At 70.0% G+C, this 110,847-nt stretch carries 113 protein-coding genes and 2 pseudogenes (2 of these 115 running past the window's edge); 47 read left to right on the forward strand and 68 right to left on the reverse strand.

Features of this window, described 5'->3' with window-relative positions; all coding sequences use genetic code 11:
• The 4 genes from EHF32_RS13465 to EHF32_RS13480 form a co-directional block, all read right to left on the reverse strand.
• A protein-coding gene (locus tag EHF32_RS13465) for an ABC transporter ATP-binding protein (protein WP_137418658.1) crosses the window boundary here: on the reverse strand, nt 1–333 show its start. The gene continues 549 nt to the left of window position 1, outside the view; 333 of the gene's 882 nt are visible here — the first part of the coding sequence; its start codon is at nt 331–333; its stop codon lies off the left edge, out of view.
• 273 nt (nt 334–606) lie between these two features.
• Nucleotides 607–1,269 (reverse strand): response regulator, encoded by a 663-nt coding sequence (locus tag EHF32_RS13470; RefSeq protein WP_137418659.1) that lies wholly within the window; start codon nt 1,267–1,269, stop codon nt 607–609.
• Nucleotides 1,266–2,507 carry a sensor histidine kinase gene (locus EHF32_RS13475; protein WP_137418660.1) on the reverse strand — a complete coding sequence of 414 codons (1,242 nt, stop codon included), beginning with the start codon at nt 2,505–2,507 and terminating at the stop codon, nt 1,266–1,268. Before EHF32_RS13475 ends, EHF32_RS13470 begins: the two co-directional genes overlap by 4 nt.
• 143 nt (nt 2,508–2,650) lie before the next feature.
• A complete protein-coding gene (locus EHF32_RS13480; RefSeq protein WP_137418661.1) occupies nt 2,651–3,496 on the reverse strand; it encodes an exodeoxyribonuclease III in 846 nt (281 codons plus the stop codon).
• A gap of 119 nt (nt 3,497–3,615) precedes the next feature.
• Here EHF32_RS13480 and EHF32_RS13485 point away from each other — a divergent pair, with 119 nt between their 5' ends.
• Both EHF32_RS13485 and EHF32_RS13490 read left to right on the forward strand, forming a co-directional pair.
• Nucleotides 3,616–4,098 (forward strand): hypothetical protein, encoded by a 483-nt coding sequence (locus tag EHF32_RS13485; RefSeq protein ID WP_137418662.1) that lies wholly within the window; start codon nt 3,616–3,618, stop codon nt 4,096–4,098.
• A 45-nt stretch (nt 4,099–4,143) separates the two neighbouring features.
• Nucleotides 4,144–4,488, forward strand: a complete 345-nt coding sequence (locus EHF32_RS13490) for a DUF4190 domain-containing protein (RefSeq protein WP_137418663.1) — start codon at nt 4,144–4,146, stop codon at nt 4,486–4,488.
• Between the two features lie 32 nt (nt 4,489–4,520).
• Here EHF32_RS13490 and EHF32_RS13495 read toward each other — a convergent pair whose 3' ends face one another.
• Nucleotides 4,521–4,916 (reverse strand): GNAT family N-acetyltransferase, encoded by a 396-nt coding sequence (locus EHF32_RS13495; protein WP_137418664.1) that lies wholly within the window; start codon nt 4,914–4,916, stop codon nt 4,521–4,523.
• A 75-nt stretch (nt 4,917–4,991) separates the two neighbouring features.
• Here EHF32_RS13495 and EHF32_RS13500 point away from each other — a divergent pair, with 75 nt between their 5' ends.
• From EHF32_RS13500 to EHF32_RS13515, 5 genes are all read left to right on the forward strand, one after another.
• The gene (locus EHF32_RS13500; protein WP_202876820.1) at nt 4,992–5,432 is read left to right on the forward strand and encodes a hypothetical protein; all 441 of its coding nucleotides are present in this window, start codon (nt 4,992–4,994) and stop codon (nt 5,430–5,432) included.
• Between the two features lie 10 nt (nt 5,433–5,442).
• Complete coding sequence (gene pyrE / locus EHF32_RS13505) at nt 5,443–6,021, forward strand: orotate phosphoribosyltransferase (RefSeq protein WP_137418665.1); 579 nt, start codon at nt 5,443–5,445, stop codon at nt 6,019–6,021.
• 103 nt (nt 6,022–6,124) lie between these two features.
• Nucleotides 6,125–6,268, forward strand: a complete 144-nt coding sequence (locus EHF32_RS15815) for a hypothetical protein (RefSeq protein WP_161594119.1) — start codon at nt 6,125–6,127, stop codon at nt 6,266–6,268.
• Between the two features lie 85 nt (nt 6,269–6,353).
• Entirely contained in the window at nt 6,354–6,611 is a 258-nt protein-coding gene (locus EHF32_RS13510) for a hypothetical protein (protein WP_137418666.1), read from the forward strand.
• Nucleotides 6,612–6,663: 52 nt separating this feature from the next.
• On the forward strand, nt 6,664–7,107 hold the full coding sequence (locus EHF32_RS13515; protein WP_137418667.1) for an HTH domain-containing protein: 444 nt from the start codon (nt 6,664–6,666) through the stop codon (nt 7,105–7,107).
• Nucleotides 7,108–7,128: 21 nt separating this feature from the next.
• On the opposite strand, the gene EHF32_RS13520 is transcribed toward EHF32_RS13515, so the two are convergent.
• On the reverse strand, nt 7,129–7,938 hold the full coding sequence (locus EHF32_RS13520; protein ID WP_137418668.1) for an HAD-IIA family hydrolase: 810 nt from the start codon (nt 7,936–7,938) through the stop codon (nt 7,129–7,131).
• Nucleotides 7,939–8,084: 146 nt separating this feature from the next.
• On the opposite strand from EHF32_RS13520, the gene EHF32_RS13525 reads away from it, so the two are divergent.
• Entirely contained in the window at nt 8,085–9,038 is a 954-nt protein-coding gene (locus tag EHF32_RS13525) for an SDR family NAD(P)-dependent oxidoreductase (protein WP_137418669.1), read from the forward strand.
• Between the two features lie 27 nt (nt 9,039–9,065).
• Here EHF32_RS13525 and EHF32_RS13530 read toward each other — a convergent pair whose 3' ends face one another.
• Together EHF32_RS13530 and EHF32_RS13535 are read right to left on the reverse strand one after the other, a co-directional pair.
• Nucleotides 9,066–9,713, reverse strand: a complete 648-nt coding sequence (locus EHF32_RS13530) for a metal-dependent transcriptional regulator (RefSeq protein ID WP_137418670.1) — start codon at nt 9,711–9,713, stop codon at nt 9,066–9,068.
• A gap of 9 nt (nt 9,714–9,722) precedes the next feature.
• Complete coding sequence (locus tag EHF32_RS13535; RefSeq protein ID WP_137418671.1) at nt 9,723–10,976, reverse strand: Nramp family divalent metal transporter; 1,254 nt, start codon at nt 10,974–10,976, stop codon at nt 9,723–9,725.
• An 87-nt stretch (nt 10,977–11,063) separates the two neighbouring features.
• Here EHF32_RS13535 and EHF32_RS13540 point away from each other — a divergent pair, with 87 nt between their 5' ends.
• A complete protein-coding gene (locus tag EHF32_RS13540; protein WP_137418672.1) occupies nt 11,064–11,705 on the forward strand; it encodes a TrmH family RNA methyltransferase in 642 nt (213 codons plus the stop codon).
• A 62-nt stretch (nt 11,706–11,767) separates the two neighbouring features.
• Nucleotides 11,768–12,193: a VanZ family protein gene (locus EHF32_RS13545; RefSeq protein WP_137418673.1), complete on the forward strand. Its 426-nt coding sequence runs from the start codon at nt 11,768–11,770 to the stop codon at nt 12,191–12,193.
• Here EHF32_RS13545 and EHF32_RS13550 read toward each other — a convergent pair.
• Complete coding sequence (locus tag EHF32_RS13550; protein ID WP_238343716.1) at nt 12,178–13,251, reverse strand: sensor histidine kinase; 1,074 nt, start codon at nt 13,249–13,251, stop codon at nt 12,178–12,180. The genes EHF32_RS13545 and EHF32_RS13550 overlap by 16 nt on opposite strands.
• Nucleotides 13,248–13,907, reverse strand: a complete 660-nt coding sequence (locus tag EHF32_RS13555; RefSeq protein ID WP_137418674.1) for a response regulator transcription factor — start codon at nt 13,905–13,907, stop codon at nt 13,248–13,250. Before EHF32_RS13555 ends, EHF32_RS13550 begins: the two co-directional genes overlap by 4 nt.
• Nucleotides 13,908–13,993: 86 nt before the next feature.
• Here EHF32_RS13555 and EHF32_RS13560 point away from each other — a divergent pair, with 86 nt between their 5' ends.
• Nucleotides 13,994–14,587, forward strand: coding sequence for a M15 family metallopeptidase (locus tag EHF32_RS13560; protein WP_137418675.1), 594 nt, complete (start codon nt 13,994–13,996; stop codon nt 14,585–14,587).
• 262 nt (nt 14,588–14,849) lie between these two features.
• The gene (locus tag EHF32_RS13565; protein WP_137418676.1) at nt 14,850–15,779 is read left to right on the forward strand and encodes a G5 domain-containing protein; all 930 of its coding nucleotides are present in this window, start codon (nt 14,850–14,852) and stop codon (nt 15,777–15,779) included.
• A gap of 298 nt (nt 15,780–16,077) precedes the next feature.
• Here the strand turns inward: EHF32_RS13565 and EHF32_RS13570 are convergent, their stop codons facing one another.
• Nucleotides 16,078–17,394, reverse strand: coding sequence for an MATE family efflux transporter (locus EHF32_RS13570; protein ID WP_137418677.1), 1,317 nt, complete (start codon nt 17,392–17,394; stop codon nt 16,078–16,080).
• A gap of 201 nt (nt 17,395–17,595) precedes the next feature.
• Here EHF32_RS13570 and EHF32_RS13575 point away from each other — a divergent pair, with 201 nt between their 5' ends.
• Together EHF32_RS13575 and EHF32_RS13580 are read left to right on the forward strand one after the other, a co-directional pair.
• Complete coding sequence (locus EHF32_RS13575) at nt 17,596–19,560, forward strand: M13 family metallopeptidase (protein WP_137418678.1); 1,965 nt, start codon at nt 17,596–17,598, stop codon at nt 19,558–19,560.
• Nucleotides 19,561–19,632: 72 nt separating this feature from the next.
• A complete protein-coding gene (locus tag EHF32_RS13580; protein ID WP_234073930.1) occupies nt 19,633–20,553 on the forward strand; it encodes a serine hydrolase in 921 nt (306 codons plus the stop codon).
• A gap of 3 nt (nt 20,554–20,556) precedes the next feature.
• On the opposite strand, the gene EHF32_RS13585 is transcribed toward EHF32_RS13580, so the two are convergent.
• A complete protein-coding gene (locus tag EHF32_RS13585) occupies nt 20,557–21,639 on the reverse strand; it encodes a leucine-rich repeat protein (protein ID WP_137418680.1) in 1,083 nt (360 codons plus the stop codon).
• A gap of 130 nt (nt 21,640–21,769) precedes the next feature.
• Here EHF32_RS13585 and EHF32_RS13590 point away from each other — a divergent pair, with 130 nt between their 5' ends.
• The 3 genes from EHF32_RS13590 to EHF32_RS13600 all read left to right on the forward strand — a co-directional run bounded on the left by EHF32_RS13590 (nt 21,770) and on the right by EHF32_RS13600 (nt 26,786).
• Nucleotides 21,770–22,642: a PaaX family transcriptional regulator gene (locus tag EHF32_RS13590; RefSeq protein ID WP_137418681.1), complete on the forward strand. Its 873-nt coding sequence runs from the start codon at nt 21,770–21,772 to the stop codon at nt 22,640–22,642.
• Between the two features lie 113 nt (nt 22,643–22,755).
• Entirely contained in the window at nt 22,756–25,554 is a 2,799-nt protein-coding gene (locus tag EHF32_RS15820; protein WP_161594120.1) for a DUF6351 family protein, read from the forward strand.
• 119 nt (nt 25,555–25,673) lie between these two features.
• Nucleotides 25,674–26,786, forward strand: a complete 1,113-nt coding sequence (locus EHF32_RS13600; RefSeq protein ID WP_137418682.1) for a 5-methyltetrahydropteroyltriglutamate--homocysteine S-methyltransferase — start codon at nt 25,674–25,676, stop codon at nt 26,784–26,786.
• Nucleotides 26,787–26,792: 6 nt separating this feature from the next.
• Here the strand turns inward: EHF32_RS13600 and EHF32_RS13605 are convergent, their stop codons facing one another.
• The 4 genes from EHF32_RS13605 to EHF32_RS13620 are packed head-to-tail and all read right to left on the reverse strand — an operon-like array spanning nt 26,793 to nt 30,348.
• Nucleotides 26,793–27,809 carry a VOC family protein gene (locus EHF32_RS13605; RefSeq protein ID WP_137418683.1) on the reverse strand — a complete coding sequence of 339 codons (1,017 nt, stop codon included), beginning with the start codon at nt 27,807–27,809 and terminating at the stop codon, nt 26,793–26,795.
• A gap of 19 nt (nt 27,810–27,828) precedes the next feature.
• Nucleotides 27,829–28,902, reverse strand: a complete 1,074-nt coding sequence (locus tag EHF32_RS13610; protein ID WP_137418684.1) for a PrpF domain-containing protein — start codon at nt 28,900–28,902, stop codon at nt 27,829–27,831.
• Nucleotides 28,889–29,596: a 4-carboxy-4-hydroxy-2-oxoadipate aldolase/oxaloacetate decarboxylase gene (locus tag EHF32_RS13615; RefSeq protein WP_137418685.1), complete on the reverse strand. Its 708-nt coding sequence runs from the start codon at nt 29,594–29,596 to the stop codon at nt 28,889–28,891. Before EHF32_RS13615 ends, EHF32_RS13610 begins: the two co-directional genes overlap by 14 nt.
• A complete protein-coding gene (locus EHF32_RS13620; protein WP_137418686.1) occupies nt 29,593–30,348 on the reverse strand; it encodes a PIG-L deacetylase family protein in 756 nt (251 codons plus the stop codon). Before EHF32_RS13620 ends, EHF32_RS13615 begins: the two co-directional genes overlap by 4 nt.
• Nucleotides 30,349–30,558: 210 nt before the next feature.
• Here EHF32_RS13620 and ligM (EHF32_RS13625) point away from each other — a divergent pair, with 210 nt between their 5' ends.
• The 3 genes from ligM (EHF32_RS13625) (at nt 30,559) to EHF32_RS13635 (ending at nt 33,142) form a co-directional block, all read left to right on the forward strand.
• Complete coding sequence (gene ligM / locus EHF32_RS13625; protein ID WP_202876821.1) at nt 30,559–31,962, forward strand: vanillate/3-O-methylgallate O-demethylase; 1,404 nt, start codon at nt 30,559–30,561, stop codon at nt 31,960–31,962.
• Between the two features lie 152 nt (nt 31,963–32,114).
• Nucleotides 32,115–32,597 carry a hypothetical protein gene (locus EHF32_RS13630; RefSeq protein ID WP_137418688.1) on the forward strand — a complete coding sequence of 161 codons (483 nt, stop codon included), beginning with the start codon at nt 32,115–32,117 and terminating at the stop codon, nt 32,595–32,597.
• A complete protein-coding gene (locus EHF32_RS13635; RefSeq protein WP_137418689.1) occupies nt 32,594–33,142 on the forward strand; it encodes a hypothetical protein in 549 nt (182 codons plus the stop codon). The genes EHF32_RS13630 and EHF32_RS13635 overlap by 4 nt, the downstream gene beginning before the upstream one ends.
• Here EHF32_RS13635 and EHF32_RS13640 read toward each other — a convergent pair.
• On the reverse strand, nt 33,133–34,068 hold the full coding sequence (locus EHF32_RS13640) for a LysR family transcriptional regulator (protein WP_161594121.1): 936 nt from the start codon (nt 34,066–34,068) through the stop codon (nt 33,133–33,135). The genes EHF32_RS13635 and EHF32_RS13640 overlap by 10 nt on opposite strands.
• Before the next feature lie 130 nt (nt 34,069–34,198).
• Here EHF32_RS13640 and EHF32_RS13645 point away from each other — a divergent pair, with 130 nt between their 5' ends.
• The gene (locus EHF32_RS13645) at nt 34,199–35,557 is read left to right on the forward strand and encodes an aminomethyl transferase family protein (protein WP_137418691.1); all 1,359 of its coding nucleotides are present in this window, start codon (nt 34,199–34,201) and stop codon (nt 35,555–35,557) included.
• Nucleotides 35,558–35,831: 274 nt separating this feature from the next.
• On the opposite strand, the gene EHF32_RS13650 is transcribed toward EHF32_RS13645, so the two are convergent.
• The 3 genes from EHF32_RS13650 to EHF32_RS13660 form a co-directional block, all read right to left on the reverse strand.
• A complete protein-coding gene (locus tag EHF32_RS13650) occupies nt 35,832–36,413 on the reverse strand; it encodes a hypothetical protein (protein ID WP_137418692.1) in 582 nt (193 codons plus the stop codon).
• 214 nt (nt 36,414–36,627) lie between these two features.
• The gene (locus tag EHF32_RS13655) at nt 36,628–36,939 is read right to left on the reverse strand and encodes a metal-sensitive transcriptional regulator (protein ID WP_137418693.1); all 312 of its coding nucleotides are present in this window, start codon (nt 36,937–36,939) and stop codon (nt 36,628–36,630) included.
• 27 nt (nt 36,940–36,966) lie between these two features.
• Nucleotides 36,967–38,598 carry an FAD-dependent oxidoreductase gene (locus tag EHF32_RS13660; RefSeq protein ID WP_137418694.1) on the reverse strand — a complete coding sequence of 544 codons (1,632 nt, stop codon included), beginning with the start codon at nt 38,596–38,598 and terminating at the stop codon, nt 36,967–36,969.
• 83 nt (nt 38,599–38,681) lie between these two features.
• Here EHF32_RS13660 and EHF32_RS15940 point away from each other — a divergent pair, with 83 nt between their 5' ends.
• Complete coding sequence (locus EHF32_RS15940) at nt 38,682–38,846, forward strand: hypothetical protein (RefSeq protein WP_192900650.1); 165 nt, start codon at nt 38,682–38,684, stop codon at nt 38,844–38,846.
• 11 nt (nt 38,847–38,857) lie between these two features.
• Here EHF32_RS15940 and EHF32_RS13665 read toward each other — a convergent pair whose 3' ends face one another.
• Entirely contained in the window at nt 38,858–39,301 is a 444-nt protein-coding gene (locus EHF32_RS13665) for a MarR family winged helix-turn-helix transcriptional regulator (protein WP_137418695.1), read from the reverse strand.
• 66 nt (nt 39,302–39,367) lie between these two features.
• The gene (locus tag EHF32_RS13670) at nt 39,368–40,000 is read right to left on the reverse strand and encodes a Type 1 glutamine amidotransferase-like domain-containing protein (RefSeq protein WP_137418696.1); all 633 of its coding nucleotides are present in this window, start codon (nt 39,998–40,000) and stop codon (nt 39,368–39,370) included.
• A gap of 119 nt (nt 40,001–40,119) precedes the next feature.
• Between EHF32_RS13670 and EHF32_RS13675 the strand changes: the two genes are divergently transcribed.
• The 5 genes from EHF32_RS13675 to EHF32_RS13695 all read left to right on the forward strand — a co-directional run bounded on the left by EHF32_RS13675 (nt 40,120) and on the right by EHF32_RS13695 (nt 44,991).
• Nucleotides 40,120–40,584, forward strand: a complete 465-nt coding sequence (locus tag EHF32_RS13675; protein ID WP_238343717.1) for a MaoC family dehydratase — start codon at nt 40,120–40,122, stop codon at nt 40,582–40,584.
• 74 nt (nt 40,585–40,658) lie between these two features.
• Nucleotides 40,659–42,290, forward strand: a complete 1,632-nt coding sequence (locus EHF32_RS13680) for an AMP-binding protein (RefSeq protein ID WP_161594122.1) — start codon at nt 40,659–40,661, stop codon at nt 42,288–42,290.
• Between the two features lie 39 nt (nt 42,291–42,329).
• Nucleotides 42,330–43,643 carry an MFS transporter gene (locus tag EHF32_RS13685; protein ID WP_202876822.1) on the forward strand — a complete coding sequence of 438 codons (1,314 nt, stop codon included), beginning with the start codon at nt 42,330–42,332 and terminating at the stop codon, nt 43,641–43,643.
• 33 nt (nt 43,644–43,676) lie between these two features.
• A complete protein-coding gene (locus EHF32_RS13690) occupies nt 43,677–44,204 on the forward strand; it encodes a VOC family protein (protein ID WP_137418699.1) in 528 nt (175 codons plus the stop codon).
• Nucleotides 44,197–44,991 (forward strand): MerR family transcriptional regulator, encoded by a 795-nt coding sequence (locus tag EHF32_RS13695; RefSeq protein WP_202876823.1) that lies wholly within the window; start codon nt 44,197–44,199, stop codon nt 44,989–44,991. The genes EHF32_RS13690 and EHF32_RS13695 overlap by 8 nt, the downstream gene beginning before the upstream one ends.
• A gap of 140 nt (nt 44,992–45,131) precedes the next feature.
• On the opposite strand, the gene EHF32_RS13700 is transcribed toward EHF32_RS13695, so the two are convergent.
• From EHF32_RS13700 to EHF32_RS13725, 6 genes are all read right to left on the reverse strand, one after another.
• The gene (locus EHF32_RS13700; RefSeq protein ID WP_192900651.1) at nt 45,132–45,728 is read right to left on the reverse strand and encodes a YdcF family protein; all 597 of its coding nucleotides are present in this window, start codon (nt 45,726–45,728) and stop codon (nt 45,132–45,134) included.
• Nucleotides 45,729–45,749: 21 nt separating this feature from the next.
• Nucleotides 45,750–46,994 (reverse strand): MFS transporter, encoded by a 1,245-nt coding sequence (locus EHF32_RS13705; protein ID WP_137418701.1) that lies wholly within the window; start codon nt 46,992–46,994, stop codon nt 45,750–45,752.
• On the reverse strand, nt 46,991–47,512 hold the full coding sequence (locus EHF32_RS13710; RefSeq protein WP_137418702.1) for a winged helix-turn-helix domain-containing protein: 522 nt from the start codon (nt 47,510–47,512) through the stop codon (nt 46,991–46,993). The genes EHF32_RS13705 and EHF32_RS13710 overlap by 4 nt, the downstream gene beginning before the upstream one ends.
• A gap of 59 nt (nt 47,513–47,571) precedes the next feature.
• On the reverse strand, nt 47,572–48,342 hold the full coding sequence (locus tag EHF32_RS13715) for an NAD(P)-dependent oxidoreductase (protein ID WP_137418703.1): 771 nt from the start codon (nt 48,340–48,342) through the stop codon (nt 47,572–47,574).
• Nucleotides 48,339–49,220 carry an IclR family transcriptional regulator gene (locus EHF32_RS13720; protein ID WP_137418704.1) on the reverse strand — a complete coding sequence of 294 codons (882 nt, stop codon included), beginning with the start codon at nt 49,218–49,220 and terminating at the stop codon, nt 48,339–48,341. Before EHF32_RS13720 ends, EHF32_RS13715 begins: the two co-directional genes overlap by 4 nt.
• 128 nt (nt 49,221–49,348) lie before the next feature.
• A complete protein-coding gene (locus tag EHF32_RS13725) occupies nt 49,349–50,713 on the reverse strand; it encodes an aminomethyltransferase family protein (RefSeq protein ID WP_137418705.1) in 1,365 nt (454 codons plus the stop codon).
• Nucleotides 50,714–50,947: 234 nt separating this feature from the next.
• On the opposite strand from EHF32_RS13725, the gene EHF32_RS13730 reads away from it, so the two are divergent.
• Genes EHF32_RS13730 through EHF32_RS13750 form a run of 5 tightly spaced genes read left to right on the forward strand, consistent with a single transcriptional unit; the run spans nt 50,948 to nt 55,616 of the window.
• Nucleotides 50,948–51,730 (forward strand): ABC transporter ATP-binding protein, encoded by a 783-nt coding sequence (locus tag EHF32_RS13730; RefSeq protein ID WP_137418706.1) that lies wholly within the window; start codon nt 50,948–50,950, stop codon nt 51,728–51,730.
• Nucleotides 51,717–52,427 carry an ABC transporter ATP-binding protein gene (locus tag EHF32_RS13735; protein ID WP_137418707.1) on the forward strand — a complete coding sequence of 237 codons (711 nt, stop codon included), beginning with the start codon at nt 51,717–51,719 and terminating at the stop codon, nt 52,425–52,427. The genes EHF32_RS13730 and EHF32_RS13735 overlap by 14 nt, the downstream gene beginning before the upstream one ends.
• Before the next feature lie 2 nt (nt 52,428–52,429).
• On the forward strand, nt 52,430–53,311 hold the full coding sequence (locus EHF32_RS13740) for a branched-chain amino acid ABC transporter permease (protein WP_137418708.1): 882 nt from the start codon (nt 52,430–52,432) through the stop codon (nt 53,309–53,311).
• Nucleotides 53,311–54,363: a branched-chain amino acid ABC transporter permease gene (locus EHF32_RS13745; RefSeq protein WP_137418709.1), complete on the forward strand. Its 1,053-nt coding sequence runs from the start codon at nt 53,311–53,313 to the stop codon at nt 54,361–54,363. The genes EHF32_RS13740 and EHF32_RS13745 overlap by 1 nt, the downstream gene beginning before the upstream one ends.
• Nucleotides 54,360–55,616 (forward strand): ABC transporter substrate-binding protein, encoded by a 1,257-nt coding sequence (locus EHF32_RS13750; protein ID WP_137418710.1) that lies wholly within the window; start codon nt 54,360–54,362, stop codon nt 55,614–55,616. Before EHF32_RS13745 ends, EHF32_RS13750 begins: the two co-directional genes overlap by 4 nt.
• Before the next feature lie 122 nt (nt 55,617–55,738).
• On the opposite strand, the gene EHF32_RS13755 is transcribed toward EHF32_RS13750, so the two are convergent.
• The 9 genes from EHF32_RS13755 to EHF32_RS13795 all read right to left on the reverse strand — a co-directional run bounded on the left by EHF32_RS13755 (nt 55,739) and on the right by EHF32_RS13795 (nt 63,765).
• Nucleotides 55,739–56,398 carry a GntR family transcriptional regulator gene (locus EHF32_RS13755; RefSeq protein WP_137418711.1) on the reverse strand — a complete coding sequence of 220 codons (660 nt, stop codon included), beginning with the start codon at nt 56,396–56,398 and terminating at the stop codon, nt 55,739–55,741.
• Between the two features lie 68 nt (nt 56,399–56,466).
• The gene (folE, locus tag EHF32_RS13760) at nt 56,467–57,048 is read right to left on the reverse strand and encodes a GTP cyclohydrolase I (protein ID WP_137418712.1); all 582 of its coding nucleotides are present in this window, start codon (nt 57,046–57,048) and stop codon (nt 56,467–56,469) included.
• On the reverse strand, nt 57,045–57,641 hold the full coding sequence (locus tag EHF32_RS13765) for a PadR family transcriptional regulator (RefSeq protein ID WP_137418713.1): 597 nt from the start codon (nt 57,639–57,641) through the stop codon (nt 57,045–57,047). The genes folE and EHF32_RS13765 overlap by 4 nt, the downstream gene beginning before the upstream one ends.
• A gap of 92 nt (nt 57,642–57,733) precedes the next feature.
• The gene (gene ligM, locus EHF32_RS13770; RefSeq protein WP_137418714.1) at nt 57,734–59,137 is read right to left on the reverse strand and encodes a vanillate/3-O-methylgallate O-demethylase; all 1,404 of its coding nucleotides are present in this window, start codon (nt 59,135–59,137) and stop codon (nt 57,734–57,736) included.
• Between the two features lie 48 nt (nt 59,138–59,185).
• Nucleotides 59,186–60,061, reverse strand: coding sequence for a formyltetrahydrofolate deformylase (gene purU, locus EHF32_RS13775; protein ID WP_137418715.1), 876 nt, complete (start codon nt 60,059–60,061; stop codon nt 59,186–59,188).
• Between the two features lie 12 nt (nt 60,062–60,073).
• A complete protein-coding gene (locus EHF32_RS13780; RefSeq protein WP_443189850.1) occupies nt 60,074–60,949 on the reverse strand; it encodes a methylenetetrahydrofolate reductase in 876 nt (291 codons plus the stop codon).
• Between the two features lie 120 nt (nt 60,950–61,069).
• Nucleotides 61,070–61,588: an RES family NAD+ phosphorylase gene (locus EHF32_RS13785; RefSeq protein WP_137418716.1), complete on the reverse strand. Its 519-nt coding sequence runs from the start codon at nt 61,586–61,588 to the stop codon at nt 61,070–61,072.
• Between the two features lie 30 nt (nt 61,589–61,618).
• A complete protein-coding gene (locus EHF32_RS13790; protein ID WP_137418717.1) occupies nt 61,619–62,173 on the reverse strand; it encodes a MarR family winged helix-turn-helix transcriptional regulator in 555 nt (184 codons plus the stop codon).
• 89 nt (nt 62,174–62,262) lie between these two features.
• Complete coding sequence (locus EHF32_RS13795; RefSeq protein ID WP_137418718.1) at nt 62,263–63,765, reverse strand: aldehyde dehydrogenase family protein; 1,503 nt, start codon at nt 63,763–63,765, stop codon at nt 62,263–62,265.
• Between the two features lie 215 nt (nt 63,766–63,980).
• Between EHF32_RS13795 and EHF32_RS16230 the strand changes: the two are divergent.
• From EHF32_RS16230 to EHF32_RS13810, 3 genes and pseudogenes are all read left to right on the forward strand, one after another.
• A pseudogene (locus EHF32_RS16230) lies at nt 63,981–64,322 on the forward strand (transketolase); the annotation flags it as partial.
• Between the two features lie 22 nt (nt 64,323–64,344).
• On the forward strand, nt 64,345–65,196 hold the full coding sequence (locus EHF32_RS13805) for a sugar phosphate isomerase/epimerase family protein (RefSeq protein WP_137418719.1): 852 nt from the start codon (nt 64,345–64,347) through the stop codon (nt 65,194–65,196).
• Between the two features lie 92 nt (nt 65,197–65,288).
• Nucleotides 65,289–66,776 (forward strand): benzaldehyde dehydrogenase, encoded by a 1,488-nt coding sequence (locus tag EHF32_RS13810; protein WP_137419259.1) that lies wholly within the window; start codon nt 65,289–65,291, stop codon nt 66,774–66,776.
• Between the two features lie 47 nt (nt 66,777–66,823).
• Here EHF32_RS13810 and EHF32_RS13815 read toward each other — a convergent pair whose 3' ends face one another.
• From EHF32_RS13815 to EHF32_RS13900, 18 genes are all read right to left on the reverse strand, one after another.
• The gene (locus tag EHF32_RS13815) at nt 66,824–67,876 is read right to left on the reverse strand and encodes an amidohydrolase family protein (protein WP_137418720.1); all 1,053 of its coding nucleotides are present in this window, start codon (nt 67,874–67,876) and stop codon (nt 66,824–66,826) included.
• The gene (locus EHF32_RS13820) at nt 67,873–69,627 is read right to left on the reverse strand and encodes a thiamine pyrophosphate-requiring protein (RefSeq protein ID WP_137418721.1); all 1,755 of its coding nucleotides are present in this window, start codon (nt 69,625–69,627) and stop codon (nt 67,873–67,875) included. The genes EHF32_RS13815 and EHF32_RS13820 overlap by 4 nt, the downstream gene beginning before the upstream one ends.
• A complete protein-coding gene (locus EHF32_RS13825; RefSeq protein WP_161594123.1) occupies nt 69,624–71,135 on the reverse strand; it encodes an aldehyde dehydrogenase family protein in 1,512 nt (503 codons plus the stop codon). The genes EHF32_RS13820 and EHF32_RS13825 overlap by 4 nt, the downstream gene beginning before the upstream one ends.
• Nucleotides 71,132–71,938 carry an ABC transporter ATP-binding protein gene (locus tag EHF32_RS13830; protein ID WP_137418723.1) on the reverse strand — a complete coding sequence of 269 codons (807 nt, stop codon included), beginning with the start codon at nt 71,936–71,938 and terminating at the stop codon, nt 71,132–71,134. The genes EHF32_RS13825 and EHF32_RS13830 overlap by 4 nt, the downstream gene beginning before the upstream one ends.
• A 9-nt stretch (nt 71,939–71,947) precedes the next feature.
• Entirely contained in the window at nt 71,948–72,775 is an 828-nt protein-coding gene (locus tag EHF32_RS13835) for an ABC transporter permease (protein ID WP_137418724.1), read from the reverse strand.
• On the reverse strand, nt 72,772–73,578 hold the full coding sequence (locus EHF32_RS13840; protein ID WP_161594124.1) for an ABC transporter permease: 807 nt from the start codon (nt 73,576–73,578) through the stop codon (nt 72,772–72,774). The genes EHF32_RS13835 and EHF32_RS13840 overlap by 4 nt, the downstream gene beginning before the upstream one ends.
• A 51-nt stretch (nt 73,579–73,629) precedes the next feature.
• A complete protein-coding gene (locus EHF32_RS13845; protein ID WP_137418726.1) occupies nt 73,630–74,649 on the reverse strand; it encodes an ABC transporter substrate-binding protein in 1,020 nt (339 codons plus the stop codon).
• A 49-nt stretch (nt 74,650–74,698) separates the two neighbouring features.
• The gene (locus EHF32_RS13850; RefSeq protein WP_137418727.1) at nt 74,699–75,721 is read right to left on the reverse strand and encodes an amidohydrolase family protein; all 1,023 of its coding nucleotides are present in this window, start codon (nt 75,719–75,721) and stop codon (nt 74,699–74,701) included.
• 133 nt (nt 75,722–75,854) lie between these two features.
• Nucleotides 75,855–76,628 (reverse strand): IclR family transcriptional regulator, encoded by a 774-nt coding sequence (locus tag EHF32_RS13855; protein WP_137418728.1) that lies wholly within the window; start codon nt 76,626–76,628, stop codon nt 75,855–75,857.
• Nucleotides 76,629–76,704: 76 nt separating this feature from the next.
• Nucleotides 76,705–77,802 carry an NAD(P)-dependent alcohol dehydrogenase gene (locus tag EHF32_RS13860; protein WP_137418729.1) on the reverse strand — a complete coding sequence of 366 codons (1,098 nt, stop codon included), beginning with the start codon at nt 77,800–77,802 and terminating at the stop codon, nt 76,705–76,707.
• On the reverse strand, nt 77,799–79,298 hold the full coding sequence (locus EHF32_RS13865) for an aldehyde dehydrogenase family protein (protein ID WP_137418730.1): 1,500 nt from the start codon (nt 79,296–79,298) through the stop codon (nt 77,799–77,801). The genes EHF32_RS13860 and EHF32_RS13865 overlap by 4 nt, the downstream gene beginning before the upstream one ends.
• Before the next feature lie 337 nt (nt 79,299–79,635).
• Nucleotides 79,636–81,882 carry an ATP-binding protein gene (locus EHF32_RS13870; protein WP_137418731.1) on the reverse strand — a complete coding sequence of 749 codons (2,247 nt, stop codon included), beginning with the start codon at nt 81,880–81,882 and terminating at the stop codon, nt 79,636–79,638.
• A 161-nt stretch (nt 81,883–82,043) separates the two neighbouring features.
• A complete protein-coding gene (locus EHF32_RS13875) occupies nt 82,044–83,078 on the reverse strand; it encodes a branched-chain amino acid ABC transporter permease (protein ID WP_161594125.1) in 1,035 nt (344 codons plus the stop codon).
• Nucleotides 83,078–83,932, reverse strand: a complete 855-nt coding sequence (locus tag EHF32_RS13880) for a branched-chain amino acid ABC transporter permease (protein WP_137418733.1) — start codon at nt 83,930–83,932, stop codon at nt 83,078–83,080. Before EHF32_RS13880 ends, EHF32_RS13875 begins: the two co-directional genes overlap by 1 nt.
• Nucleotides 83,932–84,606 (reverse strand): ABC transporter ATP-binding protein, encoded by a 675-nt coding sequence (locus tag EHF32_RS13885; RefSeq protein ID WP_137418734.1) that lies wholly within the window; start codon nt 84,604–84,606, stop codon nt 83,932–83,934. Before EHF32_RS13885 ends, EHF32_RS13880 begins: the two co-directional genes overlap by 1 nt.
• A complete protein-coding gene (locus tag EHF32_RS13890; protein WP_137418735.1) occupies nt 84,603–85,361 on the reverse strand; it encodes an ABC transporter ATP-binding protein in 759 nt (252 codons plus the stop codon). Before EHF32_RS13890 ends, EHF32_RS13885 begins: the two co-directional genes overlap by 4 nt.
• Nucleotides 85,362–85,389: 28 nt before the next feature.
• Entirely contained in the window at nt 85,390–86,595 is a 1,206-nt protein-coding gene (locus EHF32_RS13895) for an ABC transporter substrate-binding protein (RefSeq protein ID WP_137418736.1), read from the reverse strand.
• A gap of 74 nt (nt 86,596–86,669) precedes the next feature.
• Nucleotides 86,670–87,743: a zinc-binding dehydrogenase gene (locus EHF32_RS13900; protein ID WP_137418737.1), complete on the reverse strand. Its 1,074-nt coding sequence runs from the start codon at nt 87,741–87,743 to the stop codon at nt 86,670–86,672.
• A 101-nt stretch (nt 87,744–87,844) separates the two neighbouring features.
• On the opposite strand from EHF32_RS13900, the gene EHF32_RS13905 reads away from it, so the two are divergent.
• Nucleotides 87,845–88,774 (forward strand): helix-turn-helix domain-containing protein, encoded by a 930-nt coding sequence (locus tag EHF32_RS13905; RefSeq protein ID WP_161594126.1) that lies wholly within the window; start codon nt 87,845–87,847, stop codon nt 88,772–88,774.
• Between the two features lie 47 nt (nt 88,775–88,821).
• Here the strand turns inward: EHF32_RS13905 and EHF32_RS13910 are convergent, their stop codons facing one another.
• Together EHF32_RS13910 and EHF32_RS13915 are read right to left on the reverse strand one after the other, a co-directional pair.
• Nucleotides 88,822–89,706, reverse strand: a complete 885-nt coding sequence (locus tag EHF32_RS13910; RefSeq protein WP_137418739.1) for an alpha/beta hydrolase — start codon at nt 89,704–89,706, stop codon at nt 88,822–88,824.
• 39 nt (nt 89,707–89,745) lie between these two features.
• Nucleotides 89,746–90,546, reverse strand: a complete 801-nt coding sequence (locus EHF32_RS13915) for an SDR family NAD(P)-dependent oxidoreductase (protein WP_137418740.1) — start codon at nt 90,544–90,546, stop codon at nt 89,746–89,748.
• Nucleotides 90,547–90,965: 419 nt separating this feature from the next.
• Between EHF32_RS13915 and EHF32_RS13920 the strand changes: the two genes are divergently transcribed.
• The 9 genes from EHF32_RS13920 (at nt 90,966) to EHF32_RS13960 (ending at nt 98,331) form a co-directional block, all read left to right on the forward strand.
• Entirely contained in the window at nt 90,966–91,952 is a 987-nt protein-coding gene (locus EHF32_RS13920; RefSeq protein ID WP_137418741.1) for an ABC transporter substrate-binding protein, read from the forward strand.
• Between the two features lie 59 nt (nt 91,953–92,011).
• Nucleotides 92,012–92,851: an ABC transporter permease gene (locus tag EHF32_RS13925; protein ID WP_137418742.1), complete on the forward strand. Its 840-nt coding sequence runs from the start codon at nt 92,012–92,014 to the stop codon at nt 92,849–92,851.
• Nucleotides 92,848–93,672: an ABC transporter permease gene (locus tag EHF32_RS13930; protein ID WP_137418743.1), complete on the forward strand. Its 825-nt coding sequence runs from the start codon at nt 92,848–92,850 to the stop codon at nt 93,670–93,672. Before EHF32_RS13925 ends, EHF32_RS13930 begins: the two co-directional genes overlap by 4 nt.
• Entirely contained in the window at nt 93,665–94,465 is an 801-nt protein-coding gene (locus EHF32_RS13935) for an ABC transporter ATP-binding protein (RefSeq protein WP_137418744.1), read from the forward strand. Before EHF32_RS13930 ends, EHF32_RS13935 begins: the two co-directional genes overlap by 8 nt.
• 7 nt (nt 94,466–94,472) lie before the next feature.
• Nucleotides 94,473–95,309: a PaaX family transcriptional regulator gene (locus tag EHF32_RS13940; protein ID WP_161594127.1), complete on the forward strand. Its 837-nt coding sequence runs from the start codon at nt 94,473–94,475 to the stop codon at nt 95,307–95,309.
• 436 nt (nt 95,310–95,745) lie between these two features.
• Nucleotides 95,746–96,998 (forward strand): IS3 family transposase gene (locus EHF32_RS13945; RefSeq protein WP_137416810.1). Its coding sequence is split into 2 segments (ribosomal slippage): nt 95,746–96,028 and nt 96,028–96,998, totalling 1,254 coding nucleotides; the frame shifts between segments, so codons are not numbered across the junction.
• Nucleotides 96,999–97,021: 23 nt separating this feature from the next.
• A complete protein-coding gene (locus tag EHF32_RS13950; RefSeq protein ID WP_137418746.1) occupies nt 97,022–97,327 on the forward strand; it encodes a hypothetical protein in 306 nt (101 codons plus the stop codon).
• Between the two features lie 221 nt (nt 97,328–97,548).
• Nucleotides 97,549–97,932 carry a hypothetical protein gene (locus tag EHF32_RS13955; protein WP_137418747.1) on the forward strand — a complete coding sequence of 128 codons (384 nt, stop codon included), beginning with the start codon at nt 97,549–97,551 and terminating at the stop codon, nt 97,930–97,932.
• Between the two features lie 45 nt (nt 97,933–97,977).
• Nucleotides 97,978–98,331 carry a hypothetical protein gene (locus EHF32_RS13960; protein WP_137418748.1) on the forward strand — a complete coding sequence of 118 codons (354 nt, stop codon included), beginning with the start codon at nt 97,978–97,980 and terminating at the stop codon, nt 98,329–98,331.
• Nucleotides 98,332–98,341: 10 nt separating this feature from the next.
• Here EHF32_RS13960 and EHF32_RS13965 read toward each other — a convergent pair whose 3' ends face one another.
• The 7 genes and pseudogenes from EHF32_RS13965 to EHF32_RS13995 all read right to left on the reverse strand — a co-directional run bounded on the left by EHF32_RS13965 (nt 98,342) and on the right by EHF32_RS13995 (nt 105,596).
• Nucleotides 98,342–99,463, reverse strand: a complete 1,122-nt coding sequence (locus tag EHF32_RS13965) for a DUF4232 domain-containing protein (protein ID WP_137418749.1) — start codon at nt 99,461–99,463, stop codon at nt 98,342–98,344.
• Between the two features lie 79 nt (nt 99,464–99,542).
• Nucleotides 99,543–100,460 carry an alpha/beta hydrolase fold domain-containing protein gene (locus EHF32_RS13970; protein WP_192900652.1) on the reverse strand — a complete coding sequence of 306 codons (918 nt, stop codon included), beginning with the start codon at nt 100,458–100,460 and terminating at the stop codon, nt 99,543–99,545.
• 2 nt (nt 100,461–100,462) lie between these two features.
• A complete protein-coding gene (menE, locus tag EHF32_RS13975; protein ID WP_137418750.1) occupies nt 100,463–101,995 on the reverse strand; it encodes an o-succinylbenzoate--CoA ligase in 1,533 nt (510 codons plus the stop codon).
• Nucleotides 101,996–102,045: 50 nt separating this feature from the next.
• The gene (locus EHF32_RS13980; protein ID WP_137418751.1) at nt 102,046–102,498 is read right to left on the reverse strand and encodes a MaoC family dehydratase; all 453 of its coding nucleotides are present in this window, start codon (nt 102,496–102,498) and stop codon (nt 102,046–102,048) included.
• Between the two features lie 23 nt (nt 102,499–102,521).
• Nucleotides 102,522–103,715: an acyl-CoA dehydrogenase family protein gene (locus EHF32_RS13985; RefSeq protein ID WP_137418752.1), complete on the reverse strand. Its 1,194-nt coding sequence runs from the start codon at nt 103,713–103,715 to the stop codon at nt 102,522–102,524.
• A 3-nt stretch (nt 103,716–103,718) separates the two neighbouring features.
• Complete coding sequence (locus tag EHF32_RS13990) at nt 103,719–104,606, reverse strand: amidohydrolase family protein (protein ID WP_137418753.1); 888 nt, start codon at nt 104,604–104,606, stop codon at nt 103,719–103,721.
• Between the two features lie 64 nt (nt 104,607–104,670).
• Nucleotides 104,671–105,596, reverse strand: a pseudogene (locus EHF32_RS13995) (SDR family oxidoreductase).
• Nucleotides 105,597–105,685: 89 nt separating this feature from the next.
• On the opposite strand from EHF32_RS13995, the gene EHF32_RS14000 reads away from it, so the two are divergent.
• Nucleotides 105,686–106,144, forward strand: coding sequence for a MarR family winged helix-turn-helix transcriptional regulator (locus EHF32_RS14000; protein WP_137418754.1), 459 nt, complete (start codon nt 105,686–105,688; stop codon nt 106,142–106,144).
• Between the two features lie 140 nt (nt 106,145–106,284).
• Here the strand turns inward: EHF32_RS14000 and EHF32_RS14005 are convergent, their stop codons facing one another.
• The 4 genes from EHF32_RS14005 to EHF32_RS14020 all read right to left on the reverse strand — a co-directional run bounded on the left by EHF32_RS14005 (nt 106,285) and on the right by EHF32_RS14020 (nt 110,331).
• Nucleotides 106,285–106,623, reverse strand: a complete 339-nt coding sequence (locus tag EHF32_RS14005) for an SH3 domain-containing protein (protein ID WP_137418755.1) — start codon at nt 106,621–106,623, stop codon at nt 106,285–106,287.
• A 33-nt stretch (nt 106,624–106,656) separates the two neighbouring features.
• On the reverse strand, nt 106,657–107,880 hold the full coding sequence (locus tag EHF32_RS14010; RefSeq protein WP_238343718.1) for an MFS transporter: 1,224 nt from the start codon (nt 107,878–107,880) through the stop codon (nt 106,657–106,659).
• A 226-nt stretch (nt 107,881–108,106) separates the two neighbouring features.
• Nucleotides 108,107–109,291, reverse strand: a complete 1,185-nt coding sequence (locus EHF32_RS14015) for a 4-hydroxybenzoate 3-monooxygenase (protein WP_137418756.1) — start codon at nt 109,289–109,291, stop codon at nt 108,107–108,109.
• A gap of 287 nt (nt 109,292–109,578) precedes the next feature.
• Nucleotides 109,579–110,331 (reverse strand): IclR family transcriptional regulator, encoded by a 753-nt coding sequence (locus tag EHF32_RS14020; protein WP_137418757.1) that lies wholly within the window; start codon nt 110,329–110,331, stop codon nt 109,579–109,581.
• A gap of 86 nt (nt 110,332–110,417) precedes the next feature.
• Here EHF32_RS14020 and EHF32_RS14025 point away from each other — a divergent pair, with 86 nt between their 5' ends.
• Nucleotides 110,418–110,847, forward strand: the 5' portion of a protein-coding gene (locus EHF32_RS14025) for an IclR family transcriptional regulator (protein ID WP_137418758.1). It continues 332 nt past the right edge of the window; only the first 430 of its 762 coding nucleotides appear in the window; it begins with the start codon at nt 110,418–110,420; the stop codon falls past the right edge of the window.

The raw sequence follows: 110,847 nt of genomic DNA on the forward strand, positions 1-110,847 counted from the left end.
CTCCGCGTTCGCGGTCGCGGCGGCCTTGCTGTAGCCGTGGAGGCGGGCGAGGTAGGCGATGTGCTCGCCGACCTTCATCTTGGGGTACAGGCCGCGCTCCTCCGGCATGTAGCCGAAGCGGCGGCGGTCCTCGCTCGTGATGGGCGTGCCGTCGATCTCGACCGTGCCCGCATCCGCCGCGAGCACGCCCAACGCGATGCGCATCGTGGTGGTCTTGCCGGCGCCGTTGCCGCCGACGAAGCCGGTGAGTCGGCCGCTCTCGACGGTGAACCCGACATCGTCGAGCACCCGGCGTGTGCCGTAGTTCTTTGTCACTCCTGACAGGCGCAGCATGCGTCCTCCTTGGTCCGTGCTCCGACGTTACGTCCGCCGCATCCCCGCGCACCTCCCTCCCCGGACGGGTTCGTGACCTCCCCCTTCCGGTGGAGCGGCCTTCCCCGGTGGATGCGGCCGGGGCGGTGCCGTATCCGGGGGCCTCCGCGGGGCCGCCGCAGATGCGCCAGAAATGCGCACCCGCGACAGAGATCAACAGGCGCATGTGCGCAGAAGTGGTGCATCTGTGCAGATGCGACGCAACTCGGGCAGAGGGATGTGGGCAGAAGCGGGTCAGGCCAGGCCGTGGCGATGGGCGAGGACGACGGCCTGAACCCGGTCGCGGGCGCCGAGCTTGGCCAGCACGTTGGACACGTGGGTCTTCACCGTCGCCTCGCCGATGTACAGCCGCTCGGCGATCTCACCGTTGGACAGTGCATCCGCCATGAGACGGAGCACCTCCTCCTCGCGCTCGGTCAGCGGACTCGAGACCGGCAGCGGTTCGGGAGCGGATGCGGAGATCGCGGGGTTCGCGAACCGGGCGATGACGCGCCGGGTGACCTCCGGGGCGAGCAGAGCGTCGCCGGCGGCGACGACCCGCACCGCGGCCGTGAGCTCCTCCGGGCCGGCGTTCTTCAGGAGGAACCCGCTGGCGCCGGCGTCGAGCGCGGCGAACAGGTAGTCGTCGCGGTCGAAGGTCGTCACCACCAGCACCGCCGAAGGGATGTCGGGGTCGGCGATGATCCGCCGGGTCGCCTCCAGCCCGTCGAGGTCGGGCATCTGCACGTCCATGCAGACGACGTCGGGACGCAGGGCGCGGGCCTGCGCGATCGCCTCGGCGCCCGTACCCGCCTCGCCGACGACCTCGATGCGATCGTCGAGGGTCAGGATGGTGCGAAAGCCCGCCCGCATCATGGCGTGGTCATCGGCGAGGACGACCCGGATGCGGCCGCTCACCGGGCGTCCGCCGTGACGAGCGGGCTGAGGGGAACGCGCACGCGCACGACGAATCCGCCACTGGATCGGGGCGCCGCCTCGATCGTTCCTCCGGATGCGGCGGCGCGCTCCCGCATCCCTATCAGGCCCATTCCCGGGGTGATCTCGGCCACCGGCCGTCCGGTGTTGGCGACCTCCAGCTCCACCCCTTCGGGGGCGTAGCGCAGGCGCACGTCGGCGCGTGCGCCGGGGCCGGCGTGACGACGGGCGTTGGTGAGCGCCTCCTGCGCGATCCGGTACAGGTTGACCTGGACCGTATCGGGCACGTCGCGCTCCTCGCCGATGATGCGCAGCTGCGAGGCGACCCCCGCCGCGCTCGCCTCGGCGACCAGCTTCTCGAGCCCTTCCAGGCCGACGGATGTCTCCTCGTTGGTGTCGCCAGGGGTTCGAAGCGTCTCGAGCAGATGCCGCAACTCGCTCAGCGCTGAGCGCGCCGACTCCTCCACGCGCGCCAGCGTCTCGCCCGACGCCTGCGGATCCTTGTTCATCATCATGCGTGCCGCGCCCGCCTGCACACCCATGAGGGAGACGTGGTGGGCGACGACGTCGTGAAGCTCGCGGGCGAGCCGCACCCGCTCCAGCGCCACCGCCTGCTCGGCGCTGAGTTCGCGTTCGCGTTCGAGCTCCGCCGTGCGCTCCTCGAGCAGCGCGCGCTGTTGCCTGCTCGCCCAGGTGCGCTCGCCGAAGAAGTACGCGCCGCCGAAGTAGAGGGCGTTGATCAGGAGCGTCAGAAGCATCGAGGCGACATAGGGCGAAAAGGCGCCCGCGCGCGAGACGCCCTCGATCTCGAGGTCACTCGTCGCATCGACGAACATCGTCACCGTCAGCCACACCGCCATCCCGGCGATGATGCCGATGCGCGTCCACATCGCCCGGCGTCGGTTCGGCGACCAGGCGCCGACCGTGTAGATGGCGATGAACATGGCGATGTTGCCCGCGTAGATCTCCGGGACGCGGAGGGTCACGGCGGCGAAGTACGCGGCACAGACGACGACGGCGACCGTGGCCGGCCAGCGTCGGCGGACCGCGAGCGGGACGGCGAGCACGAACGCGTAGACGACGGCGGCGGCCATCGAGCCCTGGTGCTCGCCGTAGATGCCGGCGACGGAGGAGAGCGCAGCGCTGATCAGCGCGCCGATGCACATGGCGGCGGCCAGCAGGAGATCACCGCGCTGTTGCGCGGGCGTGAGCGGCAGCATCCTCCCAACCTAGAGCGGGCCATCGGATGCGGCATCCCCCGTCAGACGGAGAGCATTGACGCTCCGGAGTGCCTCTCCCACCGGTGTTCCCCTGTCACAGATCGACGCCGCGGCGTCGATCTGTGACAGGGGAATGGAGGCGGTCAGCCGAAGATCATGGGCCGGTCGTCGTCGTCCTCGTCGCCCGCGAAGTCAAGGTCGACGACGACGGGAACGTGGTCGCTGGGGATCTCGCCCTTGCGTTCGTCGCGGTGGATGGCCGCTCCCGCGACGGCATCCGCGAAGGCGTGCGAGCCGAGGATGAAGTCGATGCGCAGGCCCTCGTTGCGGGGGAAGCGCAGCTGCTTGTAGTCCCAGTACGTGTAGCCGGTGGGCACGAGCGGTCGCACGGTGTCGCTGAGCCCCGCATCCAGCAGGGCGCGGAACGCCTCGCGCTCGGGAGGCGAGACGTGTGTTGTGACGCCCTCGACGACGGTCGGGTCGCCGTTGTCGGCATCGGTCGGGGCGATGTTGAAGTCGCCGACGAGGGCGAGCGGCAGGTCGGGGTTCGCCGCGAGGGTCTCGCGGGTGTAGCCCGTCAGGGCAGCCAGCCAGTCGAGCTTGTAGAGGTAGTGCGGGTCGTCGAGTCCGCGACCGTTCGGGACGTACAGGCTCCAGACCCGCACGCCGTCGATGGTCGCGCCGATGGCGCGGGCCTCCTGCGGGAGGTCGGGGCCCTCGTGACCCTTGAGGAACCCTGGCATGCCGGGAAAGGCCGTCTCGACCTCGGTGATCGGCTCACGGCTGGCGATCGCCACGCCGTTCCACTGGTTCAGGCCGTGGGCGACGACGTGGTAGCCGGCCTCTTCGAAGGCCGCGTAGGGGAACTGTTCCGGCTTGCATTTGATCTCCTGCATGGCCAGCACGTCGATGTTCTCGCGGACACAGAACTCCACGGTGCGTACGACGCGTGCGCGGATCGAGTTGACGTTCCAGGTGGCCAGGCGCATGCCTTCAGCCTAGAACCCGGGCCCGACGCCGCACGCCGGCGACCGAGGAACTGTACACCTTTGGACTGGTTGTCCACAGTGGCGATTCGCGCCTGCTGACGGCGGGGTATCTTCCTGGCATGCGCACGCCACTTGCCGAGCTGCTCACTCGCGTCGACGAGCTGAACGCTCCGGATTCGCCGTTCGTCTTCCGCGCGGTCGGCGATCGCATCCAGGGCACCTGGGACATCGCCCACGTGCAGTACGTCGCCCTGCTGGGTGCCGGACAGATCGACGACGCCTACTCCATCGAGGTCACGTTCGACGAGGACGAGGGCACGTTCGACACCGACGAGACGCAGACCACGTCGAAGATGTCCGGAGGATTCTCGACCGACGGGTCCTTCCACTTCGGTGGGAGCACCTCCACTTTCAAAGGCAAGCAGTCGCGGATGAGTCGTAGCTTCGTCGCCGGCACCCGCGTCACGACACCGGAAGGCGAAGGCGCCTCCGCCAGCTGGTCCTTCGACACGGACCGCATCAAGCAGCCCTTGTTCGACTTCCTCGCCGCGAACGGCTGGGAGAAGAAGAAGGGGTTCTTCGGCCGTCTCTTCGGCGGCTGATCCCACGCGTCCCCTCACCCCGCCGAACCACCGAGAAGGAGCATCATGACCCAGCCCATGCCCCCCATGTCCCAGCCGCCGCAGCAGCCCGTGGCTGCTCCCAACGGCTCCTACCCCGGCAAGACCCTCGGAATCGTGGGCCTGATCGTCTCGTTCTTCGCGAGCCTGATCGGCCTGATCCTCTCGATCGTCGCCTACTCGCAGTCGAAGAAGGCCGGCTACAAGAACACCCCGGCGCTGATCGGCATCATCCTCGGCGCCGTTCTCCTGGTGATCGGCATCATCGTGGCGATCATCCTCGGCACCGTCTTCGCGGGCCTGATCGCGCAGTGCGCCGACCTCGGGCCGGGAACGCACTACGTCGACGGCGTCACCTACACCTGCTCCTGAGCGGTGCGACCTCGCCTGAGCACAACGGTGCCTCAGGCGAGGTCCATCCCCGGTGCGTCAGCGGGTCGCGGCGTGAAGCCGTTGCGCTCGTAGAAGGCCGTGCGGCCGCGTGCCGCGAAAAGTTGCACATCCGCGACGCCGCGTCGCCGTGACTCCTCGACGAGAGCGGCGAGGATGAGCGCCCCCGCGCCGCCTCCTCGCGCCTCGGTCGCCACGATGAGCTCGGTGACGAAGGCGTGCAGCACGCCGTCGCTGATCAGGCGCCCCATACCGACGAGCGCGCCCGCGTCGTCGCGCGCGCAGCACACGACCCAGCTGCCGGCCAGAGCGGGGGCCAGTTCCTGGGCCGTGCGCTCGCCCCATCCGGTGCTCGCGTAGAGCGCCGCGAACTCGTCGGCCGTAGGCGGTGTCATGGTGAGCTGCACCATCGGACGCTATCGCGCCCGTGTTAGTCCCGGCGCGCACCGTGTCGGATGCGGTGGGCCGCGGCGTAGCCTGCGCCCATGACGGTGCCCAGAGCGCTTCGCGTCACCCTGCTCGTCGTGGCGTGGTTCAACCTCGCCTCGGCGGTGGCGGGGATGATCGGGCTGACCGTGGGCGGCGGGATGGGGTTGCCCGTCGAGTGGCTCGACGGCACCCCGTTCGCCACGTACTTCTGGCCCGGCGTCATCCTCGGTGTCGTGGTCGGTGGGATGCAGGCGCTCGCCGTCATCGCGCAGTACCGCCGGTACGCGCTGGCCTGGGGCCTGCAGGCGGCTGCCGGTCTCGTCATGATGATCTGGATCTTCGTCGAACTGGCGATGCTGCTGGTCTGGTCGCCGCTGCACGGTATCTACTTCGCCACCGGACTTCTGCAGACCGTGCTCGCGGTGCTCGCCCTCGGTGCGTGGCCGCGCCCGTTCCTCTCGCGCACGCCCGCGGTGCGGATCGGCCGGCGCCCCTAGACTCGACGGTGTGACCGCCGCATCCACTCCCGAGCTCGAATCCGACCGCCAGGCGCTCATCGCGCTGATCGGCGCCGAGGCCGTCTTCCACGGCGACTTCACCCTCTCCAGCGGCAAGAAGGCGTCGTACTACGTCGACATGCGCAAGCTGACGCTCGACCACCGGGCGGCTCCCGCGATCGGGCGCATCATCCTCGATCTGATCCGCGACGTGGACGGCGTCGTCGCCGTCGGGGGCCTCACCCTCGGGGCCGACCCGATCGCCAACGCGGTCATGCACGAGTCGGTGCACGCGGGCACGCCCCTCGACGCGTTCGTCGTGCGCAAGGAGCCCAAGGACCACGGCCGCGGTCGCCAGATCGAGGGCGCGGATGTGGCGGGCAAGCGCGTCGTCGTCGTCGAAGACACCTCCACGACCGGCCAGTCCGCCCTGAAGGCCGTCGAGGCGCTGCGCCGCGAGGGTGCCGAGCCCGTCGCCGTCGCCGTCATCGTCGACCGCAAGACCGGCGCCCAGGCCGCCGTCGAGGCCGAGGGGCTGCAGTGGCTGGCCGCCATCGACCTCGACGATCTGGGTCTTCCCGCTCAGTGATGGCTGCCGCCCGCATCCGCAATTCAGGAGATCTGCGTTCTGCAGGACGGATGCGGCGCGATCGTCCTGTTCACGGGATTTCTCCTGCAGGGCGGTGCTGACGGTGGACGATCGCACCCTCATGCTGCTGGTCGCGCTCGTCATCACGGCGGGCGCGCTGGTGACGTTCGTCCTGCAGCTCATCCGGTTCCTGCGCCGCGAGCGTGACGATCGAGAGCGCGACGACAGGGAGCCGCGAGACGACTGACGCGTGGCTCAGCTGTGGATAATCTCTGCGCGGCCCGAGCGCCGCGTGGCACCCTTCCGGGACACCCCTCGGAAAGGACACGCACATGAAGAAGCGCACCCGCCTGGCCGCCGGTCTCCTCGCTGCCGCGACTCTGACCGGAGCCGGTGCCGCAGCGGCCGCGCCGGCGTTCGCCGATGAGACCGTCGTGCTGCACGGCTTCCCCACGAAGGGCATCTGCCAGATCGCCGAGCAGGTCACCGGTTGGGCGATCAACGCGACCGGTGGCGAGATCTTCGCCGGCGATGCCTGCGGCTATTGGGGCCCCGACAAGCTCTACGGTTTCAGCATCACCTACCGCTGAGTCGGCATACGATGGCCCCGGCGCCCGCGCGCGCCGGGGCCATCATGGTTGGATGACGGTTCATGGGCAGGACGTCGCGGCGGACGCCAGGCGGCTCATCGCAGAGGGTCACATCTCGGAGCACGCTCTGCAGACAGTGACGCGGATCGCGCCGGAGAGAATCACGGCCTTCCTCACGAGCAGTACAGCGGCAGGGCTCTCCTCGGACGAGCCCTCGCTCTCACCCGAGGAGAGCGCCCGCGTCTCGACCCTGGTCGCGCATCTGGCGTACGGCTTCGACATCGACGACGACGAGCGTCTCCGAGCGATGCTGGAGGCTCTGACGGGTGAGTGCGGCTTCACGCTGCAGAACATCAGCCGATTGACACAAGTGCCGGTGGACGAGGTGACGACGGCTCTTCACGATTCCAGAACGCTTCCGACCGAAACCAGGTACACGCTCGCGCTGAGAGTGTCATACCTGATCAATGCCGCCAACCAGGCCCGAGCACGTTAGCGGACCTGCCGCATCGTTCGTTCAGATGCCCTCGGGCATCTCCGACTCGACGGGCTCGGGGGCGATGAGCTCGGCGACGGAGGTCAGTACCTCGTCGGGGCGGAAGGGGTAGCGCTCGATCTCGGCCGGGTCGCTGATGCCGGTCATGACCAGCACGGTGTGCAGACCCGCCTCGATGCCCGCGACGACGTCGGTGTCCATGCGGTCGCCGATCATGCCGGTGTTCTCGGAGTGCGCGCCGATGCGGTTGAGCGCCGAGCGGAACATCATCGGGTTCGGCTTGCCGACGACGTACGGCTCCTTGCCCGTGGCCTTCGTGATCATCGCTGCGAACGAACCCGTCGCCGGGACGATGCCGTTCGGAGTGGGGCCCGTCGCATCCGGATTGGTCACGATGAACCGCGCACCCGCGTTGATGAAGCGGATGGCCTGCGTGATCGCCTCGAACGAGTACTGACGCGTCTCGCCGACGACCACGTAGTCGGGCTGCGTCTCGGTCATGACGACGCCCGCCTCGTGCAGCGCGGTCGTGAGCCCCGCCTCGCCGATGACGAAGGCCGAGCTGCCGGGCATCTGCGACTTCAGGAACTCCGCTGTCGCAAGCGCCGAGGTCCAGATGCGCTCCTCGGGCACGTCGAGCCCGGAACGCTTCAGGCGCGCACTCAGATCGCGAGGGGTGAAGATCGGGTTGTTCGTGAGCACCAGGAAGGGCGTGCCGGTGTCGCGCCACTGCGCGAGCAGCTCCGCCGCCCCCGGGATCGCCTGGTTGTCGTGCACCAGCACGCCGTCCATGTCGGTCAGCCAGCATTCGATGTCATCGCGCGTGCGCATGGCCTCAGCCTAGGGCTCCCGCGGGCGGTATCCGAGCCTGCGGGGGCAGGTCATAGCGGCGTCTGAGGGGCGGCCAGGCTACCCGGGCGCGAAGGAGTGCTCAAGAGTGGAGGGGGCACCTCACGCAGCGCACTAGGGTCGTACGCGTGAGCGCTCGCGAGGCGGATTGGAATCCGCACCGGCTGCCGGACCTGACGGGCCGGACCTACCTGGTGACGGGCTCCAACGCGGGTCTCGGCTACTTCGCCAGCGAGCAGCTCGTGAACGCCGGAGCGCGCGTGATCATGACCGGGCGCAACCCCAACCGGCTCGCCGCTGCCCGCGCCGCGGTGTCGGCACGCCTGCCGCACGCGACCGGAACCGCCGAGACGCTCCTGCTGGACACGAGCAACCTCGGCTCGGTGCGCGCGGCGGCCGCCACCGTCCGTCAGCGCGGACGCCTCGACGGCCTGCTGCTGAACGCGGGGATCGTGCATCCGCCCGCTCAGCGCGAGACCACGCGAGACGGCAACGAGCTCGTGCTCGCCACGAATGCGCTCGGCCACTTCGCCCTGGCAGGCGCGCTGCTGACGACGCTCGCCGCACGTCGCGGCCGGATGGTGTGGCTCGGCAGCATGTCGACCTCGATCTCGAAGTACGACCCCACCGATCCGCAGCTCGTCGAGCGCTACTCGCCGTGGCGCGCATACGTGCAGTCCAAGGCCGTCACCACGGTCGTCGGCCTCGAGGCGGACCGGCGCCTGCGCGATGCCCGCGTTCCCGTGACGAGCGTGATCGCCCACCCCGGCTACTCCACGAGTGGTCGCACCGTCGGCATCCGCGGGGTCAACGAGCCCTCGCGCTGGGGTCGGTTCCTCGACAACCTGCAGGCCCCCATCACACAGTCCAAAGAGCACGGCGCGTGGCCGCTGGTTCGCGCCCTCGTCGACCCCGACGTGGAGGGCGGGCAGATGTGGGGCCCCGGCCGCGTCGTCGCCGGCCCGCCCCGAGCCGCGCAGCCGACGGCGTTCCTGCGGGAGCCGGCGATCGGTGAGCGGCTGTGGCTCATGTGCGAGGCGGCCACGCGGATGCGGTGGCCCTTCGAGGCAGCCCGGCGCTGAGCGCGGCGGGCGCCGCATCCGATCGCGTCAGGCGGAGAGCCAGATCGCGTCGTGCGCCGCGGCAGGGATGCTGATCTCTGCGCCGTCCACGCGGACGCGGAGTTCTGGAGCGGGCTCGAGCACCTCCACGCGGTGGTCGACGTCCAGGCCGCGGCGTTCGAGCTCGCGCAGCAGGTCGGGGTCGCGGTCGCTGACCCGCAGGACGCGGCCCACGTGCCCCGCCTGCGCGTCGGCGAGCAGCACGAACGGCACGCGCTCGACCTGGCCCAGCGCGTCGGGGATGGCGTCGCCGTGGGGATCGAAGCGCGGCCGTCCGAGACGTTCGTCGATCCGATCGAGCAGTCGGTCGCTGAGCGCGTGCTCGAGGATCTCGGCCTCGTCGTGCACCTCGTCCCAGGTGTAGCCGTACTCGCGCACGAGCCACGTCTCGACGAGGCGGTGGCGACGGACGATCGCCGCCGCGCGCGCGAGGCCCTTCTCGGTCAGCGTGATCGGGCCGTACCGGCGGTGGCTCACGAGCCCCGCCGCGGCGAGCTTCTGCACCATCTCGGTGACGCTCGACGGCGCGAGCCCCAGCTGCTGCGCGAGCTGCGACGGCGTGATCCGCTCGTCCTGCCATTCCGTGTGCTGGTACACGACCTTCAGGTAGTCGTCGACGGCTGCGGATGTGGGCACCCCGTCAGGCTACCCGCCCGTGATCACGAGCCAGATGAGCAGCGCGTTGAGAGCGACGAGGAACACGGATGCGGCCGCTCCGGCGATGGTCGTCGCGATCCGGTTGCGGTACCGGCCGAGCAGACCGCGCTGCGCCGTCAGCCAGACGAGGGGGATGAGGGCGAACGGGATGCCGAAGGAGAGGACGACCTGGCTGAGCACGAGGGCGAGCGTCGGGTCGAGGCCGAGTCCCAGGATCACCAGGGCCGGGATGATGGTGACGAGCCGCCGAGCCAGCAGCGGCACGCGCACGTGCAGCAGCCCCTTCATGATCTCGGAGCCGGCGTAGGCGCCGACCGAGCTGGAGGCCAGTCCGCTGGCGAGCAGGCCGACGGCGAAGAGGGTGGCGATGACGGGTCCGAGTCCCGCCGACAGGGCCGCGTACGCGCCCTCGAGAGAGTCGGTGCCGGGAACCCCGGCGAGGCTGGATGCGGCGAGCAGCAGCATGACGAGGTTCGTCGTGCCGGCGACGGCCATGGCGATCGTGACGTCCCACCGCGTGGCGCGCAGGAGGCGACGCTCGCGATCGGCGGGTGCGGCGTCCGTCAGCGGGAAGCGGTCGCGCGCCAGCGAGGAGTGCGCGTAGATCGCGTGCGGCATGACGGTCGCGCCCAGGATGGATGCGGCGAGCAGCACCGAGTCGGTGCCCTCGAAGCGCGGCACCAGGCCCTGCACCAGGCCGCCCGCATCCGGCGGCGAGAAGATGATCCCGGTGCAGAAGCCGATCACGATGACGATGAGCATCGTGATGACGACGGTCTCGAACGCGCGGGCGCCGCGCCGCGACTGCACCGTCAGCACGGCCATCGACACGACGCCGGTGATGACGCCGCCCCACAGGAGGGGAATGCCGAAGAGGAGGTTGAGCGCGACCGCGCCGCCGATCACCTCCGCCACATCCGTCGCCATCGCCACGAGCTCGGCCTGCAGCCAGTACAGCCGCCGGGCCCACGGGCGGCGGATGCGGTGGCCGAGGAGGTCGGGCAGGCTCTGGCCGGTGACGATCCCGAGCTTCGCGGACAGGTACTGGATCAGCCACGCCATGAGGTTGCCGAGCACGACGACCCACACGAGCAGGTAGCCGAACGTCGCGCCGGCGGTCATGTTCGCGGCGACGTTCCCCGGGTCGAGGTAGGCCACCCCGGCGACGAGCGCCGGCCCCAGCATCCACGCCATCCGACGCGCAGGCGCCTGGACGGGCGCGAGGGTCAGTGTTTTCGGCATGCCGAAACCGTATCTCATTTTTCGGGCTGCCGAAAAGGGCTGTTCCGCGGGGTGAGAAGCGAGCGCGGGCGCGGCTAGCCTGGGTGGATGACGGATGCGGGCGAGCCGGAGGACACCACCGCGGACACCGCTCCCGAGCACGGCGTCGGGCCCTGGGAGGGCCCGTGGCCCGACGAGGCGCACCTCGATCCCCACCTGCTCGCCACGGGGGATCGCCGCAACGTGATCGATCGCTACCGCTACTGGCGGATGGAGGCCATCGTCGCCGATCTCGACGCGCATCGGCACGGCTTCCACGTGGCGATCGAGAACTGGCAGCACGACATGAACATCGGCTCGATCGTCCGCAGCGCCAACGCCTTCGCCGCCGCGGAAGTGCACATCATCGGTCGCCGCCGCTGGAACAAGCGCGGCGCCATGGTCACCGATCGCTATCAGCACGTGCGCCATCACGACGACGTCGCAGCGTTCGCGGAATGGGCGGCGGCCGAGCATCTCCCCGTCATCGCCGTCGACAACGTGCCCGGCTCCGTCCCCGTGCAGGATGCGGAGCTCCCCGAGCGCTGCGTGCTCGTGTTCGGTCAGGAGGGGCCGGGGCTCTCGCCGGAGGCGGTGGCGGCCGCATCCGGGGTCGTCGAGATCTCGCAGTACGGGTCGACGCGCTCGATCAACGCCGCAGCTGCCGCCGCTGTCGTGATGTACGAGTGGTGTCGTCGCTGGGCGCGCTGAGGCGCATACGCTCCCGCAACATCGTGTGACGTGGACTGTTCCTCCCGAACCCCGGAGGACACATGCCGCACACGCGCATCTCACCGGCCCGCCTCGCCGCCGCCGTCGCGGCCGTCGCGGGCGTGGCACTGCTGACCCTCGCTCCCTGGGCCATCGTCCATCCGCTGCGGGGACGCGTCGTCTGGCTGCTGCAGGATCTCGCCGAGCCCGTCCTGATGTGGCTTCCGGGCGGGCCGGATCAGGTGCTCAACACCCTGTTGTTCATCCCCGTGGGCGCGACCCTCGCGCTGCTGCTGCCCCGCCGGGCGTGGCCCGTCGGGATCATCGCCGGATTCGCGCTGTCGGCGCTCGTGGAGATCGCGCAGGAGGCGATCCCCGGCCGTGTGCCGGATCCCGGCGACGTGCTGTGGAACACCTGCGGGGGCGCGATCGGTGTGATCGTGGTGACGCTCGTCCGCGCGGCCGGAGCGGCTCAGCGCGGCAGGTGAACCGTGATCTGCAGCCCGCCGGTGGGTCGCGCCGCCACGGCCAGCGTCGCCCCGTGCGCGCGCACGATCGAGGCGACGATCGCGAGTCCCAGACCCGCCCCGGAACGGCCGTGTGCCCCGCGGGTGCGGCCGGCGCCGCGTACGAAGGGCTCGGTGAGGGTCGCGGCGACCTCGGGGGTCAGCTGCTCGCCGCCGTTCTCGACGATCAGCGTGCCCTCGCGCACGCGCACCAGCATCCATCCGTCGTCGACGTTGTGCACGACGGCGTTGCGCAGGAGGTTGGCGGCGAGTCTCAGCAGGAGTGCCTCATCGGCGGTGACGACGGACGCCCGAAGGTCGGTGTCGACGCGGATGCGGGCGGCGTCCGCATCCGGGCGGACATCCGCGAGCGCCGTCTCGACGACCGCCGCCAGGTCCACCCGCTGCAGGGCGAGGGGCGTGCCGCGGCCCACCCGCGCGAGCGCGAGCAGCGCCTCCGTCGCCTCGATCGCACGGTCGTTCGTCGCGCCGATGCGGGCGAGAGTCGTGTCGATGTCGCGTCCGGCGGGATCCGCCTGCGCCACCTCGACGAGCGTGCGGATGACGGCGTGCGGGGTGCGCAGTTCGTGTGACGCGTTCGCGGCGAACCGGCGCTCCTCGTCGAGGGTGCGCTCGATACGGTCGAGCATCGCGTCAAGGGTGTCGGCGAGCTCGGTCAGCTCGTCGCGGCGTCCGGGCAGCGCGACTCGGTGGTCGAGGCGGCCGTCGCGCACGAGAGCGACCGCATCCGTCATGCGCTTGAGCGGACGCAGCACGATCCCGGCGAGGATCCAGCCGCCGACGAGGCCGAACAGCACGAGCGCGATGATCGCCCAGACGGCGTACCGCGTGAAGACCTCGAGCAGGTCGGCGCGGTTCGGCGCCCAGTCACCGTCCATGCCGAACAGGGCGCCCTGGGGCACGAAGCGCAGCACGAGAAGCCCGACGGCCACCAATGCGCCGCCGGCGACGATGAGGAAGCCCGCGTAGCTGAGCGCGAGCTTCAGGCGCATCGAGACCCCGACGCCGCGGGGCGTCACGGCAGCATCCGGTAACCGACGCCGGGCACCGTCTCGATGACCCACGGTTCGCCCAGACGCTTGCGCAGCGTGGAGATCGTGATCCGCACGGCGTTCGTGAACGGGTCCGCGTTCTCGTCCCACGCCCGCTCCAGCAGGTCCTCCGCGCTGACGACACCGCCCTCGGCGCTCATCAGCACGTCGAGCACCGCGAACTGCTTGCGGGTGAGGGCGACGTAGCGTCCGTCGCGGAACACCTCGCGCCGGAACCGATCCAACGTCACGCCCGCGCGCTCGGCCGTGGGAGGCGCTCCCGCGGCCGGACGGCGCCCCAGCGCACGCAACCGCAGCACAAGCTCGCGCAGGGCGAACGGTTTGGTGAGGTAATCGTCCGCGCCGCTCGCGAAGCCCGTCTCCTTGTCGTCGAGTCGGTCGGCGGCGGTGAGCATGAGGATGCGCGGAGCCGCGGCTTCGGCCGTGAGACGACGGGCGATCTCGTCGCCGTTGGGTCCGGGGATGTCACGGTCGAGCACGACGACGTCGTAGGCGTTGACCGCGAGCTGCTCGAGCGCCGTGTCGCCGTCGCCGGCGACATCCGCGGCGATCGCCTCGAGACGCAGCCCGTCGCGGATCGCTTCGGCGAGGAACAATTCGTCCTCGACGATCAGCACGCGCATGCGGCGAGTCTAGGTGGGAGCACATATCGCGGACATATCCGATTGTGCTGACGCTGTGATAACACGACGACCCGTGGGATGTGGGCATGCACAGTTCCGTCGCACCCGCATCCGTCATCGCTCCGGCGCGGTCCCACCGGCTCGTGTTCGCCGTCCTCGCTCTGGTGGCCGCGATCCTGCTCGCCGCGCTCGCCGGCGTGTGGTTGCGTGCCGTGCTCACCACGGACGGGTCGTTTGCGCCCGACGAGGCGAGCGGCCTCATCCGGGGCGACCAGACCGTCACCGTCGCCGACGACCACCTGCCCGCCATCGCCGGGCTCGACGCGGGGCTGCGCGATGCGATGCGCGCCGCGACGGCCGACGCGGCGGGTGACGGAGTGGCGCTGCTGATCTCCAGCGGATGGCGCAGTGAGGCCTACCAGCGGTGGCTGCTGGGCGATGCCATCCGTTATTACGGCGACGAGGCGACCGCGCGTCGGTTCGTGGCGACCCCGGAGGCCTCGCAACATGTGACGGGTGACGCCGTCGACATCGGGCCCCTCGAGGCGCAGCTCTGGCTCGGGGAGCACGGCGCCGCGTACGGCCTGTGCCAGACCTACGCCAACGAACGCTGGCACTTCGAGTTGGCGACCACTCCCGGCGGCACCTGCCCCGACATGCGCGCGGATGCCACATCCTGACGTGGGGGGCATGACGGTGCAGGTGCCGCCCGGGTTCGACGCGCCCGCCTGGTGCGCGGGCGCGCTGGCTCCGTTGGGGCGGGATGCCTCGCCGCCGAGCGAGCATCCGATCGCCGAACGAGCACCCGATCCGATGCTCGCTCGATGATCGGATGCTCATTCGGTGAGAATCGCCCGTTGCGAGAGAGGTGTGCATCTGCTCCAGTGAGCCTGGATCTCGCTGACTGGGGGTGAGGTCGGTTCTCACTTCTGGGGGAGTGCGATGGCGAACGAAGCAGGATGGTTTCCCGACCCGACGAACGGGAATCAGTGGCGCTGGTGGGACGGCCGGCAGTGGACGGACCATGTGGCGCCCGCGGCGAGGCCGGCAGCACCGAAGCAGGATGCCGGCAGGTCCTGGCTCGGGGTGCCGGTGTGGGGCTGGGTGCTCATCGCCGCCGCCGTCGTGACGCTGACGGTCTTCGTGCCGTGGCTGGTCGCGCTGGGTGCGCTGAGCATCCTCGTGACCGGGATCGTCGCCGTCTCAGCCGGGACGCCCACGTGGTTGCGGCTGCGCACACGCAGCATGGCCGTCGCTGTGACAGGCGGCGCAGCCGTGCTCGTTCTCGTGACGGGGACGGTGGCGGCGGCCACCGGCGCGGGTCGTTCCGTCGAGGTCAGCACGGTCGGAGCCGCCTCGTCGGCCAGTCCGACGCCCGGGCACACGACGACCCGTGTACCGAGCCCGACTCCCACCCCGGTCACGACGACGCGCGAGGAGACCGTGACGGAGGCCATCCCCTTCGAGCGGACGACGGCGGAGGACCCATCGCTGACCCGTGGCGAGACGAGGGTGTCGGTGGCAGGAGCCGCTGGCGAACTCACCCGCACGTTCCGCGTGACCCTCGTCGACGGTGTCGAAGTGAAGCGCGAGCAGATCGCAGAGACGGTGACGCGCGCCCCGGTCACCGAGGTGACGGTGGTCGGCACGTACGATCCGCCGGCTGCAGCGCCGGCCCCGGCGGCCCCTGCCCCCGCGCAGGGCGACTGCGACCCGAACTACGCGGACGGATGCGTCCCGATCGCCTCCGACGTGGACTGTGCGGGCGGCAGCGGCAACGGGCCCGCATACTTCTCCGGAACGGCGCGGGTCGTCGGATCGGACATCTACGACCTCGACCGTGACGGCGACGGGATCGCCTGCGACTCCTGAGCCCGCATCCCGAGTCCTCGGACGGGCCGGGTGCCCGCATCCGGTCTCGTCGTCTGCGTGTCTCAGTTGTGCAGGCATGCCGCTCTCTTCGCGTGCATGTGTGAGACACGCAGTGGTGGGTCGGACGTGCGTGTCTCACTTGTGCACGGATAGGCCCGCGCGAGGGTGGACGTCTGAGACACGCAGGGCACCGGAGCCCGGGCGACGCAGGGCACCGAAGCCCGGGCGAGGTAGGGCTCCGGTGCCCGGGCGACGCACGGCGCCGCTGCGGGGATGCCGGAACACCCGCAGCGCGGGCTCAGGCGGGGATGCGCATCCAGGCGCCGGTGCGCACGCGCCAGCCGAGGGTGAACGCGCGCGCCAGCATGTAGACCCCGAAGAACGCGACGGCGAGCCAGGCCAGGCCCGCAGCTCCCGCCGCGCCGACCCACAGCACCACGAGCAGCGCGGGCACGAACGGCACCAGGTTGGCGAGTCCCGCGAGGGCGAGGTACTTGCCGTCACCGGCGCCGATGAGCACGCCGTCGAGCACGAACACGACGCCGCAGAGCGGCTGCGCGATGGCGAGCACGATCAGCGCGGGCTGCACGAGCGCGGCGATGGCCGCATCCGAGGTGAAGACGAGACCGATCACGCCCGAGAAGCCGCCGATCAGCGCCCCGACGATCACGCCGAACCACACGCCCCAGGCGACCGTGCGGCCGAGTACGCGGCGTACGAAGGCGGGGTCGTCCTCGCCGAGCCCGCGGCCCACGAGGGCCTGCGCCGCGATCGCGAGTGCGTCCAGGGCGAATGCTGCGGTTGAGAAGATCGTGAACGCCACCTGCCAGCCGGCGAGCTCGGGGGTGCCGAGCGCCGTCGCCACGGCGACCGTCGCCAGGAGGGCTGCGCGCAACGAGACGGTGCGCACGAACATCCAGCCGCCGCTGCGCGCGGCGCCCGACACGCTGTCGCGCCGCGGACGGATGGATGCGTCGTGCCGCCGCGCCAGGCGTCCCACCACCAGCGCGTACACGGCCACCATGCCCCACTGCGCCACGACCGTTCCGACCGCGGAGCCGGCGATGCCCCACCCGAACCCGTAGATGAACAGCCAGTTCAGCCCCGCGTTCGCCGTGAAGCCGGCGCCCGCGATCCAGAGCGGTGTCACGGTGTCCTGCATCCCCCGCAGCAGACCCGTCGCCGCGAACACGATCAGCATCGCCGGCAGACCCCACATCGAGATGCCCAGGTAGGCCTCCGCCTCCGCCGCGACGTCGGCGGCGGGCGCGAACAGACCCACCAGCGTGGGGGTCGTGAGGTATCCGGCCACGGCGAGGATGAAGCCGAGGCCCAGGGCCAGCCACATCCCGTCGATTCCCGCCGTCACCGCCGAGCCGTGCTGCCCCGCACCGAAGCGCCGCGCCACCGCGGGGGTCGTCGAATAGGCGAGGAACACCATGAGCCCGACGATCGTCTGCAGCACGGCCGATGCGATGCCGAGGCCTGCGAGCGGCACGACGCCGAGGTGACCGATCATCGCGGCGTCGATGATGAGGAACAGCGGCTCCGCGATGAGCGCACCGAGCGCCGGCACCGCGAGGTTCAGGATCTGTCGATTGAGTGTCGCCGCCACCCCTCGACCCTATTGACCCGCACCGACGCGCCGCATCCGCTCTCCTCTTCCTCCCGCGAGACTGCATCCTCCGCACGAGATCACTGTCATCACCCGTGATCTCGTGCTCGAAATGCCGTCTCGCGGGGTCTACGGGAGGGATGCGGCGGCACGTCGCGGCGGCTGGAGCCGTCACTCAGCGGCGCGGCATATCCTGTGCGCATGACCGACTCCCCCCGTTCCGGTCTCGCGCTCGACGAGCTGAGCAACGAGATCCGCCCGCAGGACGACCTGTTCCGCTACGTCAACGGCGAATGGATCGCCCGGACCGAGATCCCCGAGGACAAGGCGCGCTGGGGCTCGTTCCACCTTCTCGCCGAGCAGGCGGAGAAGGACGTCCGTGCCATCATCCTCGAGTCGCAGGATGCGGAGCCGGGAACCGAGGCGCGCAAGATCGGCGACCTGTACACGAGCTTCATGGACACCGAGCGCATCGCCGAGCGCGGCACCGAGCCGCTCGCCGATCAGCTGGCGCGTGTGGATGCGGTCGGCGATGTCGCCTCGCTCCTCCGGCTCGTGGGGGAGCTGGAGCGCGACGGCGTCGGCGGCATCGTCGAGCTGTACGTCGAGCCCGATCCCGGCAACCCGCAGCGCTACCTGCCCTTCTTCATCCAGGGCGGTCTGTCGATGCCGGACGAGAGCTACTACCGCCTCGACTCCTTCGAGGAGACCCGTCAGGCCCTGCGCCAGCACATCGAGCGCATCCTGACGCTCGCCGACGTCGCGGATGCGGCGGACGCCGCGGAACGCGTGGTGGCGCTGGAGACCGAGCTGGCGTCGCACCACTGGGACAACGTCCGCAGCCGCGACGCCGTGGCGACCTACAACCTCAAGACGTGGGACGAGGTCGTCGCGCTGGCCGGCGTGGACCTCGCGCCTTGGCTCGAGGGCGTCGCCCCGCACCATCCGGATGCGTTCGCCGAGATCGTCGTCTCGCAGCCGAGCTTCATCGAGGCGCTCGGGACGGTGCTCACCGAGCAGCGCCTCGACGACTGGAAGGCGTGGCTGCGCTTCAAGATCGTGCACGCCGCCGCCGCGTTCCTGCCCGAGTCCTTCGTCGACGAGAACTTCTCGTTCTACGGCACCCAGCTCACCGGCGTCCCGGTCAACCGCGAGCGCTGGAAGCGCGCCGTCGGCCTGGTCGAGGCGGCGCTGGGCGAGGTCGTCGGCAAGGTCTACGTCGAGCGGCACTTCCCCCCGGCGGCCAAGACCGCGATGGACGAGCTGGTCGCCAACCTCATCGAGGCGTACCGACGGTCGATCTCACAGCTGGAGTGGATGAGCCCCGAGACCCGCGAGCGGGCGCTCGCCAAACTCGACGCCTTCACGCCGAAGATCGGCTACCCGGTGAAGTGGAAGGACTACTCGGGTCTCGAGCTCGACCCCGCCGACCTCGTCGGCAACGTCCGCCGGGCGCACGTGCACGAGCACGATCGCCAGCTGGGCAAGGTCGGTCAGCCGATCGACCGCGACGAGTGGTACATGACGCCGCAGACGGTCAACGCCTACTACAACCCGCTCATGAACGAGATCGTGTTCCCTGCTGCGATCCTGCAGTATCCGTTCTTCGACGAGACCCGGGATGCGGCCGCGAACTACGGCGGCATCGGCGCGGTCATCGGTCACGAGATCGGGCACGGGTTCGACGACCAGGGAAGCCGCTTCGACGGCGACGGGTCGCTGCGCGACTGGTGGACGGATGCGGACCGCGAGGCCTTCGAGCAGCGCACGAAGAACCTCATCGCCCAGTACGACGCTCTCGTTCCGCAGGGGCTGCCGGAGGAGAACCACGTCAACGGAGCGCTCACGATCGGTGAGAACATCGGCGATCTCGGCGGTCTCGGCATCGCGATCCGTGCGTACCGGCTGTCGCTGGGGGACGCGGAGGATCCGGTCATCGACGGGATGACCGGCATCCAGCGACTCCTGCTCAGCTGGGCGCAGATCTGGCAGCAGAAGAGCCGTGACGCGGAGGCGGTCCGTCTGCTGACGATCGATCCGCATTCGCCGAACGAGTTCCGCTGCAACCAGATCGTGCGCAACATCGATGCGTTCTACGAGGCGTTCGATGTCACCGAGGGCGACGCGCTGTGGCTCGACGCCGACCAGCGCGTCACCATCTGGTAACTGAGCCGTGACCCGCCGGGCGTAGTCTCGCCCGCATCCCCGATGCCCGAACCGGTAGGAAGGACCTGCGCCGTGCCCAGCTCCCCCGAGGCCTCTCGCGGAACGGAATCGGCGCCGCCCTCGCGGCGGGGAGCGAAGCGCCTTCCGCGTCGCGCCGCCGCGGGACGGCGTTCGTTCACCTCGACCCTGAAGGCTCTGGACGCGCTCGCCGCATCGGGGGCGCAGGTCTCGGTGCGCATCGACGACCTCGACCTCGGTTCGGCGGTGCTCGCCGGCGACGACTTCCGCAGCCTTCCGATCGCGGGGCTCGGGGTGGTGCCCCTCCTCGTGGAGACCGCCGCGCAGTTCGAGGCGGGCACGCTGAACCCGCTGGAGATCATCGACCGGGCGGGCATCGAACCCGTTGCCGTATCGGGTGTCTGGCAGCACCTGAAGGCGCCCGCGCTGCCGCTCATCGATGTGGCGCTGCTCGCGGCGTCGTCGGGCGATGCCCTCGCCGCGAACGCGCTGATGTCGCGGGTGGGGCTTCCCGCGGTGCGCGCTCGCGTCGAGCAGCTCGGGCTCACCCGATCCGCGCTCATGGACAGCTTCCGCGATACGCGCGGCCCCGACGATGCGCCGCACGTGGCGCTGGGTGCGGCCCGCGAGTACGCCCACCTCTTCGCCGAGCTCGTGAACAGCACGGCGGTCAGCGCCGGGGTCAGCGCGCAGGTCGCCGAGTGGCTGAGCCACGGCCATGACCTTTCGCTCGTGGCCGCCGCCACCGGGCTCGATCCGTTCGCGCACGACAACGACGAGCACGGACTGCTGTTCGTCAACAAGACCGGGCGGGCATCCGGCATCCGCACCGAGGCGGGTGTGCTCGCCGGACCCCGTGCCGGCGTGGCCTACGCGCTGTTCGTGTGCTTCGACGACCTCTCCATCGCGCACCGGCTGCGGGTGCACGACGCCTTCCGTGTGCTCGGCGTGGAGCTCATGGAGTACGTGTACTGACCCTCACGCGCGCAGGCGTGCCCGACGTGCGACGAAGGTCGCGAGGATTCCCACGCCCAGCAACCCGAGGCCTCCGAACGCGAAGGGAAGCGGGTCGACGCCGCTGTGGGCGAGTTCGGTGACCCCCGGCGTGGACACGGGCGTCGGCGTGGGGCTGCCCGGCAGCGGAGCGAGGGTCCACTCTGCGGTGAGGGTCAGATCACCCGTGAGAGGCGTCGCGAAGTCGTACGCGGCGCCCGCGGCGCGCCATCCGCTGAAGGTGAAGCCGTCGCGGACGGGATCGGCGGGACGCGTCACGGTGGCTCCCGCATCCAGCACGACCGATTGGGCGCCGATGGCGTCACCGCCGGCGGTGTCGAAGTCGACGGTGGCCACCGCGGTGGTGGGCAGGTCGTTCCACGTCGGCTCGGTGTAGCCCCCCGTGAAGCGGGCCTCGCCGAATCGCCACGGGTACAGGGCAGTGGCCGGCGGCGTGACCGCGATCGTGCCGAAGGTGGTGGGCGGCGGACCGAGCAGCTCGAGGACCGCGAGCGGATTGTCGCCGAAGGGTGCGAAGCCCAGGCTCGTGACGGTGGAGGGCAGCGTCACCCGCTCGAGCTGGTTCTGCGAGAACGCGAAGCTGCCGATGCTGGTGAGTCCCTCGTTGAGCGTGACGCTGCCGATCGGGTTGAGCGCGAACGCCTGATCGCCGACGGTGCGCACGGAGGCGGGGAGCGTCAGCGAGGTGAGGGCGTTGCTCTGGAAGGCCGCGAACCCGATGTCCGTGAGGGAATCGGGCAGGCTCAGCGAGGTCAGTGCCGTACCGCCGGTGCGGTCGAACGCGCTGTCCCCCACGGCGGTGACCGTGTAGGTGACGGCGTCGACCGTGATCTGCCGCGGGATGACGACGGCGGAGGTGGGGCTCGGCTGCCCGGTGACCGTGGCGGTGTCGGCTCCCAGCGCATAGGTCAAGCCGTCGACCTCGGTGTCGGCGGCGGATGCGGAGGGCGCCGCGGAGAGCAGCAGTGCGGCGGCGAGGGCGCCGGCACCCACTCCCTGGAGTGCGCGCTGGAGGCGCCGGGAAGCGGGGCGTCGTGTGTCGGGCATGGCCGGACGCTATCGGCGCGGAGGCCTGAGGACGACGATCGCTGACTCGCCCTCACTTCCGGCGGCCTCGACGGCGACCGCCGCCTCGTGACCACGCGAATCGCGGGATGCGCGCTGCGAGAATGGGGCGGTGAGCGACACCCGACAGGCGCCGACCGTGAGCATCGGACGCAAGCGGTCGCCGGCGCATCAGATCCTCACCCTCTTCGGGGACTACTGGTGGGGGGTGGACGCGCCGATGCCGACCGGTGCGTTGCTGGCCGCGATGGCGGATCTCGGAGTGAAGGCGCCCGCGACGCGGGCGAGCTTGACGCGGCTGACCGACCGTGACCTTCTCATCCTGAGCAAGTCGGGGAGGCGCACGAGTCACGCCCTCACCGATCGCGGCGCGTCGGTGCTGGCCGACGAAGCTCAGTGGCTCCAGCGTTTCGGCCGGGAGGATCCGGCGTGGGACGGTCTGTGGAGCGCCGTGCTCTTCTCGATCCCCGAGAAGGAGCGCCCTCTGCGTCATGCCGCCCGCACCCGGCTGCGCTGGCTGGGGTACGCCCCCCTTTACGACGGCGTGTGGATCTCGCCCTTCGATTCCGTCGACGCTGCGGTGGACGCCCTGGGCCGGCTCGGGGTCGGGCAGGTCTCCACCTTCCGGGGCGTGCTGGCCACAGCGCCGGGCGACAGTCCGACGCGCGCGTGGGACCTGTCCGAGGTGGAGGGGGACTACGCCGAGTTCCTCACGCGGGTCGGCGACGGCGGGCGGGAGCTCGCGCCCGCGGCGGCACTCGAGCGGCGTACCTCGCTCATGCTGGCCTGGCAATCGTTCCGTCATGCGGAACCCGGTCATCCGATGCGCCTCATGCCCGCGGCGTGGCCGCGCGAACGCGCACGCGAGGCCTTCGTCGCCGTGTACGACGCGCTCGGACCTGCGGCGGAGGAACGGATGCGGGAACACGTCGCGGCCATCGAGCCGGCGCTGGCTCGTATGGTCCGCCCGCAGCGGCTTTCCTGAGTGCGCCTTATGTAAAGATTCATTGACGCTCGTAACAATTACTTCTACTCTCATCCCCGAGGGGGCGCAACGAGGCATCCCCATGACGATGACGTCACATCGGAGGATCTTGCATGCTCAGACATCGACGACCTCGCGCGAGGATGCTCGCGTCCGCCGCTGCCGCGATCGGAGTGGTGGCGGCGCTCGCCGTTCCGCTCGGATCGGCCGCCGCCGCGGACGACCTCTCGCTCACCGTGCTCTCCGGTCGCGCGGACACCGTGACAGGAGGCGACGCGCTCATCGCGGTGGACGGCGCGGACGAGGCCACGGTCGTGACCGCGGACGGGCGTGACGTCACCGCCTCCTTCACCGCCGTGAACGGACGTCTCATCGGACTCGTCGAGGATCTGCCCCTGGGGACGAGCGAGGTGACGGCGCGATCGGCCTCGAACTCCGAGACTCTCGAGATCCAGAACCATCCCGCCTACGGCCCGGTCTTCTCCGGTCCCCAGCATCCGATGTACTGCACCGCAGCCGGGGCGCCGTGGAACCTCGGGCCCACGGACGAGAACTGTCACGTCGCAGAGGCGCGCGTCAGCTTCCGTTACCGCACCACGGGCGGAGCCTGGGCCGACTATCCCACCGACGGTTCCACGCCCGGCGACGTCGCCACCGCGACCGTCGAGGGTCGCACCGTCCCCTATGTCGTTCGGCTCGAGCGCGGCACCATCAACCGTGCGGTCTACGAGACGGCGATGCTCGCCGGGCCCGCCGACCCCACGCCCACGTATGCCGCGCGTGCGGCCGGCTGGAACGGAAAGCTCGCCTACACCTTCGGCGGCGCCTGCGGCGTGGGCTATTGGCAGGGCTCGAGCACGGGCGGCGTCGAAAACGACATGCTGCTCTCGCGCGGCTACATCGTCGCCTCGGCGACCTTCAACGTGTTCGCGCAGAACTGCAACGACGTCACGAGCGCGGAGACCGCGATGATGGTCAAGGAACACGTGATCGAGCAGGTGGGGCCCGTCACCTACACGATCGGTTCGGGCGGTTCGGCCGGCACCATGCAGCAACTCCTGCTGGCCAACAACTACCCCGGCATCATCGACGGCGTCATGGGAGACATCGGTTACCCGGACGAGCGCACGACGACCGTCGCCGGACACGACTGCACCAATCTGCTCGGATTCTGGAGCTCGCCGGCCGGGGCCGGATGGACCGACGCGCAGAAGCTCGCCGTCACAGGTCACGCGCAGCTGTTCACCTGCACCGGCTTCACCTGGTTCACCGGTGTCGACAACCCGCGCGCCGGCTGCAACGCCGCCGTTCCGGTCGGCGACCGCTGGTCGGAGGCCAACCCCGACGGACTGCGGTGCACGATCGCCGACATGGTGCAGAACGTCTACGGCGTCGACGACCAGGGTCGCGGGCTGCGCGTCCTCCCGGACAACGTGGGGGTGCAGTACGGTCTGGCCGCTCTCCAGTCGGGCGCGATCTCGCCCGAGCAGTTCGTCACCCTCAACGAGAACGCCGGCGGGATGGATGTGGATGGCACGCGCACCGCGGCGCGGTCCGAGGCGAGCGTCGAGGCCATCGAGCAGGCATACCGCACGGGCCGCATCAACCTCATGACCGGCGGGCTCGCCTACACGCCGGTGATCGAGATGCGTCGCTACACCGATCCGACGGGCGACTTCCACGAGCGGTACCGCTCCGCGATCATCCGTGAGCGGATGCTCGACGCCTACGGCAACGCGGACACCCACGTCAGCTGGACGAGCAAGGACGCGGGGTATGCGAGCGCGATGTACACCGCGGGTCTCGACAAGCTGGAGGAGTGGCTGGACAACATCGTCGCGATGGGCGGCTTCGGCGACCGGGCGCGGACGGTCGCCGCGCGTCCGGCCGGTCTCGGGGACGGGTGCTACACCGATGACGGATTCGTCTCGGAGCAGCTCGACTACGAGAACACGCAGAGCACCTGCAACCAGTTGTTCCCCTACCACTCGGAGCCTCGCTACGTCGCGGGGGAATCCCTCTCCCGCGACGTCCTGAAGTGCCAGCTGGCGGAGCCGGTGCGCGCGGACTATCCCGTCATGTCCGACGGGCAGTGGGAGCGGCTGACCGCCGCCTTCCCCACGGGTGTCTGCGACTGGTCGAAGCCCAGCCAGGGCCGGGTGGACTACGCCGGCGTCTGGCAGAGTTTCGACACGCAGCCGGATGCGGCCCTCGAGCCGCCCGTGATCGCGGGAGAGGCCCGCGTGGGCGCCGAGCTCTCGGTGTCGGCGGAGACCTCGACGCCGGGCGCGACGCTCGACTACCAGTGGTTCGCCGACGGCGTCGCGATCGAGGGCGCCGTGTCGGCCTCGTTCACGCCCGAGGCGGAGCTCGAGGGCGCGGCGCTCACGGTGCGTGTGTCGGTGGTCGCCGAGGGCTACCAGCCTGCATCCCGTGTCTCCGCCGCGACCGCCCCGGTGGCCGCGGCGCCGTCTCCCTCGACCCCGCCGTCGCCGTCGCCGTCGCCGAGCGCGTCGGTGTGGGCGACGGTCGACGTGGGTGATGGTCGATTCGAGCAGGGCGGCACCCTCGTCGCGCGGGTCGCGGGGCTCACGCCGGGTCAGCGCATCGCCGCCGAGATCCGCAGCGAGCCGTATGTGCTGGCGGGGATTCCCGCCGCGGATGCGGAGGGTCGCATCACGATCCGTGCGACGATCCCGGCGAGCATCCCCGCGGGTGCGCACACGCTCGTGATCGCCTCGGGCGATCTCGAACCGCTGCGCGTGCCCATCACGATCGTTCCCGCGGGCGCCTTGGCCGCCACCGGCGGGACGGTTCCGTGGGAGCTTCTCGCTCTGGGCGCGGGGGTCCTGGTGCTCGGCGCCGGCGCCGTCGTGGTCGCGCGACGTCGCGGCGGCCAGACGCGCTCCTGATCGGATGCGGGGAGGTGCTCGACACCTCCCCGCATCCGCTGCGCCGCGATCGACGTCACCGGGGTTAACTCAGGCCGGTCCTCCGCCCGCACGCATGGCCGGGTCGGTAGCATCGCGACGTGAGCACTTCAGCGCCGTTCCGTGCCGACATCGTCGGAAGCTTCCTCCGCCCGCCGGGCCTCGCCGCCGCCCGTCGACGTCACGCGTCGGGCGAGTTGACGGATGCCGAGCTGAGCGCCGTCGAGGACGCGGAGATCGTCGACCTCGTCGACCGTCAGCGCGCCGCGGGCCTGAAGGTCGCCAGCGACGGCGAGTTCCGTCGCTCGTGGTGGCACTTCGACTTCTTCGGGATGCTCGGCGGTGTCGACATCGTGGAGCTCGATCACGGCATCCAGTTCCAGGGCGTGCAGACCAAGCCGCGAGGCATCGAGATCACGGGACCCATCAGGTTCGACGAGTCGCACCCTTTCCTCGCTCATTACCGCTCGCTGGCTGCGATCGCCGAGGGCACCGGTCTGCTGCCGAAGTTCACGATTCCCGCGCCGACCGTGCTCGACTTCCGGCTCGAGCCGGGCCACATCGATGGCGCCGTCTACGACGGACGCGAGGCGATCGTCGACGATCTCGTCGCCGCCTATCGCGACGCGCTGGACGCGTTCTATGCGGCGGGCGCGCGGTACCTGCAGTTCGACGACACCGCGTGGGCCTACCTGTGCTCGGAGGCGGAGCTCGAGAAGGCCCGCGCGCGCGGGATCGACACCGACGGCATCGCCGAGCGCTACGCCGACCTGCTCAACCGCATCCTGGACGACAAGCCCGCCGACCTCACCGTCACCACCCACGTCTGTCGCGGCAACTTCCGCTCCACCTGGATCTCGTCCGGCGGGTACGAGCCGGTCGCCGAGCAGCTGCTCGGCAACACCGCGTACGACGGGTACTTCCTCGAGTACGACTCGGAGCGCGCGGGCGGGTTCGAGCCGCTGCGGTTCCTGCCCGAGGGTGACAAGCGCGTCGTGCTGGGCCTGGTGACCACCAAGACCGGAGAGCTCGAGAGTGCCGACGGCATCCGTCGCCGCATCGACGAGGCCGCAGCCTTCGCCCCGCTCGATCAGCTCGCTCTGAGCCCGCAGTGCGGGTTCGCCTCCACGGAGGAGGGCAACGAGCTCACCGAGGATCAGCAGTGGGCGAAGGTGCGTGCCGTCGTCGACATCGCCGCATCCGTCTGGGGCTGAGCCCGCTCAGCGCTTCTGCGGCGCGGGGATCGGTTCGCCCTTCATCGCCGCCTCGTCGATCTCGGCCTGGTTCGCCAGGAACGGCGTGCCGTGCGTGTGGAAGGTCGGCACCGTCTTCGCCCCCCAGGCCTGGCCCTTGGCCCGCTCGGCCTGCGACCACTCCACGACCGGCCAGTCCGGATCGAGGATGAGGCGCGCGCCGGCGTTGGCGAGCTCGATGCGGTTTCCGCCCGGCTCCCAGACGTAGATGAAGAATGTCTGGTTGATGGCGTGCTTGTACGGCCCGAACTCGATGTGCACGCCGTTCTCGAGGAAGATGTCGGCGGCCTTGAGGATGTCCTCGCGGGTGTCGGGGGCGAGCGCGAAATGGTGGAACCGACCGTGCTCGCCGGTCCAGTCCTCGCTGTAGACCACGTCGTACGACTTCTGCTGGAACCGGAACCACCAGGCCGCGTACCCGCCGCCGTCCAACCGCACCCGCTCGGACTCGCGGGCGCCCATGACGTCGCGCCAGAACTCGCCCGCCTTCGTCACGTCGCTGGCCAAGTAGTTGATGTGGTCCATGCGGCGGGCGTTCACGCCGCGTCCGGGGAACGCGGACGCCTGGTTCTTCAGCGCCGGGCGATCCTCGTCGTCGGGCACGTAGTGCTCGGTCTCGTAGTAGATGCCCATGAGGTGGCCGTCCGGATCCTCGAACTCGTACGAGCGGCCGACGCCGACCTCGGGCTCGCGCCAGCCGTGGCCGAGACCGGCCGCTTCGATGGCCGCGACGCGACGCTCCAGGGCCTCGGGACTCGTGACGCGGAAGAGGGTTCGACCCACCCCGTTCGTGTCGGAAGCGGTGAGCTTGAGCGTGTACAGCTGGTACTCGTCCCAGCAGCGCAGGTAAGCGGAGTCGCCGATGCGGGCGACCTCCCGCATCGCGAGCAGGTCGCGGAAGAAGTGCAGGCTCTCCTCGAAGACCGGGGTGAACAGCTCGACGCCGCCCAGGTGTGCGAGGTCGAAGTTGTCGCGCGTTGCCATGGTGTGTCCTCTCTGACGGTCAGCGGCGGGGTCTCGGGAAGACGAGCCCGTCGAAGATCTTTCGTGCGGTGCGGACCGACGACGAACTCGCGCGCCAGCCGGAAGCGGCGTCGCCGGTGACGGCGACGGTGGCGGCGAAGGTGCCGCCGGGGTGTTCGAGCAGCGTCTGCTCGCCGTCGCCGAGCACGGCGAAGGCGGAGCCGACGGCGCCGGGGATGCGGATGCCGGCGGCGACGGATGCGGCCATCAGCACCCCGATCGTGGGATGCACGCGCGCGGGGATGAAGGCCCGAGTGCCCACCGCTCCGCCGTGGCGCGGGGGCGACAGCAGGAACATCTTGGGCACGGTCTGCGCCGAGACGTCGCCCAGTCCGAAGAGCGGGCCTGCGGCCCGGCGGATCGTCTCGATCCGCTCGCGGAGCTCGGTGCGGGACTCCAGCTCTTCCGGGCTCTCGTCTCCGGCGACGTCGAACTCGGCGGCATCCATGAGCACGACCGGCATCCCGTTGTCGACCAGGGTGATGCGGTGGCCCACGATCTCGTCGGTCACCGATCCGGTGGGAAGCAGCGGCTTCTGTCCGCGGGTGGTCAGCGCGATCCGGGCGGCCGTACCGGGCACGCCCGCGATCGCCTCGTCGCCGTCGTACTCGACCCGCCCGTCAGGGGTCGAGAATCGGGCTTCGGCGATATCGCCCGTGTTGAGCAGGCGGATGCGAAGGACGCTCTCGCCCGCATCCGCCGCGACGAGCCCGCGCTCGATCGCGAACGGGCCGACCGCAGCCAGCAGGTTGCCGCACGTCTGCGCATCGGCGACGACAGGCTCGTCCACGCCCACCTGGAGGAAGAGGTAGTCGATGTCGCATCCGGGAGCGCTCGAGCGCTCCACGACGGCCACCTTGGAGGTCAGGGGGTGCGCACCGCCCAGTCCGTCGATCTGTGCCGGATCGGGGCTGCCCATGATCCGCAGCAGCAGGTCATCGCGCTCGGACGGATCGGCGGGGAGGTCCGTCGAGAGGAAGAAGGCGCCCTTGGAGGTGCCGCCGCGCATGAGCAGGCAGCGGATGCCGTCGCGTACCGGATCAGGAGTCGGCATCGCGGCGCTCCGCCTGAGGCATGTAGGCGATGCCGAGCTCGGCGATGACCGGTCGCAGGCCGTTGATGTCCATGGAGCTGGCCCCGGCCTCGTACTTCGCGCGGTTGGTCGCCTCGCGCGCCGCGCGCGAGCGCGCCGCATCGAGAACGGCGGCCGCCCGCATGCGCGGAACGACGGTCACGCCGTCGTCGTCGGCGACCACGATGTCGCCGGGCTCGACCACGACGCCGTCCAGGACGACCGGGACGTTGACCGAGCCCGGGCTGTCACGCAGGCATCCCTGCGCCGAGATGAACCGGCTCCAGGCGGGGAACCCCATCGCGCGCAGTTCGGCGGTGTCGCGCACCCCGGCGGAGGTGACGTACCCGCGTACGCCCTTGACCTGCATCTGCGTGGCCATGAGCTCGCCGATGTGCCCGAACGGGGACGGTCCGGTGGCGACCACGACGATCACGTCGCCGGCGCGAGCCTGCTCGATGGCGACATGCACCATGAGGTTGTCGCCGGGGGCGGTGAGCACCGTGACGGCGCTGCCGGCGATCGCCGATCCCTGCTGGATGGGGCGGATCGCGCTTCCGGCGTACCCGGTGCGGCCGAGCGCTTCGTGGACGGTGGCCGAGCCCAGCGCGGCGAACGCATCGACGAGGTCGGCCTCTTCGCGCGCGATGTCGGTGACGACGACATGCGGGCTCACTCGAGAACTCCCGTGACCTGCGGGAAGTAGCGCATGTACGCCTCACCCATCGTGTCGTGGGCGAGACCCAGGTTCGGGCCCGCGTTGCGCTTGACCTGCACACCGCGGCGCACGGCCAGATCGCTGTAGTAGGACCACATGTGCTTCTGCGCGGGAAGGCACTCCATCGCGGCGCGCTTCTTGTCGAACGCCGCGGTGATGTCGAGCAGCACGTCCGGGACGAAGCCGCACTGCTCGGGCTGGTGGGGCTCGAAGAAGAACACCGGCGGGGCGCCGATGATGGTCTCCTTCGTCGGGAACGAGCCGTCCGAGTTCGCGACACCGATCGCCTGGGCCAGCACCCGCGCCTCGAGGGCCATGTGCGCGGCGGCGGGGTGGTCGCCGTTGTAGGGGTCGTGCAGCGGATGCGTCAGCACGACGGTCGGCTGCACCCGGCGGTAGACATCGACCAGCCGCGCGACGGCCTCGGGGGATTCGCGCAGCGGATAGTCGCCCAGATCGAGGAACTCGATGTCGGCACCGAGCGCGGATGCAGCCGCCTCCGCCTCTGACCGGCGGATCTCCTTGATCTCCGCCAGCGACTTCCCCGCCAGCCATTGACTCGCGGACTCGCCGCGCTCGCCGTAGCTCAGGCAGACGACCGTGGCGCGCTCGCCGCGCATGGTGGCGGCGGCGATCGCGCCTCCGGCCCGCCAGACGAAGTCGCCCGCGTGGGCGCTGACCACGAGTAGCGCCGGGGTGACTGCAGGCATATCCGCTCCTTGGTTCGGCGGCATCGAGCCGACGCGTGGCGGCAGGCGTCCGGAGTCGACGCCGGTGCCGATTCGTGGGCTCAGCGAATCACACGGGCTGCGAAATGGTCAAGATTTTGTTGACAATCTGGGACAGCGAAACCACTATGGGCAGAGGTAAAAGCCGCCTATCATCGCGGCAGGCCCACAGACGAGGAAGTCGAGGCAATCATGGCGCGGACGCTGCAGGAACTGCTGGACGAGCGAGGGAACACCGTCGAGATGCTGCGCGATTCGCAGCTCGGCACCTATATCTATCCGGTCGTGCCGGCCGAGTTCTCCAATTGGCGCCGGGAGCAGAAGGCCTGGCGCGAGACGGCCGTGCTGTACGACCAGACGCACCACATGGTCAACTTCTTCGTCTCGGGGCCGGATGCGCTCAAGCTGCTGAGCGACACCGGTATCAACTCGTTCGCGAACTTCCCGCTGAACACCGCGAAGCAGTTCGTGCCGACCGCATCCAATGGCGGCGTCATCGGCGACGGCATCCTCTTCCACGAGGCCGAGAACGAATACGTCTACGTGGGCCGCGCGCCGGGCGCCAACTGGCTGCAGTTCCACGCAGAGACCGGCGGATACGATGTCGAGTTCCGCTACGACGACCGTTCGCCCTCGCGCCCTTATGGCGCCGCGGTCCACCGCGACTACTACCGCTTCCAGATCCAGGGCCCGAACGCCTGGAGCATCATTGAGAAGCTCAACGGCGGACCGCTCGAGAAGGTGCGCTTCTTCCACATGGGAGAGATGACGATCGCCGGTGAGAAGGTGCGCACCCTCCGTCACGGGATGGCGGGCGCCCCCGGCCTCGAGATCTGGGGCCCGTACGCGCAGCACCAGAAGATCCGCGACGCGGTGCTCGAGGCGGGCCGCGAGTTCGGCATCGAGCCCTGCGGCTCCCGGGCCTACTCCTCGAACACGCTCGAGTCAGGATGGATCCCGTCGCCGCTGCCGGCGATCTACACGGGTGAGGCCGAGCGCGCGTACCGCGAGTGGCTCCCCGCCAACAGCTACGAGGCGATCAACGCGCTCGCCGGGTCGTTCGTCTCGGAGAACATCGAGGACTACTACCTGAACCCGTGGGAGCTGGGGTACGGCTCGTTCGTGAAGTTCGACCACGACTTCATCGGTCGCGATGCGCTCGAGAAGATCGACCCGGAGACCCAGCGCAAGAAGGTCACGCTCGCCTGGAACGACGAGGACCTGGCCAAGATCCTCACGAGCGTCATCGATCGCGAGGGCGTCGGCTACCAGTTCTTCGACCTCCCGAACGCCAACTACGGCTCGTCGAACTATGACGCGGTGATCGACGCCGACGGCAACAACGTCGGGCTCTCGCTGTTCACCGGCGTCACGGCGAACGAGAAGCGCGGACTCTCGCTCGCGACCGTCGATCGCGACGTGCCCGTCGGTGCCGAGGTGCGCGTCGTCTGGGGCGAGCCCGACGGCGGGTCGAAGAAGACCACGGTCGAGCCGCACGACCAGATCGCGGTTCGCGCCGTCGTCAGCCCCGTGCCCTACGCGGTCACCGCGCGCGCCGAGTACCAGGGCGGGTGGCGCACCACCGGAAGCCTCTGAGCGAGCGCCCCGCGCGACGAAGGGGTCGCGCGGGTCGCTCCGTGAGTCGGCCTCTACCGTGAGGGGGCTGCTCGCGGCAACCTCCGGACGGATCCTGATGGATGCGTGACGTCCCGCCTAGGGTGGGGGCGTCACGCATCCGAGGGGGAATCATGACGGATCAGCCCGTGCCGCATCCGCCGGCGCCCACGTCAGGATCGGCCGCTCCGCGACCCGAGTCCGGGCCATCGAGAGCCCTGCTCTGGACCGTGGTGGGGATCATCGTCGCCGTCGTGGCGGTCGTAGCAGCCGTGTCGGCGATCCTGTTCACGGTCGGCCAAGGCCCGTCGGCGCGGGAGACCGCCGAGCGGTACCTCGCCCACATCGCCGCGGGGGAGGCGTCGGCGGCGATGGCGATGGAGGCGCCTCAGCCGGAAGAAGTCGCGAACCTCGCAGACCCGCTGCTGCTGACCGACGAGGTGCTCGGTGCCGCCGTCGAGCGCATCACTGACATCGAGATCGTCGAGACGGGGGGCCGGGCGGCTCCTACGCCGCCTTCGACGTCAGCTACATGTTGGACGGCGAGAGGTACGGCACCACCCTCACGCTCGACCACGAGGACGGCGCGTGGCCGGGTCCTGGGCGGTGGCTGGTGACCGCCCCGGTCACCGACGTGCTTCCCCTCACCGCCTGGGCTCCCCGATATCGGGTGAGCGGGGTGGAACTTCCGACGGTGACAGGCGAGAACATCCTCGGGCTTGCGCTCTATCCGGCCGTCTACCCGATCGAGGCCGTGGAGTCGACGTTCTACAAGACCGATCGGGACACCCTGGTGGCGTCCACGAGGATCGGCGGTGACGATCCGGTGGAGCTGGAGCCGAACGAGCACCTGCAGCAAGAGGTCGGCAGGCAGATCGAGGCACTCCTGGACACGTGTGCGACGCAGACCAGCTGGCGTCCGGAGGGGTGCCCGTTGTCGGCCGGTAGCGCCGCGCGCAACGTGCCGGTCGCGTGGTCGATCGAGAAGTACCCCGACGCGCAGATCGAGTTCGATATCGACTACGTCGTCGCCGAGGGCGGTGAGGCGACGGCCAGCTACACGCCGGAGGGTTCCTCCGAGCCCGTCGTCGAGCGGGTGGCCTTCGATGTCAGAGCCCCGTACACGATCGACGGGGATGCGCTGAGCATCCGCTATCCGTGAGCTTCTGCCGCCTCGCCGTGGATGGCCTCGAACCGACCGGAGGAGCCGCGGATCGCGCGGGCGACGGTCTCGAAGAGCCAGTCCAGCGCGGCAGGATGCTGGGAGCTCGACCGTCGGTAGAGCGCGATCTCCACGGGCGGCATCTCGAACGGCAGCGACCGCACCACGAGAGGCCACGTCTGCGTCCACCCGAGCGCGATCGTGTCCGGCAGCGTCGCGATGAGATCGCCGCTGCGCGCGAGAAGCGGCGGAAGTGACGCCAGGTGGTTCACGGCGATGCGGGCGTCGGTCTCGATCCCGTGCGCGCGGCGTGCGCGCTCGAGGGCGGGTGCCCCGGAGTCGCTGGCGACTGCGACGTGCGAGGCCGCGGCATACGCATCGAGCGTCAACGGCTCATCGGCGAGCGGATGCGCGGCCGACATCGCGACGCCGTAGCCCTGCGACTTCAGCACCGTCCGCCCGAAGGGGCCCGGCACGTGCGAGGGCGTGACCGCGAGATCGACGACGCCGCGGCCCAGCCAGTCGGGGAGGGTGGACACATCCATCGGCACGACCTCGATCCGCATCCGGGGCGCCTCAGCGCGCACCGCGCGGACGATCGCGGGGAGCCACCCGATCTCGCCGAGCTCGGACAGTGCGATGCGGAAGGTGCGCTCGGAGTCGGCGGGCGCGAACCGGTGCACGCCGTCGAGCGTACGGTCCACGGCGGCGAGGGCATCGCGGAACCCCGGGTAGACGCTGTCGGCCAGCGGAGTGGGCTCCATCACGCGGCCGACCCGTCGGAACAGCGGGTCGTCCAGCTCGCGTCGCAGGCGCCCGAGGGCCTGGCTCACCGCCGGCTGGGTGACGTAGAGGCGACGCGCGGCGCTCGTGAGACTCCGTGTCTCGGCGATCGCCACGAACACGCGGATGAGGTTGAGATCCACCGACTGCTCCCGACTGAGGCATCGTTGCCTTCGCATAAGTATCGGTAATCGGGATACACCCTGTCGATGCCGTCGGGTTTCTTAACCTGTGGATGCGGGCACGGTCGCCCGTCCGAACGAGGGAGTTCACGTGTCCGCATCCGCTTTCGACGCCATCGCCCACGTGGGGAACCCGGTCGGCCTGCTGCGCAACGCGCAGAGCAAGCCGACGATCTTCCCGGTCACGCCGGAGTTCAGCAACTGGCGCAGCGAGCAGCGGTCGTGGCGTGAGAGCGTGGCGCTGCTGGATCAGTCGCACCACATGACCGACCTGTTCATCTCCGGTCCCGATGCGCTGCGGCTGCTGAGCGACACCGGCGTGAACTCGTTCGCCCGGTTCCCGGTGGATGCGGCGAAGCAGTTCATCGCGGTCAACCACGAGGGATATCTCATCGGCGACGCGATCCTGTTCCACCTCGAGGAGCAGGTGTTCGATCTCGTGGGCTGGTACATGGTGCTGGACTGGGTGCAGTTCATCGGCGAGACCGGCGACTACGACGTCACCTTCGAGCGCGACGCCAACACGCTGATGCGCGAGCCCGGTGTCGACCCCGTGCTCTACCGCTACGAGCTGCAGGGCCCGCATGCGCTCGCCCTCATGGAGAAGCTGACCGGAGCTCCCGTGCCGCCCACGAAGTTCTTCGGCATGGCCACGTTCGAGATCGCCGGTGTCACGGTGCGCTCGCTGCGGCACGGGATGGCGGGTCAGCCCGGCTTCGAGCTGTTCGGGCCGTGGGCGGAGGGCGCCCGCATCCGCGAGGCGATCATCGCGGCGGGGGAGGAGTTCGACCTGGTGCTCGTGGGGGCGAAGGCGTACTCGTCCGCGAACCTTGAGTCGGCATGGGTGCCCTCGCCGCTGCCCGCGATCTTCTCGGGCGAGCAGATGGAGGACTACCTCGCGTGGCTGCCCGCCGCACGCCTCGGCTCTCTCGCCGGGAGCTTCGTGTCCGACCGCATCGAGGACTATTACCTGACGCCGTACGACCTCGGCTACGGCCGCAGCGTCGCGTTCGATCACGACTTCATCGGTCGTGCGGCGCTCGAAGCGCACGCCGCGGCCGAGCAGCGAGTGAAGGTGACGCTCGTGTGGAACCCGGACGACCTCGCCGCCGCGCAGCGCTCCCTCGTCGAGGACGGACTGCCGGCCAAGTACATCGACTTCCCGAAGGCGCGGTACGGCCTGTATCAAGTCGATCGCGTGCGCGCCGACGGTGTGGAGGTGGGCATCTCCCACGACTGCGGGTACATCACGAACGAGCAGGCCTTCGTGTCGCTCGCGAGTATCTCCGCCTCCCACGCGGAACCCGGAACCGAGGTGGTGCTCACGTGGGGGGAGGAGCCCAACTCCGCCAAGCCCGCGGTCGAGCCCCACCGGCAGGTCGAGATCCGCGCGACCGTCGCCCCCGCGCCGTACTCCCGCTTCGCCCGGGAGAACTACCGGGCGGGGTGAAGGCCCTGCCCGGGTGTGCCGTGCAGGCCCCTCGGGCAGGGTGGTCACCGGCCGCGCTGGTCTCCTCCCGCTCGAGCGGGCCTTCCCGCATCCCCCTGCGTCCGTGTCTCACTCGTGCACGTGAATCATCCGATAGGCGTGAACAATCGAGACACGCAAGATCCGGTGCCCTATCCGTGTCTCAATCGCGCACGCGGAGCGCCTCGTTGGCCTGCAAAAGTGAGACACCGAGGGGCGCTGCGCTGGGCAACTCCGCGAGCGGCGGCCCCGTGTCTCAGCCCTGTCCGGGAGCTCCGTACGTGCCGCCGTCGGGCAGGGGCGGGCAGGTTGCGGTGTCGGTCTGGGCGGCGACCGCAGCCCGGATGGCGACGTCGGCATCCGTCTTCGCGAGCGTGTAGACGACACCCTCCTGCGCGCCTTCCGCGGGGATGTAGCCGATGATCGCCGAATCGGATCCTGGGCCATCCTCGGTCAGAGGCCAGAAGTGTGTGGTGATGAGGTCGGCCGGGGGGTTGTCGAGCAACCAGTTGCCGGCGGAGGCGACCGTGGTGTTCGGGACCAGCCAGTAGCCCCTCAGCTCTTCGTAGGGGCCGCACGGCCATGTGGTGCCCGAGTTGAATCGGATGGGCGACTTCTCCAGACGAACGGCCCCTGGCGGCACGCTTGCCGCATCCAGCCACGCCTGGGCTTGCGCCAGGGCCGCCGCCTCTCCGGCGGAGGGCGCCGGCGACTCGCTCGTCGCGACGGGAGCCGGTTCCGCGCCTTCGTCCGCTGCGGTCGCGCCGGACGCGCACCCCGTCAACGCGACACAGGCCAAGAGGATCACCACGGGAGCCGAGAGTGAGCGAAGTCGCATAGGCCCAACATAGTGTCCGGGCGGCATCGCGCGTTGAGCCGGTCGAGGACGCGAGCCGCCCGCGCGGTGTGCCCCTTTCGCCTGTCCCCCCGCCTGCGTGTCTCACTTGTGCACGCAGATCGCCCCGCGAACCTGCACAAGTGAGACACGCAGCGGATGGCGCTGCGCCTGCTACAGCGGCAGCCCGTGCGAGTGCCCGGGCGGCTGAGGCACCCTAGGCGAGGGTGAGGAACAGCTTCTCGAGCTCCTCCACCGTGAGCCGATCGTCGGCGGCATCCCCATCCGCCGCGTCCCGGTCGGCAGGGGCGTCGGTGAGGCACTCGCGCATGGCGGTCGAGATGATCGCGAACCCGGCGCGGTCGATCGCGCTGCTGACCGCGGCGAGCTGGGTGATGACGTCGCGGCAGTCGCCACCGTTCTCAACGGCGGCGATCACGGCGGCCAACTGGCCCTGGGCGCGCTTGAGTCGGTTGGCGGCCTTCTTCACGGCCTGGGCGTCGTGCAGGGAGCGGTTGGAGGTGTCCATGGTGTCTCCTCGGTGACGGATGGTGGGTCAGGCAGCGGTTCCGGCGGCCCAGGTGCGGTACCCGCCGTCGAGGTTGCGGACGTCGTGGCCGAGCTGGGCGAGCAGTCGTGCCGCGGTGTGCCCGCGCTGTCCCACCTGGCAGTGCACGACGATCGGGCGGTCGCCGAGCTCGCGGTGTCGGGTGCGGATCTCGTCGAGCGGCAGGTTGATCGCGCCGGGGATCGAGCCCGCGGCGTTCTCGGTCGGTGTGCGCACGTCGACCAGAACCGCGCCGTGGTCGAGCGCGGCGTCGAGCTCGTGCCATTGCAGCGTGCGCGTGGCGCCGGAAGCGACGTTCTCCGCGACGTAGCCGAGCATGTTGATCGGGTCCTTCGCCGAGCCGTACTGCGGCGCGTAGGCGAGCTCCAGCTGCGACAGCGCGGTGGCGGTCATCCCCGCCGCCATCGCGACGGCGATGATGTCGATGCGCTTGTCGACCCCCTCGCCGCCGACGAACTGCGCCCCGAGGATGTGGTCGGTCGCCGGGTCGATGAGCAGCTTCATCGCCATCGGCTGCGCACCCGGATAGTACGTCGCGTGCGACGCAGGATGCGTGTGCACGATGCGGTGCGGGCGCCCCGCATCCCGAAGCCGCCGTTCGTTCCAGCCGATCAACGCGACCGTGGTGCCCAGCAGTCCGAGGATGGCGGTGCCGAGAGCCGGCGCCGCGTCGTCCGGTTTGATCCCGGCGATGTCGTCCGCGACTGCCCGGCCGTGCCGGTTGGCGAGGCCCGCCATCGTCACGAGCGTGGGTGTGCCGTCCAGGCCGTCGCGCTTCTCGACGCCGTCGCCCACGGCCCACACCTTCGCTACCGAGGTGCGGTGGCGCGCATCGACCGCGATCCCGCCGGTCGGACCGAGGCGGATGCGGGCGGCATCCGCGAGGCGTCGGTCGGGATGCACGCCGCTCGCCTCGATCACCAGGATCGCCTCGACCGTGCTGCCGTCGCTCAGGTGCACGCGCCCCGGCTCCGCTCCCGTGACGGTGGCCCCGAGTCGCACATCGACGCCCGCGTCCCGAAGGAGAGCCAGGATGGGGGCGGCCATCTCGACGTCGAGCGGGGAGAGCACCTGTGCGCCGCGGGTCGCGAGAGTCACCTGCGCGCCGCGAGCGAGGAGGTTCTCGACCGCTTCGAGCCCGATGAACCCGGCCCCGATCACCACGACGCGCGGCGACGGTCCGGCGGCGTCGAGCACCTCGAGAACCCGGTCGACGTCTTCGAGGCTGCGCAGCGTGTGCGTGGGCACGTGCTCGGCGGACGGACCCGGAGCGGCCGTGGCGCCGGTGGCGATGACGAGCTCGTCGTAGTGCTCGATCCGCTCCGCATCCGATTCGAGGTCGAGCACCGTCACCGTCTGTGCCGCCGTATCGATCCCGACGACCTCGTGGCGCACGTGCACGTCGAGGGCGAATCTGCTCGCCAGTGACTGGGGCGTCTGCAGCAACAGCGACGCGCGATCCGGGATCACGCCGCCGACGTGATACGGGAGCCCGCAGTTCGCGAACGACACGTGCGCGCCGCGTTCGTACACGCTGATCTGCCGCGCCTCGTCGAGCCGGCGGAGTCTGGTCGCCGCGCTCATGCCGGCGGCGACACCGCCGATGATGATCGTCCTCACATGTGCATATATACCCCCGGGGGTATTGTGCAAGCAAGCCACCGCGCAAGGCGGTGTTCCCGAGAAGAAACGGAGCAGGACAGATGTGTCGACAGGTGACGTGCCGCACGTGCGGCAAGACGACGTGGGCGGGATGCGGACAGCACGTCGACGAGGTGATGCGCGGCGTGCCCAAGCGCGACCGGTGCGAGGGCCACGAGTCGCAGCCCTCCGAGGGCGGACTCTTCGGGCGCCTCTTCCGCCGTTAGAGCGCAAGAGCTCACGCGGGGCGGTGGCCCCGCTCGTCGAGCGATCGGCGGGCGCGCCGCAGGAGCTCGGCCAGTGTCTCGCGCTCGGCGTCGTCGAAGTCGGCGAGCATGAGCTCCTCGACCACCGCGATCTGCGGGTCGAGGGATGCGAGCGCGGCGGCGCCCGCGTCCGTGAGATACAGCAGGATGCGCCTGCCGTGCGCCGGGTCGCTCTCTCGGCGCACGAAGCCTTCGGACACGAGCGGGTCGATGATCCCGGCCATCGTCTGCGCGCGCACGAAGGAGCGACGGGCGAGCTCGGAACTGCTGATGCCGGGGCGTCGATGGAGCACGGTGAGCGCCGTGTACTGAGCCCCCGTCATGCCTGCCGCCGCGCACGCGGCGAGGAACCGCGGCCGTAGGGCGAGCTCGAGCTGCTTGACCATGTAGACGAGACTGCCTCGCTGTGCCGACATCCGGGCCTCCTCCGCGGCGATCACGCTAGCGCACCCGCGACGGGAATCTCGCAGCGTGCGTCCCACTCACTCGCCGGACGCGACGACGCGAGCGCCGCGGACGTCGACGAGGAGCGCTTGGTCGTCGCGCAGCGGTTGCAGGCGGTGGTCGACGCCGTAAGTGTCGAGGATGCGGTCGATCAGTTCCGGCGGGTACGGCGGGAGCAGCCCGTCGGCATGGGGAACGACTGTCGTGTCGATGAGCGCCAGGCCCCGCGTGTCGCGCAGCAGCGGGCCGTCGGCCGGGTCGTCCATGAGTGACGCGGGAGCGATATCGGGGCCCGCGATGATCGACCCGGCACTCGTCCCGATGTACGGAAGACCGGCCCGCACGTGGTCGACGATCACGGCGTCGTTGCCTGTCGTCTTCAGCGCCTCGAGGAGGGCGAAGGTGCTGCCACCGGCCACGTAGAGCGCGTCGAGACCGCCGAGCGTCGCATCCAGCTGATTCGGCTCCACATCGCGCGCGATGATCTCCCGCACCTCATGGCCCAGGGCCGAGACTCGCGCGCGCTCTGCCGCAACGAACGGGGCGCCGGCCATTCCGGCTTGCGCATCCGTCACGTAACCGATCGTGAGTCGGCGATCCGGAGCTCCGCTCGCGTCGGCCAGGAAGGGAGCGAGAGCCCCGGATTGCCAGGACAGCAGGAGAAGCCTCATGCTTCGACGCTATCCGGCGCCCCCGACGCCCACGATGCGCGGGTGTTGACGGATACTCGCGCACGCTCTACTGTTTCAGGCATCCTGAAATACGCGCGAGGATGCGCAAGGAGGACACCGTGGCCGAATCCACCCGACTCTCGCTCACCATGGCCGATCTCGCCGGTTCCGCCGGCCGGACGTTCGGACCGTCGTCCTGGCGGCGGATCACGCAGGACGAGGTCGACCTCTTCGCGCGCGTGACCGGCGACGACAACCCCATCCACCTCGACGCCGAGGCCGCCGCGGCGACACCGTTCGGCACGCGCATCGCCCACGGTCTGCTCACGCTGAGCCTGGTCGTGCCGCTCATGGCCGAGGTCTTCGAGGTCGAGGATGCGGGCATGGGCATCAACTACGGGCTCAACCGCGTGCGGTTCCCCGCCCCGGTGCCCGTCGGCAGCCGCATCCGGGTGTCGGGAGAGGTGCGGACCGCGAGCGAGGTGGCCGGCGGGGTGCAGATCGAGGTGCCGGTGATTTTCGAGGTCGAGGATGCGGCGAAGCCCGCATGTGTGGCGGAGCTGGTGCTGCGCTACTACCACTGACGCGCCGCGCGGACGCCGCCGTCCGCGCCCGGCTATCCGCCGCCTGGCGGGGGACATCGGACGAAGGGGTTCGGATGAGAGGCCACTACAGCGACGTGTGGCAGGAGATCGCACGCGCGTTCGGCGACCGGCCCGCAGTCGTCACGCCCACGGGCACCATGACCTACGAGCGGTTCGCGCGCGACGCCGGTGCGCTGTCGGGGCATCTCGCACAGGCGGGGCTCCGGCCGGGGGACTCGGTCGCGATCCTGCTCTACAACCGCCCTGAGTACCTCGTGACCCTCTTCGCCTGCTTCGCCAGCGCGATCGCGCCCGTCCCCTTGAACTACCGGTACCGCGCGGTCGAGGTGCGTGCGCTGCTCGAGGACTCCGGCGCAAGGGTGCTCGTGTACCCCACGTCGCTCGCGGATGTGGTGCACGATGCGCTCGAGGGGTGGGAGCATGCGCCGCAGCTCATCGTCATCGATGACGGGCCGAGTCCCGTGCCCGCGGCCGGCACGACGTGGACGGATGCGGTCGCCACACCCCACGAACTTCCGCAGACCCCACCGGAGGGCGCAGAACTGCGCCTGTACACCGGCGGGACGACGGGTGCGCCCAAGGCGGTGGTCTGGGCAGCCGAAGACATCCTCTCGGTGCAGCTGTACTCCATCTACGGCACAGCGGGGCTCGAGGTGCCGACGTCCATGGCCGAGGTCGTCGCCGCCGCCGCCGACCCGCCGGTCACCCGTACGCTTCCGCTCGCGCCTTTCCTGCATGGCACGGCCCTGTTCACCTCGATGAACACCCTCGTGCTCGGCGGCACGGTGCTCATCCTGCCGTCGGCGCGGTTCGACGCCGACGCCGCGGTGCGCTTCGCCCTCGACGAGCGGGCCACGCGTCTCGTGATCGCCGGCGACGCCATCGGGCTGCCGCTCATCGAGGCGGTCGAACGTGCGGGCACCTCGGGCTTCGGTGACGTCCGTTCCATCATCAGCTCCGGAATGCGCTTCAGCACCCAGGTGAAACGCCGGTTCCACGAGAGCGGCGACATCGTCATCACCGACCTGCTCGCCTCGACGGAGGGCGGCCCCTACGCCGTCAACGTCACCGCATCCGCCGACGATCTCCCGGGCGAGTTGCGCCTGCTGCCGGGCGCGGTCGTGCTCGACGAGGACTTCCAACAGGTGCAGCACCTCGACGGCGGACGCGGCATCCTGGCGTTCCGCGGCACGCTGCCGAAGGGGTACTTCCGCGACGAGGAGAAGACCCGAGCCACTTTCCCCGTCCTCGACGGTGTGCGTCACGTCATGCCCGGCGACTGGGCTCTCGCGCACGGTGACGGGACGGTCGAACTGCTCGGCCGGGGAAGCTCCGTCGTGAACACCGGCGGCGAGAAGGTCTATCCCGCGGAGGTGGAGGAGGCACTGCTCGCCTTCCCCGCCATCGGCGACGCCGTCGTGTTCGGGATGCCGGACCAGCGCTACGGCGAGGTGGTGACTGCCGTCGTCGTTCCCGCAGGCGGGGCGGCGATCGACGCCGACGCCCTGCGCACGCATCTGGACGCCCGCCTCGCCGGGTACAAGAAGCCGCGGCATCTCGTGATCCGCGACACCCTCGAGCGCAGCCCCCACGGCAAGGTCGACCTGCCGCGCCTCAAGGCCGGGTTGCAGGCGCTCGTCGGCGGCGTCGACGCCCCGACCGGCACCATGCGCATCGTGCACTGACGCCCACCATCCATCCACGACGGTCAAGGAGGACCGCTCATGACACAGAACGACTCGGCCACGCCGGCCGTCGTAGACCCGGGCATGGCCCGCGAGTCGCGGCGCGTGATCGGCGCCACCTTCCTCGGCACCACCATCGAGTGGTACGACTTCTTCCTCTACGCCGCCTGTACCGCGCTGGTGTTCGGTCCGCAGTTCTTCCCGTCGGACGATCCCGCTGCGAGCCAGCTCGGAGCTTTCGTGACCTTCGCCTTCGGCTTCGTCGCGCGTCCCTTGGGTGGCATCCTCGCCGGACACTTCGGGGATCGCATCGGACGCAAGCGGATGCTGGTGCTCTCCCTCTTCGTGATGGGCGGGGCTACGGTCCTGATCGGTCTCGTGCCCAACTTCGAGGCCATCGGCATCGCTGCCCCCATCCTCCTCGTCGTGCTGCGTCTGGCGCAGGGACTCGGCGTCGGCGCCGAATGGGGAGGGGCCGTGACGATGGCCATCGAGCACGCGCCGCCGCAGCGCCGGGCGCTCTACGGAGCGGCGCCGATGATCGGCCTGCCAGCCGGGCTCATGCTCGCGAACCTCATGCTGATCGTGCTGCTCGCTGTCACGGGGCCGGCTTTCCAGGCGTGGGGATGGCGGATCGGTTTCGTCATCAGCGTCGTGCTCGTCGTCGTCGGTCTGTGGACCAGGCGCCGGCTCGGCGAGAGCCCCCTCTTCGAGTCGGCCGTGAAGGACGCGCCCGCCCGCGTGCCCTTCATGGAGGTCTTCGCCCGGTTCACCCCGCAGCTGATCGTGACGATCGTGATCGCGGGGGTGCCCTCGATCCTCTCCTACCTCGTGCTCACGTGGGCGCTGAGCTATGGCACCGCCCAGTTGGGCTACGGCCAGAGCGCGCTGCTGTGGATCGGCATCGCGTGCTGCGTGCTGCAGATCGTCATGATCCCTCTGCTCGCACGGATCGCCGATCGTCGGGGCCTCGTGCCGATGGGAGTGCTGGGCGGCATCCTCATGGCCGCGACGGCGATCGTCTTCTTCCTCCTGTTCAACACCGGAGAGATCTGGCTCGCCGCAGTCGGCACGATCCTCGCGCACGCGTCGACGTCGTTCGCCTGGGCGGTCGTGCCGCCGATCCTCACGCGCACCTTCCCGAGCCGACTCCGTTACTCGGGCGTGAGCATGGCGTATCAGTTCGGAGCGATCATCGGCGGCGGCATCGCGCCGCTCATCGCGACCTCGCTTCTGGCGGCGACGGGCTCGACGACGCCCGTCGCCCTGTACGTCGTGGGCGCCTCCCTGCTGATGGCCGTCTGCACGATCGCGTGGGGGAGGTTCCGCCCGCCCGTGGACGACGCTGCTTGACCCTCACGCGGCGTGAGGGCGCACGGTGGTCCCATGAGCGACTTCTCCAACGCCTTCGACGTCAGTCCCGTCCCTCGTCCCGGACCCGACGCCGTCGCCCCCGAGCTGTTCCGCGGGATCTACGGCATGCCCATGTTCGTCACGATCCCGACCACCGACATCCCCGCATCCGTCGACTTCTGGACCCGCGGGCTGGGCTTCTTCGAGCTCTTCGCGATCCCGGGGCAGCTCGTGCACCTGCGCCGGTGGGCGTTCCAGGACGTGCTGCTGGCGCCGGCCGCATCCGCGGAGCAGGCGCTGCCGGCCACGACCGTCAGCTTCGCCTGCGTGCTGGGTCAAGTGGACGACATCGTGGATGCGGTTCGCGCCGTGGATGCGGGAGCGATGACCGGTCCGCGCGACACCGCGTGGAACACCCGCGACATCGAGGTGCTGACGCCCGAGAACGTCCGCGTCGTGTTCACCGCGGCCAAGCCGTTCGATCCGACGAGCGAAGAGACGGCCGCGCTGCGCGCCGTCGGTATCGGCGCCGAGGGAGGCGACAATGGTGAGCGTGTCTGACGGGAGCGACCTGAGCGTCGGGCAGGCGGCTCGCCGGCTCGGTGTCACGGTGCGCACGCTGCACCACTGGGACGAGATCGGGCTCGCCACGCCCTCCGTGCGAGACGGCAGCGGGTACCGCCGGTATGCGGGCGCCGACATGGAGCGGCTGCGGCGCATCGTCGTCTACCGCGAGCTCGGGATAGGGCTCGACGACATCCGCATCGTTCTCGACGGCTCCGGGCTCGAGGCGGCCGCGGTGCTGCGCATGCAACGCGCGCGGCTGGGGGAGCGCATCGAAGAGCTGCGACGCCGCGGCGACGATGTCGAGCGCATGATCGACGCGTACGAGAACGGCCTCACGCTCTCCGTGCGCGAGCAGGTGGAGACGTTCGGGCCCGAGTGGGATCCACGCTGGCCGCTGCAGGCGCGCGAGCGATACGGCGACACCGCCCAGTGGCAGCAGTACGCGGAACGCTCGGCGAAACGGGATGCGGCCGACTGGACGCGCCTCGCGCAGACCGTCAGCGCGCTGGATGCGCAGCTGGCGGCTGCGGTCGACGCCGGAGTCGAGCCGGGCAGCGAGAGTGCGAACGCGCTCGTCGACCGGCACCGCGAGGTGTTCTCGCAGTACTTCCCCCTCACGCGCAGCATGCAGGTCTGCCTCGGCCGCATGTACGAAGCGGATCCCGCCTTCACCGCGCACTACGACGCTGTGCGACCGGGGCTCGCCACGTGGCTGCGCCGTGCGATCGATGCCCGTGCCCGCAGCGAGGGTCTCGACCCCGACACCGCCACCTGGGAGTGACCCGCCCGCTGCCGCGCGCCCTCACTCCCTACATCCGTGCCCCCTGCTCGCCTCCCGCGAGACTGCATTTGCGCGACGAGATCACTGTGCCTACCCGTGATCTCGTAAGGGAAGTGCATTCTCGCGGGAGCTGAGGGGGCTCAGTCGAGCAGGCGGAGGCGGCGGAGCTTCTTGTGGCCGAGAACGGCGGCGACCGGCTTCACGAAGACGATCTCGCCGAAGCGGTAGTCCGCCCCGCGGGCGAGTCGTTCGGCGAGATCGGGTCGCAGCATCCAGAGGTATCCGCGGGCCAACTCCGCATGGATCGAGTTCGACACGATCTTGATGACGTCGGCGGACTCGATCAGGGGGATCGCGTTCTCGACGTTCTGCCACGTCGACCTGCTGGTCGGCTCCAGCACGGAGGGGCCGCGGTAGCCGAGCTCGTCGCGGGCGTACGCAGCCATGATCTCCGCCTCGGGGACGGGGCCTTCCACCGTGCCGCCGCAGAACACCAGGATGGTGCCAGCCGCCGCAGGGTCGATCGAGCGGAGCCCTGCTCGCACGCGGTAGCGGTTCTCGCGGTTGGCCCGCGGCCCGCGGTTACCGTAGCCCAGAACCACGATGGCTTCCGTGCCCCGCGCGGATGGCGAGGCGAGGCGTCGCCGGCTCGCGCGCCAGTGTGTCACCTCGCCGAAGGCGAGCACCGTCACCGCTGCGACCGTCGCGGCGGCCAGGGCGAAGCGGAGCGGACGCACGTGTTCAGGATAGGAGCCGGATCACGCCGTCGCGCCCTCATGCGGTGCGCCGCCCGTCTGCACGGTGCGGACGCTCCTCGTGGCAACGGCCGCGCCGGTCGCCACCAGGATGACCGCGGCGCAACCGAGCAGGACCGGGGTCGTTCCGAAGCGGTCGGCGAGCGGGCCCACGAGGATCTCACCCAGCGGGATGGCGATGAAGGATCCGAGCATGTCCCACGAGTACACGCGCGACAGTGCGGCTCGGGGGATGTGCGTCTGCAGCGCGTGATCCCATGCGATCGCGAACAGCTCGATCGCGACGCCGCCCAGCAGGAACCCCACGATGAGCACGGGAAGCGCGGGGAGCACTCCCAATGCCGCGACGGGGATCGTCGTGACGGCCATGAGCCCCACGCCGATCCCGATCGCGTGGCGGGGGCGCCAGCGGAGGGCGACGCCGGCGCCGATCGCCAACCCCGCCGTCTGCGCCGCGATGACGAGACCCCAGGATGCGCGGCCGAACGACGCGTCCGCGATCACCGGCCCGAGGACGGTCGTGGCGCCGACGAAGGCGGCGTTGAGCACGGCGAACTGCGCCACGATCGTCCACACCCAGCGCCGGCTCGAGAACTCGACCCAACCCTGACGCAGGTCAGCCAGGACGGAGAACCGTTCGCCCCCGCGCGGTGCCGTCGCGCGGGGGAGCGTGATCCGCGCGAAGCATGCGGCCGCCAGCGCGAACGCCGCCGCATCGATCACCAGACCCCACCCCGCGCCCACCACGGCGATGACCGCTGCGCCCGCGGAGGCGCCGACGATCGTGCCCGCGTTCAGACTGAGCCGGATGACGGCGTTCGCGGGGCGGAGCGCCTCCACCGGAACGGTGTCGGGGACCATCGCAGCCGTCGTCGGCAGGCTGACCGCCGCGACGGCGCCGTTGAGCACGCTCAGGATCACCAGCAGCGCGACGGTCGCCGATCCCGTCAGCACGAGCGCGGCGATCGTCGCCTGTGTCGCCGCCGCCGCGAGCGCGGTCGAGACGAGCACGACACTGCGCGGCAGGCGGTCCGCGAGGATGCCGCCGAAGAGCAGCACGGCGACGTTCGCCACCGAGCGCGACGCCACCACGAGGCCGAGATCGGCGGGGGAGCCCGTGAGATCGAGCACGGCGAAGGCGAGCGCGATGGGTGCGACCGCGTTGCCGACGATGCCCACCGTGCGGCCGGCGAGCAGCCACCGGAACGCCGCGTGCCGGAGCACTCCCCGTGCGCTGACGGTGGTCACGGCTTGCGCAGAGGGAACATGGACAGCGTCATCGAGACCGGAACCGTTCCGGGAGTACGGGGTCTCTGGGCGCCCGCGTGGAGGACCGTCGTCGCCTGGCCGATGTGGTGCACCACGCGCCGCCAGAGCTCCGGCGCGATCCACAGCTCGGCATCCGTCGAGAGCGCGGGGCCGTCGATGCGCAGGGCGCTGCGCCTGCGCAGCTCGTCGACCAGAGCCTCGACGTACAGCTGTCGGTCTTCCAGAGGCAGCCGCTCGTGAGGGGCGTCGACGTCGAACGGCTGTGCGGACGACTCATGGCGGTAGCGCTTGGCCTCGCCGCCGCGTACCTTGACCACTTCGACGACCCGCACCAGGCCGGCCCGCTCGAGAACACGGAAGTGGTAGCTGGCACTCGCCTGCGAGACGCCCAGATCTCGCGCAGCCTCGGCGGCGCTCATCGCCGCTCCCGTGGTCAGCGACAACAGCCGAAGACGGATGGGGTGCGCTGTCGCTCGCAGCGAATCGAGATCGGACACGACGACAATCGTCGCCAGCGGCAGCCCCTACCGTCAAATGCCTCTTTGGGGGTCGTTGCTCAGGCCTCGCGCCCGAGACGTTCGAACCAGGCCAAGGTGCCGCGGGTCATGTCGTCGGGGGTGCCGAGCTCACCTAGCAGGCCCAGCGCATCGCGCACCTCCTGCTCGCGGCGCGTGCGATGCGCATGGGTCCCCGTGATCAGGCGCTCGACGAGGGCCGGGGCGTCGGGCCCCAACTCCGCGGTGAGCTGCCCCCGCATCCAGTCGCCCGCATCCGCCGCATCCGCCGCTGTGAGCGTCTCTATGAGGAGGGTCGCGAGGCCCTTCATGAAGACGCTCCGCACGATCTTCAGCCGCGCGGCCGCGCCCACGGGCGCGTCGATCGCATCCATCGGAACGCCGAACGGCCGCAGCAGTGCGGCGAGGCGGGTCGCGCCCGGACCGCTCGCGAGCAGTGGCGTGCCGGCGCCGGCGCGCGTGACCGGTGCGAGCACGGCCACATCCGCCACGCGCACGCCGGCACGCGCGGCGACGTGCTCGACGGCGGACTTCACCTCGGGTGCCGCCGTGTTGAAGTCGGCGTACAGCGCACCCGCGTCCAGCAGTGGCGCCACCTGTTCGGCAACGGACACGGCGGCGTGCGTCCCCACGAGACTGATGGTCACCTCGGCGGCGGACACGGCCTCGGCGAGAGTGTCCACGCGGGGGACAGCGGGGGCCTCCGCGCGCGGGTCCGGATCGTAGCCGCGGACCTCCGCGCCCGCCCGGGAGAGGTCCACGGCATAGCGGCGCCCCGCTTCGCCGAGCCCGATGACGGCGATGCGCGTCATGCGCGGACCTTCGGTGCTGCATCCGCGCGCTCGGCGAGGTCGGCGATGTATGCCCACGACTTCGCCGACACGCCCGCATCCGGGCGCGGACCGTGGACGACGGCCGCGTCGTCGAGGCCGGAGCCGTACAGGGCGCGCAGCGCACGGGTGATCCCGGCCGACGCCACGCGCAGGGTCTCGAGAACGGCCGCGGCCGGCGAGCCGTCGTTGGGCACGACGGCTCCGAGAGCGGCGTACACCTCGCCTTCGGGACCCCGTACCGGAACGGCCATGCCCCGCGACTCGAGGTGGATGTGGCCGGATGCCACGGCGAACCCCTCGGAGCGGATGCGGGCGAGCTCGGCACGGAGGGCCCGCGGATCCGTGATGGTGAACGGCGTGTACGCGCGCATCGGGCTGCGCAGCACCTCGTCCACGACGCCCGCGGGTGCGTGCGCGAGCAGCACGAGGCCGTTCGAGGAGGCATGGAGCGGGATGCGGCCGCCGATGAGTGTCGCGTTGACGACCGCATCCGGCGCCGACATCCGCTCGATGAACAGCACATCGAGCTCGGCGCGGATCCCGAGCTGCACGTGCTGACGGATGCGGGCGTGCGCCGCAGCGAGCCACGGACGGGCGACCTCGCGCAGTCCGAGCGCGCCGGGGGTGCGTGAGGCGTACTCCCACAGCCGCACGCCGAGGCGGTACGTGCGATCCGGCAGCCGCTCGAGCAGCCCCTCCTGCGTCAGCTCCCCGACCAGCCGGTGCGCCGTGGACACCGGAATGCGGGCGGTACCGGCGATCTCACCCAGTGTGAGGAACGGATGCAGGGCGTCGAAGGCGTCGAGCACCCTCAGGTGCCGATGCAGTGCCGACTCGCCGGCCGATCCTCGCGCCATCGCGACTCCTCCCGCTACCGGGACCCTACCCCGCGCCGGGCGCGCAACTCAGCCAGAACCCGACGGCGCGGGACCTCGTCGGGTCCCCAACGCGGTTCTGGCTGAGTTGTGCCGGTGCCGCCGCGCGCTCAGGCGCGATAGACCGTCCGCGCCCACTCGTGGTACGGAGCCGGGGCCACCGTCGCTCGCACGATCACCTGGCGGTGGTTCTGATCGACCGAGTCCTTGGACGAGATCGGATCCTCGCCCCACACGATCTCGACCTCGTCGCCGTCGGGGATGTCGGCGTCGAGCGTTGCGAGCGACATGTACAGCTGGTCGTAGGCGATGTAACCCGCATCCGTCGAGATGCCGACGCGCTCGCCGCCGCGGCGCACCTCATCCATCTGGTACAGCCCGTAGCGCGCCTTGGGGAAGTCGAGGAACTTCGCGGGGGTGCCGGGCTCGAGCTGCGAGCGCACGACGGCGGCGACGTCGTCCGCGTTCCAGAGCAGGGTCACCTTGCGTCGGCGGGGGTTCTCGGCGTGCCGCTCCAGCGCCTCGCGGCCGTGGAAGTCGTGGTCGAAGCGCACCGAGCGGCCGAGCCCGATGTCGTAGGGCGTGAGGTAGAAGTCGCGCACGTCGTCCGAGGTGAGAGAGCCCGCCACCGAACCGATCCGCTCGGCGGGCAGCCACGACCGGTACTCGGTCATGTCGTCGTCGAAGACGGCGGGGAACGGCGTGGGCACCCAGCCCGACTCGAGGGGGGTGGCCGAGTAGGCCTTCGCGCCGACACGGCGGATGCCGAACTCCTCGCCCGCCTCCAGAATCGTCTGCAGCACGTGCTCGTTGTCCGCCCACGGGCCGAAGAACTCGAAGCCCGGCTGTCCGGCCATGCCGTGACGCAGGGCCTTCACCGCGCGGCCGCCGATGGTGACGTCGCCGATGTGGAAGAACTTGATGTCGGGCGCCGGGCCGCCGAACAGCTTCTCCATCACGCGATCGGCCTCGGGGCCCTGCAGCTCGTAGCGGTAGAACGTGGGCGGGCCCTGGCGCATGTGCGAGTTCGGTTCCAGGCGTTGATGCACGTCCTTGCCCTGCGCCGCGGCCTTCTCGAGGGTGAAGCGCACCCAGTCGATGAGGATGTGGTGGCCGATGAGCACGAGGCCCTCGGGGGCGTCCTCGTTGTAGAACAGGATGCCGTCGCCCACGAGGTAGCCGGACTCGTTGACGCTGATGAGCTGCTTGGCCACGCCCGGGCGGAAGGTGGCGAAGGTGTTGGGCGAGATCGAGGAGAGCACCTCGATGAGGTCGCTGCCACCCAGGAACAGCTGCGTCATGTGATGGGACTGGTCCATCAACGCGACCGTCGTGTTCCAGGCGCGCTGCTCATCGCGCCAGTTCGTGAACTCGGGGGCGACCGGGAACGTGAACGCCGGCCAGTTCTGGTTGCGCAGCAGTTCGAGCGGGCTTCCGGTGCGTTCGATCGCCGCGGCGAGGGATTCGGATGTCATCGTCGACCTTCCTTTCGTCGAGCCGAGCATGCGCCGGCCGCGATCGGCGGTGGGGACGATTTCCGTTCATGTGAAATCCTCACGCCACCGCATCCGCTGCGCGAGAAAGTGTGATCAGAACGTGCCCCGGAATCGACGCCAAAATCGTTGACAATCTTGGGGCGACTCCGTACCGTCCCAGGAACGGGGCGACCCCCCGGTCTCGCAATGACGCGGCGACACGGAAAGGCGGCCATGGCGGCTCGACTCACCCTCAAGGACGTGAACCTGCGGTTCGGCGGGATCACGGTGCTGCACGATGTCGGCTTCGACGTGGAACCCGGGCAGATCTTCGGTCTCGTCGGGCCCAACGGTGCCGGGAAGACCTCGCTGTTCAACTGCATCAGCGGGCACTACCGGCCGAGTTCGGGATCCATCACGATCGACGGCGACGAGGCGTCCGGGCAGACCCCGGCGCACCTCGCGCGGCGCGGGCTCGCCCGCACCTTCCAGCATCCGGCACTGCAGCTGCACGCATCCGTGCTCGAGAACGTGATGCTGGGCGCGCACACGCGCCTTCCGGGAGGGCCCGGCGAGTGGGCGATCCGCACGCCGCGCACGTGGCGCTCGGAGCGGGAGATGCGCACGGAGGCGCTGCGGCTGCTGGAGCGCTCCGGCCTCGGCTGGGCGGCGAACCGCCACGCCGACGAGCTCTCGCACGGACTCCACAAGGCGATCGAGCTGTGCCGGGCACTCATGTCGCACCCGAAGCTGCTCCTGCTGGACGAGCCGGCGGCGGGCCTGCCGCATTCCGAGGTCGAGCAGCTCATCGCGACCGTCCGCGCCATCCGCGACGAAGACGACATCACCGTCGTGATCGTCGAGCATCACATGGGGCTCATCGCGGCACTGACCGACCGTGTGGTCGTGCTCGATCACGGCCGCAAGCTCATGGAGGGCTCGGCCGCCGAGGCGCAGAGCGATCCCCGGGTGATCGAGGCCTACATCGGCAAGGAGGCCGCCGATGACGCTGCTTGAACTCGTCGACGTGACCGCGTCGTACGGTCCTGTCCAGGTGCTCGACGGAGTGTCGCTGAGCGTGCCCGAGGAGGGAGCCGTCGGCATCCTCGGCGCGAACGGCGCGGGCAAGACGACCACCCTCCGCGCGATCAGCGGGATGGTGCGCACGACCGGCACCATCCGCTTCGACGGGCGCGACATCCGCGGGATGCGGCCCGAGAAGGTCGCGTCGATCGGCATCGCGCACGTGCCCGAGGGGCGCGGCACCCTCGGAGCCCTGACGGTGCGCGAGAACCTGCGGGTCGGTGCGTACCAGCGGCGCGACCACAAGGCGATCCAGGGCGACATCGACTACTGCCTCGACCTGTTCCCCAACCTCAAGGAGCGCTACCGCTCGCACGCCTCCGCGCTCTCCGGCGGCGAGCAGCAGATGCTCGCCGTCGCCCGCGCGTTCATGGCGCGTCCGCGCCTGCTCCTGCTGGACGAGGCGTCGCTGGGCCTCGCCCCGAGCACCGCGCGCACGGTCTACGACGCCATCGCGAGGCTCCGCCGGGAGTCGGGCATCGCGATGCTCGTCGTCGAGCAGAACGCGACGCTCGCCTTCCGGCTCGTCGACACCGCCACCGTGCTCGAGACCGGCCGGAACGTGCTGACCGGCACATCCGCCGAGCTCCGAGGCATGGACGAGATCCGCCGCGCCTACCTGGGAGGTTGAGAGTGGGAACCTTCATCCAACTCGTCATCGACGGGCTGTCCGTCGGATCGGTCTATGCCGCGCTCGCGCTGGCGATCGTGCTCGTCAACCAGGCGACCGGTCTGATCAACTTCGCCCAGGGCGGAATGGCGGTGCTCTCGGCCTACCTCGCCTGGTGGTTCACCGGAATGGGGGTCCCGCTGATCCTCGCGATCCTGCTTTCCGTGGGTGTCTCGTTCCTGTTCGGCGCCGTCGTCGAGCGGTACCTGATGCGTCGCTTCGAGGGCGGCGATCCCGACACCGCCGTCGTGGTGACGATCGGCCTGCTGACGCTCATCACGGGCGTCTGCGGCTGGCTCTTCACTTACAACAACCAGCAGTTCCCCTCGCTCTTCCCCCTCGACACGATCTCGGTGCTGGGGGCGTCGGTGAGCGTGCGCTCGATCGGGACGACCGTGGTCATCCTCGCGATCATGATCCTGCTGCAGGCGCTGTTCGCCGGCACGAAGCTGGGCCTGGCGCTGCGGGCGGTCGCGGTGAACCCGCAGTCCGCTGCCTTCTCCGGACTGCCGGTGAGTCGCCTGCTGATGGTCGGGTGGGGGCTCGCGGCGGGTCTCGGCGCGGTGGCCGGCGCGCTCGTCGCCCCGCAGCTCACACTCACCCCCGGGATGATGGACAACGCCCTCGTCTACGCGCTGGCCGCCGTCATCCTCGGCGGGCTCTCGAGCCCCGTCGGCGTGGTCGCGGCGGCATGGATCATCGGCGTCCTGGAGAACCTCGCCGCGGTCTACGTGCCCTTCATCGGCTACGACCTCAAGGTCGCAGTGCCGTTCGTGCTCATCTTCGTCGTGCTGCTCGTGCGACCACAGGGCTTGTTCGGCCGCAGAACGGTGGTGCGTGTCTGATGGCTTCCTCCGCATCCCTCTTCTCGCGTCGGTGGGTACGTGTCGTCGTCGTCCTCGCGGTGATCGCGCTGCTTCTGCTCCTTCCGCTCATGCTGCCCGAGTTCGCCAACCAGACGATCGCCCGCATCGGCGTCTTCGCCGTGGCGGTCCTGGGTCTGAACGTCGTCATGGGCTACACCGGGCAGGTCTCGCTGGGGCAGATCTTCTTCGTCGGGCTCGGCGCGTACGTGACCGCGTACGGTGTGCAGAACGACTGGAACATCGCCCTCGTCTTCGTGCTCAGCATCCTCATCCCCGGCGTCGTCGGACTCGTCATCGCCCTCGCCGCGGCGCGGCTGGGCGGGCTCGCCATCGCGATGGTGACGATCGCGCTGCCGATCGTCGGCGTCCCGCTGGCCAAGCGGCTGTCGGATCTGACAGGCGGTTCGCAGGGCGTGTCGGCGCGCTTCACGGATGCGCCGGAGTGGACCGGGCTGTACGACGATCAGTGGCAGCTGTACCTCGTGATCATCATCGGTGGCATCGCCTTCCTGCTCACCCGCAATCTGGTGCGCGGCAAGTACGGGCGCGCCTTCGCGATCGTGAAGGACAACGAGGCGGTCGCTGCGGCGATGGGCGTCTCGCCCTACCGGTACAAGGTGCTCGCCTTCACCGTCGCTTCCCTCATCGGCGGCGTGAGCGGCTTCCTCTACATGGTCGTCGTGCAGTACACCTCGCCCGAGACCATGAGCTTCGGGCACTCCATCCAGCTGCTCGCCGCGATGGTCATCGGCGGCGCCGGCAGCATCATCGGATCGCTGCTGGGCGGCGCGTACTACGTGCTGGCGCCGCAGTTGACGAACCTCGTCGACCCCAACCTGACGGCCGTGCTCCAGGGCGCGCTGCTGCTCGTCGTGCTCTTCGTCCTGCCGGGAGGACTCGCGTCCCTCCCCGCCCGACTGAGACGGATGCGGCGTCGCCCCGATCGAGCACCGAGCCACCCATCGTCCGGCGACCTTCCCGCGTCGCCCGGCACCGAGGGAACCACCACAGAGAGGCAGAATCACCCATGAATCTGAGGAAGAGGAGCGTGCTGGGCATCGTCGCCCTGACGTCCGCTCTCGCACTGACCGTCGTCGGATGTTCGCGCGGCGGGGGAGGCTCGGACGCCACCGGCGGCGCCGCGGCCGCGAGCCCCGGCATCACCGACACATCCATCAGCCTGGGCATCACCACCCCGCTCAGCGGCGGGACGGCCGGCCCCGGAACCTGCACGGTCGCCGGCGTCACCGCATACTTCGGTGCGAAGAACGCCGAGGGCGGCGTGAAGTTCGGCGACGGCAAGACCCGCAAGGTCGAGATCAAGGCGCTCGACGACGCCTACGACCCCCAGAAGGCCAAGGCCAACTACGACCAGCTGAAGGACAGCGTCTTCGCGATGACGGCGGGACTCGGCACGCCGACCAACCGCGCCTACCGCGAGGCGGCCATCGCCGACGAGGTGCCGCAGGTGCTCGTCATGACGGGTGACCCGATCTTCAGCGAGACGAACGAGAGCCCTTGGCAGCTCGGCTTCGTGCCGATCTACCAGAACGAGGGCGAGGCCTTCGGCAAGCTCCTGGCCGCATCCGGCGAGAACCACAAGGTCGCCGTGCTCTATCAGAACGACGACTACGGCGAGGGCTACCTCGAGGGCTTCAAGAGCGCGGTCGAGGGGGCGAGCAACATCGAGATCGTCAAGGAGCTCACCTACGAGGCGACCGACACGGCCGTCGACGCGCAGCTGACGGAACTCGCGAGCTCGGGCGCCGACGTGTTCTTCAACGCGATGTCGATCACGCCGCTCGTGATCTCGTCGCTGCAGAAGGCGCAGCAGCTCGGATGGAGCCCGAGCTGGTTCCTGCCGTCGAACACGTCGAGCCCGACCGCCATCCTGCAGCCCGGTGGCGCCGACGCGTTCCCCGGGGTGTACTCGGTGTCGTTCTCGAAGGCGCCTGCGAGTCCCGCGTTCGCCGACGACGAGGATGTGCAGACCTTCCTGACCGACCTCAAGCAGTACGCGGACTACCAGGACATGCCCGCCTTCCCGCACTGCATGTGGAGCTTCATGGTCGGGGCGACCCTCGAGCAGGCCTTCGAGAAGATGACCGAGCCGACGCGCGAGAACTTCATGGAGGCCCTGCGCTCGATCAGCGACTTCCAGGCGCCGCTGATGCTCGACGGCACCGCCGTCGACACCACCGTGGACGGTCAGCCGGCCGTGTCGTCGGTGGTCGTGCAGAAGTACAACGGACAGGGGTACACCACGGTCGAGTCCTTCGGCTGACCCGCATCCGCTCTAGATCCCGCGAGACTGCACTTTCGTCACGAGATCACGGGTAAACCCCGTGATCTCGTGCGAAAGATGCAGTCTCGCGGGCGTTGGCGCGAGGGCGGCGACGGATGCGGTCAGTCGAGCGAGCGGAGGATGTCGACGATTCCGGCGAGGTGCCGGCGGGTGGCGGCCTCCGCCGCATCCGGATCGCGGGCCACGACCGCGTCGATGATGGCGATGTGCTCGGGTGCGGACTGCGCGGCGCGGCCGGGGTGGAAGGCGAGCCGGAACTGGTGCCGCGCGGACTGCGCCCGCAGACGCTCCAGGAGTTGGGATGCGGTGGCGTGACCGCTGAGCTCGCGCAGGCGCCGATCGAGCTCCTGGTTCAACCGGGAGTATCCCACCAGGTCGCCCACGGCGATCGCCCGCTCGATGTCCGATCGGAGTGCACGGAGGCCTTCGATGTCGTCGTCGTCGACCCGCTCGGCCGCCTTGCGGGCGCAGAGCGACTCGAGTCCCATGCGCACCTCGACGATCTCGACCGCCTCGTCGACCGTGATCGCCCGGACCCGTGCGCCGCGGTTGGGCAGGCGCTCGACCAGGCCCTCTCCCGCGAGGGTCAGCAGCGCGGTGCGCACGGCCGCCCGCGGCGCCGCGAAGCGCTCGCTGAGGTCCGCTTCGATGAGTCGCTGGTGCGGGGCGAACTCGCCACCCAGGATCGCGTCGCGGATCTGCGCGGCCAGCTCAGGTCGCGCCGACGGATCGGCCTCGTCCGTCACGGAGGGAAACGTCATCGTCATCCCCTTCTCGGGCGGCAGAGCCGCACCGGATCGTCAACACTATTGTGTCCGATCCGTGACCGTCACGGTGTGGATGGTGCGGCGAGGCGCCAGGTCGCGTCCGGGATCTCGCCGAGGGTGGCGACCGTGACGACGCGAGCGGATGCGGCACTCGGCTCCAGATGCGCGACGCAGCCGTGGCGGGCCTCCACGCGCACGGCCACCCCGTGCGGGCGGAGCACGGTCATGAGTGCTTCGGCGATCTGGTGTCCGAGGCGCTCCTGCAGCTGCGGTCTGCGGGAGGCGAGCTCGACGAGCGTCGCGATGCGGCTGAGGCCCGCGATGTGACGCACCGGCGCATAGAAGACGTCGACCGTCCCCTCGAAGGGCAGCAGGTGATGCTCGCACACCGAGCGGAACGGGATCGCCGTCATCCCGACCAGCTCACCGGGGTGCTCGTTGTCGGTGAGGGCGACGGGCGCTCCGAGCGCCGACGCCGGGTCGACCCCGAGTCCGGAGAACAGATCCAGGAAGAGGTCCGCGACCCGCTCGGGGGTGCGGGTGAGCCCGAGCCGGTCGGCATCCTCGCCGACGGCCTCGAGCAGCTCGCGAACGGCCGCGACCGCCCGGGCGCGGTCGGTGCGCGCTGCCGTGTCGATGGTCATGATGCTCCTTCTGCGCCTTCGAGGCGCTCGACGAGGGCGAGGCCGCGCTGCGCCCACGAGATCTCGCCCCGCGCCCGCTCCACGAGGCCCTCGTAGGCGAAGCGCTTGTAGGCGATCGTGCGTTCCCTGTCCTGCTCGGCGGTGACCGCGAGCCGGCGCAGCAGCATGGGGTTGTCGACGGCGTCGATGCGCGCCAGTTCGCCCTCCCACTGCTCGAGCTCGCTCTCCCACTGGGCGATGTGCGCGCGCAGGAACGCACGGGAGTCGGCGGGCGTTCCCGCCTCGAGGTAGGCCGCTCGCAGATGGGCGGGGTCACGCACGCGCTGGTAGTCCAGCGGGGCAGCCATCCACGCGAGGAAGGCCGCATCCCCCTCGGGGGTGATGTGGTACATCCGGCGGGTGCCGCGCTCGCCGCGCGCCTGCTCCTCGCCGCGCACGAGGCCCTCGGACTCCATCTTGCGCAGCTCGGGATAGATCTGGGAGTCCGGGGCGTGCCAGACGTGCCCGACCGAGACCGCGAACTGCTTCTGCAGGTCGTAGCCGGACTGGGGTCCCACCCGCACGAGAGCGAGGAGCGCGTAGCGCAGGCTCATCCGCCGATCTCCTTCCGAGGTGTGGCTCTGAGGCTATCCATAAACGCCGACGCGGGGCCCGGCAGGACCGGACCCCGCGTCGCGTCGAGGGCTCAGCCCTTGTAGCCGGTGCGCCAGCCGCCCTGGTAGGTCTGGCGGGCGACGGTGGAGTAGGGCACGGGGCTGACGACCACGCGCACCTCGGTCTGCTCGTGCGGCTCGACGGAGGCCTTGGAGGTGCCGCCGTTCGGCTCGCCCCAGACGACCTTCAGCTCGGTGCCCTCCGGCACGTCGGGGTCGACCGTGCCGAGCGAGAGACCGCGACGCTCGTTGGCGCTGTAGCCGGTGAACATCGAGAAGCCGACGACGGTGCCGTCCGCATCCACGACCGAGTCGTAGTTCGCGGAGCCGTAGTTGGCCAGCGGCAGGTCGAAGAACTTGTAGTTGGGTCCGTCGACGTTCAGCAGCGAGCCCCAGACCTTGGCGAGGTCCTCGGCGTTCCAGGCGAGGGTGACCTTCTTGCGCTGGGTCGAGGGGTCGATCTTCTCGAGCGCGTCGCGGCCGATGAAGTCGTGGTCGAACTTCACGAACGAGCCGTATCCGAGCTCCCACGGCGTGAGGTAGTAGTCCTCGATGTTGTCGGAGACGAAGGAGCCCGCGAGGGTTCCGGTGGCCTCGTAGCTGTCGACGCCGAGCCACTCGCGGTAGCCGCGCTCGGCCTCGCCCGAGTAGATCGCGGGAAGCGGCGAGGGGATCCAGCCGGACTCGAGCGTGTTCGAGGGGTAGGCGCGCGATCCGACCGGTACGAGGCCGAACTCGACGCCGGCCTCGACGATCGCGTCGCGGATGGCGTCGTGGTCCTCGTAGGGGCCCCAGATCTCCAGGCCCGGAGCGCCGGCCATGCCGTGACGAAGGGTGCGCACGGTCCTTCCGGCGATCGTCATGGTCGACATGTTGAAGAAGCCGAGCTTCTCCAGCGGGCCGCCGTTGAGCTTCTCGATGACGTCCCACGCCTTCGGGCCCTGGATCTGGAAGCGGTAGTAGCGGCGCGTGACGGCGTGGCCGTACGGGCGCGAGGGCGAACGACGGTCGACCTGCACGTCGAGGTTCTGGTAGCCGCCGGTCTCACCGTGGTACATCAGCCAGTTGGATGCGGGTGCGCGTCCCACGTAGACGTACTCGTCCTCGGCCTCGCGGAAGAGGATGCCGTCGCCGATCACGTGGCCGCTCGCGGTCGTGGGCACGTACTGCTTGGCCTTGTTGACCGCGAAGTTCGCGACCGAGTTGATCGCGGTGTCGCTGATGAGCTTGATCGCGTCGGAGCCCTTCAGGAACACGTTGTCCATGTGGTGGGACTGGTCGTAGAGCACGGCGGTGTTGCGCCAGGCCTGCTGCTCCTTGATCCAGTTCTGGAAGTCGGCGGGGACGACCGGGTAGATGTAGGAGCCGATCTGCGAGTTGCGCAGCATCTCGACCGGGTTGTTCTGGTCGATGAGTTCCTGCAGGTTGCTGGCCACGATGAACCTCTCTGTTCGGGGGCCGGCGCCTCGGGTGAGGCGTCGGAGTCAGGTGAAGACGATGGTGTGGTTGCCGTGCCGGATGACACGGTCTTCCGCGTGCCACTGCACGGCGCGCGAGAGTACGGCCCGCTCGACGTACGCACCGCGGGCCTGGAGGTCGGCGGCGGTCATCGAGTGGTCGACACGGGCGACGTCCTGCTCGATGATCGGGCCCTCGTCGAGGTCCTTGGTGACGTAGTGGCTGGTGGCGCCGATGAGTTTGACGCCGCGTTCCTTGGCCTTCTTGTAGGGGCCGGCGCCGATGAAGGCGGGAAGGAAGGAGTGGTGGATGTTGATGACCGGCACGCCGACGCCCTCGAGGAAGTCATCGGTGAGGATCTGCATGTAGCGCGCCAGCACGACGAAGTCGACGTTGCCGGCGAGGAGCTTGACGATCTCGCGCTCGGCCTCCGACTTGTCCGGGCCCTGCGAGGGCACGTGGAAGAAGGGGATGCCGAACGAGCGGACGTCCTCCGCGGTGTTGGTGTGGTTGGAGATCACCATCGGGATCGTGACGTTGAGCTCGCCCCGGCGGTGACGCCACAGCAGTTCGAGCAGGCAGTGATCGCTCGTGGAGGCGAGGATCGCCATCCGCTTCGGCACGGACTGGTCGGTCAGGCGCCATTGCATCCCGTAGGGCTCCAGCGTCTGGGCGAGGTCGGCTTCGATGTCGCCGATCGCCGCGGCCAGGTCGGGCCGGTGGAAGACGACGCGCTGGAAGAACGCGCCGCCCTCGGGGTTGTCCGAGTACTGGTCGAGCGTGACGATGTTCGCCTTGTTCCGCGTGATGAGCGCGGTGACGGCGGCGACGAGCCCGGGCTGGTCGGGGCCGTGCACGATCAGGCAGGCGTGGTCACGCAGGGCGTCTTTGTGCAGGGACATGCGGGGATCTCCTCAGGACTGCGCGGCGATGTAGTCGCGGGCCCAGTCGGATGTCGCCCGCAGACCGCCGAACGTGTAGAAGTGAATTTTGACAGGTCCGCGCGACTCCTTCTGCGCGACGAGCGCTCCGAGGTCGCCGATGAACCGGTCGGGGCCCGCCGTTCCCATCAGGTTGGTGAGCGAGAACCCGTACTTCTTGACGATCATCGCGTTGGCGCCGACGCCGAAGCGGCGGGCGAAGGTGATCAGGCGCTTGATGCCCGCGGGGCCCGGAGTGCCGATGCGGATCTCCGAGGTGATCCCGCGCTCGCGCACGCCGTCGATCCAGTCGATGACCGGGTCGGTGTCGAAGGCGAACTGGGTCAGGATGACCTGGCCGAGGCCCGCGTCGGCCAGGGCCGACGACTTGTCTTCGAGGTGGCGCCACAGCACATCCGTGGGGATGTCGGGGTGTCCCTCCGGGTAGCCGGCGATCGAGACCTCGCGCACGCCGTACTTCTGCAGGATGCCGGAGCGGATGACGCTCAGCGAGTCGGGGTAGGGGCCTTCGGGCTCAGCCGGGTCGCCGCCGACCGCGAAGACGTGCTCGGTGGCACCCACCTGCTGGAGGCGGTCGAGGAACTCCTCCAGCTGGGCCGCCGAGGCGAGTCGGCGGGCCGACACGTGCGGGACGGGGACGAACCCGGCATCCTTCACGGCCTTGGCCGCGGCGACGCGCATGTCGAGATCCTCGTTGCCGAGGAAGGTGACGTTGATCTTGGTGCCGGCGGGGATGACCTCGCGAGCTTCTTCGAGCCCGGGGATGTCCTTGCCGGTCATCTCGAGCGAGAAGCCGTCGAGGAGGGCGAGGGATGCGGCCGGGTCGGGTGCGGGGGTGTTACGTGCCACGAGTCGTGGTCCTTCCGCTGTCGGGAGGGCTTCGTTGCGCCTCGTCAGCGAGATTACCTATGTCGATAGGTAATGACAAGAGGTATTTCCGAGGCGACACCTCAGAGCCACGGTCTGGGGTCAGCCTCGCTTCGCGAGGGGTGCGGTCGACGTTCCGTGCAGGCGCACGGTCGGCGCACCGGGTTCGTTCCACCTGAACAGCACCAGATGCCAGAGACCGGGGCTCTTGCGCGAGGGGTCGATGACGCCGTTCGCCCCGATGTCCAAGAGGCGATCGCGCACCGTCCACGACCTCGGCGTCCCATGGGCGGCGGCGATCTCTTGCCACGGGGCCACAGCGTCGGCGAGGTCGACGCCGACGGCGTCCCGTGCACGCGCGTCCCGCAGATCGAGGATGCCGGGTGCCTCGACCTCGATCTCGACGATCTCGAGTTCTGCGGCGCGGGCATACTTGTGCGCGAGCATCGCGGCCTCGACTCCGGCCGTCGATGAACTCAGATACAGCGTCGGCTCGTGTGGCCTCGAGTAGCGCCCCGCCGAACGGGAGCCCGCGATGGCGAACTCGCGGTGGTCAGGGTCTATGGCCCGATAGAAGATGCCCAGAATCGGCGGAGCGAAGGCCGAATCGAAATCCGTCACGACCTCAGGATCTCACCCGTCGTCGAAGGGTCAGCCCTTGCGGGCGCTTCCCGCATCCGCGAGCCAGGACTCGTTGTCGATGCTCTGGAGCACCCGCATCTCGTCGAGCATCTTGCGCAGCAGCGCGTTCAGCCGGGTGACCTCCGCCGGCGACATGTGGGCCAGGATGATCTCCTGCCCGCGAAGAGAGATCGGCAGCATGTCGTCGTGCATGGCGGCGCCTGCTGCGGTCAGGTACATCGGCCGCGAGCCGCGGGCGCCCTCGGCGAGCACCAGCAGACCCCGCTCCACCAGGGTGTTCACGCTCTTCGAGACGATCGCCTTGTTGACCACCAGGAACTCCGAGACCTCCGATGCGGAGAAGCCGGGGTTCATGGCGAGTGCGGAGATCACACGCCACTCGTTGGTGCCCAGATCGAACTGGCGCCGGAGCTCGTGGGACTCACGCCACACCAGCGCATTGGAGAGCAGTGCGAGCAGCCGCGGGGTGAACGCATCCGGGTCGATCACATCGGCCAAGGGCTCGACCACCGCGCTCCGGGGCGGCTCGACACCATGGGCATGGCGGTTGCGATCAGTTGCCATCGGCTTCCTCTCCGTGGTTCGGATGCGGCCGGGGCCGCAGGGACGGGGGGAGATCGAGACCGTTCGTGATCCCGACCTCCCTCCGTTCGTCAGTGCGCCATCGCCGCCAGGGCTTCGGGATCGATCGTGGCGATCGACCGGGTGTCCTGGAAGGCGCGTACGCCCTCGATGCCCTGCTCGCGTCCGAAGCCGGACTGCTTCATGCCGCCGAAGGGTGCGCGCAGGTCGAGGCGGGTGGCGCCGTGGTCGTTCACCCACACGTAGCCGCAGACCAACTGGGATCCCACGCGCTGCGCCGACTCGGGCGATGCGGTCCAGACCGAACCGCACAGGCCGCCCCAGGTGTCGTTCGCGAGCGCGACCGCCTCCTCCTCCGAGTCGAACGGAATGATCGGGATGACCGGGCCGAACTGCTCCTGGGTCACCACGCGCAGCGACGGGTCGGGGTCCACGACGATCGCCGGGCGCAGGAAGTTGCCGCCCGCGAGCTCGCCGCCGGGCAGGGTGCCGTACTCGCGCACGTCGGCGCCGGCATCCTTCGCCTCCTGGATGATCTCCTCGACGAACGCCTTCTGCGCCGGCTGGTGGAGCGGGCCCATGGTCGTGCCCTCGTCGAGCCCGTACCCGATCACGACCTTCTCGAGGCGCGCTTCGAGCCCCGCGACCAGCTCGTCCAGACGCGAGTGGTGCACGAACACACGCTTGGCGTTCATGCAGATCTGGCCCGTCGTGTCGTAGATCGCGGCGTAGAGACGGTCGAGGTGCGCGTCGTCGAGGATCGCGTCCTCGAGGAACACCGCCGCGTCGTTGCCGCCGAGCTCGAGTGTCACCCGCGTGAGGGTCTGCGCAGCCATCTGCATGATGCGCTTGCCGCCGTTCACGCTGCCGGTGAAACAGACCTTCGCGACATCGGGGCTCTGGATGAGCTCCGACATGTTCTCGTCGCGGCCCGTGACCACGTTGAGCACCCCGGGCGGCAGCTTCTCGGCGATGCGCTGCACCACGCGGGTCGTCGCCAGCGGCGCGGAGGGCGGCGGCTTCACGATCGCGGTGTTGCCCGCGAGCAGCGCGTGGGGCAGGGCTGCGCCGAGGATGGCGATGGGCCAGTTGAAGGGCACGATGATCGTGACGACGCCCAGCGGCTGGTAGGCCACCTCGGTCGTCACGGGGATCGCGCCGGGGACGACGGGGAGCGTGTGCCCCTTCTCGACCTCGTCCTTCAGCATGAGGGCGAGGTTCCACCGGATCTCGAAGACCAGGGCATCCACCCACCCCTCGAAGCGGATCTTGCCGTTCTCCTGCGACAGGACGGCGGCGTCCGTGTCGCGCTCGTCGGCGATGCCGGCGATGGCTGCGGCCATCGCCTCCGCGCGCTCCGCCGCCGACAGCGCGCTCCACGACCCGAAGGCGGCGGATGCGGCGGCGACCGCATCCGCGACATCCGCGGGCGTGGCCGCAGCAGCCTCGCCGACGATGACTCCGGGCTTTCCCGGATCGGCGATCTGTAGAACGTCATCGGTGAAGCGCTCCGCGCCTCCGATGTAGAGCCCTGTCCGCACTCCGGCGGACGTCTGGGCGATCGAACTCGACATCCCTGCACCTCTCTGTGTCTCGGATATGTGCGGGATCGCGACCGTCGCCACCCCCGCGGCACGAGTTTACGTCCATTCTTGTTTACATGTAAATGAGATCGTGCTACGTTCACCGGGTCGCCCTCCAGAGTCGGATGGCGACACCCGAAACGACGTCGATGAAGACGCGATTCTGCGCACATTCGACGTCTCCCTGCCATCGACGAGGAGGCATGATGAGCAGTTCCCCCCTGCAGACGGACGACCGTCCGAGCGTGGCCGAGCTGGAGGATCTGGCGTTCGAGCTGCGGCGCAAGCTCCTGCAACTGTGCGGCACCTACGAAGGCGCCGTCCACATCGGCGGAGACCTGTCCTCGGCGGACGTCTTCACCGCTCTCTTCCACTACGGGCTGAACGTCGACCCGACCGACATCGCCAACTCCGAGCGCGACCGCTTCGTGCTCAGCAAGGGTCACGCCGCCGTCTGCATGTACATCGCGATGGCGATGCGCGGCTTCTTCTCCTACGAAGGCATCGTCGACACCTACGGCCAGCTCGACAGCGCATACGGCATGCACCCGTGCAAGGTGCAGTTGCCGGGTGTGGAGGCGTCGACGGGCTCTCTCGGCCACGGCCTTCCGCGAGATGGGTTACCGACGCGCTGTCCTCCCGCCGCTGGATGCCGCCTCCACCGACGTGGACGCCCTCGCCGATGCGTTCGTGCGGACCGGGATGCTGCCGATCGCCATGTGCGGCCAGGCTCCGGACGCGGACGTCTCCTCGCCCGACGCCGACGTGCGTCGGGCGGGGGTCGAGCTGCTGCGCGCGAGCGTCCGGTTCGCCGAACGGCTCGGGGCCGACCAGCTGAACGGCGTGCCCTACGGGCTCCTCGGTCGCCCGTGCGAGCCGCTCAGCCCCGCCCTTCTCGCCGAGCGCGCGCGGGCGGTGGGGGCGGTGGCCGACGAGGCGGCGGAACGCGGCGTCCAGATGACTTTCGAGGTGCTGAACCGCTACGAGGAGGCGGCGATCAACACGGCCGCGCAGGCCATGGACTACGTCGCCGCGAGCGGTTCGGCCCACCTCGGCGTGCACCTGGACAGCTTCCACATGGCGATCGAGGAGGCGGACGCCGTGCAGGCGGTCCGTACCGCGATGCCGCGGTTGCGCTACCTCGAGCTGGGCCAGTCGGGCCGCGGCCCGCTGGAGCACGGCGCGGTGGATGTGCCCGCCCTCGTGCGGGAGGCATTGGATGCGGGCTACCGCGGCCGATGGGGTGTGGAGGCGTTCTCGCGGCCGCTGGCCGAGGGCGCGGCCGATGTGCTCTCGATCTGGCGCGCGCCCTACGCGGACGGTCTCGCCCTCGCGCGGGACGCGATCGGCGTCATCCGGCGCGGCTGGGCGGAGAGCATCCCGGGCCGCAGGTCACACCGCCTGGCCCGTGCGACGGGCTGAACCGGGAGCACCCCTCCCATTGCGCGCGGACCCCGCGTCGCTCAGGATGTATTCACACGTATAGGGCAGGGAAGCCCGGAAAGGTGACACCGATGTCGACCGCAACGCAGGAGACCGCCACCCTGATCGATCCCGACGTCTTCGCCGGGCGCATTTACATTGACGGCGAGTGGGTCGAAGGCGGGGGAGGTGCCATCGCCTCCGTCGAGCCCGCCACCGGTGAGACGCTCGTGCAGGTCGGGATGGCGGATGCCGCGGATGTCGCGCGAGCCGCCGCATCCGCCGCACGCGCGCAGCAGGAGTGGGCCGCCACGCCGCATCCGGCCCGTGCGGCCGTGCTGCGCAAGGCTGCGCAGCTGTGGGAACAGCACGCGGAAGAGATCATGGGCTGGAACATTCGCGAGGTCGGTGCCATCCCGCCGCTCGCAGGCTTCGCCCTGCACGTCACCGCGGCCGAGTGCTATGAGGCGTCGTCCCTGCCCTCGGCGCCGCTGGGCACCATTCTCTCCAGCGAGGAGCCGCGCCTCTCGCTCGCCCAGCAGATTCCCGTGGGCGTCGTCGGCGTCATCTCGCCCTTCAATGTTCCGCTCATCCTCGGCATCCGCGCGGTCGCGCCGGCTCTCGCGCTCGGAAACGCCGTCCTGCTCAAGCCCGACCCCCGCACCGTCGTTACCGGCGGCGTCTCGATGGTGCGCATCTTCGAGGAGGCCGGTCTGCCGAAGGGCATCCTGCAGCTGGTCCCAGGCGGCGCCGAGGTGGGTGAGGCCATGGTCGCCGACCCGCACGTGCGTGTGGTCGCCTTCACGGGATCGACCCGCGCGGGCCGCGCCGTCGGCGAGCTCGCCGGCCGCCACCTCACCCGCGCGCACCTCGAGCTCGGCGGCAACTCCGCCTTTCTCGTTCGCGAGGACGCCGACGTCGATCAGGCGGTCAACCTGGCCACGTGGGGCGCGTTCCTGCACCAGGGTCAGATCTGCATGACGGTCGGCCGCCACATCGTCCACGAGTCGCTGTTCGACGAGTACGTCGCGAAGCTCGCGGCGAAGGCCGACTCGATGGTCGTCGGCGACCCGGCCGCAGGCCAGGTGCACCTGGGCCCGCTCATCGACGAGACGCAGCGGAACCGCGTGCACACGCTCGTGCAGGACGCCGTCGCCTCAGGCGCACGCCTCGCGGCCGGCGGTACGTACGACCAGCTGTTCTACCGCCCGACGGTGCTGGCGAACCCGCCGAAGGATGCGGCCGCGTACTGCGACGAGGTCTTCGGTCCCGTCGCCTCGGTGGTCTCCTTCGCGACCGACGACGAGGCCGTCGAGCTGGCCGCAGCAACCGACTACGGGCTGTCGTTGGGAATCGTCAGCCGCGACGCCATGAAGGCGTACGACCTCGCCAAGCGCATCCCCACCGGCATCGTGCACATCAACGACCAGACGGTCAACGACGAGGCGAACTCGCCCTTCGGCGGTGTCGGCGCCTCCGGTACGGGATCCCGCCACGGCGGTGCGCAGGCGAACATCGACGCCTTCACCGAGACCCGCTGGATCACGATGCGCCGCGAGCCTGGACAGTACCCGCTCTGACGCTCACGGATGCGGGCGGTCCTTCGCCGGGGCCGCCCGCATCCGTCTCAGAACGTCAGGTTGAAGACCCGGCGCGCGGTGTGCTCGAAGAAGTCGGCCTTCTCCGCATCCGAGATCGGCAGGGCGTCCTGTGCTGCGACCTCGTCGGCTTCGAACTGGTACGGATAGTCCATCGCGTACATCACGCGGTCCGGACCCGTGACCTCGCGGGTGAACAGGATCGCCGGCTCCCAGGGCATCCCCGAGGTCGTGAGCCAGATGTGGGAGCGGAAGTACTCCGAGGGGCGCTGCGCGAGCGGCTTGATCGCCTCGTAGCGTCCGGAGGCGACCTGTTTGGCGTGCATGTGGTCGATCCGGTGCAGCCAGAACGGAAGCGCCTCGCCCAGGTGCCCGACCACGAGTCGCAGGCGCGGGTGGCGATCGAAGACGCCCGACGTGATGATCCGGAGCAGATGGAGCCCCGCGCTCGCGCCGAAACCGAGGATCGCGCCGTCGAGCCCGGCTTCGCGGTAGGGGGAGATCATGGTGTTCGGGGGTGTGCCCGGATGCAGGTACAGCGGGACGTCGAGATCCTCCAGCTCGCGCAGAAGCGGAGCGAAACGCGGGTGGTCGATGTGGTCGCCGCGCACGTGGTCGTTCAGTATCAGGCCCTTCAGTCCGTGCTCTCCGACCGCGCGGCGCAGCTCCGCCACATCCGTCGCGGCATCCGTGAACGACACCGTCCCGAGCCCGGAGAAGCGCTCGGGGCGCGCCTGGCAGATCTCACCGAGGCGGGCGTTGGCCGTCTTCGCCAGCGCCACGGCCTCGTCGGCGGGCAGTACCTGCGTGCCGGGGGAGGTGAGGGCGAGCACCTGATGGTCGATGCCGGCCGCATCCATGTCGGCCATGCGTCGCTCGGCCGCATCCTGCAGGCGCTCCACCACCGCACGCGGTTGCGGATGCGGCGAGTTCAGGAAGTAGCCCATCAGGCTGTTGAAGCCGACGTCGTCGAGGTCGCGGCGCGCGAGGTGGTCGCGGTACAGCGCGATCGCCTCGGGCGGTGCCCAGGCCTCCTCCGTCGCGATGCGCAGATACGGCGGGCGGTGTGCATCGGCGTTCATGGAAGGGAGATCCTCTCTGCGGCGGCAGCCGGCTCGTCGATGTCGTGCGTGGAGATGTCCGGCAGACGCACGGCGACCGTGGCGGCCACGCCGCTGTCGACGTGGCCGAGCGCTGTGCGCAGGGTGTCCTCCAGGTCGTCGAAGTCCGTGACCGTCGCCGCCCAGCCGCCCCCCGCGGCGCGGGCGACACCGGGCAGGTCGGCCTCGCGGCCGAGCCCGACCCAGAACCGCTCATCGCGCTGGGCGACGCCGTCCGGGTACTGACGCACGGCGTTGCGCCTGGTCGCGTTCCAGCCGCCGTTGTCGAGGATGACGGTGAGTGTCGCGAGACCGTAGCGCGCGGCGACGGATGCGGCGGAGGAGGGCGCGCTGAAGTAGAACGTGCCGTCGCCGACGATGCTGACGACGCGGCGGTCGGGTTCGGCGAGCTTGATGCCGAGGGCCCCGCCGCCCGACCAGCCGAGCGACGTTCCCCGGTTGCCGAACACCGTGCCCGGCAGCGTCCGAGGCAGGGACCGCCAGATGTCCGGCGCCGCGGTGATGGCCTCGTTGACGACGATCGTCTCCGCGTCGATCAGCCGCGCCAGGGTGGCGCCGACGCTGCCCGCCGACAGGCGTCGCTCGGCGACGTCCGTCGCGATGCGCTCGTCCCGCTCGGCGCGGGCGCGGCGGGCCTCGGCTGCCACGCTCTCGCGGCGGGTCCGGGCGGCGTGCGCCTGAGCGGCATCGGGCGTGTGCTCCAGCAGTTGGTCGAGGAACGTGACCGCGTCGGCGCGGATGAGAGCCTCGGCCGGCAGGTACCAGAGGGGGATGCGTTCCTGGAGCGGGTCGTCGCCCACCACGAAGATGCGCGCGTCGGGGTCGGGGTGCACGGCGGCGGGGATCCACGGCACGTCGGCGTCCAGCACGATCAGGACGTCGGATGACACCACCGCCGCGGCGGGGGTGTCGCCCAGGTGCAGGGGGTGATCGTGCGGGAAGCTCAGCACCTCCGCGTTGTACTCGACGACCCCGATGCCCCATCTCTCCGCGAGCGCCACGAGGCGGGCGACCGCATCCGGGTCACGGCCGACGGAGGTCGTGACGATCGTCGCGCGGGAGGCTCCCGCGAGCGCGTCGACGACCGAACGGAGGGCATCCGCGCCGGCGGCGGCGGGTGCGATACGCGGCCAGCGCTCGACGGCGGTCGCCGGAGCCGGGGCGCGCTGGGCGAGCACTTCCCGCGCGGCCGTGAGATACACAGGGCCCGCCGGGCTGCTGCGCGTGAGCTGCAGAGCGCGGAGCACGACCTGCGGGACGTTCGCCGCGGTGCGCAGGTCGTACGACCACTTCGCGTACGGACGCACCAGCGCGTGTTGATCGGGGACGTCCTGGAGGAAGGTCACGTGGGTGTCGCGACCCCCCTGCTCCTCGCCCTCGAGAGTGTACGGCGTGAGTCCCGCGAAGATCAGGACGGGCACGCGCGCGCGGGCCGCGTTGTGCACAGCGCCGCCGAGATTCGCCGTCCCCACATCCGTGTGGACGAAGACCGCCTGCGGGCGTCCCGTTGCGAGGGCGTAGCCGTGCGCGGCGCTCAGCGCCGTGTATTCGTGCGGGCAGACGATGACCCGGGGGACACGCTCGCCGCGCGCGCGATCCGCGGCGAGCGCCTCGATGAGCGCCGGATGGTCGCTGCCGAGGTTGGCGAACACGTGCTCGACACCGGCCGCGCGCAGGGTGTCCACCAGCATGGCGGCGGCGGTCGCCGTCATGAGCGACTTCCGGTGAGGATGTGACCGTCGACGCTGTGGAAGCGGAGATACTCGTCGATCCCGTGGGGTGAGCCCTCCCAGCCCATGCCGCTCTGCTTCCAGCCGCCGAAGGGGATCCAGCGCGAGCCTTCGGGTGAGAACAGGTGGCTGTTCACGAAGGTGACCCCGGCTTCGATCTCGCGGGCCACGGCCGCACTCGCGACCGGATCGCTCGACCAGACGGATGAGGCCAGGCCGAAGGGCGTGTCGTTGGCCCAGGTGACGGCCTGCGCGACATCGTCGTAGGCGACCACCGGCAGCACCGGTCCGAACTGCTCGTCCCGCACCAGCTCGTCCTCCTGGCGCGCGTCGGTCACGAGGTGGGGAAGCAGGAAGTGGCCGCCGTCCCAGTCGTCCTGCGACACCGGACGACCCAGTTCACGCACCTCGCGGCCCGCCGCACGGGTGCGTTCGACGATCCCGCGCACCCGTTCCAGCTGTGCGGCGTTGTTGAGCGGGCCCATGGTCGTCTCCGGATGCAGCGACTCGCCCACGCGCATCCCGTCGATGCGCTCCGCCAGAAGCGCGGAGAGCTCCGCATGCTGCCCGCGCGGCACGTAGACGCGCTTGACCGCGAAGCACACCTGGCCGGCGCGGCGGTAGGCGGAGGCGACGATCCCCTCCGCGGCGCGGGTCAGGTCCGCGTCCGCCAGCACGATGGCGGGATCGTTGCCCCCCAGCTCCAGATGGACGGGCTTCAGCGCCGTCGCGGCCCTCGCCAGCACGTGGCGGGCGGTCTGCCCGCCACCCGTGAACGACACCTTGCCCACCCGCGGGTCGTCGATCAGAGCTTCGACGGCGGCGGCCGTCCCGTTCACCACCGAGACGACACCCGGGGGGAAGACGGCGCCGACCAGGCGCGCGAGCACCGTCACTCCCAGCGGAGACGTGGGCGAGGGCTTGAGCACGACTGCGTTGCCGGCGGCGATCGCGGGCGCGATCTTGTTGGCGGTGAGCACGAGCGGGGCGTTCCACGGCACGATGCAGCCGACCACCCCGAACCCTCGACGCTCGACCCGTACATAGGCGCCGTCGGCGCCGCGGCGATGCAGCTCCGGTTCGAGACGCTCGGCGACGGCATCGGCGATCGCGCGGAACACGATCGCGGCGGCGCCGGTCTCGGCGCGGACGGTCGCGAGCGGCGATCCGTTCTCTCTCGCCGTCAGGACCGCCAGACGATCGGCGTGCTCGTCGATCACGTCTGCGGCACGGCGCAGCAGACGTTCACGATCCGCGATGTCGGAACGGGACCAGGATGCGGCCGCGTGCGCCGCCGCATCCACCGCCGCGGTCACCTCGGCCGCGCCGCCGTCGAAGACGACGCCGACGGTCTCGGCGACGCGGGCGGGGTTGCGCACCTCGATGCGGGTGCCTCCCGCGCGCTCCTCCGCGTCGATGAGGTGCCCGAGCTCGACGGGGCTGTGCGCGTCGACGACGGGGAACGCCGCGACGATGCCGAGGCCGCTCACGAGAGAGCTCCCGCGGATGACGGCATGACGAGGGAGAGGAGATGCGCGCGAAGGCCGAGGAACTCTTCACTGGCGCGGGTGCGCACCTGGTCGCGGGTGCGACCGAGGGGCACCGGAACGACCTCGCGGACCACGCTCGGATTCTTCGAGAGCACCACGATCCGATCGCTCAGGTAGATGGCCTCGTCGATGTCATGGGTGACCACGACGACCGTGATCCCGAGTTCGTTGCGCACCCGCAGGACGAGATCCTCGAGGTCGAACCGGGTCTGCGCGTCGACCGAGGCGAAGGGCTCGTCCATGAGGAGGAGCTCGGGGCGGTACGACAGGGCGCGGGCGATGGCGACCCGCTGCTGCATGCCGCCCGACAGCTCCCACGGGTACTTCTTGCCCACGTGCGCGAGGCCCACGCTCTCCAACACCTCCTCCGCGCGTCGCTCGCGTTCGCGCCGCCCCACGCCGCGCGCGGCGAGGGGGATGGCGACGTTCTTCGCGTTCGTCATCCACGGATAGAGCGAGCGGCTGTAGTCCTGGAAGACGAGGCCGAGCTCGGCGGGCACGTCGGTGAGGCGGTCGCCCTCGAAGCGCACCTCGCCGCCGCTGGGAGAGGCGAGTCCGGAGATACAGCGCAGCAGCGTCGTCTTTCCCGCGCCGCTGGGCCCGACGATGCACACCAGCTCGCCCTTGGCGACCTCGAAGCTGACGTCGGCGACGGCGGTGTTCGCCTGGTCGGTGCCCTCGTTGTAGGTCTTTCGCAGCCCTTCGACCTCGAGGACGGGGACGGTGGATGTGGGGTGGGACATCGATCCTCCTTAGGATCCGTTCGCGGCCCGCGAGCGGTAGTACCACCGCAGCGCGCGGCGCTCGACGACGACGAAGAGGTAGTTCAGGACAGTGCCGAGCAGCGCGAGGACGAGGATGCCGGTCCACATCTTCACGATCGCGAACTCCGCCTGCGCCTGCAGGATGAAGTAGCCGATGCCCGAGCGGGCGGCGACCATCTCGCTCACGACCATCAGCACGATGGCGATGGTGAGGCTCGCCCGCATCCCCGCGGCGATCTGCGGTGCTGCGGCGGGCAGCACGACGCGGAAGAACGTGCGGATCCCACCGAGGCGCAGCACGCGGGCTGTGTCGAACGCCGTTCCCGAGATTCCGCGCATGCCGTCCAGCGTGTTCAGCAGCGTGGGCCAGATGGAACCCAGCGCGATGAGCGCGATCTGCCGCATCTCGCCGATCCCGAAGATCGCGATCATGGCCGGAAGCAGAGCCGGTGCGGGCAGGACGTAGAGGAAGTAGATCAGCGGGTTCGCCGCCTGACGCACCCTTCGCCACCGCCACAGCACGGTGCCGCCGACCAGGCCGATGATCACACCCGCGAGGTAGCCCAGGATGAGGTTTCGCACGCTGGCGATGAGGTTCGTCCATGCGCCGTAGACGACCCACTGGTTCCAGGTCTCCTGCACGATCCGCGACAGCGGCGGAAAGAACGGCGACGTGCTGCCGGCCGAGACGAACCACCACACCGCGATGAGGACGACGGGCAGCCACAGTGCGAGCAGCACCCCGACGAGGCGAGAGGCGAACGGGCCCGAGCGGCGCCGTGGGACGGGAACGGTGCTGGTGGTCAGTCGGCTCATGCGCGCGCCCCCTTCGCCTCGAGCCGCATGTTGCGCTGCGACTCGTGCCAGTGCATCAACCGCTTCTCGAGAAGGAAGAACGCTCCGGTGAGGGCGATGCCCAGCAATCCCGCGACGATGATGTACGCGTACATCGTGGGGTAGGCGCTCACCCCGGCGTTCTCCGCGAGCAGGATGTTGCGCCCGACGCCCGCGGCGCCGCCCACGATCTCCGCGACCACCGCCAGGATGAGCGCCTGCGCGGAGGCGATCCGCATCCCGGTGACGAGGTACGGCGACGCGCTCGGGATGCTGACCACGAGGAACCGCCGGATGCCGCGCACGCCGAGCGCCTTCGCGGTGTCCGCGACGACGGGATCCATCGAGCGCACGCCGTAGATCACCTGGATGACGAACGGCCAGAACGCGGCGAAGCAGATGAGGAAGACCTTCATCGGCAGGGTCGACCCGGCGACGAGGATCACGAGCGGGAGCACGGCGATCGCGGGGATCGCCTTGAACGTCTCGATCACGGGAGCAGCGCTCTGGCGGGCGATGTCGCTGTGGGCCAGCGCCGTGCCCACGACCAGGCCCAGGGTGATCGTGATGACCATGCCGAAGAACCAGCCGATGAGCGTCGCCCCCACGGCGGACCACAGGCGCGCCGTGGTGAGCTCCTGCAGGAGTGCCGCGATCGAGTCCGTCATGGAGGGGAACTGCGTCGGGCTCACCAGGGCGGTCGATGTCGCCAGCTGCCAGGCGGTGACCACGATCGCCACGGCCAACAGCGGCAGCACCACGGCGAGGCCGCGCTCGCGCGCCACGCCCCTCATCCGCCGCCGCCCTCACGGGTGGGGAAGGAGTGCGACGTCACGTCAGTTCTCCAGCGCGCCGGGCCAGACCACCGAGTCGACGTCCAGGTTCTTCAGGGCGTCGGTCAGGGACTGGTCGGTACCGAACTTGACGAGCAGATCGCGCGCCGTCTCGAATCCGGTGACGGTCAGGTGGGGGTCGCCGCCGATGTTCCAGCGCGCGGCGGCCGCCTGCTCGGCGGTGACGCCCATCCCCTTCTCCAGTGCGGAGCGGGCCGCATCCTCGTTCGCCGATGCGCCTTCGATCGACTCGATCATCGCGTCCGAGAACGCTCGCACGGTCTTCGGGTTCTGGTCGATGAACGACTGCGACGTGTTGAAGAGCGTCGTCGCTGCGCCGTTGAAGATCTCACGGTTGTTGTAGCCGAGCGTCACACCGCCGGCCGAGAGCGCGTCGGCCGCGAACGGCCACTGCATGACCGCCGCATCGACATCGCCGTTGGCGAGAGCTGCCGCCATCTGACCGAAGGGCATCTGCACGAGCTCGATCGAGCTCGCATCCACGCCGTCGCGGCTCGCCAGCTCCCACAGCGTCAGCGTGTTGTGGGACGACAGTCCGACGGTGGCGACGCGCTTGCCCTCGAGATCGCCGTAGTCGGTGATTCCGGAGGTGGGTGAGGCGATCGTGATCGTCCCCTCGTCGTCGGGCTGGATCTGCCCCTCGATGGTGGACACCGCGCGCAGCGGGATGCCGTTCGCGTTCGCGGTGAGCACGTGCACGACGGTGGCGAAGCCGAAGTCGTAGGTCCCGCTGGCCACGCCGGAGACGATCGAGGCGACATCCGTCTGCGGGGTGATCTCGAGCGTGAGTCCGTGCTTCTCGAAGATGCCCTCCTCGATCCCGTAGTACAGCGGCGCGAACTGCGAGGACGGGTTGATGGCGATCGTCAGATTCGCCTTCTCCGGAGCGCCCGTCTCGTCACCGCCCGCGGGTTCGGCGGCTCCCGCGCAGGCCGCGAGGGAGAGGGTCATCAGTGCGGCCGCGGCCAGGGCGGCGGTCCGGCGGAGGGTCAGGAACGTCATTGTCTGCCTCTTTCTGTGTGAGCGGAAGCTCGGTCGGGTGGTGCGGGTGTCAGAGCCCCAGCAGACGCGACACGTTGCCGTGGTAGATCTCGGCCCGGTCGGCGTCGTCGATGATGTCCATCTCCTCGAGGTTGGCGATCGTGGAGCGGATGTATCCGGGACCCTTCTCGGGGTCGAAGGGGGTGTCGCTGGCGAACAGCGTGTGATCGACGCCGAAGAACTTGATGGCGGTGCGCATCGCGTCGCCGGCGCCGAAGTAGGCGGTGTCGACGTAGAAGCGGCGGAACGCGTCGATGGGGCGCTCGGTGAGGGGATACCCCTCGATGTCCTCCGCCTGATCGGCGGGCGTGCGCGAGCCGAGCTGATCCCAGCCCGGCCCGATCCGCCCGGCGAAGTGGGGGATCATCGCGCCGCCGTGGTGGATGAGGATCTTGATGTCGGGCAGCCTCTCGAACACCCCGGAGAACACGAGCCGGGACATGAACGCCGACAGGTCGTACTCCCAGCCCAACGTCCACCAGATCTCGAACTTCGAGCGCGCCTCGGTCTTGTAGTCCGACCAGCTGGAGTCACGGCAGGGATGGACCTGGATCATCTTGTCACCGCGTGCGGCCACCGCCTCGTAGAAGGGGAAGAACCGCTCCTGGTCCATCGGCCCGCCGTTGACATGCGTGTAGATCTGCACGCCCACCGCGCCGAGCTCGTCGAAGGCGCGCTCGGCCTCCGCGATCGCGGCGTCGACGTCGCTGAGCGACACCGCGGCGCAGAAGCCGGCGAATCGGTCGGGGTTGTCGCGGGTGAGCTCAGCCATTCCGTCGTTCGCGATCCGCGCGAGCTCGACCGTCCGCGCCGTGGGCCCGAGATCCTCCAGCGGCGGCGCCGCCGAGTTCACGATCTGCCGGTAGTCGGGGCCGAACTCGTCCATGATCCGGAACCGCTCGTCCATGTCCACGAGGGCAGGAACGCCGCTCACCCGCTTCTGGATGTTGCGCGCCACGGGGCTGTCGTCGATGGCGAAGAGTCGCTTGGCGTACTCGGCCGGCAACAGGTGGCAGAAGGCGTCGATCTTCATCGGCTCGGATCCTCTCTCGCCGGCTCACCTCGTCGTGGCCGGAACGCGAGCAAGCCAATCCCCGTCGCCGGAAGCGGGCAAGGGCGCGCGGGGGCGGATTCCGCCCTGCGGAATCCGGGAGGGTGCGGGGAGGTCACCGAGCCAGATCGCCGCGGATCGCCGACGCGCACGCGCGCAGCTCGACGACGAGCTCCCGCATCCGCTCCGCGCCCAGGCGCGCGCTGGGTGCGGACATCGCCACCGCGGCGATCGCGCGTCCGTCCCGAGCGCGCAGCGGCACGGCGATCGCCGACAGCCCGTCGCGGCTCTCCTGGTCGTTGACGGCGAAGCCGCGCATCATCACGAGCGGAAGCTCCGCCATGAGCTGAGTGAAGGTCCGGGTGCGCTGGGTCAGGCGGCGCAGGCCCCGCGGGTACAGTGCGCGCAGCTCCTCGCGGGACAGCTCCGCCAACAGCACCTTGCCGCCCGACGTGGCGTAGGCGGGCAGCAGTGCGCCGGTCAACACCTGCGTACGCACCTGCTGGTCCGCCTCGAAGCCCGCGACGAAGCGCACGGAGTCCCCCTGCCGGACGAGGAGATTGACCGTCTCGGAGATCCGTTGGCTGAGTACTTTCAGGTGCGGCTCGCCCGCAGCGCGCAGGTCGATGGAGCTGGTGCTGTGCACTCCGATCTCGATCAGTGCCGGTCCCACCCGATAGACCTTCGAGATCCGGTCCTGGGTGACGAAGCCCCGGGCGGCGAGGGTCGTCAGCAGACGGTGTGCAGTGGATGCGGCCACGCCCAGGCGCGCGGCTGCCTCGGTCACACGGAGTTCGGGTCGATCGCCGAGCAGCAGCAGCAGGCGCAGCGCATGGTCCACCGAGGCGAGGGCGGGTGGGGGAGGGGGTTCCGATGTCGTCATCGACATCGTGACATCGTATGCTCGCGCGAGAGGATGCGGGCTGGCCTTGTCGCCGGCCCGCCCGCATCCGTTCGTCGACGCGTCAGTACACGATGACCGGCTTGACCGTCACACCGTGGTGCATGTCGGCGACCGCCTGCTCGATCTCGTCGAGCGTGTACGTCGTCTCCAACAGCTCCAGCGGCAACCGACCCTCGGCGTGCAGCCGGGCGAGCTCCGGGATGAGCTGCTGCGGCAGCGTGTCCCCCATCGTCACGCCGCGCAGCACCTTTCCGGTCAGGATGCTCTGGATGTCCACCGGGATCTCCGTGCCGGGAGGGGGTGCGCCGCACACGAGCACCGTGCCGCGGATCGCGGCGGCGTCCAGCGCGCCGCGTGCCACGCGGGGGCTCGCGGTCGTGTCGAAGCTCAGGTCGACGCCGCGTCCGCCCGTGATCTCGGCGAGGCGGGCCGCGACGTCCTCGGAGCCGGCGTCGATCGTGTGGGTCGCGCCGAGCCGGCGGGCGAGCGCGAGTCGTTCGTCGACGAGATCGATCGCGACGAGCGCGGCGGGGCCGCGATGCGCGGCCGCCATGATCGCCGACAGCCCCACGGCGCCGGAGCCGTAGACCGCGACGGTGTCGGCGGGGCCCGGATCCAGCACGTTCCACATCGAGCCGAATCCGGTCAGGATGCCGCAGCCGAGCGGCGCGAGCACCGTGAGGTCGGCGTCCGCATCCACCGCGACGACGGAGCGCTCGTCGGCGATCGCGTAGGTGCCGAACGCGGACTGCCCGAAGAAGTGGCCGGCCACCGGGAGGCCGTCGTGGGTGATGGTGCCCGAGTCGTCGGGGCGCATCAGGCCGAAGAGGTTGCGCACCTGCCAGGTCTCGCAGTAGGCGGGATGCCCGCCCCGGCATCCGCTGCACGCGCCGCACGAGGTGAAGCTCAGCAGCACCTTGTCGCCGGGTGCCACGGAGTCGACCCCCGCCCCGACCTGTTCGACGATGCCCGCGCCCTCGTGCCCGATGATGCCGGGGGTCGGGAACGGGATGCCGCCGGCGATCACCCCGAGGTCCGTGTGGCACAGCCCGGTCGCCACGAGCCGTACGAGCACCTCGCCATGACCCGGCGCCCCGTACTCCACATCCTCGACCCGCAGGGCGCCGTCCTGCAGGATGGCCGCGCGGCCCGCGGTCACGCCGATGCTCCTGTCTCGAGGTTGAAGACGATCGAATGGGTGCGCTGGTACGAGGCCATCGCCTCGGGTCCGTTCTCGCGCCCCCAACCGGAGGACTTGACGCCACCGAACGGGACGGAGGGATCGAGCAGCGCCCAGCCGTTCACCCAGGTGATGCCCGCATCCAGGCGCGCGGCCACGCGGTGCGCCTTGGCGAGATCAGCGGTCTGGATTCCGGAGGCCAGTCCGTACGGCGTCGAGTTGGCGAGGGCGATCGCCTCCTCCTCGGTGTCGAAGGGCTGCACCGTCAGGACGGGACCGAAGACCTCCTCGGCCACCACCTCGGCCTCGTTCGGCACGTCGGCGATCACGGTCGGGCGGTAGTAGAAGCCGCCGCCGAGCTCGGCGCGCTCGCCGCCCGTGACGATGCGCGCACCCGCCGCGCGGGCGCGGTCGACCATCGCCGCCACCTTCTCGAGCTGGTTCGCGCTGGCGAGCGGACCGATGACGGTGCCCTCATCCGCCGGGTCGCCGAAGGGCACGTGTGGCAGAGCATCGGCGAGGATGCCCAGCACGGTCTCGTAGAGCGGGCGTTCCACGAGAAGCCTCGGGCCCGCCATGCAGAACTGGCCGGAGTTGAACACGAAAGCCGAGATGACCGTGTTGATCGCCGCGTTCAGATCCGCATCGGCGAACAGGATGTTGGCCGCGTTGCCGCCGAGCTCGGCCGTGAACGGTTTCAGCGTGCGTCCGGCAATGGCCGCCGCGTGGGCGCCGATCTCCGTCGAACCCGTGAAGGCGACCTTGTCGACGTCCGGGTGGCCGACGAGGTGGTCGCCGAGGGCGGCGCCGGGCCCCGTCACGACGTTGAAGACCCCGTCGGGCACACCCGCCTCCTGCAGGATGTCGGCGATGATGAGGGCCGAGAGGGGGGTGTCGCTCGCGGGCTTGTGCACGATCGTGTTCCCGGCGATGAGCGCGGGCGCGATCTTGGAGCTCGAGAGGATGAGGGGGAAGTTGAACGGCGTGATGGCCGCGACGACCCCGATCGGCTCGCGCTTCACATAGGCGTGGGTGTTGCCGGTCGTCTCGCGTACGTCGCCGTCGAGGTGGTGGCCGAGGCTCGCGTAGAACTCGTAGAGCTCCGCGGCGTTGTTCACGTCGATGATCCGCGCGAACGTGATGGGCTTGCCGACATCCAGGCTCTCCGCCCGCGCGAGCTCCTCCGTCCGCTCGCGCATGAGCGCGTACGCACGCTGCAGGATGCGGGCGCGTTCCCTGCTCGACAGGCGGGACCAGGCGCCGGAGTCGAAGGCGGCTCGGGCGGCAGCGACCGCGTCGTCGACGTCCGCCGTCGTCGCCCGTGCGACCTCGCCCACCTTGCGGCCGCTGGCGGGGGAGACGACGTCCATGACGGCGCCGTCGGAGGCGTCGCGCCAGACGCCGCCGATGAACAGCCGGCCCCGTGCGCGCTCACCGGTGCCGGCGATGGTGGATGCGGGATCGGTGAGGGTCATGAGGTGCTCCTTCGATGGGTGGGGTCAGGCCGGTGCGCTCGCGGCGACGCGTGACAGCGCGTCGCCGAAGCCGCGCGGGTCCTCCTGGAACGGTGCATGCCCGGTGGCGAGGCGCACGACCTCGTCTCGACCGTCCAGACGAGCGATTGCAACAGGGGGATGACGGGGGCGAACTCCCGGGCCCCGACCCATGCGCCGTGGACGAGGAGCACGTGCGGGTTCTCGCTCATGTTCCGGTCTTCCTTGATCCGGGGAGTCGGCGTGCGGCGGCGGCTCCGTGACGACGATGTCTGACGCTCAGTGTCGGTCGGCGCCCGGAACCGCGGTATCCGTAGGACTACGTAACCTCCCCCGTGACCGCAGCGCGTGTGGACTCGAACCACGCCGCGATCTGGGCGCGCGAGCCGAAGCCGAGCTTGCCGAGGATGCGCTGCACGTGGGTGTCGACGGTGCGCACCGACAGAACGAGCCGCTCGGCGATCTCGCGGTTGCTGAGCCCCTCGTGGATGCCGGCCGCCACCTCCCGCTCGCGCTCGCTGAGCCCGCCCGCAGCGCCCCGGGCGGACGCGGCGAACGACACCGCTTCGACGGGGGTCAGGCGCTCGCCGACCGCGGCGGCGCGCTCGAACGCGCGGTCGCCGAGGCGTGCGCGCACCCTGGCCACGCATCGCTCGTGGTGGGCCGCCATCTGCGGCCCGTGCACCGCGATGTCGGAGCCGACGCGGCGCCAGCGGCTGCGGGCCGCCCCGAGGAGCACGGCCGAGCGCTCGGTCGGTGAGCGCGCCGCGTCGATCCAGCTCAGCAGCTCGAGCACGAGACAGTCCCCGACCGGATCATCGATGCCGTCCTCGGCCCGCAACGACTGACGCGCGCGCGTCTCGGCGAGATCGAGCTCACCGTCGCAGAATGCCGCCAGCGCGAGCGACCACAGCGCGAGCGAGCGCATCCACATCTCGCCGATCGCTTCGCTGTGCCGAGCGGCCGCTTCGGCCGAGGTCCCCGCCCCACGCTCGCCGAGGTGGCTTCGGGCCGTCGTGAGCTGGAACTGCGCGAGCAGTGCCTCGTCGGCGAGGCCTGCGCCGAGGGCGCCGCCGATGGAGCGTTCGAAGTCGACCACGGCTGTCGCCGGATCGCCAGAGAACAGCGCGTGCGTTCCACGCCACCGCTGGAGCTCCACCGTGAACACGACGCGCTCCGGTTCGGGAACGGACGCGAGCAGCGCCTCGGCGTCGCGGAGGTGCGCATCCGCCTCATCCAGATCGCCCTGCAGCAGACACAGCCACGCCGCTGTGATCGAACCCCGCATCCGCGGCGCCGCGCCGGCACCGGGCAACGCCAGCACACGCGTCGCCCACGCGCGGCCCTCGGGCAGGAAACCCCCGACGCCCCAGTGGTACCGGAGCGCGGCGAACAGCGCGAGCGCCGTGTCGGCATCGACGGTCGTCGCGGTGCCCAGCGCGGCGTGAAGCTCGGCTCGATCCGCACGCTGGGTCGCGATGATGCCCGATTGATCGGGTCCGTACCACCGTCCGTCCGCGGCGTCGGCGAGGCGGCGGTAGTGCCCGAGGTGGCGATGCAGCAGCAGCGGCCACGCGCCGTTCTCCTCCGCGCGTTGGCGTCCGTAGGCGCGGATCGTCTCGAGCATGCGGAGGCGTCCGTTCTCGCGATCGGCTTCGATGACCGACTGCGTGACGAGATCGTCGACCACGTCGACGATCTGCGTCTCGGTGAGCTCGGCCACCGATGCGGCGGCCGCGAGGTCGAAGGGGCCGCGGAAGACGCTCATCGCCTCCCACACCCTGCGCTGCTCGGGGGTGCACAGTTCGTAGCTCCAGTCGACGACCGCTCCGAGGGTGCGCTGGCGGGCGACGGCGGACCGGGAGGCCGCCCGCAACAGCGTGAAGCGCGACGACAAGCGCCCGTTGAGCTCGGAGAGCGGCAGCGAGCGCAACCGGGTCGCCGCCAGCTCGATCGCGAGCGGCAGCCCGTCGAGCGAGCGGCAGAGCTCTTCCGCCACCGACTCCTCCTGCTCGCACAGGGCGAAGGACGCATCGGCCGCGCGGGCACGCGCGAGCAGGAGGGCGAGGGCGTCGGACGGGTGAGAGGCGTCGTCGGCGAGCGACAGCGGTGGCACGGCGAAGACCTGCTCACCGTCGACGTCGAGCCTGCGTCGGCTCGTCGCGAGGATCGTCAGCTGCGGCACCGCATCCAGGAGCTCGTCGGCGAGCGCCGCCACCGCGTCGATGAGGTGCTCGCAGTTGTCGAGGACGACCAGAGAAGGCGTGTCGGAGAGGACGTCGGCGAGGAAATCGAGCGGATCGCGGGCGGAATGCTCGCCCAGGGGCAGAGCCCGTGCGACGGCCAGTGGCACGCGCCGCGCATCCTGGAGACTGTCGAGTCCGACGAACCAGGCGGTCACCCCCGTGGCGGCGGCGAACCGGTTGGCCGCGCGCGAGGCCAGCCTCGTCTTGCCGACCCCGCCCACGCCGGTGAGCGTCACCAGGCGACCCGTGCGCAGCAGCACGCCGATCGTGTCGAGCTCGGCCTTTCGGCCCACGAACTCGCTGCGCGGTTCGGCGATCATCCAGACCCCTTCGTCTGCACCGATTATGCATCCCGCTGAATGGAGTGGGCTCAGGTGGCCCGCGACTCATCGCTGGGCTACGTGACCTCACGGATAGACGCGGCGCGCTGGCACCCACCTCTTGCTCCGCCGTACCCGCGCCCTCAGGCAATGTCGGCGGGTCACTCCTCCGTGGCAGCGGCTCGACCGCCATGAAGGAGTGCGGACGCATCGCGGGGGAGGCCGCCACCGGGGTCGGTGCGGCGCCCTTCCCATGCGCGCTGCACACTGGGCACGATACCGTCCGGCATCAGAAGCAGGAACACCACGAGGGCGAGCCCGTAGCCCGCGTACTGGAAAATGGACGCGGCCGTGTCGGGCAGTCCGGGCAGGGTGCTGAGAATGCTCATCAGTTGCAGCCAGAGACTGAGCGCCACGGCACCCACGACGCCGCCCCAGAGCGAGCCGACGCCGCCGATGACAGCCATGATCACGTATCCAAACGACGCCAACGGCGGGTAGGTGTCTTGACTCACGTATGGAGTGAAGAACGCGCCGATTCCTCCCGCGGCACCGGCGAGAGCACCCGACACGGCGAACACCAGTAGCTTGCTGCGAAAGATCGGCACACCGCTCGAGGCCGCCGCGGTTTCGCTGCCGGCGAGTGCTCGGATGCCGCGTCCGAAGCGAGAACGCACCAGGTTGCGGCTGACGATCAGCGCTACACCCAGCAGCGCGAGCGCGAGGTAGGCGTAGGGCAGCTGACCCGTCACCGCGAATGGACCCACGGATAGCGCGGGAATGCCGAAGATGCCGGTGCCGCCTCCGAAGAGCGGCACCGTGGCCATCATGACCTGGACGAGCATCAGCACGGCGAGAGTGCCGAAGGCGAGGTAGTGCCCGCGCAGTCGCAGCAGCGGCCACCCGACGACGGCCGCCAGCAGAGCTCCCAGCACGGGCGACAGCAGCAGGGCGAGCAGGGGTGGCATTCCGAGTTGCACGGTCGTGACCGCGACGGCGAGCCCGCCGGCGGCAACGAAGGCCCCCTGCCCGAGCGAGGCCTGCCCGGCGAATCCCATGAAGAGGCACAGCCCGGTGACAATGACCGCCGACAGCGTCATCTGCACGAAGAATGTGAGGTCGGTCGCCATCAGCGGCACGAGGCACGCGATGGTCGTGGCCAGGGCGACCGCCGCCCGAGACAACCAGCGGGACATCATTTGGCCTCTTCCGTGGTCATGGTGCCGGCGCGTGCGATCATCAGGATCAGCATCATGACCAGCGCCAACTGGGTTTGGTACGAGCCGTTGAGGTAGCCGGCGACGAGCTGGCCGGTTACGCCCAGCACGAGTGCTCCGAGGAACGTGAGCCAGGGGCTTCGTAATCCCCCGAACACGGCCGCGGCGAACCCGCTGAGCACGAGCGCGAGATCGGACGTCGCCGACAGGGCCGTCGTGGGCGAGATCAGGACGCCGGCCAGGCCACCGAGTGCTCCCGCGATCGCGAATGCCAACAAGCCCATGGCTCGGGTGTCGATGCCGACCAGGCGGGCAGCGCGAGGGTTGGATGCCGATGCCGTCAGCGCGCGGCCGAGTTCGGTGCGCCCGAAGAACACGCCGAGAAGAGCGAAGGTGAGGACCGCGACGACGAACACGAGCACGCGCTGCGTCTGGATCGATGCGCCGAGGATGTCGATCGTGCCGCGAAGGCCCGGCGGGGAGACCGGGTTCTGCCCCCATACCAGGACGATCATCGCGGCGCCGATCATCGACATCCCGAGCGTGATCAGAAGGGCGATCGTCGACGGGGTCGAGCGGCGTCCCACGGCCGCGACGCCAACGATCAGACCCACGACAGCGCAGAGGAGTACGGCGACCAGCTCGCCCAGCCCGTGCGGCAGTACCGTGCCGACCAGGGCATAGGAGAGGAAGGCGCCGACCACGGCGAACATGCCCTGAGCGAAGTTGACGACATGCGTCACGCGGTAGACCACGACGATGCCGCTTCCCACAAGGGCGAACGAGCCGCCGAGCGCGAGGCCCGACACGATGTAAGTGATCAGCTCGGTCATCAGGCGGCCGTCTCGTCGGTGGCGCCGCCGAAGTAGGCCGCCCGCAGCTGGGGGTCGTCTCGCAGCATGTTGGTGGGCCCTTCGAGCACGATGCGACCCGTTTCGAGAACGTAGGCTCGAGAGCAAACCTCGAACGCCAATCCGATCTCCTGCTCGATCAGGAGCAGCGCGGTGCCTTGCTCCCGGTTGAGCTCCTTCAGATGGGTCATCAGCTGCGCAGCGACGAGTGGCGCCAGCCCGAGCGACAACTCGTCGATGAGCAGCAGGTCGGGGCGTGACATGAGCGCCCGCCCCACGGCGACCATCTGCTGTTGGCCACCCGAAAGCGTGTCGGCGCGCTGGCGACGCAGCCGCTGCAGATCGGGCAGCAGCTCGTAGATGGGGACGAGGTCTTTGGGGTGCCGTCGCCACGCGCCCAAACGGAGGTTGTCCTCGACCGACAGGTCGCCGAACATCTGACGCCCCTCGGGTACTTGGGCTGCGTGCCCTGCGACATGAATCGTGCCCGAAACGGGGCGCACCACGCGCGACACGGCATTCACGAGCGATGTCTTCCCGGCGCCGTTGGGTCCGACGAGGGCCACCAGCTCCCCCTTCTCTACGCGCAGGGATACGCCGTCGACGGCGACGGCCGAACCGTAGGCGACGGTGAGGTCGGCAATCTCGAGGATCATGCGGAAGCCTTTCCGAGGTAGGCGGCGATGACGGCGGGATCCCGTCTGATCTCGTCGGGTGTGCCGTCGGCGATCACGCGCCCGAGGTCGAGCACGGTGATGCGATCGGCGAGAGATGTGACCATCGCCACGTCGTGCTCGACGAGCAGGATCGTGATGCCGTCGGCCCGCAGTTCGCGGATCAAGCGGCTGAGATCCTGCCGCTCCGGAGCGCGCAGGCCCGACGCGGGTTCGTCGAGCAGCAACGCGGTGGGCTTCGCCGTCAGCGCCCGCGCCACTTGCAGGCGCCGTTGCTGACCGAGGGGCAGAGCCGTGACCGGCCGGGAGACCCAGTCGGCGAGCCCCACGCGCTCGAGCGCCGCCTCGGCATCGGCGAAGATCTCGGACTCGCCGCGGCGGTGCCGGGGGAGTCGAAGGATGGCACTGAGTGCGCCCGCGTCGGTGCGCGCATGCGCCCCCACCGCCACGTTCTCGAGCACACTCATTCCCGGAAAGACCCGAGCGCCCTGGAACACGATGGCGATGCCGAGTTCAGCGCGGCGGTGCGGGGGGAGGGTGTCGATGCGCGTTCCGCCCAGCGACACCGTGCCGGACTGGGGGCGCAGGTGTCCGCTAATGAGGTTGAACAGGGTGGACTTTCCCGCCCCGTTCGGACCGATCACTCCCCGCACCTCACCCGCAGCGACCGACATCGATACCTCGCGGGCAGCGAAGACGCCACCGAAGGACCGTGACAGATTGTCGACGACGATCATCGGCTGTGCTCCCCCCGCAACGCGACGGTCACTTGGCGGCGGCGAACAGGTCGAGTGAGTACTGCGTGGGAACCCAGGCGCCGTTCTCGACCGTCATGATGGCGAGGTTCTCCTCGGTCAGGCCCATGTGGCGATCGTCGGCGAATGAGTACTCTCCGGCGACCGTCACGACCTCGAGCGATGCGAGGGCGTTGCGCAGGGACTCGCGGTCGGTCGACCCGGCCTTGCGGGCGGCTTCGGCCAGCAGCTGAACGGCGGCCGCACCGCCGTAGGCGAACTCCGGTGCCGGATCGCCCTGGTGGGCCGTCATCCAGGCATCGTTCAGCGCGACGACCTGGTCGCGGTAGTCGCCCGCAGGCAGGCTGGTGGTGGCCATCGATGCAGTGGTCGCGGCGAGCACGCCTTCGGCGGCCGTGCCGGCCGGGCCGATGAACAAGCTCGAGGCGATAGCCCCGGTGCCGTAGATGGGGATGCCCTTGCCCTCGAGCTGCGCCGTGATGATCACGGCCGGCGGTCCCGCCGACCACAGTGCGAACGCCTCGGGCTTCGCCGCGACGACTTTGGTCACCAGAGGGGTGAAGTCGGTGGCGAATACATCGTGCGACTCGTCGAGCACGACCTCGATTCCCGCTTCCTCGGCGTACTTCTTCGTGGCGTCCGAGCCGTCCTGGCCGAACAGGTCGGCCGAGAACCCGATGGCGACCGTCGTGATGTCCTCGCTCTTCCAGTAGTCCACGAGCGCCTTGGCGTACACATCGGGCGTCGCGGGGCCGGTGAAGGCGTACGGGTTGCTGCCGTCGACGAACGCCGAGACCGGGCTCAGCGCGATCATCGGGATCTTCGCCGACTCGGCTGTCGCGCCCTCTGCGGTGGCGGCCTGCGTGTAGGAGCTGCCCAGCATCGCCGAGTAGCTCGGGTCGGCGGCCAGCTGGTTGAACTGCTTGACGCCTTCGGTGACATCCGTCTTGTCGTCGACGATCGTCAACTCGATGTCCTGGCCGTTCACTCCGCCGGCGGCGTTGAGCTGGGCGACCATCAGTTCGGCGGCGTCTTTGCTGCCCTGCCCGAGCGCGGCGAGACCGCCGGTGAGAGGCACGACCATGCCGATCTTCAGCGGCGCGCTCGAGGCTGCCGTGTTCGAGGTCGCTGCTCCGGTCGTGGTGCAGGCGGTGAGGGCCGCAAGGCAGGCGGTGACAGTGAGCGCGGCGGTGACGCGCAGGACTTTCGACGACATGATCGCTCCGGTTCTTCGTTGAATCGAGGAGAGCGGGTTGCCGCGGGTGCGGCGACCCTGGGTGTTCGCGGGCGTCAGCGCCCGCGCGGGTCGAGGACGAGGCGCACGGGGTGGCCCTCGCGGCGTTCGATCGCGCCGAGCGCCTCGTGGATCTGGCCGAGCGGGTACACGCGCGTGACCGAGGCCGACACATCGAGCCGGCGGTGCTGCACGAGCGAGACCAACTCGCGTAGGTGGGTGGGGTTTGCGCCCAGGTGGCCACGCAGGCTCTGGCTGCGCATCACCGGGGTCATCGAGTCGGTCAGCACGAGCGGGTCCGGGGCGAGGCCGACCATCACGACGCGTCCGTGTGCCGCGAGCGAGGTGACGGCTTGGTTTCGAACTGAGCTGGAGCCCACGAATTCAGCGGCGACATCGAGCCCGAGTCCGTCGGTGAGCTCGAGGATACGCACGGCGAAGTCGGGATCTGCGGGGTCGAGGGCGGCATCCGCGCCCAGGGCGAGGGCGCGATTGCGGGCGAACTCCGACACGTCGATCGCGATGATCGGGGCAGCGCCGAGCACGCGTGCGAGCTGCACCGCGTGAGTGCCGAGGCCGCCGAGGCCCCAGATGCCGATCGACTCGGCGACCTGTAGCTGCGCGGTATCTTTCAGTGCCGCGTAGGGTGTGGCCACGGCGTCGGTGAGCACGGCGGCCTGATCCAGCGGCACACCGCCGGGCAGGGCCACCAGCTGCGCAAAGGACACCAGCACGTACTGCGCCCACGCGCCGTCGTAGAACGACCCCATGATGAGCGGCGTCAGACAGCGGTCGAAGGGTTGGCCGTTGATGCACGACAGGCACGCGCCGCAGCGCTTTCCCGCAGTGAGTACGACCTCCCGTCCTACACTCCAGGCGTCCGGCACATCGTCGCCGACGGCGGCGATCGTGCCAGCGGACTCGTGTCCCGGTGTCACCTCGGAGACGAAGGGCGGCAGCGTGCCGTCCACCATGTGCACGTCCGACATGCAGATGCCGCAGTAGGCGACCTCGATCAGGACGTCGCCGCGGCCGGGTACCGGCACGGGTACTTCTTCGAGGGTCACTCCTCGCTCTCCGGCGTGAAAGCGTGCGGCCAGCATCGTGGCAGGGACGGTCGGGTGGCTCATAACGGGTCTCCTTGATCAGAACGAGAAGAGGTACCGCGGGTACGGCGCCCGCCGGTGTGCGACGTGCGATAATGACGCCAGATCCATCCCGAAGGACGACGATGACCTTTCACCCGGGCGATGTGATCGACGTCGACGACGACCTCGATCACGCGATCCTGACCTGGCGCTTCCGCCGGCGTTCGGCGGCGCCCGAGGTCGACCTGCGCACGGTGCGCGACATCACGGTGTCGCGGCTGCGCGGAGGCGCATGCGTCGGTTGGCGCGACCGGTCGGTGATCGACGGTGAGAAGCAGAAGTACATCGGGATCGGCTGCAATCTGGGCGGTAGTGAGCTCTGCTACGTCGACGGCAACGAAACCATCACCCACGCTGGCGACATCATGATGTGGCGCAGCGACGCCGAGCTCGCGTTCGAGGTGCACGACGAGCTGAGTAAACTGACGATCCTCGTGCCCATCGAGCGGTTCTCGGCGCGTTTCACGATCGACACCATGCCCGCCGCCTGGCACCTGAGCGGCGCTTCGCCCATGGGGGCGATCGCCGCGCAGTTCTTCTCGGGTATCGCCCAGAACTTCTTGGCGTTGCGGCCCGCCGCCGTCGAGATCGCACTGGACGGCGCCATCGGCATGATCTCCCGCTCGATCTCGCTCGACCTGCACGCCGCCGACGATCCCCGCGAAGCACTGTACGCGCGGGTGCTCGCAGACCTCGACCGGCGCATCCGTCACGACCTGGTGCCGGCGGATATCGCTCAGCGACACGGTGTCTCGCTCCGACACCTGCAGGCGTTGTTCGCTGGCCATGGTCAGACGATCAGCGGATGGGTGCGCGAGCGTCGGCTGCAGGGAGCTTGCGACGAGGTGACGGATGCCGCGTGCACGTCGTCGTTCACCGACATCGCCCAGCGCTGGCGATTCTCGGACGGCGCGCACTTCAGCCGTCTGTTCACGGAGCGCTTCGGGGTGAATCCGCGCACGGCCAGAGAGCGGGGTGCAGTGCCGACGCAGCGACATCCTCTCGCGTCCTGATCTCCGGGCGTGCATGCCGTCTCGATTCGGGTCTCGAGTGGGCATTTTCAGAGGTGCGTTGCGAACCAGGCGGCGGCGGGAGTGGCGGCCTCGTCGAACAGGCGGTCGTAGGGGTCGAAGTGTCCGCCATCGAGAATGACGAGCTCTTTCGGCTCGAGCGCCTTGGCGTATGTGTCGAACGCGAGATCGGGCGTCGTGAGCAGGTCGTTCCTGCCGACGATGATCAAGAGGGGACGCGGAGAGATGCGCGAGACATAAAGAGCGGGCTCAAAGGCGCCGCTGAGCTCCATCGAGCGCACGGTCACCTCGTTGCGCCAGGTGGGCGCCTCGTGGATGATGCTCTGTGTGAAGTCCCACGCGTCCTGCGTGGGCAGCACGGCGGGGGTTGCCGGGTTGTCGGTGATGATCGGCATCATCATCGGCGGGTTGCCGCTCATACGGTTGATACGGTCGCCCGCGAACATCTTGTACGCCTCGACCTGGTGGTCGGCGCGCACCTGGCGGGCCATCGTCTGGAAGCCGCTGATGTAGGGCACCTGCGACACGACGACCTTGACCCGGCGGTCGGTGGCGCCCAGCTGGAGCACCTCGCCGCCGCTGTAGCTGGTGCCCCAGATGCCGACGCGCTCGGGGTCGACCTCGGGGCGCAGCTGCGCGACCGTGATCGCCTCGCGCCAGTCGTTGATCTGCGCGAACGGATCGACCTCCTGGCGGATCACGCCCTCGCTCAGGCCGAAACCCCTGTGGTCGTAGATCAGTACGTTCAGGCCGGCGGCGTGGAAGCGTTCGGCGAAGGGGATGAGGCGCAGGTCCATGGTGCCGGCGAAGCCGGCGGCGAGCACGACGACGGGGCCGGGCTCAGTGGTGGCGGCATAGAACCGGCCGCGCAGCACAGTGCCATCGGCGACGGCGAAGGCGATCTCTTCGAACATTGCGTGTCCTTTCGGGAGGGGGTGGGCGATGCCGGCGGCTCAGAAGGCGAGGAAGCCGCCGTCGATGGGCAGGCCTGCGCCGTTGATGTACTCGGCCTCGTCCGAGGCGAGATACGCGGCGGCGGCGGCGATGTCAGCAGCCTCGGCGAAGCGCGGGTAGGTGTTCGCCTGGCGTACCGCCGCGACGGCGGCTTCGTCTTCGAGCAGCATGCTCGTCATCGACGTGCGCACGACGCCCGGCATGATCGCGTTGACGCCGATGCGGTGCGGGCCGAAGTCGACCGCGAGTTGGCGGGTGAGCGCCAGTACCGCGCCCTTGGAGGCGCAGTAGGCGGGCTCCTGGTGCAGCCCCGACACGGCGGCGACGGAGGCGATGTTGACGATGCGCCCGCGCGGACCTGTCTCGCTGCTCTCTTGAGCCATCATCTGGGCCAGCGCGTACTTGCAACCGAGGAAAACGCCCCGTGCGTTGACCGTCATCGTGAGGTCCCAGTGATCGACTGGCTGGTCGATCGCCGTGGCCGGGCCGGTGAAGATGCCCGCGTTGTTGATCATGATGTCGAGTCGGCCGTATCGCTGGACCGCCGTTGCGATGCCCGCTTCCACAGAGGCTGGCTCGGCGACATCCATTCGCACGAACGACGCGTTGCCCCCCTGCGCGACGATCAGATCGTCGGTGTCGATATCGGCGTCGCGCTCATAGCCGCCCGAGTTGGCGGTCTTCTTCAGATCAGCGCACAGCACCGATGCTCCGCGGGCGGCGAGGGTCGCGGCGATCGCACGGCCCATTCCTGAGCTCGCGCCGGTGACCACGGCGACCCGGTTCTCAAGTGACGTCATCGTTACTCTCTCTCACCTAACGGTGCAGGCATCCCTCATCGGATGACATGACGTTAGGAGCGCGGGCGGGATGATCGCTTGCACGCACGCGCCGGATTTGTTGCACATTGGCGCACGGCGAGGTGCGCCGGGCCCCGAGGGGAGGCAACACGCAGGCAGCTGGGAGCGGAATGATCCGAATCCGATCCGTACGTCATTCATGTGCGCCAGCACAGCGACGATCAATGGACGGAAGACGCGCGGCGCAAAATAAACGGAATTGTGACGATCGTCAAGAAAGTCTTGACATGGGGATGCAGGTCGCGCACGATGGCGGAGTCAGCACATCGCGGTGCCGACGCGTGCGGGCGCGGCATCGCCCGAGCGTGACGAAGCCGAACGTGCCGATGTCCTGCTTACCGTCACTGAGAGGCACTTCGATGAAGAAGACCCTTGCCGCCATCGCTCTCGCAGCCGTGGCCGCTCTGACCCTGTCCGGTTGCACCGATTCCGCCGCGCCCGCCACGTCCCCCTCGGGTGACTCCACCGCCGGCGGCGGTGAGATGCGCCAGGTGCGCGTCGCCGCTCTCCCCATCGCCGAGACGGGCGCCCTGTGGGCGGCCATCGACGCCGGCATCTTCGAGGACCACGGCCTCGATGTCGAGGTCGTTCCCGCCCAGGGCGGTGCGCAGGCCATCCCCGCGCTGCTCAGCGGCGACATCGACTTCGCGATCGGTCAGCCCATGGGGCCGATCCGCGCCGCCCTGCAGGATCTCGGCGTCGTGATCTTCAGCAACTACGCCTCGAGCCACGCCGACGGCGAGGACGTCAACTCCGTCGTCGCCCTCGGGGACTCGGGCATCACGAGCCCCGCCGACCTCGCCGGCAAGCGCGTCTCGGTGAACAGCATCGGCGCCGCCGGTGACCTCACCATCCGCAAGGCCGTCGACGACGCCGGCGGCGACTCGTCCACCATCGAGTTCGTCGAGGTCGCGTTCCCCGACGTGCAGGCACAGCTCGAAGCGGGCAACATCGACGCCGGATGGGTTCCCGATCCCTTCCGCGGGCTCATCGTCTCCGGCGGTGGCGTCGACGTCGTCTCGCCCTACCAGGCCACCATCCCCGGTCTGACGGTGCTGACCAACTTCACCACGCAGGAGAAGATCGACGCCGACCCGCAGCTCGTCGCCGACTACGCGGCGGCGATGGCCGAGGCCCAGCAGTACGCGACCGACAACGCGGACGCCGTGCGCGCCGCGATCGTGAAGAACCTCGAGATCCCGGAAGCCGCGGCGGCCGCCATCACGCTGCCGAACTTCACCTCCGCCCTCGACGACGCCGGCATCGAGAAGCTCGCCGCCCTCGCTGTGCAGTACAAGTACATCGACGCAGAGCCCGACTTCACGAAGCTGATCCAGCCGCAGTGATCCCGAGCGGGGGATGCGGCACGCGCCGCATCCCCCGCATCCCCTCCGGAAGGCCCCCCATGACCCTCGCTCCGCCTGCGCCGGTGCACACGTCGACGGTCGTCGTGCCGCGTCGTCGACGCCGACGCTCGTTTCGAGCTCCGCTGCTCGGATTGCTCGGTGTCGTCGTGTTCCTCGGCGCCTGGCAGCTCATCTCCGCTGCCGGTCTCATCAACCCCTCGCAGCTGCCCTCGGCCGTCGACACGTTCACGCGCCTCGGTACGATGGCGGCCGACCTCGAGTTCTGGCGCAACGTCGGGCGCACCCTGACCGCCTGGGCGATCGGTCTCGCGATCGCCTCGGTGCTCGGCATCCTGCTCGGCGGGCTCATCGGCCTCGTCCCGGTGCTGCGGCGGGGAACCAACACCATGGTGGAGTTCCTGCGCCCCATCCCCTCGGTGGCCCTCATCCCGCTGGCGATCCTGACGTACGGCATCCAGATCCCCGCCGCGCTCGTGATCATCGTGTACGCCTGCTTCTGGCAGGTGTTCGTGCAGGTGCTGTACGGCGTCGCCGACATCGACACGGTCGCCCGCGACACCGCGCGCAGCTACGGCCTCACGCGCGCCGCGCAGCTGCGCTCCCTCGTGCTCCCGACCGCGCTCCCCTACATCTTCACCGGGCTGCGACTCGCCGCATCCGTCGCCCTCATCCTGGCGATCACGGCGGAGATGACGATCGGCAACCCCGGTCTCGGCAAGGTCATCATCCTCGCGGCCAGCAACGGCAACATCGCCACGGTCTACGCCGTCGTGATCGTTACGGGTCTGCTCGGCCTCATCATCAATCTCGTCTTCCGTGTGCTCGAGCGCCGCGCGCTCGCCTGGCACCAGTCGGTGCGAGGGGAGGAAGTGCTGTGACCCTGTACACGAGCACTGTCCGCACGCCGCCACGCGCACCGCGGGTGTGGGCACGTCTTGCCACGAGCACCGCCTACGCGCTCGCCCTGCCGATCGTGCTGCTGATCATCTGGGGCGTGTGGGGCACCGTGGCCCCGGGCAAGTTCTTCCCCGCGCCGGGGCGGATCGCCGAGGCCTTCGTCAACACCTGGGTCGGTCCGGCGTTCCTCACCGACGTCGTCCCGAGCCTGACGCGCCTGGCCCTGGCGATCGTGCTGGCGGTCGTGATCGGCGTCGCCGTCGGAACGCTCATCGGCCTCACGCGGTGGCTGCGCGAGCTGGCCGAGCCGCTGCTGGAGTTCTTCCGCGCGATCCCGCCGCCCGTGCTGATCCCCGTCTTCGTCGCCCTGCTGGGTGTGACCGACAACATGAAGATCGTCGTCATCGTCTTCGGATCGTTGTGGCCCGTCCTGCTGAACACCGTCGACGGTGTGCGCGGCACCGACTCGGTCATGACCGAGACGGCCAAGTCGTTCTCGCTCACTCCCGCGCAGCGCCTGTTCTCGCTCGTGCTGCCGGCGGCGAGCCCCCGCATCATGGCGGGGGTGCGTCAGACGCTGTCGGTCGCGCTGATCATGATGGTGATCTCCGAGATGTTCTTCTCCTCATCGGGCCTCGGATTCCAGATCGCCTACTTCCAGCGCAACTACCTGATCGCGGAAATGTGGAGCGGCATCGTGCTGCTCGGCTTGGTCGGCATCGTCCTGTCGGTCATCTTCACCATCGTCGAGCGCAGGGTCCTGCGCTGGTACCACGGAATCAAGGAGGTCGAGCGTGCCTGAGACGCTCCTGCAGGTCGAACACCTGAAGAAGGTCTACGAGTCCTCGACGGGCGTCGTGGAAGCGATCGGCGACATCGACTTCTCGATGCGCCGCGGCGAGCTGGTGTGCATCGTCGGCCCGTCCGGATGCGGCAAGACCACGCTGCTCAAGTGCATCTCGGGTCTGCTCCGCCCCACCGCGGGCAGCGTGGTGCTCGACGGCAAGCAGGTCACCGCGCCGCCGCCGAACATGGCGCTCGTTTTCCAGGAGTACGGACGCAGCCTGTATCCGTGGCTCACCGTGCGCGGCAACGTCGAGCTGCCGCTGAAGCACAAGAAGCTCTCGAAGAGCGAGCGCAACGCGCTCATCGACGATGCGCTGCTCGCCGTCGGCCTCGACCACGCCGCCGACAGCTACCCGTGGCAGCTGTCAGGCGGCATGCAGCAGCGCGTCGCGATTGCGCGCGCCGTCGCCTACCAGCCCGAGGTGCTCATCATGGACGAGCCCTTCGCCGCCGTCGACGCGCAGACGCGTGCGGACCTGGAGGACCTCGTGCGGCGCCTGCACCTGGAGCGCGGCATGTCGATCCTGTTCGTGACGCACGACATCGACGAGTCGGTCTACCTCGGCGAGCGGGTCGTCGTGCTCTCCAAGTCGCCGACATGGGTGCAGGAGGATCTCGTGATCGATCTCGCGCCCGAGCGCGACCAGATCACGACGCGTGCGTTGCCCCGCTTTACGGAGCTGCGCACGCACGTGTACGAGCAGATCCAGCGCGCCAAGCGCGGCGAGGCCGTCCGTCCGGCCGCATGATATGTCGGTGACATCGGTGCAATCCCTCTCGCGAGAGATCGAAGCGACCCAGCGCGCGCCGCAGCGCCTGCTGCTCGCCCTGCTGGGCGAGCTGCTCGAGCGCGGGATCTCCCGTCCCGTCCGCGCCAGCTTCTATCTCGACGTGCTCGAGAGCGCCGGGGTCGCCGCTCCCACCACGCGGGCCGCCCTGGACCGGATGGCCGTGACCGGGTTGCTCTCGCGCGCACGGGTCGGTCGCGGCGTGGAGTTCGCCCTCACGGAACAGGGGCGCGCGGTGCTGGAAGAGGCGTCCGAGCGTGTGCATTCGCCGCATCCGTTCGACCCGGTGGGCAGCGGATGGACGCTCGTGACCTTCACGGTTCCGGAGGACCAGCGCACGCTCCGCCACCGCCTGCGCGCGGCGCTCGCGTGGGAGGGGTTCGCCGCGGTGCGCGACGGACTCTGGATCGCGCCGGGTGAGGTCGACCTGGTCGCAGCCCTCGGCGGCCTCAAGGAGGAGCTGCCGGCCGGCGCGGTGATCGCGTTCCGCGCTCGGGATCTCGCCGCGTTCCCGGTGGCGGATGCGGCGCGCACCGCATGGGATCTCGCCCGCATCCGTGCCGCGCACGAGCGGTTCGCCACGGAGTGGAACACCGCCGAGACGATCGAGGCCCCACCGCTGGCGGCGCTGACGATGCTCGTCGCCGACTGGCTGGAGCTGCTGCGCAGCGACCCGCGTCTGCCGTTCGACTACCTCGGCGAGGACTGGCCCGCCCAGCGCACCACGGAGATCTACCGTGCCCGCCGTGCGGCCTGGTCGGCCGCGGCCGCGGAGGCGCTGACCGCCGCCCTGCCCGGAGACTGATCCCCGGCACCTGCCCGGCGGGTGCAGGCTGAGTCGTGCCCGAACTCCTGCAGAACCTGCCCGCTGGAGGGTTCCCGGTTGCTGGTGGCCGGTTTTGCAGGAGTTCGGGTCGGGTGTGCGGTGGGCACGACGGGTCTGCGGCACAGCCCAGCCGGGTCGGTGCGGGGTGCTGTCGGTGGTGTCGGTTCTGGCTGCGGCGTGCCCGAACTCCTGCAGAACCCGCCCGCTGTTGGGTTCCCGGGTGCTGGTCGCCGGTTTTGCAGGAGTTCGGGACGCGGATGCGGGAGACGACTGCGGGGACTGGCTCCGGGAAGTGGCACGATTGGCGAACCGGCGGGCGACCGGCCGTTGGGGAAGAGGGGGGCTCTCGTGTGGTCGGGGAACTTGACTCGCCCCGGCATGTCCGGAGACAGGATTCCTTGGAAGGATCTGTCTCATGGGACGTCCCAGTAAGTACCCGCGCGAGCTACGCGAGCGCGCTGTCCGTATGGTCGCCGAGGTGCGATCCGACTATCCGAGCGAGTATGCCGCGATGACCGCTGTCGCGCAGATGCTCGGCGTCGGGTCGTCAGAAACGATCCGCACGTGGATCCGCAGGCAGCAGGTCGACGCGGGCGACCGGCCCGGAATCACGACCGACGCCGCGGTGGAGATCAAGCGGCTAAAGCGGGAGAACGCGGAACTGCGGCGGGCGAACGAGATCTTGAAGGCGGCTTCGGCTTTCTTCGCGGCCGAACTCGACCGGCCACGAGGGCGATAGTCGGCTTCATCGACGCGCATAGGGATCGCGCCGACGGTGGCCTCCGATGGGGTGTCGAGTCGATCTGCGCCGTGCTCACCCAGCACGGCGTGAAGATCGCCCCATCGACCTACTACGACGCGAGGGGCCGCGGTCCGTCACCACGTATTGTGTCGGACGAGAGGTGGAAGCCGATCATCCTGACCACATGGCAGACGCACCGGAAGGTGCTCGGGGCCCGCAAGCTCTGGCTGCGGTTGCGTCGCGACGGGCACGACATCGCCCGTTGCACGGTCGAACGCCTCATGCGCGAGCTCGGGATCACCGGTGTCGTCCGCGGGAAACGGAAACGTCCCGTCGATACGGATCTGCGGGAGACCAGGCCCGCGGACCTCGTCGACCGGCACTTCGCCCGGTTCCGCACGAACCAGCTCTGGGTCGCCGACTTCACCTACGTCTGGACGTGGTCCGGATGGGTCTACGTCGCGTTCGTGTTCGACGCGCACTCCCGCCGCATCATCGGGTGGAGAGCGGCGACCTCGATGACAACTCCGCTCGTGCTGGACTGCCTCGACATGGCCCTGTTCACCCGCCGCCGCGAAGGCGTCATCGGGTTCGCCGGGCTCACGCACCACACCGACGCGGGCAGCGTCTACACCTCGATTGCCTTCACCGACCGGCTCGTCGACGAAGGCATCGACCCGTCGGTCGGATCCGTCGGCGACGCATACGACAACTCCCTCGCGGAGTCACAGATCGGGCTCTACAAGTCCGAACTCATCCATCACGACGGGCCCTGGCACGACATCGATCAGGTCGAGGCGGCGACCGCGTCCTGGGTGCTCTGGTTCAACACGGAGCGCACCCACGGCTCTATCGACGACCTCACGCCCCTCGAGGTCGAGCAGCTCGACTACGCTCGCATCGAACCGGTCCGAAAAGCCGGCTGACACCAGCAAAACGCTCTCCGGACATGCCGGGGCGAGTCAACTCCAAGCTCGCCGGGATCCTCGTGATCCTGCTTCACAGCGTGATGCTCTGGGTGCTGATCCCGGTGGGGTTCGTTGCGTGGCTTGTCTGCGTGCCCTTCACGTTTCCGCGGCCGGTTCGTCTGGGGTCGTTCTTCGCGTGGCTGGCTTTCAACAACGTCGTCCTTCTTCAGCGAGTCCTGTTCCGCCCGTGGTTTCGGACCCCCTTGCGTTGGCTGGCGCCCCGCGAGGTGCGCGACGTGAAGCACCGCATCAGCCTTCGTGACCTGTTCCTCATTCCACCCTGCTGAGCGGACAGGACGAGGTCGGTCGTGCCCGAACTCCTGCAGAACCCGCTCGTTACGGAGTCTCCGGCGGTCGGTGGTCGGTTTTGCAGGAGTTCGGACGCGGGGGCGGGGTGGGCGCGACGGGATCGGCACAGCTCAGTCGGACCCGGATCGGTGCTGCCGGCGGGGACGGATGCGGCTGAGTTGTGCCCGAGGACAGTAGCCTGACCCTGCGAGGAGGAGTGATGAGCGAGTCCGAGATCACGGTGACGCCGCTGAACGCGCAGGTCGTGCTGTTCGCCTCGGAGGGCGCGGAGTTTCCCGAGTGGGTGACCGGCGACGAGCCGGCCGTCGCAACCGACTCCGCGATCATGGTGGCGACCCGAGAGGACCTCGCCGGAGACGTCACAGTCCGCGTGCTGATCGATGAGGTCGTCCCACGGGGCGAGAAGGTGTTCGAGCACACCCTGTCGTTGCCGACGCCCGTGGTGCGTTTCGGGAGCTTCCTCTCGGGGGAGCTGGCGGAGATCCGGCTGCCGGATGCGGGGGCGTATAGCGCGCAGATCTCGGTGGACGATCCGGCAGCTCCCTCCGACGTGCACGTGGTTCTGCGGCGGCTCGAGGGCTGAACGGAGGGCCCTGGACGCGCTGGCGACCCCGCGTTACCGTGGACCATGGCGCTCTATCGCTGGCGGCGGGCGCTCATCGTCGCGATCGTCCTCGGCGGCTTCGGGCTGTACTGGGCGTCCATCGCCTTCGCATGGCGGATCCCTCTCTGGGCGGTGATCATCGGCGCGGTCCTTGCTCTGGGTGCGGTGTCGCTCCTGTCATTCCGGCCCCGCCGCCGCAAGAGGATCGACAGCGACGATCTTTACGCGTCCGATCCCTACAGTGACGCGTACCTGGGTCGCAGCGCACCCACACATCCGCACCGGGACGCGAAGCCGACTTCGCAGATCGGCGGCGCACTGCCCGTCGACCCGCTCGCAGACGCGATCGGCCAGGAGCCCGAGCGAGAGCAGCGCTGACTCCTCGCGGTCAGGGCGCGTCTCCCGGAGCCTGCCATGCGGTGACTGCCACAGCTGTGCCCGCGACCACGTCGAGCTCGACCGGCCAGGAGCCGCGCGTCTCTCCCACGACGACCGCCGCCCACAGCGTGCGCGCGATGAGGGCGCCGTGGGTGGACTGGGCATCCCAGCCGAGGTAGGCGACCGCGGAGCCACCCGCTGGAACGACGACGGATGCGGGTCCCGGATCGGTCGCCATGAAGGAACCGCCATGCTCGATCGTGGAGTCGAGCAGATGGCCGTTCTGGTCGCCGAACGCGATGTCGGGATACCCCTCGATCGTGCAGGGAGCGTCGGAGAAGTTCAGGAGCTCGAGGCGGAGCCCCCGATGCCCGGTCGCCGCATCGGGCTCGCCCTTCAGGATCATGGCGCGATCCGGAGTGCAGCCGTCCGCGTCCGTCACGCCGGCGCCCGCGGAGCGCTCCGGAACCGGGTCGCCCTCCGCCTGTGGATCGGGTGGAATCGAACCGTCCGCCGGAGCCGGCTCCGCGGCGGCTTGGTCAGCCCGCACCTGGGCCTGAGACGCCTCGTCGCCCAGTGTCTGCGTCGCGACGAGCAGGACGAGTGTCGCGATCGCAGCTCCCACGGCCAGAGAGCTGCGGAGTCGTACCGCTCCACCGGGGCCGTCGCCGGGCGCCTCCCGTCGCGACAGGCGCGAGGCGAGCAGCGCCGGCAGCCACCCGTAGAGCAGACCCCAGTAGGCACCGATCGCGGCGCGGCTGCCGAGATCCACCGCCCACAGAGCCCAGCCGTGCGTGAAGAGCGTGCCGAAGACGAGCTGCACATCGATCGCCATCCCGGTGATCGCACCCGCCGCGACGACCGCGAGCCAGGTCGCGGCGAACGATGCGCGACGGCGCACGACGTGCAAGACGGCTGCGACACAGGCCGCGACGGCAAGGGCCGCGACGAGAGGGGAGAGCAGCGACCACGGGGTGGGCCAGGACCAGACATAGGGGCTCGGCGTCGGTAAGGCCGCCTGCTGCACGCGCTGCAACGGCGTGAGCGACATCCCTGCGGCCAGCGCGACGACCAGCAACCAGAGGAGTCCCGCCGTGGCGGCGACCAGCCAGATTCCGCGTGATCTCCGCACCCGTCTCTTCCCCCATCGGCCGCTGGGCGGCCACTTTCGCGAGCCTAGCGTGCCGGTCGTTCGCGGACGGGGCGAGCCGTCAGCCCTGCGCGGCGCGGATGTGCTCGGCGATGCGCAGGTAGTTCTCCCGGGCGAGCGTGTCGTCTCCGCCGTCGTAGCCGTGGTCGGCGCCCTCGACCTGCCAGAACTCCGCCAGGGCGCCCACGCGCTCGAGCCGCCGGGCGTAGCGCTCGTCCTCGTCGCGCAGAATGTCGTCGGATGCGGCGATGACGACGGCCGGGGCGATGCCCGTGAGATCGGCGGAGTCGGATGCGCTCGCAGGCGAGACGAACGGATCGGCACGCGTTCGAGGGTTGGGCACGTAGGAGCTGTCGAAGACCTCGGACATCCAGGGTCGCAGGAGGGGCTTCGCGAGCGGCGAGTGCTTCTCGGCCGCGGGGACCGTGAGATCGAGCGGCGGGTAGTGCAGCACCTGCAGACGGATGCGGGGACCGCCCGCATCCAGCGCCTGCCGTGCGACCGCGGCGGCGATCGCCCCGCCCGCGCTCTGCCCGCCGACCGTGAGCCGTGTGGCGTCCCATCCCTGCGCGTCCGCGTTGTCGATCGCCCACTGCACGACCCGCATCGCCTGATGCACCGCGGTCGGGAACGGATGCTGGGGCGCGACCGCGTAGTCGACGTCGATCACCACCACCCCCGCCCGGCTCGCGATCGCGCGGCAGAGCGCGTCGTCGCCGTGCAGCTGGCCCAGGATGTAGCCGCCCCCGTGGAAGTTCACGTGCACGCCGGGGTGGGCTGTCGTATCCGCCGCGCGGTAGATCACAGCGGGGGCAGGAGGGTCGGCCGGGATAATGAGCTCGCGCCGGTCGGCCGCGAACTCCGGCAGTCGCTCGCGCGGGTCGAGTCCGCCGGTCTGCGCCGCCATCATGCGCGGCATGGCCTTCTGCAACCGTCGCGCGACGAATCGTGCGACGGCGGGGCGCGACAGCAGCGACATGATCAGTGCTTCCGTCCGAACAGCTCACGCAGCGCGGCCTTGCGGACCTTGCCGGATGCGGTGCGCGGGAGGTCCTCGACCACGACGACGTTCTTGGGGAGCTTGTACCGGGCGAGGACGCCGTCGAGCTGGGTGCGGACGGACTCGGTCGTGACCTCGGCACCATCCTTGACGGTGACCACGGCCCACGGGACTTCGCCCCACCGCTCGTCGGGAACGCCGATCACGGCGACCCCGGAGATCCCCCGGATGTCGTTGATCAGGTTCTCGACCTCGGCGGGATAGATGTTCTCTCCGCCGGAGATGATCATGTCCTTCAGCCGGTCGGAGATGAAGAGGTAGCCGTCCTCGTCCAGATAGCCGAGGTCGCCGGAGCGGAACCAGCCGTCCTCGCGGAATGCCGCCGCCGTTTCGTCCGGGAGCCCGTGGTATCCGGGGAACACGTTGGGTCCCGCGATCTCGATCTCCCCGACCGTCCCCGCAGGCACGACGGCGCCCGTGTCGTCGGTCACGCGCACCTCGGTGAAAAAGTGCGGCAGGCCCACGCTGCCCTGCTTCGCGCGGGTCATCGCCGGTGCCAGGGAGGTGGCGCCGGGCGAGGTCTCGGTCATGCCGTACCCCTGCGAGAACGACAGTCCCCGCGCCTCGAAGGCGTTGAGGATGCGGGTGGGCACTGCCGAACCGCCGCACGTCAGCTTCTGCAGGCTCGACAGGTCGGTCGTGGGCCAGTCGGGGTGATCGGCCATCAGCTGGTACGTCGTGGGCACGCCGCTGAGCATCGTGATGCGGTGTCGTTCGATCAGGGTCAGCGCGCGACCGGCGTCGAATCCCTTCTCCAGCACGAGGGCCGCCCCGTTGAGGACCACCGGCAGCGCCCCCATTCCGAGGGCGGCCACGTGGAACAGCGGCGAGATCATCAGCGCGACGTCGGTCGAGACCACGTCGTAGTCGATGATGCAGTTCAACGCGACCCAGGTGAGGTTGCCGTGCGTGAGGACCGCGCCCTTCGCTCGGCCGGTCGTGCCGGACGTGTAGACGATCGCCGCGGGATCCTCGAGCGTCACAGTCGTCGTCCCGACGGAGGCGCCGTCGGCGTCCCGCACCAGCGCGGCGAGGCCCGGATGGTGCGAGATCCCCTCACCGGTCAGGATGACCTCGCCGATGGATGCGGCCTCGATCCCGGGGATGATGCGCTCGGCGAACTCCGGGTCGTGGATGAGCACGCGGGCGCCCGAGTCGGTCAGCACATGCTGGATCTCGGGTGCCGCGAGGCGCGTGTTGACCGGCACGAACACGGCCCCCAGCCGGGCGCAGGCGAAGAGCACCTGAAGGAACGCCGGGCTGTTCTCGCCGAGGTAGGCCACCGCATCCGCTTTGCCGACGCCGCGCTCGCGCAGCACGGCCGCCGTGCGATCGACGGCGTCGGCGAACTCGCCGTACGACAGCGTCTCGCCGCCGTCGACGATGATCGCGGGCTTGCCGGGGCTCTTCAGTCGTCTCTTGGTGATCCAGGATCCCAGTCCGTGATCATGCATCGTTGCATCCTCGTGATGGTGGGTTCGGGGCGCAGCCCGGAGGGGAGGGGTCAGGCGTAGAAGCGGTACAGCCCGCGGGCGACGACGGCGGGCTTGGTGGCGCCTTCGATCTCGATCGTCTGGTCGACCGCGAACTGGTATCCGCCGGGTACCTCGGTGACCTCGGCGATGACGGCACCGCCGCGGATGCGGGCGCCGACGGCGACGGGCGAGACGAAGCGCACCTTGTCGAGACCGTAGTTCACCTTGGTGCTCACGCCCTCGAGATCGAACAGCTCGGACCAGAACTTCACGGTCAGCGACAGCGACAGGAAGCCGTGCGCGATCGGACCTCCGAAGGGGCCCTCCTTGGCGCGTTCCGGGTCGACGTGGATCCACTGGTGGTCGTCGGTCGCGTCCGCGAAGAGGTTCACCCGGTCCTGGGTCACCTCGAGCCAGTCGGTGAAGCCGAGGTCGGTGCCCGCGAGGGATGCGGCGTCGGCGTATGCGGCGGTCGTGGTCATGATGGGTTCCTTTCGGTGGATGTTCAGACGAAGGCGGAGGAGCCGGTGAGCCCGCGCCCGACGATCAGGGCGGTCATCTCGTGTGTGCCCTCGTAGGAGTAGACGGCCTCCGCGTCGGCGAAGAACCGTGCGGCGCCGTGCTCGAGGAGGATGCCGTTGCCGCCCTGCACCTCGCGGGCGAGCGCGACGCTCTCACGGGCGAGGCGGGCGGTCTGCATCTTGGCCAGCGCCGAATCCTCGTCGCGCAGCACGCCCGCGTCCTGTCGGGCGGACAGACGCGTGACGATGCCGAGGCATGCGGTCAGGTTGCCGAGGATGCGGGCGAGCTTCTCCTGCACGAGCTGGAAGCCGCCCAGCGGCGAGCCGAACTGCTCGCGCTCTCGTACGTACGCGACCGCCGCATCCAGGGCGCCGGCCTGCAGGCCCGTCGCGATCCAGGCCACGTCCGAGCGCAGCGACCGCAGGATCTCGGCCACGTCGCGCCAGCTGTCGACCCGCTGGAGCCGCGCGCTCTCCTCGACGCGCACGCCGTCGAGGCGGACGTCGAAGTTCTGCATGGGTCGCAGCGACACCTTGCCCTCGATGCGGGTCAGCGTGACGCCGGGCGCGTCCCGGGGCACGAGGAATGCCTTCACCTCGCCGTCGTCGGCGGCGCGTGCGAACACGACGAGCACGTCGGCGGTGTCGGCGCCGCCGATCCACCGCTTCGCGCCGTCGATGACCCAGCCGTCTCCCTCGTGCGTGGCCGTCGTGGCGAGCCCGCCCGCGATGTCGGAGCCGTGGTCGGGCTCCGTCAGTGCGAAGACGCCCCGCAGCGCGAAGCTGCGGATCGCGTCGTCCAGCGCGGCGACCTGTTCGGGTGAGCCGCCGCGGCGCACGGCGGTGCGGAACAGTCCCGACTGCGCGTTGTACGCCGTCGCGACCGACACGTCGGTGCGGGCGAGGACGAACGCGCGGTAGCCGGAGAAGACGGATGATGCGGCCTCTGACGGCTCCACGCCGACCGGCTGCATCAGATCGAGAGGCGCGAGGGCGTCGATGACGGTGGCCGGCAGGGTCGCGCTCTCCCACGCGGCGGGCAGCAGCGGGGCGATCCGGGTGCGCAACGTGTCGTCGAGGCGGGCCAGGGCAGCGCGGGCGCCCTCGCTGAGCATCGCCTCGGCGTACCCGAGCGCGTCGTGACCGAAAGGCGCTTCGCTGCGCAGTCTCGGATTCATGGGCTATCCGAGTCCGAGCAGACGAGCGGCGTTGTCCTTGAGGATGCCGGGCATGACCTCGGGCTTCATCTCGATCTGCTCCACGTCGCGCAGCCACCGGTCGGGGGTGAGCAGCGGGAAGTCCGAGCCGAACAGGATGCGGTTCTTCAGAAACGAGTTCGCCGCCCGCACCAGCTGCGGCGGGAAGTACTTCGGGCTCCAGCCCGACAGATCGATCCACGTGTTGTGCTTGTGGGTCGCCACAGAGATCGCCTCGTCCTGCCACGGCACCGAGGGGTGGGCCATGATGATCTGCAGGTCGGGGAACCGCGCTGCGACCGTGTCGAGCAGCATCGGATTCGACAGCGCGAGGCGGAAGCCGCGGCCGCCCCGCATCCCCGCGCCGATGCCCGTCTGCCCCGTGTGGAAGAGCGTCACCACGCCGGCCGCCTGCATCGTCTCGTACAGCGGGAAGTACTCCTCGTCGCTCGGGTCGAAGCCCTGCACCGTGGGGTGGAACTTGAAGCCGCGCACGCCGTAGTCCTCGATCAGGTGTCGCGCGCGATCGATCGCAGCCTTCCCCTGACGCGGGTCGACGGAGCCGAACGGGATGAGCACGTCGTTGTTGCGCGCCGCGCCCTCCGCGATCTCCTCGCTCGACAGTGCCGCATGCTTCAGCTCCGTCTGCGCGTCGACGGTGAACACCACCGCTGCCATGGAGCGCTCACGGTAGTACGCGGCGACCGCATCCAGATCGGGGCGGCCCACGTCGGCGCTGAAGTACGCGGATGCAGCCTCGGCCAGATCGTCGGGAAGAGAGGAGTGGCCGTGCGCGTCGACCTCGATGTGCACATGCACGTCGATCGCCGTGATGGCGGATAGGTCGATCGCGGGTTCGTAGCGCGTGGTCATCGGCGTTCCTCGTCCTCGGGGATGCGTGGTGCGAGGGGCCCGGTCTCACCGGACCCCTCGAGTCTCAGGGGCGGGGGCGCTGCAGCTCTTCCGGCAGGGCGGGGAAGCGCTCGCCGACCGACTGCAGGCTGTCGCCGACCAGGTCGGCGAACTCCGACTCGAGCGCCGCCGCGCTCCAGCCGCCCTCGCGGTACGCGGTGACCACGGGCTCGGGGTGCGACCAGAGCTGGATGCGGTCGCCGCCGACGCCGATCGCCTGGCCGGAGACGTTCGCCGCCGCATCCGAGGCGAGGAAGGCGACGAGGCCGGCCACGTCGTCGGAGGTTCCGAAGCCGAGGTCGTGACGGTAGAAGGCGGGCATCGGCTCACCCGCCTCCTCGGCCTCGACCGCCGCGGCGAAGTACGGGAGGGTCGCCGTCATGGCGGTGGCGGCCACGGGGATCACGGCGTTGGCGGTGATGCCGGCCTTCTTGAGCTCGAGCGCCCAGGTGCGCACCATGCCGACGATGCCGGCCTTGGCGGCGGCGTAGTTGGTCTGGCCGAAGTTGCCGCGCTGACCGGTCGGCGAGCCGATGCAGATGATGCGACCGGCGATCTCGTTCTCGCGCATGTAGGTGGCGGCCTCGCGGACGCACGTGAACGTGCCGCGCAGGTGCACGTCGATGACGGTGTCGAAGGCCTCGTCGCTCATCTTCCAGAGCACGGTGTCGCGAAGGACGCCGGCGTTGGTGACGAGGATGTCGAGCCGGCCGTAGGTGTCGACGGCCGTGCGGACGAGCTCCTTCGCCGTCTCGGACGAGCCCACGGGAGCGACCACCGCGACGGCCTGGCCCCCTCGCGCTCGATCGATGCGACCGCCTCGGCGGCGGTGGCCGCATCCACGTCGTTGACGACGACGCGCGCGCCCTGGCGGGCGAGCTCCTGGGCGTATGCGAGGCCGAGGCCGCGGCCGGATCCGGTGACGATGGCGACTTTGCCGTCGAGGGACATGGGGGACTCCTTCGTTCGTGCTCTCATTGAAACGGGACTAGTTGAAATTGTCAATTATTGTTTCCCGCACCTTTTGTTAGGATCTGCCTATGGCGAAGAGCGACGCAGCTGCAGCGCAGCCGGATGCGCGCGCCCGGCTCACCGACGACGTCAGCTTCCTGCTCGCCCGCGCCAACGCCCTGTCGCTCGCCGCGGGGAACTCAGCCCTGGCGGCCCTCGGGTTGAAGGTGCGGTCGTACTCCGTGCTGGCCCTCGCCTGCGACACGTCGGCCGGTCCCTCGCAGCGGGAGCTCGCGGAGTTCCTGCGCCTCGATCCCAGCCAGGTCGTCGCCCTGGTCGACGACCTCCAGCGCCGTGGTCTCATCGAACGACGCCCCGACCCCGCCGACCGTCGGGCCAACGTCGTGGTCGCGACCGCCGACGGCCTGGCCCTCCACGAGCGCGCGCTGGCCGCCGCCGAGGCCGCCGAACGCGACCTGCACGGAAACCTGTCGCCCGCCGAGCGCGTGCAGCTCGCCGATCTCCTCCGCCGCATCGCCTTCCCCTGACCGCCGGGCGTGCGGCATGCCGCGTGCGGCGTGCTGCATACGGCGGGTGTCCGCATCCGTTCGGCAGGAGATCTCCGCTCGACAGGATGTTTCGACGCAGATCGTCCTGCAGGGGGATATCTCCTGAGTTGCGGATGCGGTTAGTCCCGCGCCAGCACGCGATTCGGAACCCATCCTTCGCGGCCCGCGGCGTCCCGGCACCACGACCAGCCGCTCTCTACGTCCTCGGCCACGAGCTCCACGACGTCACCCGCACGTGCGGCGAGCTCGGTGGTGTCGTAGCCGGTGCGCACGATGCCCGCGGCGCCGTCGATGTCGACGTGCCGTGCCGGCACCCACCCGCATCCGTTCACGGCGGTGATGAACACGAAAGCGGGCCACTCGGTGTCGCGGTCGCCCACGGTCACCGGGTCACCGGGCCTCACTGTCAGCGGTGCGCGGTCGGGGACCTCGTGGTCGGCGGTCAGCTGTGCACGCATGTCCTCAGCGTCGCAGGCGCCGCCGACATCCGCTCAGCGACCCTCGAGCACGTACCGTTCGCGACCGACCGAGACGCCGACCACGCACTGTCCGACCAGGACGGCGATGTAGAGCAGCAGCGGCACGGTCCATCCGCCCTCGAGTGCGTGGAGGGCTCCGAAGGAGATGGGGCCGGCGGCGGCGAGCAGGTATCCGACCGACTGCGACATGCCGGAGAGCGCGGAGGACGCGGCGGCGTCCCGCGCGCGCTCTGCCATCAGGGTCAACGACATGCTCAGCGACGCCCCCGCCGACAAGCCCGAGAGCAGGGCCCACGCGGTCAGCAGTTGCGGCGCGAGGATCATGCCGATCGCGGCGGCGATCGCGAGCAGGGGGAGTGCCGCCGGGACGGCCCGGCGCAGGCGCCCCTGTAGGGCGAAGGCGACGGCGAACGAGCCGACGACACCGAGGATCTGGTACAGCGCGACATCGACGCCGGCGGCCACGGCGGACTTGCCTGTCGACGCGGCGAGCGGGGCCATCCACGTCACGAGCATGTAGAACGACGCCGACTGCGCTCCCATGTAGGCCGCGATCTGCCATGCCAGCCGGTCGCGCCAGATCCCCGTGCTGCGCGAGGCTCCCGGTGCGGAAGGCGCCGGCGCGGTCCGCGGCGTGCGGCCGTGCTGCGCCCAGGCCCAGAGGGCGATCGTGAGCGGCAGGAGTGCGGCGGTCGCGGCCAACGCCACGCGCCATCCCGCATCCGGATCGTCCACGGCGTGCGAGATGGGCACGACGACGGCCGAGGCGATCGCCCCCACGCCGCCGAGCAGCGCCGTGTACATGCCCATCATCACCGGCACGCGCCCCGGGAAGTCGCGCTTGATCACCGCAGGCATGATCACGTTGGCGACGGCGAGGGATGCGCCGATCAGTCCGGTTCCGAGCCACAGGTTGACCTCCGTGCCCGGCAGCGAGCGCCAGGCCGTTCCCGCCCCGAGCGCGATGAGGGCGCACAGCAGCACGCGCGACATCCCGAAGCGGCGAGACAGGCCGTGGGTCAACGGCGAGACGATCGCCCAGGCGAGGAGGGGAACGGCGGCGAGTGCACCGAGGGCTGCGGTCGTCGTGCCGAGATCGTCTGCGATCTCCTCGAGCAGCGGTCCGACGCCCGTGATCGTCGCGCGCATGTTGGCGGCCACCAGCGCCACGGCGATCAGCAGCAGCAACGCCCGTCCGCGTCGGCTTGCGCTTTCGTCGGGGGTCTGGGTGCTCACGAGCACCGGACTCTACCCTGCCCACCGCCTCCGTCCGCGCCCGCTTTCGCGCGGCGGACGAGTGCCCCGCGGTGCGACGTGTGCACGATGCGTGGTGCGGATGGTGGCTGGTGGGGCGTGTGGGGTGGTGCGGCGGAGGGTGGTCGTGCGGGTGTCGCGGTGCCGCCACGCGGTGGCCACCCCGCGGCGCCGCGGCTGCCGGGGCGAGGCGGCGGCCCCGCGAGGGTCAGCCGAGGCGGGTCTCGAAGGGCCAGCCGGTGTACGCCTCGGCGAGGTAGGTGCGGCCCGCATCCGAGTCGATGATCGAACGGAGTTCGCCGAGCTGCCGCTGGCGGTCGAAGTCGGACGCGTCGGGGGCGCGGTGGAGCATGCTGGTCATCCACCACGAGAAGTGCTGGGCCTTCCAGATCCGCCGCGACGCCGTCTCAGCGAAGGCGTCGATCGGGCGTTGGTCACCGGAGAGCAGGAGCGCGCGCAGCGCGATGTCGAGCAGCACCACGTCGGCGACGGCGAGGTTCATGCCCTTCGCGCCCGTCGGTGGGACCGTGTGCGCGGCGTCACCGATGAGCGCGACGCGGCCGCGGCGCAGTTCGCCGGCGACGAAGCTGCGGAAGCGCAGCACGTCCCGCTGGAAGATGGGTCCCTCGTTGAGGGTCGTGCCGGGGACGCGAGCCTGCAGCGCGTCCCAGATCTCCGCCTCGCTCAAAGCGTCGGGGTCGGCCTCGGGGTCGCACTGGAAGTACATGCGCTGCACCGTGCTGCTGCGCTGACTGATGAGGGCGAAGCCCGCATCCGAGTTGCTGTAGATGAGCTCCTCGGAGCTCGGCGGCGCCTCGCACAGGATGCCGAACCATGCGAACGGGTACTCGCGGAACGAGCCCGCCGCCGACCCGCCGAGCGTCTGGCGAACGACGGAGCGCGAGCCGTCCGCGCCCACGACGAACTCGGCCTCGATCTCGACACGCCGCCCGTCGGCATCCTCGCCGATGACGCGAGGGCGATCGGATGCGGCGTCCTCCACCGCGTCGACGCGCACACCGAAACGCAGGTCCTGGCCGGCAGCGAGTCGCGTGGCGACGAGATCCTTGAGCACTTCGTGCTGCGGGTAGAGCCAGACGCTGCGGCCGGTCAGGGAGGGGAAGTCGATGCGGTGGCCCTCGCCGTCGAAGCGCAGCTCGATGCCGTCGTGCCGGTTGCCGTCGGTGAGCACGCGCGTCGACGCGCCGCTGGCGACGAGCAGGTCCACGGTGCCCTGTTCGAGGATGCCGGCGCGGATGGTCGTCTCGATCTGCTCGCGCGTGCGGGAGTCGACGATGACCGACTCGATGCCGGCGTCGGCGAGCAGGTGGGAGAGCAGGAGTCCGGCGGGGCCGGCGCCGACGATGGCGACACGGGTGCGGATAACGGTCATGGCGTCTCCTTCGACGACGGGCCTGTTGAATGCTGCCGACCAGTGTGCCCCGCGCCACCGCATCCATCGCACATCCTCCCGTTGAATGGGACTCCTCGTGGGGCCTCTTCACATGCCCGAGTTGCGTCGCATCTGCGCATCTGCGACACCTTTGCGCAGATGCAGCAGTCGTGAACTGTGGCGGATGCGGAGAAGTGTGGCGGATGCGGGACCTGAGGCCGAGGGCGCGACGCCCCGGGCGCACCCCCGGGCTCCGGATCCGGACCCCGGCACCACCTGCGGCGCGCTCAGGCGCGGGTGCTGCGCAGTCCCGCCTCGATCTCGGCGGCCGCCGTCCGCAGCGGCGCGAGGGCGCGCTCCGCGTCGGCGTCGCGCGGCAGCACCACCGAGAGCGCCGCAATCACCTCGCCCGCCTCGCGCAGCGGCACGGCGACGCCCGTCGACACCGACTCGATCGAGCCCGGCGCGATCACATACCCGTCGTGCCGGATGCGGGTGAGGATGCGGCGCAGCTCGGCGGCATCCGTCACGGTCTCGCGGGCCACGCGTCGCAGGGGCGCGTCGAGCACCCGCTCGCGAAGGGCGGCGGGGGCGTGCGCGAGGAGGACGAGCCCCGCGGACGACGCGTGCAGCGGGAGGCGTCCGGCGATGCGCGTGATGTTCGCTCCCGCATCCGGATGCGAGAGGCGCTCGACGAACAGCGCCTCGTCGGCCTCGAGCACGGCCAACTGCGTGTGCTCGCGGATGACGCCCTGCACGGCGGACATCGCCGGAAGCGCCGCCTGCCTCAGTCGCAGCGCCGTCGAACCGCGCAGGGCGAGCTCCCAGAGATGCATGCCGATGCGGATGCGGCGCTCGTCGTCGCGCTCGAGCAGGCCCTCGGCGACGAGGTCGTCGACGATGCGATGCGCGGTGGATGCGGGAAGCTGCGCGCGCCGGCCGATCTCCGCCGCCGTCTGCACCGTGCGGTCGGCGGTGAACGTCTCGAGCACGCGCACGATGCGTGCCGTCATCGAGTCCCCGCTCGGCGAGTTGGCCATGCCGCCACCATCTCACGCATCCCGCATCCCGCATCCCGCATCACGCATCCCGCATCACGCAGTCAGCCCGCGGCTAGGGTGAGGGCATGGCGGATGGCGTGCTGCGTCGGGCGATGGCGCTCATGCGGGCGTTCGACGAAGACGCCCCCGAGCTCACCGCCGCCGAGCTCGCCGAACGCGCGGGCCTTCCCCTCTCGACGGTGCATCGCCTCCTCGTCCAGCTCATCGGCGAGGGCCTCGTCGAGCGCACCTCCGCGCACACGTACGCCGTCGGCGCGCGGATGTGGGAGCTCGGCGAACTCTCGCCTCTGGCGCTGCGGCTGCGGGAGCAGTCGCTGCCCCACCTCGTGCGGCTGTACGAGGCGACGGGGGAGAACGTCCACCTCGCGGTGCTCGACGCCCCGACCCCACCGGATGCAGTCGTGCTGTTCGCGGGGCGGATCACCGGGCGCGCCTCGGTTCCCACCCTCGGGCGGGCGGGTGGACGACACCCGCTGCACACGACGGGGGTGGGTC

The organism is Microbacterium sp. RG1, from assembly GCF_005347485.1.
Classification (GTDB): Bacteria; Actinomycetota; Actinomycetes; order Actinomycetales; family Microbacteriaceae; genus Microbacterium; species Microbacterium binotii_A.

What these genes read in the sequence shown, in the direction of transcription:
- EHF32_RS13905 (WP_161594126.1), top strand. Translation starts at nt 87,845, where the DNA reads ATGACCTTTCACCCGGGCGATGTGATCGACGTCGACGACGACCTCGAT.
- EHF32_RS13520 (WP_137418668.1), bottom strand. Translation starts at nt 7,938, where the DNA reads ATGCGCACGCGCGATGACATCGAATGCTGGCTGACCGACATGGACGGC.
- EHF32_RS13630 (WP_137418688.1), top strand. Translation starts at nt 32,115, where the DNA reads ATGACGGATCAGCCCGTGCCGCATCCGCCGGCGCCCACGTCAGGATCG.
- EHF32_RS13765 (WP_137418713.1), bottom strand. Translation starts at nt 57,641, where the DNA reads ATGAGCCTGCGCTACGCGCTCCTCGCTCTCGTGCGGGTGGGACCCCAG.
- EHF32_RS13880 (WP_137418733.1), bottom strand. Translation starts at nt 83,932, where the DNA reads ATGACCGAGCTGATCACTTACATCGTGTCGGGCCTCGCGCTCGGCGGC.
- EHF32_RS13495 (WP_137418664.1), bottom strand. Translation starts at nt 4,916, where the DNA reads ATGGTGCAGCTCACCATGACACCGCCTACGGCCGACGAGTTCGCGGCG.
- EHF32_RS13950 (WP_137418746.1), top strand. Translation starts at nt 97,022, where the DNA reads ATGCCGGGGCGAGTCAACTCCAAGCTCGCCGGGATCCTCGTGATCCTG.
- EHF32_RS13910 (WP_137418739.1), bottom strand. Translation starts at nt 89,706, where the DNA reads ATGTTCGAAGAGATCGCCTTCGCCGTCGCCGATGGCACTGTGCTGCGC.
- EHF32_RS13985 (WP_137418752.1), bottom strand. Translation starts at nt 103,715, where the DNA reads ATGAATCCGAGACTGCGCAGCGAAGCGCCTTTCGGTCACGACGCGCTC.
- EHF32_RS14000 (WP_137418754.1), top strand. Translation starts at nt 105,686, where the DNA reads ATGGCGAAGAGCGACGCAGCTGCAGCGCAGCCGGATGCGCGCGCCCGG.
- EHF32_RS13515 (WP_137418667.1), top strand. Translation starts at nt 6,664, where the DNA reads ATGACGGTTCATGGGCAGGACGTCGCGGCGGACGCCAGGCGGCTCATC.
- EHF32_RS13845 (WP_137418726.1), bottom strand. Translation starts at nt 74,649, where the DNA reads ATGACGTTCCTGACCCTCCGCCGGACCGCCGCCCTGGCCGCGGCCGCA.
- EHF32_RS13990 (WP_137418753.1), bottom strand. Translation starts at nt 104,606, where the DNA reads ATGACCACGCGCTACGAACCCGCGATCGACCTATCCGCCATCACGGCG.
- EHF32_RS13670 (WP_137418696.1), bottom strand. Translation starts at nt 40,000, where the DNA reads ATGAGGCTTCTCCTGCTGTCCTGGCAATCCGGGGCTCTCGCTCCCTTC.
- folE (WP_137418712.1), bottom strand. Translation starts at nt 57,048, where the DNA reads ATGACCATCGACACGGCAGCGCGCACCGACCGCGCCCGGGCGGTCGCG.
- EHF32_RS14015 (WP_137418756.1), bottom strand. Translation starts at nt 109,291, where the DNA reads ATGACCGTTATCCGCACCCGTGTCGCCATCGTCGGCGCCGGCCCCGCC.
- purU (WP_137418715.1), bottom strand. Translation starts at nt 60,061, where the DNA reads ATGTCCCTGCACAAAGACGCCCTGCGTGACCACGCCTGCCTGATCGTG.
- EHF32_RS13885 (WP_137418734.1), bottom strand. Translation starts at nt 84,606, where the DNA reads ATGATCCTCGAGATTGCCGACCTCACCGTCGCCTACGGTTCGGCCGTC.
- EHF32_RS13575 (WP_137418678.1), top strand. Translation starts at nt 17,596, where the DNA reads ATGACCGACTCCCCCCGTTCCGGTCTCGCGCTCGACGAGCTGAGCAAC.
- EHF32_RS13745 (WP_137418709.1), top strand. Translation starts at nt 53,311, where the DNA reads ATGGCTTCCTCCGCATCCCTCTTCTCGCGTCGGTGGGTACGTGTCGTC.
- EHF32_RS13540 (WP_137418672.1), top strand. Translation starts at nt 11,064, where the DNA reads ATGACGGATGCGGGCGAGCCGGAGGACACCACCGCGGACACCGCTCCC.
- EHF32_RS13510 (WP_137418666.1), top strand. Translation starts at nt 6,354, where the DNA reads ATGAAGAAGCGCACCCGCCTGGCCGCCGGTCTCCTCGCTGCCGCGACT.
- EHF32_RS13790 (WP_137418717.1), bottom strand. Translation starts at nt 62,173, where the DNA reads ATGGCAACTGATCGCAACCGCCATGCCCATGGTGTCGAGCCGCCCCGG.
- EHF32_RS13585 (WP_137418680.1), bottom strand. Translation starts at nt 21,639, where the DNA reads ATGCCCGACACACGACGCCCCGCTTCCCGGCGCCTCCAGCGCGCACTC.
- EHF32_RS13480 (WP_137418661.1), bottom strand. Translation starts at nt 3,496, where the DNA reads ATGCGCCTGGCCACCTGGAACGTCAACTCGATCCGCGCACGCGTCGTA.
- EHF32_RS13795 (WP_137418718.1), bottom strand. Translation starts at nt 63,765, where the DNA reads ATGTCGAGTTCGATCGCCCAGACGTCCGCCGGAGTGCGGACAGGGCTC.
- EHF32_RS13500 (WP_202876820.1), top strand. Translation starts at nt 4,992, where the DNA reads ATGACGGTGCCCAGAGCGCTTCGCGTCACCCTGCTCGTCGTGGCGTGG.
- EHF32_RS13875 (WP_161594125.1), bottom strand. Translation starts at nt 83,078, where the DNA reads ATGTCCCGCTGGTTGTCTCGGGCGGCGGTCGCCCTGGCCACGACCATC.
- EHF32_RS13485 (WP_137418662.1), top strand. Translation starts at nt 3,616, where the DNA reads ATGCGCACGCCACTTGCCGAGCTGCTCACTCGCGTCGACGAGCTGAAC.
- EHF32_RS13955 (WP_137418747.1), top strand. Translation starts at nt 97,549, where the DNA reads ATGAGCGAGTCCGAGATCACGGTGACGCCGCTGAACGCGCAGGTCGTG.
- EHF32_RS13890 (WP_137418735.1), bottom strand. Translation starts at nt 85,361, where the DNA reads ATGATCGTCGTCGACAATCTGTCACGGTCCTTCGGTGGCGTCTTCGCT.
- EHF32_RS13720 (WP_137418704.1), bottom strand. Translation starts at nt 49,220, where the DNA reads ATGGCGCGAGGATCGGCCGGCGAGTCGGCACTGCATCGGCACCTGAGG.
- EHF32_RS13870 (WP_137418731.1), bottom strand. Translation starts at nt 81,882, where the DNA reads ATGATCGCCGAACCGCGCAGCGAGTTCGTGGGCCGAAAGGCCGAGCTC.
- EHF32_RS14020 (WP_137418757.1), bottom strand. Translation starts at nt 110,331, where the DNA reads ATGGCCAACTCGCCGAGCGGGGACTCGATGACGGCACGCATCGTGCGC.
- EHF32_RS14005 (WP_137418755.1), bottom strand. Translation starts at nt 106,623, where the DNA reads ATGCGTGCACAGCTGACCGCCGACCACGAGGTCCCCGACCGCGCACCG.
- EHF32_RS13920 (WP_137418741.1), top strand. Translation starts at nt 90,966, where the DNA reads ATGAAGAAGACCCTTGCCGCCATCGCTCTCGCAGCCGTGGCCGCTCTG.
- EHF32_RS13730 (WP_137418706.1), top strand. Translation starts at nt 50,948, where the DNA reads ATGGCGGCTCGACTCACCCTCAAGGACGTGAACCTGCGGTTCGGCGGG.
- EHF32_RS13620 (WP_137418686.1), bottom strand. Translation starts at nt 30,348, where the DNA reads ATGCCTGCAGTCACCCCGGCGCTACTCGTGGTCAGCGCCCACGCGGGC.
- EHF32_RS13490 (WP_137418663.1), top strand. Translation starts at nt 4,144, where the DNA reads ATGACCCAGCCCATGCCCCCCATGTCCCAGCCGCCGCAGCAGCCCGTG.
- EHF32_RS13555 (WP_137418674.1), bottom strand. Translation starts at nt 13,907, where the DNA reads ATGCGCGTGCTGATCGTCGAGGACGAATTGTTCCTCGCCGAAGCGATC.
- EHF32_RS13835 (WP_137418724.1), bottom strand. Translation starts at nt 72,775, where the DNA reads ATGAGCCGACTGACCACCAGCACCGTTCCCGTCCCACGGCGCCGCTCG.
- EHF32_RS13820 (WP_137418721.1), bottom strand. Translation starts at nt 69,627, where the DNA reads ATGACGGCGACCGCCGCCGCCATGCTGGTGGACACCCTGCGCGCGGCC.
- EHF32_RS13735 (WP_137418707.1), top strand. Translation starts at nt 51,717, where the DNA reads ATGACGCTGCTTGAACTCGTCGACGTGACCGCGTCGTACGGTCCTGTC.
- EHF32_RS13900 (WP_137418737.1), bottom strand. Translation starts at nt 87,743, where the DNA reads ATGAGCCACCCGACCGTCCCTGCCACGATGCTGGCCGCACGCTTTCAC.
- EHF32_RS13690 (WP_137418699.1), top strand. Translation starts at nt 43,677, where the DNA reads ATGAGCGACTTCTCCAACGCCTTCGACGTCAGTCCCGTCCCTCGTCCC.
- EHF32_RS13685 (WP_202876822.1), top strand. Translation starts at nt 42,330, where the DNA reads ATGACACAGAACGACTCGGCCACGCCGGCCGTCGTAGACCCGGGCATG.
- EHF32_RS13855 (WP_137418728.1), bottom strand. Translation starts at nt 76,628, where the DNA reads ATGTCGATGACGACATCGGAACCCCCTCCCCCACCCGCCCTCGCCTCG.
- menE (WP_137418750.1), bottom strand. Translation starts at nt 101,995, where the DNA reads ATGCATGATCACGGACTGGGATCCTGGATCACCAAGAGACGACTGAAG.
- EHF32_RS13915 (WP_137418740.1), bottom strand. Translation starts at nt 90,546, where the DNA reads ATGACGTCACTTGAGAACCGGGTCGCCGTGGTCACCGGCGCGAGCTCA.
- EHF32_RS13655 (WP_137418693.1), bottom strand. Translation starts at nt 36,939, where the DNA reads ATGGACACCTCCAACCGCTCCCTGCACGACGCCCAGGCCGTGAAGAAG.
- EHF32_RS13925 (WP_137418742.1), top strand. Translation starts at nt 92,012, where the DNA reads ATGACCCTCGCTCCGCCTGCGCCGGTGCACACGTCGACGGTCGTCGTG.
- EHF32_RS13715 (WP_137418703.1), bottom strand. Translation starts at nt 48,342, where the DNA reads ATGACGCGCATCGCCGTCATCGGGCTCGGCGAAGCGGGGCGCCGCTAT.
- EHF32_RS13545 (WP_137418673.1), top strand. Translation starts at nt 11,768, where the DNA reads ATGCCGCACACGCGCATCTCACCGGCCCGCCTCGCCGCCGCCGTCGCG.
- EHF32_RS13755 (WP_137418711.1), bottom strand. Translation starts at nt 56,398, where the DNA reads ATGACGTTTCCCTCCGTGACGGACGAGGCCGATCCGTCGGCGCGACCT.
- ligM (WP_202876821.1), top strand. Translation starts at nt 30,559, where the DNA reads ATGGCGCGGACGCTGCAGGAACTGCTGGACGAGCGAGGGAACACCGTC.
- EHF32_RS13830 (WP_137418723.1), bottom strand. Translation starts at nt 71,938, where the DNA reads ATGTCCCACCCCACATCCACCGTCCCCGTCCTCGAGGTCGAAGGGCTG.
- EHF32_RS13680 (WP_161594122.1), top strand. Translation starts at nt 40,659, where the DNA reads ATGAGAGGCCACTACAGCGACGTGTGGCAGGAGATCGCACGCGCGTTC.
- EHF32_RS13535 (WP_137418671.1), bottom strand. Translation starts at nt 10,976, where the DNA reads ATGCCGAAAACACTGACCCTCGCGCCCGTCCAGGCGCCTGCGCGTCGG.
- EHF32_RS13865 (WP_137418730.1), bottom strand. Translation starts at nt 79,298, where the DNA reads ATGACCCTCACCGATCCCGCATCCACCATCGCCGGCACCGGTGAGCGC.
- EHF32_RS13650 (WP_137418692.1), bottom strand. Translation starts at nt 36,413, where the DNA reads ATGCGACTTCGCTCACTCTCGGCTCCCGTGGTGATCCTCTTGGCCTGT.
- EHF32_RS13560 (WP_137418675.1), top strand. Translation starts at nt 13,994, where the DNA reads ATGCACAGTTCCGTCGCACCCGCATCCGTCATCGCTCCGGCGCGGTCC.
- EHF32_RS13895 (WP_137418736.1), bottom strand. Translation starts at nt 86,595, where the DNA reads ATGTCGTCGAAAGTCCTGCGCGTCACCGCCGCGCTCACTGTCACCGCC.
- EHF32_RS13725 (WP_137418705.1), bottom strand. Translation starts at nt 50,713, where the DNA reads ATGACATCCGAATCCCTCGCCGCGGCGATCGAACGCACCGGAAGCCCG.
- EHF32_RS13980 (WP_137418751.1), bottom strand. Translation starts at nt 102,498, where the DNA reads ATGACCACGACCGCCGCATACGCCGACGCCGCATCCCTCGCGGGCACC.
- EHF32_RS13565 (WP_137418676.1), top strand. Translation starts at nt 14,850, where the DNA reads ATGGCGAACGAAGCAGGATGGTTTCCCGACCCGACGAACGGGAATCAG.
- EHF32_RS13850 (WP_137418727.1), bottom strand. Translation starts at nt 75,721, where the DNA reads ATGAAGATCGACGCCTTCTGCCACCTGTTGCCGGCCGAGTACGCCAAG.
- EHF32_RS13605 (WP_137418683.1), bottom strand. Translation starts at nt 27,809, where the DNA reads ATGGCAACGCGCGACAACTTCGACCTCGCACACCTGGGCGGCGTCGAG.
- EHF32_RS13750 (WP_137418710.1), top strand. Translation starts at nt 54,360, where the DNA reads ATGAATCTGAGGAAGAGGAGCGTGCTGGGCATCGTCGCCCTGACGTCC.
- EHF32_RS13960 (WP_137418748.1), top strand. Translation starts at nt 97,978, where the DNA reads ATGGCGCTCTATCGCTGGCGGCGGGCGCTCATCGTCGCGATCGTCCTC.
- EHF32_RS15940 (WP_192900650.1), top strand. Translation starts at nt 38,682, where the DNA reads ATGTGTCGACAGGTGACGTGCCGCACGTGCGGCAAGACGACGTGGGCG.
- EHF32_RS15820 (WP_161594120.1), top strand. Translation starts at nt 22,756, where the DNA reads ATGCTCAGACATCGACGACCTCGCGCGAGGATGCTCGCGTCCGCCGCT.
- EHF32_RS13810 (WP_137419259.1), top strand. Translation starts at nt 65,289, where the DNA reads ATGTCGACCGCAACGCAGGAGACCGCCACCCTGATCGATCCCGACGTC.
- EHF32_RS13665 (WP_137418695.1), bottom strand. Translation starts at nt 39,301, where the DNA reads ATGTCGGCACAGCGAGGCAGTCTCGTCTACATGGTCAAGCAGCTCGAG.
- EHF32_RS13610 (WP_137418684.1), bottom strand. Translation starts at nt 28,902, where the DNA reads ATGCCGACTCCTGATCCGGTACGCGACGGCATCCGCTGCCTGCTCATG.
- EHF32_RS13475 (WP_137418660.1), bottom strand. Translation starts at nt 2,507, where the DNA reads ATGCTGCCGCTCACGCCCGCGCAACAGCGCGGTGATCTCCTGCTGGCC.
- EHF32_RS13970 (WP_192900652.1), bottom strand. Translation starts at nt 100,460, where the DNA reads ATGTCGCTGCTGTCGCGCCCCGCCGTCGCACGATTCGTCGCGCGACGG.
- EHF32_RS13815 (WP_137418720.1), bottom strand. Translation starts at nt 67,876, where the DNA reads ATGAACGCCGATGCACACCGCCCGCCGTATCTGCGCATCGCGACGGAG.